100 protein-coding genes and 4 pseudogenes (1 of these 104 running past the window's edge) are annotated in these 115343 nt (G+C 64.3%); 49 read left to right on the top strand and 55 right to left on the bottom strand.

Features of this window, described 5'->3' with window-relative positions:
• A protein-coding gene (locus FJ958_RS08375; protein WP_140741455.1) for an autotransporter domain-containing protein crosses the window boundary here: on the top strand, positions 1–3057 show its 3' portion. 612 nt of this gene lie to the left of the window's left edge; only the last 3057 of its 3669 coding nucleotides appear in the window; the start codon falls outside the window, past its left edge; the stop codon is at positions 3055–3057.
• Positions 3058–3220: 163 nt separating this feature from the next.
• Here FJ958_RS08375 and FJ958_RS08370 read toward each other — a convergent pair whose 3' ends face one another.
• From FJ958_RS08370 to FJ958_RS08340, 7 genes are all read right to left on the bottom strand, one after another.
• A complete protein-coding gene (locus FJ958_RS08370; protein ID WP_140741453.1) occupies positions 3221–4102 on the bottom strand; it encodes a DMT family transporter in 882 nt (293 codons plus the stop codon).
• 140 nt (positions 4103–4242) lie between these two features.
• Positions 4243–4929, bottom strand: coding sequence for an aspartyl/asparaginyl beta-hydroxylase domain-containing protein (locus FJ958_RS08365; protein ID WP_140741452.1), 687 nt, complete (start codon positions 4927–4929; stop codon positions 4243–4245).
• A 214-nt stretch (positions 4930–5143) separates the two neighbouring features.
• Complete coding sequence (locus tag FJ958_RS08360; RefSeq protein ID WP_140741450.1) at positions 5144–8299, bottom strand: efflux RND transporter permease subunit; 3156 nt, start codon at positions 8297–8299, stop codon at positions 5144–5146.
• A gap of 3 nt (positions 8300–8302) precedes the next feature.
• Positions 8303–9574 carry an efflux RND transporter periplasmic adaptor subunit gene (locus tag FJ958_RS08355; protein WP_140741448.1) on the bottom strand — a complete coding sequence of 424 codons (1272 nt, stop codon included), beginning with the start codon at positions 9572–9574 and terminating at the stop codon, positions 8303–8305.
• Entirely contained in the window at positions 9558–9824 is a 267-nt protein-coding gene (locus FJ958_RS08350; RefSeq protein WP_140741447.1) for a hypothetical protein, read from the bottom strand. Before FJ958_RS08350 ends, FJ958_RS08355 begins: the two co-directional genes overlap by 17 nt.
• 22 nt (positions 9825–9846) lie before the next feature.
• Positions 9847–10182 (bottom strand): hypothetical protein, encoded by a 336-nt coding sequence (locus FJ958_RS08345; RefSeq protein WP_246679544.1) that lies wholly within the window; start codon positions 10180–10182, stop codon positions 9847–9849.
• A gap of 27 nt (positions 10183–10209) precedes the next feature.
• Positions 10210–10920 (bottom strand): hypothetical protein, encoded by a 711-nt coding sequence (locus FJ958_RS08340; protein WP_140741445.1) that lies wholly within the window; start codon positions 10918–10920, stop codon positions 10210–10212.
• A gap of 209 nt (positions 10921–11129) precedes the next feature.
• On the opposite strand from FJ958_RS08340, the gene FJ958_RS08335 reads away from it, so the two are divergent.
• Positions 11130–11855, top strand: coding sequence for a response regulator (locus tag FJ958_RS08335; protein WP_140741443.1), 726 nt, complete (start codon positions 11130–11132; stop codon positions 11853–11855).
• Entirely contained in the window at positions 11852–13093 is a 1242-nt protein-coding gene (locus FJ958_RS08330; RefSeq protein WP_140741441.1) for an ATP-binding protein, read from the top strand. Before FJ958_RS08335 ends, FJ958_RS08330 begins: the two co-directional genes overlap by 4 nt.
• A 170-nt stretch (positions 13094–13263) precedes the next feature.
• Here FJ958_RS08330 and minE read toward each other — a convergent pair whose 3' ends face one another.
• From minE to FJ958_RS08310, 4 genes are all read right to left on the bottom strand, one after another.
• Entirely contained in the window at positions 13264–13536 is a 273-nt protein-coding gene (minE, locus tag FJ958_RS08325) for a cell division topological specificity factor MinE (protein ID WP_140612058.1), read from the bottom strand.
• Entirely contained in the window at positions 13533–14348 is an 816-nt protein-coding gene (gene minD, locus FJ958_RS08320; RefSeq protein WP_140741440.1) for a septum site-determining protein MinD, read from the bottom strand. Before minD ends, minE begins: the two co-directional genes overlap by 4 nt.
• A 123-nt stretch (positions 14349–14471) precedes the next feature.
• On the bottom strand, positions 14472–15419 hold the full coding sequence (gene minC / locus FJ958_RS08315; protein ID WP_140741438.1) for a septum site-determining protein MinC: 948 nt from the start codon (positions 15417–15419) through the stop codon (positions 14472–14474).
• Between the two features lie 221 nt (positions 15420–15640).
• Positions 15641–16264, bottom strand: a complete 624-nt coding sequence (locus tag FJ958_RS08310) for a TetR/AcrR family transcriptional regulator (protein ID WP_140741436.1) — start codon at positions 16262–16264, stop codon at positions 15641–15643.
• Positions 16265–16426: 162 nt separating this feature from the next.
• Here FJ958_RS08310 and FJ958_RS08305 point away from each other — a divergent pair, with 162 nt between their 5' ends.
• The 8 genes and pseudogenes from FJ958_RS08305 to FJ958_RS08275 all read left to right on the top strand — a co-directional run bounded on the left by FJ958_RS08305 (position 16427) and on the right by FJ958_RS08275 (position 25587).
• Positions 16427–17590 (top strand): patatin-like phospholipase family protein, encoded by a 1164-nt coding sequence (locus FJ958_RS08305; RefSeq protein ID WP_140741434.1) that lies wholly within the window; start codon positions 16427–16429, stop codon positions 17588–17590.
• Positions 17591–17694: 104 nt separating this feature from the next.
• On the top strand, positions 17695–18459 hold the full coding sequence (locus tag FJ958_RS08300) for an acetoacetate decarboxylase (protein ID WP_140741433.1): 765 nt from the start codon (positions 17695–17697) through the stop codon (positions 18457–18459).
• Positions 18416–19132, top strand: a pseudogene (locus tag FJ958_RS08295) (SDR family NAD(P)-dependent oxidoreductase). The gene FJ958_RS08300 and the pseudogene FJ958_RS08295 overlap by 44 nt, the downstream one beginning before the upstream one ends.
• Positions 19035–19292: pseudogene (locus FJ958_RS32530) on the top strand (SDR family oxidoreductase); the annotation flags it as partial. The pseudogenes FJ958_RS08295 and FJ958_RS32530, both read left to right, overlap by 98 nt.
• Before the next feature lie 285 nt (positions 19293–19577).
• Complete coding sequence (locus FJ958_RS08290; RefSeq protein ID WP_140741431.1) at positions 19578–20660, top strand: efflux RND transporter periplasmic adaptor subunit; 1083 nt, start codon at positions 19578–19580, stop codon at positions 20658–20660.
• Positions 20660–23764, top strand: a complete 3105-nt coding sequence (locus FJ958_RS08285) for an efflux RND transporter permease subunit (protein WP_281406652.1) — start codon at positions 20660–20662, stop codon at positions 23762–23764. The genes FJ958_RS08290 and FJ958_RS08285 overlap by 1 nt, the downstream gene beginning before the upstream one ends.
• A gap of 11 nt (positions 23765–23775) precedes the next feature.
• Positions 23776–24372, top strand: a complete 597-nt coding sequence (locus FJ958_RS08280) for a hypothetical protein (RefSeq protein WP_140741427.1) — start codon at positions 23776–23778, stop codon at positions 24370–24372.
• Positions 24373–24402: 30 nt separating this feature from the next.
• The gene (locus tag FJ958_RS08275; protein WP_140741425.1) at positions 24403–25587 is read left to right on the top strand and encodes a patatin-like phospholipase family protein; all 1185 of its coding nucleotides are present in this window, start codon (positions 24403–24405) and stop codon (positions 25585–25587) included.
• Positions 25588–25764: 177 nt separating this feature from the next.
• Here FJ958_RS08275 and FJ958_RS08270 read toward each other — a convergent pair whose 3' ends face one another.
• The 7 genes from FJ958_RS08270 to FJ958_RS08240 all read right to left on the bottom strand — a co-directional run bounded on the left by FJ958_RS08270 (position 25765) and on the right by FJ958_RS08240 (position 30005).
• Positions 25765–25914, bottom strand: coding sequence for a hypothetical protein (locus FJ958_RS08270; RefSeq protein WP_010910556.1), 150 nt, complete (start codon positions 25912–25914; stop codon positions 25765–25767).
• Positions 25915–25970: 56 nt separating this feature from the next.
• Positions 25971–26255 carry a PRC-barrel domain containing protein gene (locus tag FJ958_RS08265; protein WP_140611503.1) on the bottom strand — a complete coding sequence of 95 codons (285 nt, stop codon included), beginning with the start codon at positions 26253–26255 and terminating at the stop codon, positions 25971–25973.
• A gap of 211 nt (positions 26256–26466) precedes the next feature.
• Complete coding sequence (locus FJ958_RS08260) at positions 26467–26796, bottom strand: DUF2934 domain-containing protein (protein WP_140741423.1); 330 nt, start codon at positions 26794–26796, stop codon at positions 26467–26469.
• Positions 26797–26903: 107 nt separating this feature from the next.
• On the bottom strand, positions 26904–27506 hold the full coding sequence (locus tag FJ958_RS08255; protein ID WP_140741421.1) for a BA14K family protein: 603 nt from the start codon (positions 27504–27506) through the stop codon (positions 26904–26906).
• 171 nt (positions 27507–27677) lie between these two features.
• Entirely contained in the window at positions 27678–28184 is a 507-nt protein-coding gene (locus FJ958_RS08250) for a DoxX family protein (RefSeq protein WP_140741419.1), read from the bottom strand.
• A 194-nt stretch (positions 28185–28378) separates the two neighbouring features.
• On the bottom strand, positions 28379–28858 hold the full coding sequence (locus tag FJ958_RS08245) for a tetratricopeptide repeat protein (RefSeq protein WP_140741417.1): 480 nt from the start codon (positions 28856–28858) through the stop codon (positions 28379–28381).
• Positions 28859–29033: 175 nt separating this feature from the next.
• On the bottom strand, positions 29034–30005 hold the full coding sequence (locus FJ958_RS08240; RefSeq protein WP_140741415.1) for an MBL fold metallo-hydrolase: 972 nt from the start codon (positions 30003–30005) through the stop codon (positions 29034–29036).
• An 844-nt stretch (positions 30006–30849) separates the two neighbouring features.
• Between FJ958_RS08240 and FJ958_RS08235 the strand changes: the two genes are divergently transcribed.
• The 3 genes from FJ958_RS08235 to FJ958_RS08225 are packed head-to-tail and all read left to right on the top strand — an operon-like array spanning position 30850 to position 36141.
• Positions 30850–34968, top strand: a complete 4119-nt coding sequence (locus FJ958_RS08235; protein WP_181176341.1) for a Pls/PosA family non-ribosomal peptide synthetase — start codon at positions 30850–30852, stop codon at positions 34966–34968.
• A gap of 52 nt (positions 34969–35020) precedes the next feature.
• Positions 35021–35497 carry a GNAT family N-acetyltransferase gene (locus FJ958_RS08230; RefSeq protein WP_140741413.1) on the top strand — a complete coding sequence of 159 codons (477 nt, stop codon included), beginning with the start codon at positions 35021–35023 and terminating at the stop codon, positions 35495–35497.
• The gene (locus FJ958_RS08225) at positions 35494–36141 is read left to right on the top strand and encodes a 4'-phosphopantetheinyl transferase superfamily protein (RefSeq protein WP_140741411.1); all 648 of its coding nucleotides are present in this window, start codon (positions 35494–35496) and stop codon (positions 36139–36141) included. The genes FJ958_RS08230 and FJ958_RS08225 overlap by 4 nt, the downstream gene beginning before the upstream one ends.
• 466 nt (positions 36142–36607) lie before the next feature.
• Here FJ958_RS08225 and FJ958_RS08220 read toward each other — a convergent pair whose 3' ends face one another.
• The 3 genes from FJ958_RS08220 to FJ958_RS08210 all read right to left on the bottom strand — a co-directional run bounded on the left by FJ958_RS08220 (position 36608) and on the right by FJ958_RS08210 (position 39104).
• Positions 36608–37741: a KamA family radical SAM protein gene (locus tag FJ958_RS08220; RefSeq protein WP_140741409.1), complete on the bottom strand. Its 1134-nt coding sequence runs from the start codon at positions 37739–37741 to the stop codon at positions 36608–36610.
• Positions 37742–38028: 287 nt separating this feature from the next.
• Positions 38029–38925 carry an NmrA family NAD(P)-binding protein gene (locus FJ958_RS08215; protein WP_140741407.1) on the bottom strand — a complete coding sequence of 299 codons (897 nt, stop codon included), beginning with the start codon at positions 38923–38925 and terminating at the stop codon, positions 38029–38031.
• Positions 38922–39104, bottom strand: a complete 183-nt coding sequence (locus tag FJ958_RS08210) for a DUF1127 domain-containing protein (protein WP_140741405.1) — start codon at positions 39102–39104, stop codon at positions 38922–38924. Before FJ958_RS08210 ends, FJ958_RS08215 begins: the two co-directional genes overlap by 4 nt.
• A gap of 57 nt (positions 39105–39161) precedes the next feature.
• Between FJ958_RS08210 and FJ958_RS32410 the strand changes: the two genes are divergently transcribed.
• Both FJ958_RS32410 and FJ958_RS08205 read left to right on the top strand, forming a co-directional pair.
• Positions 39162–39296, top strand: a complete 135-nt coding sequence (locus FJ958_RS32410) for a hypothetical protein (RefSeq protein WP_281406651.1) — start codon at positions 39162–39164, stop codon at positions 39294–39296.
• Between the two features lie 22 nt (positions 39297–39318).
• A complete protein-coding gene (locus tag FJ958_RS08205; protein ID WP_140741404.1) occupies positions 39319–40227 on the top strand; it encodes a transcriptional regulator GcvA in 909 nt (302 codons plus the stop codon).
• 20 nt (positions 40228–40247) lie between these two features.
• Here FJ958_RS08205 and FJ958_RS08200 read toward each other — a convergent pair whose 3' ends face one another.
• Positions 40248–40460 carry a 4-oxalocrotonate tautomerase family protein gene (locus FJ958_RS08200; protein ID WP_140741402.1) on the bottom strand — a complete coding sequence of 71 codons (213 nt, stop codon included), beginning with the start codon at positions 40458–40460 and terminating at the stop codon, positions 40248–40250.
• A gap of 60 nt (positions 40461–40520) precedes the next feature.
• On the bottom strand, positions 40521–41261 hold the full coding sequence (locus tag FJ958_RS08195; protein ID WP_140741400.1) for an SDR family oxidoreductase: 741 nt from the start codon (positions 41259–41261) through the stop codon (positions 40521–40523).
• Between the two features lie 103 nt (positions 41262–41364).
• On the opposite strand from FJ958_RS08195, the gene FJ958_RS08190 reads away from it, so the two are divergent.
• The 3 genes from FJ958_RS08190 to FJ958_RS08180 all read left to right on the top strand — a co-directional run bounded on the left by FJ958_RS08190 (position 41365) and on the right by FJ958_RS08180 (position 45675).
• On the top strand, positions 41365–42258 hold the full coding sequence (locus FJ958_RS08190) for a LysR family transcriptional regulator (RefSeq protein WP_140741398.1): 894 nt from the start codon (positions 41365–41367) through the stop codon (positions 42256–42258).
• Positions 42259–42591: 333 nt separating this feature from the next.
• On the top strand, positions 42592–43869 hold the full coding sequence (locus tag FJ958_RS08185) for a peptidoglycan-binding protein (protein WP_181176329.1): 1278 nt from the start codon (positions 42592–42594) through the stop codon (positions 43867–43869).
• A gap of 147 nt (positions 43870–44016) precedes the next feature.
• Positions 44017–45675, top strand: coding sequence for an acyl-CoA synthetase (locus FJ958_RS08180; protein WP_140741394.1), 1659 nt, complete (start codon positions 44017–44019; stop codon positions 45673–45675).
• A 69-nt stretch (positions 45676–45744) separates the two neighbouring features.
• Here FJ958_RS08180 and FJ958_RS31945 read toward each other — a convergent pair whose 3' ends face one another.
• Positions 45745–46464, bottom strand: coding sequence for a hypothetical protein (locus FJ958_RS31945; RefSeq protein WP_140741392.1), 720 nt, complete (start codon positions 46462–46464; stop codon positions 45745–45747).
• A 41-nt stretch (positions 46465–46505) separates the two neighbouring features.
• On the bottom strand, positions 46506–47576 hold the full coding sequence (locus FJ958_RS08170) for a hypothetical protein (RefSeq protein WP_140741390.1): 1071 nt from the start codon (positions 47574–47576) through the stop codon (positions 46506–46508).
• A gap of 275 nt (positions 47577–47851) precedes the next feature.
• On the opposite strand from FJ958_RS08170, the gene FJ958_RS08165 reads away from it, so the two are divergent.
• Positions 47852–48829, top strand: a complete 978-nt coding sequence (locus FJ958_RS08165; protein WP_140741389.1) for a nucleoside hydrolase — start codon at positions 47852–47854, stop codon at positions 48827–48829.
• Between the two features lie 353 nt (positions 48830–49182).
• Positions 49183–49848 carry an outer membrane beta-barrel protein gene (locus FJ958_RS08160; protein WP_140741387.1) on the top strand — a complete coding sequence of 222 codons (666 nt, stop codon included), beginning with the start codon at positions 49183–49185 and terminating at the stop codon, positions 49846–49848.
• Here the strand turns inward: FJ958_RS08160 and FJ958_RS08155 are convergent.
• From FJ958_RS08155 to FJ958_RS08135, 4 genes are all read right to left on the bottom strand, one after another.
• Positions 49845–50432: a GNAT family N-acetyltransferase gene (locus FJ958_RS08155; protein ID WP_140741386.1), complete on the bottom strand. Its 588-nt coding sequence runs from the start codon at positions 50430–50432 to the stop codon at positions 49845–49847. The genes FJ958_RS08160 and FJ958_RS08155 overlap by 4 nt on opposite strands.
• A gap of 495 nt (positions 50433–50927) precedes the next feature.
• Positions 50928–51128, bottom strand: a complete 201-nt coding sequence (locus FJ958_RS08145) for a hypothetical protein (RefSeq protein ID WP_246679543.1) — start codon at positions 51126–51128, stop codon at positions 50928–50930.
• 141 nt (positions 51129–51269) lie between these two features.
• Positions 51270–51686, bottom strand: coding sequence for a hypothetical protein (locus FJ958_RS08140; RefSeq protein WP_348642197.1), 417 nt, complete (start codon positions 51684–51686; stop codon positions 51270–51272).
• 451 nt (positions 51687–52137) lie between these two features.
• Positions 52138–52818 (bottom strand): DUF1236 domain-containing protein, encoded by a 681-nt coding sequence (locus FJ958_RS08135; RefSeq protein WP_140741384.1) that lies wholly within the window; start codon positions 52816–52818, stop codon positions 52138–52140.
• Between the two features lie 319 nt (positions 52819–53137).
• On the opposite strand from FJ958_RS08135, the gene FJ958_RS08130 reads away from it, so the two are divergent.
• On the top strand, positions 53138–54157 hold the full coding sequence (locus tag FJ958_RS08130) for an NAD-dependent epimerase (RefSeq protein WP_140741383.1): 1020 nt from the start codon (positions 53138–53140) through the stop codon (positions 54155–54157).
• A 188-nt stretch (positions 54158–54345) separates the two neighbouring features.
• A complete protein-coding gene (locus FJ958_RS08125; protein ID WP_140741381.1) occupies positions 54346–54834 on the top strand; it encodes a hypothetical protein in 489 nt (162 codons plus the stop codon).
• Positions 54835–54972: 138 nt separating this feature from the next.
• Here the strand turns inward: FJ958_RS08125 and FJ958_RS08120 are convergent, their stop codons facing one another.
• A complete protein-coding gene (locus FJ958_RS08120) occupies positions 54973–55302 on the bottom strand; it encodes a hypothetical protein (RefSeq protein WP_140741379.1) in 330 nt (109 codons plus the stop codon).
• A gap of 713 nt (positions 55303–56015) precedes the next feature.
• On the opposite strand from FJ958_RS08120, the gene FJ958_RS08115 reads away from it, so the two are divergent.
• On the top strand, positions 56016–56903 hold the full coding sequence (locus FJ958_RS08115; RefSeq protein ID WP_140741377.1) for a hypothetical protein: 888 nt from the start codon (positions 56016–56018) through the stop codon (positions 56901–56903).
• A 230-nt stretch (positions 56904–57133) separates the two neighbouring features.
• Positions 57134–59019 (top strand): annotated as a pseudogene (gene htpG / locus FJ958_RS08110) (molecular chaperone HtpG).
• An 86-nt stretch (positions 59020–59105) separates the two neighbouring features.
• On the opposite strand, the gene FJ958_RS08105 reads toward htpG, so the two are convergent.
• Positions 59106–59777, bottom strand: coding sequence for a hypothetical protein (locus FJ958_RS08105; RefSeq protein ID WP_140741375.1), 672 nt, complete (start codon positions 59775–59777; stop codon positions 59106–59108).
• Between the two features lie 274 nt (positions 59778–60051).
• Positions 60052–60753 carry an alpha/beta hydrolase gene (locus FJ958_RS08100; protein ID WP_140741374.1) on the bottom strand — a complete coding sequence of 234 codons (702 nt, stop codon included), beginning with the start codon at positions 60751–60753 and terminating at the stop codon, positions 60052–60054.
• A gap of 186 nt (positions 60754–60939) precedes the next feature.
• Here FJ958_RS08100 and FJ958_RS08095 point away from each other — a divergent pair, with 186 nt between their 5' ends.
• The 7 genes from FJ958_RS08095 to FJ958_RS08065 all read left to right on the top strand — a co-directional run bounded on the left by FJ958_RS08095 (position 60940) and on the right by FJ958_RS08065 (position 68498).
• Positions 60940–62490 carry a winged helix-turn-helix domain-containing tetratricopeptide repeat protein gene (locus tag FJ958_RS08095; protein ID WP_140741372.1) on the top strand — a complete coding sequence of 517 codons (1551 nt, stop codon included), beginning with the start codon at positions 60940–60942 and terminating at the stop codon, positions 62488–62490.
• A gap of 157 nt (positions 62491–62647) precedes the next feature.
• A complete protein-coding gene (locus FJ958_RS08090; RefSeq protein ID WP_140741370.1) occupies positions 62648–63526 on the top strand; it encodes an ABC transporter permease in 879 nt (292 codons plus the stop codon).
• A complete protein-coding gene (locus tag FJ958_RS08085) occupies positions 63523–64365 on the top strand; it encodes an ABC transporter permease (RefSeq protein ID WP_140741368.1) in 843 nt (280 codons plus the stop codon). The genes FJ958_RS08090 and FJ958_RS08085 overlap by 4 nt, the downstream gene beginning before the upstream one ends.
• Entirely contained in the window at positions 64362–65504 is a 1143-nt protein-coding gene (locus FJ958_RS08080; RefSeq protein ID WP_140741366.1) for an ABC transporter substrate-binding protein, read from the top strand. Before FJ958_RS08085 ends, FJ958_RS08080 begins: the two co-directional genes overlap by 4 nt.
• Positions 65497–66678 (top strand): ABC transporter ATP-binding protein, encoded by a 1182-nt coding sequence (locus FJ958_RS08075; RefSeq protein WP_140741364.1) that lies wholly within the window; start codon positions 65497–65499, stop codon positions 66676–66678. Before FJ958_RS08080 ends, FJ958_RS08075 begins: the two co-directional genes overlap by 8 nt.
• A 300-nt stretch (positions 66679–66978) precedes the next feature.
• Positions 66979–67698 (top strand): hypothetical protein, encoded by a 720-nt coding sequence (locus FJ958_RS08070; RefSeq protein WP_140741362.1) that lies wholly within the window; start codon positions 66979–66981, stop codon positions 67696–67698.
• Positions 67699–67844: 146 nt separating this feature from the next.
• On the top strand, positions 67845–68498 hold the full coding sequence (locus FJ958_RS08065) for a glutathione S-transferase family protein (protein WP_140741360.1): 654 nt from the start codon (positions 67845–67847) through the stop codon (positions 68496–68498).
• 39 nt (positions 68499–68537) lie between these two features.
• On the opposite strand, the gene FJ958_RS08060 is transcribed toward FJ958_RS08065, so the two are convergent.
• From FJ958_RS08060 to FJ958_RS08050, 3 genes are all read right to left on the bottom strand, one after another.
• Positions 68538–68906: a hypothetical protein gene (locus FJ958_RS08060; RefSeq protein ID WP_181176328.1), complete on the bottom strand. Its 369-nt coding sequence runs from the start codon at positions 68904–68906 to the stop codon at positions 68538–68540.
• Between the two features lie 120 nt (positions 68907–69026).
• A complete protein-coding gene (locus FJ958_RS08055) occupies positions 69027–69866 on the bottom strand; it encodes a hypothetical protein (RefSeq protein ID WP_140741359.1) in 840 nt (279 codons plus the stop codon).
• 126 nt (positions 69867–69992) lie between these two features.
• A complete protein-coding gene (locus tag FJ958_RS08050; RefSeq protein WP_140741357.1) occupies positions 69993–71615 on the bottom strand; it encodes an ABC-F family ATP-binding cassette domain-containing protein in 1623 nt (540 codons plus the stop codon).
• 384 nt (positions 71616–71999) lie between these two features.
• Between FJ958_RS08050 and FJ958_RS08045 the strand changes: the two genes are divergently transcribed.
• Positions 72000–72311, top strand: a complete 312-nt coding sequence (locus FJ958_RS08045; RefSeq protein WP_181176327.1) for a hypothetical protein — start codon at positions 72000–72002, stop codon at positions 72309–72311.
• A 180-nt stretch (positions 72312–72491) separates the two neighbouring features.
• Complete coding sequence (locus tag FJ958_RS08040; protein WP_140741356.1) at positions 72492–73121, top strand: glutathione S-transferase family protein; 630 nt, start codon at positions 72492–72494, stop codon at positions 73119–73121.
• A 5-nt stretch (positions 73122–73126) separates the two neighbouring features.
• On the opposite strand, the gene FJ958_RS08035 is transcribed toward FJ958_RS08040, so the two are convergent.
• On the bottom strand, positions 73127–73726 hold the full coding sequence (locus FJ958_RS08035) for a YdeI family protein (RefSeq protein ID WP_140741354.1): 600 nt from the start codon (positions 73724–73726) through the stop codon (positions 73127–73129).
• 185 nt (positions 73727–73911) lie between these two features.
• Between FJ958_RS08035 and FJ958_RS08030 the strand changes: the two genes are divergently transcribed.
• On the top strand, positions 73912–74256 hold the full coding sequence (locus FJ958_RS08030) for a VOC family protein (protein ID WP_140694694.1): 345 nt from the start codon (positions 73912–73914) through the stop codon (positions 74254–74256).
• A gap of 200 nt (positions 74257–74456) precedes the next feature.
• On the opposite strand, the gene FJ958_RS08025 is transcribed toward FJ958_RS08030, so the two are convergent.
• Positions 74457–75362 carry a S1C family serine protease gene (locus FJ958_RS08025; RefSeq protein WP_140741352.1) on the bottom strand — a complete coding sequence of 302 codons (906 nt, stop codon included), beginning with the start codon at positions 75360–75362 and terminating at the stop codon, positions 74457–74459.
• Between the two features lie 341 nt (positions 75363–75703).
• Here FJ958_RS08025 and yghU point away from each other — a divergent pair, with 341 nt between their 5' ends.
• The gene (gene yghU / locus FJ958_RS08020; RefSeq protein ID WP_140741350.1) at positions 75704–76570 is read left to right on the top strand and encodes a glutathione-dependent disulfide-bond oxidoreductase; all 867 of its coding nucleotides are present in this window, start codon (positions 75704–75706) and stop codon (positions 76568–76570) included.
• Positions 76571–76641: 71 nt separating this feature from the next.
• On the opposite strand, the gene FJ958_RS08015 is transcribed toward yghU, so the two are convergent.
• The 3 genes from FJ958_RS08015 to FJ958_RS08005 form a co-directional block, all read right to left on the bottom strand.
• Entirely contained in the window at positions 76642–77436 is a 795-nt protein-coding gene (locus FJ958_RS08015; protein WP_246679542.1) for a hypothetical protein, read from the bottom strand.
• Between the two features lie 263 nt (positions 77437–77699).
• Positions 77700–77999 (bottom strand): DUF1236 domain-containing protein, encoded by a 300-nt coding sequence (locus FJ958_RS08010; protein ID WP_140741349.1) that lies wholly within the window; start codon positions 77997–77999, stop codon positions 77700–77702.
• A gap of 713 nt (positions 78000–78712) precedes the next feature.
• Positions 78713–79036: an exopolysaccharide production repressor protein gene (locus FJ958_RS08005; protein WP_348642196.1), complete on the bottom strand. Its 324-nt coding sequence runs from the start codon at positions 79034–79036 to the stop codon at positions 78713–78715.
• A 150-nt stretch (positions 79037–79186) separates the two neighbouring features.
• Between FJ958_RS08005 and FJ958_RS08000 the strand changes: the two genes are divergently transcribed.
• The 4 genes from FJ958_RS08000 to FJ958_RS07985 all read left to right on the top strand — a co-directional run bounded on the left by FJ958_RS08000 (position 79187) and on the right by FJ958_RS07985 (position 82083).
• On the top strand, positions 79187–79927 hold the full coding sequence (locus FJ958_RS08000; RefSeq protein ID WP_140741347.1) for a sulfotransferase family protein: 741 nt from the start codon (positions 79187–79189) through the stop codon (positions 79925–79927).
• A 115-nt stretch (positions 79928–80042) separates the two neighbouring features.
• A complete protein-coding gene (locus tag FJ958_RS07995; RefSeq protein WP_140741346.1) occupies positions 80043–80327 on the top strand; it encodes a hypothetical protein in 285 nt (94 codons plus the stop codon).
• A 311-nt stretch (positions 80328–80638) separates the two neighbouring features.
• Positions 80639–81694: a DUF535 family protein gene (locus FJ958_RS07990; RefSeq protein ID WP_181176326.1), complete on the top strand. Its 1056-nt coding sequence runs from the start codon at positions 80639–80641 to the stop codon at positions 81692–81694.
• Between the two features lie 182 nt (positions 81695–81876).
• The gene (locus FJ958_RS07985) at positions 81877–82083 is read left to right on the top strand and encodes a hypothetical protein (RefSeq protein ID WP_140741342.1); all 207 of its coding nucleotides are present in this window, start codon (positions 81877–81879) and stop codon (positions 82081–82083) included.
• Positions 82084–82296: 213 nt separating this feature from the next.
• On the opposite strand, the gene FJ958_RS07980 is transcribed toward FJ958_RS07985, so the two are convergent.
• The 12 genes from FJ958_RS07980 to FJ958_RS07925 all read right to left on the bottom strand — a co-directional run bounded on the left by FJ958_RS07980 (position 82297) and on the right by FJ958_RS07925 (position 95321).
• Positions 82297–82512, bottom strand: coding sequence for a hypothetical protein (locus tag FJ958_RS07980; protein WP_140741340.1), 216 nt, complete (start codon positions 82510–82512; stop codon positions 82297–82299).
• Positions 82513–82537: 25 nt separating this feature from the next.
• Positions 82538–83308, bottom strand: coding sequence for an exodeoxyribonuclease III (locus FJ958_RS07975; protein WP_140741339.1), 771 nt, complete (start codon positions 83306–83308; stop codon positions 82538–82540).
• 173 nt (positions 83309–83481) lie between these two features.
• Positions 83482–84135, bottom strand: coding sequence for an alpha/beta fold hydrolase (locus FJ958_RS07970; RefSeq protein ID WP_140741337.1), 654 nt, complete (start codon positions 84133–84135; stop codon positions 83482–83484).
• A 207-nt stretch (positions 84136–84342) separates the two neighbouring features.
• On the bottom strand, positions 84343–85470 hold the full coding sequence (locus FJ958_RS07965) for a tetratricopeptide repeat protein (RefSeq protein ID WP_140741335.1): 1128 nt from the start codon (positions 85468–85470) through the stop codon (positions 84343–84345).
• Positions 85467–86372, bottom strand: a complete 906-nt coding sequence (locus FJ958_RS07960) for a Ku protein (protein WP_140741333.1) — start codon at positions 86370–86372, stop codon at positions 85467–85469. Before FJ958_RS07960 ends, FJ958_RS07965 begins: the two co-directional genes overlap by 4 nt.
• A 413-nt stretch (positions 86373–86785) precedes the next feature.
• Positions 86786–89278, bottom strand: coding sequence for a DNA ligase D (gene ligD, locus FJ958_RS07955; protein ID WP_140741331.1), 2493 nt, complete (start codon positions 89276–89278; stop codon positions 86786–86788).
• A gap of 245 nt (positions 89279–89523) precedes the next feature.
• Positions 89524–89748: a hypothetical protein gene (locus FJ958_RS07950; RefSeq protein ID WP_140611511.1), complete on the bottom strand. Its 225-nt coding sequence runs from the start codon at positions 89746–89748 to the stop codon at positions 89524–89526.
• Positions 89749–89974: 226 nt separating this feature from the next.
• Positions 89975–90283: an EthD family reductase gene (locus tag FJ958_RS07945; RefSeq protein ID WP_140698783.1), complete on the bottom strand. Its 309-nt coding sequence runs from the start codon at positions 90281–90283 to the stop codon at positions 89975–89977.
• Positions 90284–90362: 79 nt separating this feature from the next.
• Positions 90363–91556, bottom strand: a complete 1194-nt coding sequence (locus FJ958_RS07940; protein ID WP_246679540.1) for a GNAT family N-acetyltransferase — start codon at positions 91554–91556, stop codon at positions 90363–90365.
• Between the two features lie 58 nt (positions 91557–91614).
• On the bottom strand, positions 91615–92841 hold the full coding sequence (locus tag FJ958_RS07935; protein ID WP_140741329.1) for a GNAT family N-acetyltransferase: 1227 nt from the start codon (positions 92839–92841) through the stop codon (positions 91615–91617).
• A gap of 9 nt (positions 92842–92850) precedes the next feature.
• Positions 92851–94155 carry a hypothetical protein gene (locus tag FJ958_RS07930; RefSeq protein WP_140741327.1) on the bottom strand — a complete coding sequence of 435 codons (1305 nt, stop codon included), beginning with the start codon at positions 94153–94155 and terminating at the stop codon, positions 92851–92853.
• Entirely contained in the window at positions 94152–95321 is a 1170-nt protein-coding gene (locus FJ958_RS07925) for a glycosyltransferase family 4 protein (RefSeq protein ID WP_140741325.1), read from the bottom strand. The genes FJ958_RS07930 and FJ958_RS07925 overlap by 4 nt, the downstream gene beginning before the upstream one ends.
• Positions 95322–95760: 439 nt before the next feature.
• Here FJ958_RS07925 and FJ958_RS07920 point away from each other — a divergent pair, with 439 nt between their 5' ends.
• Together FJ958_RS07920 and FJ958_RS07915 are read left to right on the top strand one after the other, a co-directional pair.
• Positions 95761–96930 (top strand): DUF1972 domain-containing protein, encoded by a 1170-nt coding sequence (locus tag FJ958_RS07920; protein WP_140741762.1) that lies wholly within the window; start codon positions 95761–95763, stop codon positions 96928–96930.
• Complete coding sequence (locus tag FJ958_RS07915; protein WP_140741323.1) at positions 96927–98198, top strand: cellulase family glycosylhydrolase; 1272 nt, start codon at positions 96927–96929, stop codon at positions 98196–98198. Before FJ958_RS07920 ends, FJ958_RS07915 begins: the two co-directional genes overlap by 4 nt.
• A gap of 205 nt (positions 98199–98403) precedes the next feature.
• Here FJ958_RS07915 and FJ958_RS07910 read toward each other — a convergent pair whose 3' ends face one another.
• The 3 genes from FJ958_RS07910 to FJ958_RS07900 form a co-directional block, all read right to left on the bottom strand.
• Positions 98404–98691 (bottom strand): GIY-YIG nuclease family protein, encoded by a 288-nt coding sequence (locus FJ958_RS07910; protein WP_140741322.1) that lies wholly within the window; start codon positions 98689–98691, stop codon positions 98404–98406.
• 116 nt (positions 98692–98807) lie between these two features.
• On the bottom strand, positions 98808–100178 hold the full coding sequence (locus FJ958_RS07905; RefSeq protein ID WP_140741320.1) for a VpsF family polysaccharide biosynthesis protein: 1371 nt from the start codon (positions 100176–100178) through the stop codon (positions 98808–98810).
• A 1-nt stretch (position 100179) separates the two neighbouring features.
• Positions 100180–102246 carry a Wzz/FepE/Etk N-terminal domain-containing protein gene (locus tag FJ958_RS07900; RefSeq protein WP_246679539.1) on the bottom strand — a complete coding sequence of 689 codons (2067 nt, stop codon included), beginning with the start codon at positions 102244–102246 and terminating at the stop codon, positions 100180–100182.
• Between the two features lie 330 nt (positions 102247–102576).
• Here FJ958_RS07900 and FJ958_RS07895 point away from each other — a divergent pair, with 330 nt between their 5' ends.
• The 7 genes and pseudogenes from FJ958_RS07895 (at position 102577) to FJ958_RS07865 (ending at position 114950) form a co-directional block, all read left to right on the top strand.
• Positions 102577–104088: a formyl transferase gene (locus FJ958_RS07895; protein ID WP_140741315.1), complete on the top strand. Its 1512-nt coding sequence runs from the start codon at positions 102577–102579 to the stop codon at positions 104086–104088.
• A 90-nt stretch (positions 104089–104178) separates the two neighbouring features.
• Positions 104179–105384 carry an NAD(P)/FAD-dependent oxidoreductase gene (locus FJ958_RS07890; protein WP_140741314.1) on the top strand — a complete coding sequence of 402 codons (1206 nt, stop codon included), beginning with the start codon at positions 104179–104181 and terminating at the stop codon, positions 105382–105384.
• A gap of 864 nt (positions 105385–106248) precedes the next feature.
• Positions 106249–107280 (top strand): hydroxyacid dehydrogenase, encoded by a 1032-nt coding sequence (locus FJ958_RS07885; protein WP_140741312.1) that lies wholly within the window; start codon positions 106249–106251, stop codon positions 107278–107280.
• A gap of 676 nt (positions 107281–107956) precedes the next feature.
• Complete coding sequence (locus tag FJ958_RS07880; protein WP_181176325.1) at positions 107957–110485, top strand: patatin-like phospholipase family protein; 2529 nt, start codon at positions 107957–107959, stop codon at positions 110483–110485.
• A gap of 645 nt (positions 110486–111130) precedes the next feature.
• Positions 111131–111874 (top strand): annotated as a pseudogene (locus tag FJ958_RS07875) (helix-turn-helix transcriptional regulator).
• A 70-nt stretch (positions 111875–111944) separates the two neighbouring features.
• Positions 111945–112616, top strand: a complete 672-nt coding sequence (locus FJ958_RS07870) for a GntR family transcriptional regulator (protein ID WP_140741308.1) — start codon at positions 111945–111947, stop codon at positions 112614–112616.
• 198 nt (positions 112617–112814) lie between these two features.
• Complete coding sequence (locus tag FJ958_RS07865) at positions 112815–114950, top strand: acyltransferase family protein (RefSeq protein WP_140741306.1); 2136 nt, start codon at positions 112815–112817, stop codon at positions 114948–114950.
• Positions 114951–115343: the final 393 nt, after the last annotated feature.

The following is a 115343-nucleotide window of genomic DNA, read 5'->3' as shown; positions in this document are numbered from 1 at the left end:
GGCGGCGCTGTCAGCAATTCCTTCGGCTCGATCGGTGAGCAGGCCGGTTCCAATGGCGCAGCGACGGTCACCGGCCCCGGCTCGTCCTGGACCAATTCCGGCAATCTCCTTGTCGGCTGGGGCGGCGCCGGCACGCTGACGATCCAGAACGGCGGCGCGGTGAGCAACGACAGTGGCATCGTCGGCGCCAAATCCGGCACGACCGGCGCTGTGACAGTCGCCGGCGCCGGCTCGTCCTGGACCAATTCCGGCGAGCTCTATGTCGGCTGGGACGGCGCCGGCACGCTGACGGTCCAGAGCGGTGGCATGGTGAGCAACACCAACGGCTATATCGGCGCCAATTTCAGCCCGGCTGCCGCCGCGACGGTGGACGGCGCGGGCTCGCACTGGACCAATTCCGGCTTTCTCTCCATCGGCTATCGCGGTGACGGCGCGCTGACGATCCAGAACGGCGGCGCAGTGAGCGCTGCGTCGGGCTACATCGGCGTCAATCCCGGTTCGAGCGGCACCCTTACGGTCACCGGAAGCGGATCGACCTGGAGCGACACGGACGGCCTCTACGTTGGAAATGACGGCACTGGCATACTGAGCATCCAGAACGGCGGTCTTGTCAGCAGCAACATCGGCTTTGTCGGTGCCAATGCGGGCTCGACCGGCGCGGCGACGGTCGATGGCATAGGTTCGATCTGGAGCATCGCGTCGAGCCTCTTTGTCGGGGACGCCGGCACGGGCACGTTGACGATTTCGAATGGCGGCGCCGTCAGCAATGACGCGGGGACCATTGGCGCGAAAGCAGGCTCGACCGGCATGGTATTCGTCGACGGCACGGGCTCGACATGGACCAACGGCGGATTGCTGGTTGTCGGCGATTACGGCACCGGCACGCTGGCGATCTCGAACGGCGGTACAGTCACCAGCAATGCCGGCTATCTGGGCTTTGATGTCGGGTCGACGGGTTCGGCGATCGTAAGCGGCGCGGGCTCAACCTGGACCAGCGGCAGCCTCCTTATTGTCGGTCAGCGCGGCACGAGCTCATTGATCGTCTCGAATGGCGGCACGGTCGCTGACACCGATGGCTGTCTGGGCTTTTATGCCGGGTCCACCGGTACCGCTGACGTCGGCGGCGCGGGCTCAACCTGGACTAATAGCGGAGATCTCAATGTCGGCATCAGTGGCACTGGCACACTGACGATCGCGAATGGCGGCGTGGTGTCGGCCGGCGGCGTGGTCAACATCGCCGCCCTGGCAGGCTCCGTCGGCACGCTGAACATCGGCGCGGCGAGCGGATCGCCAGCGGCCGCGGCCGGCGCGCTGAATGCGGCGAGCGTTCAGTTCGGACAAGGCGCGGGGGCGATCAACTTCAACCACATCGACACAAGCTACGCCTTCGCGTCGGCGATCAGCGGCGCGGGCATGGTCAACCAGATCGCCGGCACGACGAACCTGACCGCCGATTCGAGCGGCTTCACCGGTGCAACCAATGTGAGCGGCGGGCGGCTGGCCGTGAACGGTTCGCTGGCCAACTCGCTGGTGACGATCTCGGGCGGCACGCTGGGCGGCAACGGTACGGTAGGCGGCATCGTCGCACAGTCGGGCGGTATCATCGCACCGGGAAATTCGATCGGCACCCTCAATGTCACGGGCGACATCGGCCAGGCAGCGGGCTCGATCTATCAGGTCGAACTGACATCGACCGGCCAGTCCGACCTCATCCAGGCGACGGGCACGGCGACGCTCGCCGCCGGCGCGGTCCTCGACGTGGCCAAGACGGATGCCGCGCCTTACGTGCTGGGCACGCACTACACCGTGCTGCAAGCCGATACCGGCGTCACCGGCACCTACACGCTCAGCGGGGCCGGCCCCTTCATCGGCCTTATCGCCAATTACGACCCGACGCATGTCTATCTCGATGTGGTGCAGGCAAAGTCCTTCGCCGAGGTCGGCCTGACGCCCAACCAGAGCGCCACCGGCGGCGGTGCCGAGAGCCTTGGCGGGGGCAATCCGCTCTTTGATGCCATTATGGGCCTGCCCAGCGAAACCGCTGCCCAGGCGGCCTTCGACCAGCTCTCGGGTGAGATCCACGCCTCTGCCAAGGGCATGCTGCTCGACGACAGCCGCTTCATCCGCGACGCCGCCAGCAATCGCATCGCCGCGGCCTTCGGCGATGTTGGTGCGGCGGCACTGCCGGTCATGGCTTATGGCGAGGGTGGACCGGAGATGGTCGCCGCCGACACCGATCGCTTCGCCGTCTGGGGCCAGGGCCTTGGTTCTTGGGGCAACAAGGACAGCGATGGTAACGCCGCCGCCTTCGACCGCTCGACCGGCGGCCTGCTGGCCGGCGCCGACACCTTGGTCGGCGGCTGGCGCGTCGGCCTCATCGGCGGCTACAGCCATTCCTCTTTCGATGCGGACGCCCGAAACGCCTCCGGCAAGAGCGACAGCTATCATCTTGGCCTCTATGGCGGCACCAATTGGGGTGCCATCGCCTTCCGCGGCGGCGCGGCCTACAGCTGGAGCAGCCTCTCGACAAAGCGCTCCGTCGCCTTCACCGGTTTTGCCGATCAGCTCTCGGCCGATTACGACGCCGGCACGGCGCAAGCGTTCGGCGAACTCGCCTACAAGGCCGATGCCGGGCGCTTCAAGGTCGAACCCTTCGCCAACCTGGCCTATGTCAGCCTGCATACCGACGGCTTCACCGAAACGGGCGACGCGTCGGCTTTGACCAGCACCGGCACAAGCACCAACACCACCTTCACCACGCTCGGCCTGCGGGGCTCGACGGGCTTCATGCTTGGCGGCATCGACGCCACCGCGCGCGGCATGCTCGGCTGGCGCCACGCCTTCGGCGATGTCGCGCCGACTTCCAGCTTCGCCTTCGCGGGCGGAGACGCCTTCACCATCGCCGGCGTGCCTGTCGCCAGGGACGCGGCGGTCGTCGAGGCCGGCCTCGACCTCGGCATGTCGGCCAATGCCACGCTCGGCCTGTCCTATACCGGGCAATTCGGCGGCGGCACGGTCGACCAGGGCGCGAAGATCAATCTGGGCCTGCGGTTCTGAACCAGAGCAATCCAGGAAAAGTGCGTAGCGGTTTTCCGTCCGAGATTGCGTAAAGACAAGAATTAGAGCGGATTCAGATTTTAGGTCGATTCGACCTGAAATCATCCGGCTCAAGGGTGGTGGAACCGGCTTTGCAGCATGAGCCGGTACGTCTGTCGGTCGCCTACTCCGGCGACGGCACCGGCGGCTTCGATGTCAGTGCGGTGCCCGCGGCCGCGACGATGACGGCGGCGATGCCGGCAAGTTGCGGCATGGCCAGCCTCTCGTGCAGGAACAGGAAGCCGGCGAGTGCGCCGAGCCCCGGCTCCAGGCAGGTCAGCGTGCCGTAGATGCGGGCCGGCATCCGGGTCAGCGCCACCATTTCCAGCCAGAACGGCAGCGCGCTGGAGAACAGGCCGACCAGCAGCGCACTGACCAGGATCGACGGCGCGAGCAGCCCCGTTCCGGCCTCCGCCACGCCGAAAGGCAGCACCAGCACGGCAGCGATCGCCATGCCGTAGGCGGTGGTGCGGCTGCCGAGTTCCGCGCCCGCCTTCTGGGCGAGCACGATGTAGAGCGCCCAGAAGCCGCCGGCCGCCAGGGCCAGCATCACCCCGGTCGGATCAAGCGGCTGCAGCGAGTGGACAAAGGGCGAAAGCAGGATGATCCCGGCCACGGCCAGCGCGATCCAGGCGAAGTCACTGGCGCGCCGCGAGGTCAGCGCCGCCACCAGAAGCGGCCCGGAAAACTCCAGCGCCACCGCGACGCCGAGCGGAATCCTGGCGAGCGCCGCATAGAACAGGAGGTTGAGCGCGCAAAGCGTCACGCCATAGGCGATGAGCCACGGCAAGGTGGCGCGCGACGGCCGCACCTGCCAAGGCCGCAGCACCGCGATCAGCATCAGCGCGCCGATGACCAGCCTCAGCGTCGTCGTGCCCTGCGCGCCGATGACGGGAAACAGGGTCTTGGCGAAGGTGGCGCCGATCTGGATCGATACCATGGCGCCCATCAGCGCCGCGACGGGCAAAGGCGCCGCTTCGCGACGGGCAACCGGGGTCAATGTCACTTGATGTTATCCTCCATGCCGCGGGGCGTCAGCCCCCTGGCGGCCTCGGGATAGGCCGAACCGGCCCGCCTGTCGTGAGGCAGTGGAGACGGCTTGATGGGGTCAGGACCGGTGCGCGAGGCGAACGGCCTGCCGCCGCCTCAGCCGGCAAATGACACGCCCCGGCGGCGCATCCCGGCTTGCACGCTAAGCAGGATCAGCCGGGACAGGATCTCCATGTCCAGCGGCATGCTTGGGCGCCAGACGTCGAGCAACAGGGCGACCCGGGCCTCGTCGGCGTTGTTCATCACCTCGTGCGGGTATGTGTCGTCCCACAGCATGCCTTCGCCGTCCGTTATCCGCCTCTCCTGATGATTGATCATCATGACGGTTGCCGGGCGGCCATCCGCCTGCCGCGGAATGGCCAGGCCAAGGTGAAATCGCATGATGCCCCGAAAGGGCCCGCGATGGCTGGGGATGTGCTTGCGCGGTGCCAGGAAGGAAACCGCCGCCGATTTGACTTCCGGGCATTCGGTCAGCAGCCGCGCAAGAACCGGCATCCGCGCGAGGTTCTCCGGCACCGCGATATCATAGGCCTTGAGCACGAACATGCGCCAGTCGAGACCGTCATTGGCCGAGATTTCGGCCTGCTCCGGCATGATGTCGTGGAAGCGCGGCGCCTGACCCAGCCGCACGCCAAGCGCCTCGTCTCGAATGTCACGCCAGGCGCTGGTGAATTTCGCCGCGTTCGGAAATTCGGTGGCGGCATCAAGGATAGCCGGCGCGTCTATCCGTTTTTCATAGACACGCCGGATCACATCGGATGCAAGATCGTAAATGCGCGACATTTCATGGCCTCGACGATACTATAAACGAACATCTGATGCTTCGGCTTACACATTTTAGTCACTTCGTGACGAGTTGGCCGGCCAGCTTTGGCCCGGTCTTGATGTCGATGATCTCGGGCTTGTTGCCGTCGACAGCGCCGTTCCGATATCACAGGCGCAATGAGCCGCCCCGCGGCCACCGGACCACGTTCCAAACCTGTCATGGGACGTTTCCCTATTGCTGGGTGGCCGTCACCGGCGTTTCGTCGGTATCCTGCCCCGGATCTTGTTTGGCCGCCCTGCCCTTTAAGATGCGTCGCACCGTCACGAACAGCAGCGGCACCAGGAACACGCCGATCACGGTCGCCGCGATCATGCCGCCCATGACGCCGATGCCGACCGAGTTCTGCGCGCCGGAGCCAGCGCCGCTGGCGATCGCGAGCGGCGTAACGCCGAGGATGAAGGCCAGCGACGTCATCAGGATCGGCCGCAACCGTTGTCGCGCCGCCTCCAGCGTCGCCTCGACGAGCCCCATGCCCGCCGCCTGCCGCTCGATGGCGAATTCGACGATCAGGATGGCGTTCTTGGCGGCCAAGCCGATCGTGGTCAGCAGGCCGACCTTGAAATAGACGTCGTTGGTCTGGCCGAACAGGCTTGCCGCCAGCAGCGCGCCGAAGATGCCGATCGGCACCGACAGCATGACCGCGAACGGGATCGACCAGCTTTCATAAAGTGCCGCAAGGCACAGGAACACGACCAGCGCCGAAATCGCGTAGAGCGACGTCGCCTGGTTGCCCGAAAGCCGTTCCTGATGCGACAGCCCGGTCCATTCATGCGAATAGCCGGGAGGCAGCTGGGCGACCAGCCTGTCGATCTCGTCCATCGCCGCACCCGAACTTACCCCAGCCGCCGCCGCGCCCTGGATTTCGACCGCGGCGGATCCATTGTAGCGTTCGAGCCGGGGCGAGCCGAAGGTCCAGTGGCTGGAGGCGAAGGCCGAGAACGGCACCATGGCGCCGCTCGGATTGCGCACCTGCCATTTGTCCAGGTCTTCCGGCTGCATGCGGAAGTTGGCGTCCGACTGCAAATAGACCGGCTTCACCCGTCCACGATCGATGAAATCGTTGACGTAGTTGCTGCCCCAGGCGGTCGAGAGCGTGTTGTTGATGTCGGCGAGGCTGACGCCCAGCGCGCTTGCCTTTTCCTGGTCGATGTCGACCGAGAATTGCGGCTGGTCCTCCTGGCCGTTGGGCCTGGTGTTGGCGAGCAGCTTGCTCTGCGCCGCAAGACCCAGAAGCTGGTTGCGCGTCTGGATCAGTGCGTCGTGACCGGCGCCATTGACATCCTGCAGGTAGAAGTCGAAGCCGTTGGTGTTGCCGAAGCCCTGGATGGCCGGAGGTGCAAGCGCGAAGACCTGCGCATCCCTGATCTTCCTGAACGCGCCCATGGCGCGGCCGGCGATCGCCTGCGCGGCCATGGCCGGCGATTTGCGCTGGTCGAAAGCCTTCAGCGGCACAAAGGCGATGCCGACATTCTGCCCGGCGCCGCCGAAGCCGAAGCCCGATGCGGTGAAGACACCCGCGACCGCGTCCTTTTCGTCCTTCAGATAGTGGTCGGTCACCTGTGCCAGCACGCGCTCGGTGCGGTCCTGGGTGGCGCCGACCGGCAGCTGCACGCTGGTGATCAGGATGCCCTGGTCTTCTTCCGGCAGGAACGAACTCGGCAGCCGGGCAAACAACCAGCCGACGCCGATGACGATGGCCAGGAACACGGCGAGGAAGCGCCACGACCGGTTGATGATGCCATGCGAGCCATCGCGATAGGCTGTCGTGCCGCGATCGAACATGCGGTTGAACCAGCCGAATGGACCGGTCTGCGTCGCATGGTTCTTCGGCCGCCGCAGGATCGTGGCGCAAAGGGCCGGTGTCAGCACCAGCGCCACCAGCACGGACAGAACCATGGCGGAGACGATGGTCACCGAGAACTGCCGGTAGATGATGCCGGTGGAACCGCCGAAAAAAGCCATCGGCACGAACACGGCCGAGAGCACGGTGGCGATGCCGACCAGCGCGCCGGTGATCTCGTTCATCGATTTTTCCGTCGCCTCCTTCGGCGACAAATCCTCCTCCTGCATCACGCGCTCGACATTCTCGACCACCACGATGGCGTCGTCGACCAGCAGGCCGATGGCCAGCACCATGGCGAACATGGTCAGCGTGTTGACCGAATAGCCGAACAGCGACAGCACGCCGAACGTGCCGAGCAGCACCACCGGCACGGCGATGGTCGGGATGATGGTGGCGCGCAAATTCTGCAGGAAGATGAACATCACCAGGAACACCAGCACGATCGCCTCGGCCAGCGTCTTGACCACCTCCTCGATCGACAACCGCACGAAGGGCGAGGTGTCGTAGGGATAGACGACCTCGACTCCTTGCGGGAAGGTCGAGCTCAGACGATTGATCGTCGAGCGCACCGCCTCCGCGGTGTTGATGGCGTTGGCTCCGGTCGCCAGGTTGATGGCGACACCGGCCGCCGGCTTGCCGTTATAGTGGGCTTGCGTCGTATAGCTCTTGGCGCCGAGCTCGACCGTGGCGACATCGTTGAGGCGGACCAGCGAACCGTCCGTCTGGCTCTTCAGGATGATGTTGCGGAACTGCTCCGCGGTCTGCAACCGGCTCTTGGCGGTCACCGTGGCGTTGAGTTCCTGGCCCTTGCGCGCCGGCAGGCCGCCGAGCTGGCCGGCCGAGACCTGCGTGTTCTGCGCCTGGATGGCGGCCGCCACGTCGTTCGGCATCAAGGCATATTTGGCGAGCCGGTCGGGGTCGAGCCAGATGCGCATGGCATAGCCGGAGCCGAAAAGCTGCGTCGAGCCGACGCCTTCGACGCGCTTCAACGTGTCGTTGATGGTGGCGTCGATATAGTCGGCCAGATCGGTCGAGTTCATCTTGCCGTCGCTGGAGACGAAACCGATGACCATCAGGAAGCCGGTCGAGGATTTGGAGACGGTGATGCCGTTGCTCTGCACCACTTGCGGCAGCTGCGACTGGACGAGTTGCAGCTTGTTCTGCGTCTGCACCTGGGCGGTGTCGGGATTGGCCGCACTGGTGAAGGTCAGCGTGATCGAGGCCGAACCGGTAGAGGTCGACGTTGCCGTCATGTAATCGAGATTGTCGATGCCGGTCATGCCTTGCTCGATGACCTTGGTCACCGAATTTTCCACCGTCTGGGCGTCCGCGCCCGGATAGGTGGCGCTGATGTTGACCGTGGTCGGTGCGATCTGCGGATATTGCGAGATCGGCAGCGTGGTGAGCGCGAGCAGTCCGCCCAGCATGATCACGATGGCGATCACCCAGGCGAAGATCGGCCGGTTGATGAAGAATGTGGACATCGCTCAGTTCCCGGTCGAGGCGGCGGGCGCCGGTTGCTGGCCGGCGCTGGCCACCTTGGATGGGGCGGATGCGGCCGATGTCTGCCCGCGATCCTTGACCTCGCCCGTCGCCTCGTCGATCGTCACTTCGACACCTGTCGCATCGCCGCCGGGCCGCACCAGTTGCAGGCCCTCGACAATGACACGGTCGTTGTCGCCGACGCCCGAATCCACCAGCCAGTTGTTGCCGACGCTGTTGCGCACCGCGAGCACACGCGTCTCGACCTTGCCCTGCGCGTTGATGACCATGGCGGTCGCCTCGCCCTTGGTGTTGCGGGTGACGGCGCGCTGCGGCACCAGGAAACTGTTCTGGGCGACGCCCTCCTCGACCAGTGCCCGCACATACATGCCCGGCAGAAGCAGGCGGTCGGGATTGGGGAACTCGGCCCTGAGCGCGAAGGTACCCGTGGTCTGGTCGACATTGGCGCCGGCGAATTCCAGCTTGCCGGTCTGCGCATAGATGGTGCCGTTCTCGAGCTTCAGCTTGACGCTGACATTGGGACCGCTGAATTTCAGCCGCCCTTCCGAGATCGCCTGGCGCAGATTGAGCAGATTGGTGCTCGACTGCGTGACGTCGACATTGATCGGGTCGAGCGAACGGATGGTGGTGAGCACGGTAGCCTGGTTGGTGGTGACCAGCGCGCCCGGCGTCAGCGTGGACTTGTCGATGCGGCCGGCGATCGGCGCCGTGATCGAGGTGCGATCGAGGCTGATGCGCGCGGTCTCCACGCTGGCCTTGGCCGAGGCCACATCCGCCTGGGCCTGCGCCAGCGTGGCGGCGGCATCGTCGTAATCCTGTTTGGAAACAACGTTCTGCTTCAAGAGCCCGGCGTAGCGGTCGAACTTGGCCTGCGCGGTCGGCACCGCCGCTTCCGCCTTCTGTTGGGCCGCGACGGCGCTGTCATAGGCGGCCTGGTAACTGGCCGGGTCGATGAGATAGAGCGGCTGTCCCACCACCACCTCGGCGCCTTCCTTGAACAGGCGCTGCTGGATGATGCCGTCGACCTGCGGGCGCACCTCGGCGATCAGCGAAGCCGCCGTGCGTCCCGGCAATTCGGCCGTGATCGCGACCGATTGCGGATGCAGCGTGACGACGCCGACCTCCGGCTTGCCGACGCCGCCCATGCCGGCGGGCGGTTTGCCCTGCTCCTGCGAACAGGCCGCCAGCAGAAGGGCAGCGGTGAGCGCCGCCGTCCAGGGGGCGACGCGGCGTGGATGACTAGACTGGATCGGCATGGCCTGGATCTCTCCCTGGAGTTTTGGTCGCCGTCTGGCTGTCCGCGAAGGTGGAATTGAAAGGATCGACGAGTGCGCCGGTAATGGCGATCGATGTCATGGCGAAAGCCGCGCCGATACACGGCCCGCGTCGAACAAGACTTCGAAGCGGCTCATGCCGCGCTCCTTCTTCTCGGCCAAATAAACCCGACACGTTCGAGTTGGTGGCCGCGATGCCCATCCGCGCCATTATGCCGATGATCGAAGACATGCCAAGCGCCTTTGCCGATGCCTTAAGCGATCTTGCGGTCATGAGCTCCGTGGCCGTTGGGCCGCGAGACCGGCAGCGACAGGCGCCAGGCGGCGAAGTCCAGGCGGATCGCGCCCTTCAGCGTCTCGACCGGCAGGGCCTGCGGCATGATGCGCGCGGGCAGCGTCTTGCCCCGCCCAGCCAGCGCCATGCCTCGCCCGGCCTTGCCGAGCGAGAATTTCGGGCTGACCGACGCGATCAGCCGCAGCATCATCAGGGCTTCCCACATTGCCGTGCTTTCATGGGGATCGAACGGTGGGATGGCGGCACGGAGCCGCCATTCCAGGAGAACCGGCCGGCCCGAGAACGGGTTGGACATCGGGCCGGCCGGCGCGGCCGGTCAGGATTATCCGCCGTTCCCGGGCTGGGGCGGCGGCGGGCCATCATTGGGCAGGCCCCCTTGGCCGGCTGCGTCATCCGGCGGGCCGCCCAGGGGACCGGGGGGTGGTCCATGCGGGCGTTCCGCCGAAGCGAGGATTTCGAGCTGTTCGGGCGTGAGCTTGGCGCGCAGCGCGGTGATCGCATCCTTCAGCTTGGCGGCCGAGGCCGCGCGCACCGTGACGTCGTCAGCCAACCTCTCCTGGAAGGCGAAGGGATCGGCCTTGCCGCCGGGACCCGCACCGGGGCCTTCGGAGCCGCCAAGACCATGATCGGGCCGCGCAAGCACCGCCTGCAGCGCGCTGGTATAGTCGCGCCACGCGTCGAGCTGTTCGCTGCGGATGCCGAGGCGCGTCTCCAGCACCGCCAGCCTTGCCGCCAGCATGAATTCAGGCGGCGGCCCCATGCGGTGCGGGCCAAAGCCTTCCGGGCCAAAGCCCTGCCCACCCCAACCCTGCGGGCCCCAGGCCCGTGGACCGTGCCGCATCGGCCCATGCGGGCCAAAGCCCTGAGGGCCAGGCCCGTTCTGGCCGCACGAGGCCATCGGCCCATGGTCAGGCCCATCCTGCATGGCCATGGCTGGTGGCCCACCGGGCGCGCCGGGATCGGACTGCGCGGCCAGAGCTGGATGGACGGCGGCGACGGAAAACAGGCCGAGCGCAAGAAGTCTGCTTCGCATGACGGTGTTCCTTTCTCTCATGCATCGGATGGCCATGAGGATAGGAAGCGTGTTTGTCCGCTTCGCGTCGGCTTGTTGCCGAAGGTTTCCGCAAAGGGGCAATTTGTTTCCGAATGTTTCCGGCGGCCCGCTGGCAACATTGCGTTGCAATTTTCCATGCCGCTGGCGCGCGCTCTTCCTATAATCACGGGTCAAGCAAGGGCACGATCATGCAGTCACATCCCCATATCCTCGTCGTTGACGACGACCGCGAGATCAGGACGCTTCTCGGCCGCTACCTCGATGGCCAGGGTTTTCGCGTCTCCGTGGCGGCGGACCGGCGCGAATGCGAGCAGAAGCTGGCCTCCGGCCAGTTCGACCTCGTCGTGCTCGACGTCATGCTGCCGGACGGTTCGGGGCTCGACATCTGCCGCGCCTTGCGCGACCGCAAGCCGCGGATCCCGGTGATCCTGCTGACGGCGCTGAAGGAAGATGTCGACCGCATCATCGGCCTGGAACTCGGCGCCGACGACTATCTCGGCAAGCCCTTCAACCCGCGCGAACTCACCGCCCGCATCCGCGCCGTGCTGCGGCGTGCCGTGCCGGAAGAGGCGCCGACCCCTCGCCCCCGCATCTACCGCTTCGCCAGCTACCGGCTGGAGCCCGACACCCGCAAGGTGACCGACGCGCAAGGCATGAGCATCAACCTCACCGGAGCCGAATTCGACCTCTTGCAGGTGTTCCTCGACCGCCCCGGCCGCTTGCTGTCGCGCGACCAGCTGCTTGATCTCACCCAGGGCCGTGAGCGTGATCCGCTGGAGCGCTCGGTCGACGTGCTGATGAGCCGGCTGCGCCGCAAATTCGCCGATATCGGCGACGGGCCGCTGTTCAAGACCGTGCGCAATGGCGGCTACCAGCTCACCGCGCGCGTCGAGGCGGTGGAGGCGCAGGCGTGAATTCGCTGCGCCGCCGCCTCATCCTGCTGCTGGTCCTTTCGATAGTCGGCGTCGTCGGCCTGGCGACCGCCGCCGTCATCAGCGTGCGCGGCGGCGGACCGCCGCCAGAGCTGACCGTGCCGTGGGTCGCCCAGCAGATGGAACTCGTGGCGCGGCTGCTGCCGGGGCCCATTCCGGACGTGCTGAGGGTTCAGTTCGCCGAGCGTCCGGCCGGCGGCAAGGTCGATCGTGCGGAAACGGCGATGCTCAACACCATCCTGCACCGCCGCGGCCTCGACCTGCTGGCCATCATCAGCGCGAAGCCGGACGAACCCGGCCATGTCGCATCGGTGCAACTGCCCGACAGCCGGTGGGCGATCATGGAGGTGCCGCACCTCAAGCCGCCCGGACGCGAATGGCTGGTGCTGGCCGGCTGGATCTCGCTGATCGTGGCCGGTGCCACCGCCGTCTCGGTCTATTTCACCGCCGTGCTGATCCGGCCGCTGGAAATGCTGGAGGCCGCCGTCTCCAAGATCGGCAGCGACGGCATGCTGGCCGCGGTGCCGGAAGTCGGTTCGGCCGAGGTCAAGGCGACGGCGCATGCGCTGAACCAGCTCTCGTCGCGGCTGAAGACATCAATGGAAAGCCGCATGCGGCTGGTGGCCGCCGCCGGCCACGATTTGCGCACGCCGATGACGCGCATGCGGCTGCGCGCCGAATTCCTCGACGAGGAGCGCGACAAATGGCTCCACGACCTCGACGAACTCGACCGCATCGCCGACAGCGCCATTCGCCTCGTGCGCGAGGAGGTGAACCAGGATGCCGTCGAGCCGATCGACCTGGAGAAGATGGTGCGCGACATATCAGCCGAAATGGCCTCGCTCGGCCATGCCGTCTCGATCGGGCATCTGGACAAGGTCTCGATCCGCGCCGGCGCGCTCGGCCTGCGCCGCGCGCTGCGCAACCTGATCGTCAACGCCGCCACCCATGGCAAGGCCTGCACCATCACTCTTGCCGTCACCGACAGGCGCGCGGTCCTGACCATTTTCGACAACGGCCCGGGCATTCCGTCCGACCTCATCAACAAGGCCTTCGAGCCCTTCTTCCGCGTCGACCCCGGCCGCCAGCAATCCATCCCGGGGGCCGGCCTGGGCCTCGCCATCGCCAAGGAAATCATCGAGCGCTACGGCGGCACGGTCACGCTGGAGAACCGCACGGGCGGCGGACTGGCACAGACGGTGATGTTCGCCGCGGCGTGAGGGTGCGCAATCTCCCCCTCGAGGGGGAGATGGCCGGCAGGCCAGAGGGGGTCGCCTCGCGTGAAGCGCGACACCCTTTGTTGGACCAAATCATGCCGGCGATCCGTGCGAGACGACCCCCTCTGTCGCCTTCGTCGACATCTCCCCCTCGAGGGGGGAGATCAGTTGAGCTAACCCGCCATCGCCAGCGGCACGGCGCTTTTGTTGGGGATCTGGATGTCGATTTCCAGCGTCGACATGGTCTCGCCGCGGTCCATCGAGACCTGGATGTAGTCCTGGTCGATCTGCACATGCTTGGCGATGACAGCCAGGATCTCTTCGCGCAGAACGGATACGAGATCGGGCTGGCCACGGCTGCGGCGCTCATAGGCGAGCAGCACCTGCAGCCGCTCGCGCGCCACCGGCGCGCTGGTGCGCCGCTTGAAGAGGTCGAGGATGCTCATGCGGCCCTCCTTCCGAGAAGCCGGTCGAGGAAGCCCTTGCGCTCGAAGGGAACGATCACCGGCAGGTCTTCGCCTTCCAGGCGCCGTGCCGCTTCGAGATAGGCCTTGGCGGCGGCGTTGGTGGGTTCGGAGAGCGTCACCGGCGCGCCGAGGTTGGAGGCCCTCAGCACATCCTGGCTTTCGGGAATGATACCGAGCAGCGGCACCGAGAGGATTTCGAGCACGTCGTCGATGGACAGCATCTCGCCGCGCGCCGCGCGCGCCGCGTCATAGCGGGTGACCAGCACGTGCTTGGCGATGTGCTCGCCCTGTTCGGCGCGCATGGTGCGGGCGTCGAGCAGGCCGATGATGCGGTCGGAATCGCGCACCGAGCTCACCTCCGGATTGGTGACGATGACCGCCTCGTCGGCGAAGCGCATGGCGAGCTGGGCGCCGCGCTCGATGCCGGCCGGGCTGTCGCAGAACACATAGTCGAACACCTGGCGCAGCCGGCCGATGACTTCAGCCACGCCCTCCTCGGTCAGCGCGTCCTTGTCGCGCGTCTGCGAGGCCGGCAGCAGGTACAACGTCTCCAGCCGCTTGTCGCGGATCAGCGCCTGCGACAGCTTGGCGGTGCCCTGGATGACGTTGACGAGGTCGAACACCACGCGCCGCTCGGCGCCCATGATGAGGTCGAGGTTCCTGAGGCCGACGTCGAAATCGACCAGCGCCACCTTCTTGCCGGTCTTGGCCACGGCAGCGCCGAGCGCGGCCGTCGAGGTCGTCTTGCCGACGCCCCCCTTGCCCGAAGTGACCACCACTACCTTGCCCATATAAATCCAGCCTCCGTTGGCGTTTTTATGTTTTCGTTTCGCCGTGGCCAGCACGGCGCCTGATCAGAACCGCCGACACTCGCACGCGAAGCCGGCCCGAAGCTTGCGCCCCGAGAACCGGCTTCAGCCGAGCGGCATCACGCACAGCGCATCGTTTTCGAGGAAGGCCTGCACCGCCTTGCCGCGCGACACCCCTTCCATCTCCTCGGCCGTGGTGTACCAGCCGTCGACCGCGAGCAGCTCCGCCTCGTTCTTGCGGCAGAAGATGCGCGCCGAAATATTGCCTTCCGAGCCCGCGATGGCGCGGCCGCGCAGCGTGCCGTAGACATGGATCGAGCCGCCGGCGACGATCTCGGAACCCGACGCCACCGAGCCCAGCACGATGACGTCGCCATGCGGATGGAAGACCGACTGTCCGGAACGGATCGGCACCTTGATCATCAGCGTGCCGGCGGCGGGCTCGAGGGGCATCTGGACAGCACCCTGCCCCGCCCTTGCAGCCTCGGTCCCGGCCGCATCCGTCCTGACCGCCTCCGTCCTGGCTGCTTCCGTCTTGGCTGCTTCCGTGCGGGCCGGTTCGATCCGGACTGCTTCGAGCCTTGCCAGCGCGGGATCCGCCATCTCGGCCTGCAAGGCCTGCGCGTGCGCTGCCTCTTGCCCTGACGGTTCCGCCCGGGCCGGCGCCTCGGCGGCGGCGGCCTCCAGCTCTTCCGCCCGTGCCTTGCGCGCGGCCCGGCCAAGCAGCCCCTCGGCAGTCGCCTCCTTGGCACCGGCCAGCAGCGGCGGCAGATCAGGCCCGAGCGAAGCGCCCTCCATCTCGATGGCATAGACACGGATGCCGCGCGCCCAGAGCGCGGCGACCAGCAGCGCGATGTCCTCGACGGCGGGCTTCAGCACATTGAGATCGAGCACCACCGGCCGCCCGGAAAAATAGCCCGGCGAATTGCCGATCCAGTGATCCAGCCCCTCCAGCCAATCAGAAATCGGCGCCTCCGGCGTCAGCGTGAACGCGACGAAAGAGCGGGCGCGGAAACGAATGGATTTGGCCTCAAGGGGGGCGGCAAAGGTCACGGCTGGCGAATCCTTACTCAATGGTTAAAGGGTGCCGGCCGAATGGTTAACAAATGGTTAATGGAGGTGATCAACTTGGCAGCCACGCAGAGAATTCAAGGCCGGTGCCGCACGCCTGCCAATGACGCGGCGAATGTCTTCACTGGGTCAAAAAAGCGGAACGTCCGCTTTCGGGAGATTGGCTGGAAAGTCGCCTTTCCAGTGTGGTGCCGACCGTGCGGTCATGCCCATTGGTTCCAGGCGTTCTGCTGGTCCGACCGCGATGCGCCGAGCGCCCTTAGTGCCGCCTCGATAGTCCGTTGTGTCAGTTCGGGCCTGGGGCCACGATCGAGGATGCCTCGCGTCACCTGCAGCCATATACCCGTGACGATGTCCACCGCGAGCTCCGCGTCGCGTATGCTCACGCGATCCTGGGCTATTGCCTGACTAATGTCCGCCTTCAGATTCGCCCGAATACCTCGCGCATACTCGGCGCGCGACTGAGAACTCTGCACGACCAGCCGTGCCCAGTTGGGGTCCGAGATCGCCTTTTCCAGGAACTTCGCGAAGGCAAAAGACAGGCGTTTGACAGGATCCTCCAGTGCGAGGCGTGCATCCGTCAGCACCGCGTCGAAGCTCTCGCCGAGTTTCTCCCCAACAGCCGCGGCCAGCTCGTCGATGCTCTGGAAGTGGTAGTAAAAGGTCCCCTTCGCGACCCCGGCGGCCTCGACCACGGCATCGATCGTGACGGCCTCGCGAGGGCGTTCTCCCATCAGCATCATCCCGGCATCCAAGATCAGCGTACGCGTTCTTTCCCGCTTCTCCCGTCCGATCTCAGCCCTGCGCGCCAAATCAACCTTTGCCATCCGTCCTGCCTTTTTTGCATTGCACCATTACGCAAATGTCATATTGACCAAATAGTCGATTTGACGCATTTGTACAATATGAAACTTGCCTAGCGAGCCGGGCAGCAGCTCGAGCTCCGGTGTTCGCAACACAAGCGTATCTGACAATAAGGAATGGCATCAATGAATGTTCAGTCCCAGCACTTCAAATCAAGGCCGCTGCCGTTCGAATGCATTGCCCTGGTGCTGCAAGGTGGAGGCGCGCTCGGGGCCTACCAAGCGGGAGTCTATGAAGCTCTTGCGGAAGCCGACATTCATCCGGGCTGGGTTGCCGGCGTGTCCATCGGTTCCATCAACGCGGCAATCATTGCCGGTAACGCGCCTTCCGAACGGGTCTCAAAGCTGCGTGAGTTCTGGCGCGAGATTACGACGAACCCTCTGCTCGACTGGGCTAGCACCGCGGACGCGCTGGCTCCCAAAGGCGACCTGTCCCGCGCGATCTTCAATCAGTTCAGCGCGGCCTGCGCGGCAATTGCTGGCGCGCCGGGCTTTTTCAGCCTCCGGCAACCCGCTCCGTGGCTCCGCCCGGGTGGAGCAATCGAGGGCACAAGTTTTTACGAAACCACCCACCTGAAGAGCACGCTTGAGCGGCTCGTCGACTTCGACCGGATCAACGCAGGCGGCATGCGTTTCAGCGCAGGCGCGGTCAACGTGTGCACGGGTAATTTCGTCTACTTCGACAATCAAACCCATACGATCCGTCCAGAGCACGTGATGGCCAGCGGCTCGCTCCCGCCAGGCTTCCCTGCCATTGAGATCGAGGGGGAATTCTACTGGGACGGCGGCCTCATCTCGAACACTCCGTTGCAATGGGTGGCCGAGAACGGGCCTCGGCAGGACACGCTCGCCTTCCAGGTGGACCTATGGAGCGCCCAGGGTGATTTTCCTCGCAATCTTGCCGACGTGGCGACCAGGCAGAAGGAAATCCAGTATTCCAGCCGCACGCGCGCCAACACCGAGCAGTTCAAGCAGCACCAGCGGTCCCGGCACGCGCTTGCGGGCTTACTTGCAAAGCTTCCCGCCGACCTGCTCGGCAGCGATGAAGCCACCATGCTGAGCTCTCTTGCCGACCACAAGGTCTACAAATTGGTTCACCTGATCTATCGGTCCAGACAGTACGAGACGCACTCGAAGGATTACGAATTTTCCAGGCTGTCGATGGAGGACCATTGGCAAGCCGGTTACAGCGACGCGGTGCGCACGCTGCGTCAGCCAGAGGCACTGAGCAGACCGGACAATCTGGAGGGAGTCAGCACGTACGATCTCGCCGACTACGGGCAGGAGTAGCGGCCGCGACGCGGCCGCGCGATCGAGATCGTGCTCCAATCCTCCAAGCTCAAACGGGCTTCTCCTGAAACCCGGCAGACCGCTCCACCCAAGGAACACCAGCCATGAACCAAGACACTGTCAGGGAAACGGCCTTTGCCATGCCTCTGACCAACCCCGCCTATCCAGTCGGCCCATATCGTTTCCGCAATCGCGAGTATCTGATCATCACCTATCGGACGGATCCGAGGAAGTTGCGCGAGCTTGTGCCGGAACCGCTTGATGTGCCCGACCCGTTGGTGAAGTTCGAGTTCATACGCATGCCCGACTCTTCGGGCTTTGGCGACTACACGGAAAGTGGACAGGTCATTCCTGTCTCCTTTCGCGGCCGCCATGGCAGCTACACCCATTGCATGTTTCTTGACGATCACCCGCCGATCGCAGGTGGCCGCGAACTGTGGGGTTTCCCGAAGAAGCTGGCCAGTCCCACGCTCCGCGTGGAGACCGATACTCTTGTGGGCACGCTCGACTACGGCCCGGTCCGTGTCGCCACCGCAACGATGGGCTACAAGCATCGGGCTGCCGAACTCGCATCCGTGAGGACCTCACTCAGCGGACCCAATTTCCTGCTTAAGATCATCCCCCATGTCGACGGCAGGCCGCGTATCTGTGAACTGGTCGAATATCGTTTGGAAGACATCGATCTCAAGGAAGCCTGGCACGGCCCGGCATCGCTCGATCTTTGGTCGCACGCGCTGGCCCCCGTGGCGGAGCTGCCGGTTCTGGAAGTGATATCGGCGATGCACATCGTTGCCGATCTGACCCTGCCGCTCGGGACGGTTGTCCATGACTATCTTGCTGACACGAAGCCAATGTTTAGCAAAGGATAAACCCATGCGTTCGCTGAATGAAACGTTGTCGGTCAAGCAGGCTGCGAATCCCGACGGCCGTCTTATGGACAAGGTCGTGATGATCACTGGAGCCGCGAGCGGCATCGGCAGGGAAATTTCACTCACCTTTGCCAGTGAGGGGGCAAAGGTGGTCATCGCGGATCTCGATCGGCAGGCGGCTCAAAGGACCGCGGACGAGATCGATCCCGAGGGCAAACGTGCGCTCGGAGTCGCGATGGACGTCGGCGATGAGGAGCAAGTCGAAATCGGCATGGGTCAAGCGATCCAAGCCTTCGGCCGGTTGGACGTCCTGGTCAGCAATGCCGGTGTCCAGATCGTCGGCCCACTCGTCGAATTCGAATTCGCAAAATGGAAGAAACTCCTTTCCATCCACCTCGATGGCGCCTTCCTGACCACCCGCGCCGCCTTGCGGCAGATGTACAAGCAGAACAGCGGCAGCATCATCTACATGGGCTCGGTACATTCCAAGGAAGCATCGCCGCTCAAAGCGGCTTATGACAGCCAAGCATGGCCTGATCGGCCTGGCTAAGGTCGTAGCGAAAGAGGGTGCCGCCCATGGAGTTCGTGCCAATGTGATCTGCCCCGGTTTCGTTCGCACGCCGCTGGTGGAAAAGCAGATTCCGGAACAGGCCCGCGCGTTCGGGATATCTGAAGCGGAAGTCGTCAAAAACGTCATGCTGAAGGAAACCGTCGACGGCGAGTTCACGACTGTTCAGGACGTGGCGGAAGCAGCGTTGTTTCTCGCGGCCTTCCCGTCCAGCGCGCTGACCGGCCAGTCGCTGGTGGTCAGCCACGGATGGTCGATGCAGTAGCCAAGACTTCGAAACCGAGCCGACGAGGATACATGGGCCCCGTGAAGCGCCGCGGACGTCGGCCGGTCGGTGGCTCGGCGCCCTCTCGGTTGGTCTCGCTTCCCATCTCCTTCGAAGTCGCCTTCCATTTGCCATGGCCTTTTTGCATGGCACGATTGCGCGTAACTCATATTGACTACATAGTCGATTTGACTTAGTAGTCTAAATCGAAATCAGCCACTCAGTTCGGCTCGTGGCTCGCCTTTTTCAGTTCCCTGCAACCCGATCTTTCGAGCGGAGGCTTCCATGCGCCTGTCGTGGCGTCTTTCCCTTTTGGCCGGCATCGCCGGCCTTTGTCTTGCCGGCTGTTCACAAAAGGAGGCCGAGGCGCCGGCAGCGCCGCGAATGGCGCGCGTGGTGGTGGTAACGCCCCACAAGTTCATGCTGGTAACGCAAGGCGCCGGCCGCATCCAATCGCGCTATGTCAGCCAGGTCGGCTTCGAGGTCGGCGGCAGGCTCGTCTCACGCGATGTTGACGCCGGCGCAACGGTCAAGAAGGGCCAGAAGCTCGCGGCACTGAGCGCCGTGGATTACCAGAACAAGGTGTCCGCCACGGCGGCGGACCTCGACGCGGCCAAGGCCGCGCTCGCCCAGGCCGCCGCCCAGGAGGACAGGTTTCGGGCCCTCCTCGCCAAGGGCTTCGCCACGCATTCGCAGTATGATGACGCGCTGAAGTCACTGCGGAGCGCGCAGGCGCAAGTTCAGGCGACCGAGGCCAATCTGCGCATCGCCCAGAACCAGCTTGCCTATACGGAGCTCAAGGCGCCCGACGACGGCATCGTGACCGCGACCGGGGCAGACCCTGGCCAGGTGGTGGTCGCCGGACAGATGGTGATCGAGATTTCGCGCAATGACGAGCGCGAAGCCGTCTTTGCCGTCGCGAGCGAGGACGTCGTCAGGGCAAGCCTTGGCATGCCGGTGAACGTTGCGCTTCAGGCCCACCCTGATATCGCGGTGACCGGCACGGTCCGCGAGATTTCGCCCGAGGCTGACAGCGCCACCGGCACCTATCAGGTGAGGGTTGCCATACCTGCTCCGCCGCCGGAAATGCGGCTGGGAGCAATCGTTGTCGGCCGGGTCGAAAGCGACGGGGGTCCCATGGTTGCGACGCTTCCCCCGAGCGCGCTGCTGCAGTCGGGAAACCAGCCGCAGGTTTGGGTGGTTGGCAAAGACGACAAGGTGGAGCGTCGCAAGGTCCAACTGCTGCAGTTCGATGCAAATTCCGTCACCGTGAGCCAGGGACTGGTCGCGGGCGACAAGGTGGTGGTCGCCGGCGTGAACTCGCTCGCTGACGGCGAAGCGGTCAAGCCCAATGCGGAGGTCGAGTGATGGCCAGCTTCAACCTTTCCGAATGGGCCGTCCACAACCGCTCGATCGTCGTCTTCCTGATGCTCGTCTGCGTGGCGGCTGGAATCACCTCCTACGAGCGTCTCGGCCGTCAGGAAGACCCGGATTTCACGGTGCAGACCATGGTTGTCCAGGCAAACTGGCCCGGGGCCACCGCGGCCGACACGATGCAGCAGGTGACGGACCGAATCGAGAAGAAGCTCGAGGAAACTCCGAACCTCGACTACCTCAAAAGCTACACCAAGCCGGGCCAGGCGACGATTTTCGTCTACCTGAAGGAATCCACTCGCAAGCGCGACCTCGCCGGTATCTGGTACCAGGTCCGCAAGAAGGTCAGCGACATAAGTCAGACCCTGCCGCAAGGCGTGGTCGGGCCGTTCTTCAATGACGAGTTCGGCGACGTCTTCGGCTCCATCTACGGCATAAGCTATGACGGTTTCAGCCCGCGTCAGGCACGTGATTTCGCCGAGACCGCGCGGGCCGAGTTCCTGCGTGCTCCCGACGTAGGCAAGGTCGACATCTATGGCGACCAGGACGAAAAGCTCTACCTGAATTTCTCGCCGCAGAAGCTCGCCAACCTGAAGCTCAGCCTCGATGACGTGCTGACGGCGATCGCCCACCAGAATGCCGTCGTGCCTTCCGGAATCATCAACACGCCCAGCGAGAACGTGCTGGTCGACATGACCGGCTCCGCGTTGGCGCCGGGCGACATAGCCAAGCTCAATTTTTCCGTGAACGGGCGCTTCTACAAGCTCTCGGACATCGCCGAGGTGCAGCGCGGCTATAGCGATCCGCCCAGTAAGATGTTTCGCGTCAACGGCAAGCCGGCCATCGGGATCGGCATCAACATGCGCGACGGCGGCAACAATCTCGACTTCGGCAAGGGACTGCACGCGATGGCGGAGCGGCTGAAGCAGCGCTTTCCTGTCGGCATCGAGCTCAATCTGGTATCGGACCAGCCCGAAGTCGTGCGTGAGGCCATCGGCGAATTCACCAAGGCTCTCCTCGAAGCGGTCGCAATCGTGCTCGTGGTGAGCTTCCTCAGCCTCGGTCTGCGCGCCGGCCTGGTTGTCGCCCTGTCCATTCCGCTCGTCCTCGCCATCGTCTTCGCATTCATGGAAGCGGCGGGAATCAGCCTGCAGCGCATTTCGCTCGGTGCGCTGATCATCGCGCTCGGCCTTCTGGTCGACGACGCGATGATCACGATCGAGATGATGATCTCCAAGATCGAAGAAGGCATGCCGAAGATCAAGGCAGCGACCTTTGCCTATACGTCCACCGCCTTCCCGATGCTGACGGGAACACTGATCACGCTGCTCGGCTTCCTGCCGATCGGGTTCGCGAACAACAATACCGGACAATACACCTTCTCGCTGTTCGCAGTCATAGGCGTGGCGCTCATCGCGTCATGGTTCGTGGCCGTTCTCTTCGCGCCGGTGCTCGGGCTGACCCTCTTGCCTAAGCACATGAAAGCGCATGGGGCGGCGGAGCCAGGGCCCCTCATGCGGCTGTTCCGGCGCCTGCTGGCGTTCACCATGCGGCACCGTTTTCTCACCATCGCCGCATCCCTCATTGCCTTTGGCCTCTCGCTCTACGGCATGGGCTTCGTCCAGCAGCAGTTCTTCCCCGCCTCCAACCGGCCTGAACTGCTGGTGACGATGACGCTGCCCAAGAATGCCTCCATCACCGCTACCGAGACGCAAACCAAACGGCTGGAGAAGGCGCTTGCGGGCGACGCCGATATCGACCACTTCTCCTCCTATGTCGGCGGCGGCGCCATCCGGTTCTACCTGCCCCTGGATGTGCAGCTCGACAACGACTTCATGGCCGAGACCGTGGTCGTGGCCAAGGACCTTCAGGCGCGCGATCGTGTGCAGGCCAAACTGCAGGCGCTGTTCGCCGACAATTTTCCGGACGTGACCGCGCGCATTTCGCGCCTGGAACTGGGCCCCCCGGTGGGCTGGCCCGTGCAGTACCGGGTGAGCGCGCCTACTCCCGACGAAGCCAGGAAATATGGCGAGCAGGTGGCCGATATCCTGCGGGCTTCCGGCCTCGTGCAGACCGTCAACTTCGACTGGGGCGAGAAGAACAAGACGTTGCGCATCGTCGTCGACCAGGACCGCGTCCGGCAGGCGGGGCTTAGCTCCGAACAACTCTCCCAGGCGCTCAACCGGGTGCTCAACGGTTCGACGGTCACGCAACTGCGCGATTCCATCTACCTGGTCGACGTGGTCGCACGCGCCCAGAACGACGAGCGTTCCAGCATCGAAGCCCTGCGCCACCTTCAGATCACCACCCCGACGGGCGCATCCGTTCCGTTGCGGGAGCTCGCCGATTTCAAATACGACCTCGATGAAGGCTATGTCTGGAGGCGTCGGCGCCTGCCCACGATCACAGTCCAGGCACAGCCGCTGCCGGGACTGCAGCCGGCCTTCGTTCACCAGCACGTTGCCGCTGCGCTGGACACGCTTTCCAAGTCGATGCCGGCTGAAACGTCGATCGAGACCGGCGGCACGGTGGAAAAGACCGCGCTCAGCAACGCCGCCCTGCTGGCCCAGTTCCCGCTGATGATCACCCTGATGCTCACGGTGTTGATGATCCAGCTCGGGAGTTTCCGGCAGGTCGCCATGGTCATCAGCGTGGCGCCTCTCGGGCTTATCGGAGTTGCCACCGCGTTGCTGACCACCAGCACCCCGATGGGTTTCATCGCGACGCTCGGCATCATCGCGCTCGCCGGCATGATCATCCGCAACTCGGTGATCCTGGTGCACCAGATCGAGCATGAGCGGGCTCAAGGGGTAGAACCGTGGAAGGCGGTGATCGATGCGACCGTCCATCGGTTCCGGCCGATCATGCTCACCGCGGCAGCGGCGATCCTCGGCATGATCCCGATCATGCACGACGTCTTCTGGGGACCGATGGCATACGCCATCGTCGGGGGGCTCGCCGTCGCCACCATGCTGACGCTGGTTTTCCTGCCAGCCCTTTATGTGATGGTGAACGGAATCCGGGAAAGCGACGAGCCGTTGGCGGCGCCCGAGCCCAGCGCCGACGCAATCGCGATCCTGGCCTTGTCGGATCGATGAAGGAGGCAGCCATGCTGGAAACACGCCCCACTCTCCTTGACCGCTTTCTCACGACCGATGCCGCCAGGTGCGCGGAACCCGACCGGACGACGCGTGAATATGTCGACAAGATGCTGGCCGGAGCGCTGCAGGAGGCGCAATCGGTGGCGCGTTCCTATGACACTAAGGCGCAGATCGTGGGCGTGGGCTACATTCTCGCCCTCAACCTGATCCTGCGCTTCGGCGACCTGCTGCCCTCGCATGCACCGCTCGGGCCGCTGTTTTACATGGCCGTCTGGGGGATCGTCATCATGCCGATCGTGCAGTTCGGGCAAGTGCTCTATCCGAGCCGCAAGCGGGCGGACAAGGAACTCAACTGCAAAATGACCGGTGCCTGCGCGGTCCCGCCCATCTACCATGTGGATCCAGGATTTTTCGCCGATGTGCGCGACCTGGTCCACCTGGCCGTACAATCCGATTGGACCTCGGTGATAGCTGCCGAACTGCTGAAGACCTCACGCGTGAGGGAGATCAAACAGGCACGTTTCCACCGCGCCCTGCTGATGACCGTCGTCTCCTTCGCCGTGCTCGGAGGCGAACAGCTTTTTCGCAGCTTCGCCTTAGCTTGAAAAGAAACCACATCAGGGGCCCCGACGGCTATGCTGAGGATCATCCTGCTTTGCCTGTGTGCAGCTCAGCTCACAGGCTGCATCGCCGCCTATCCGCGCGATGGCGTGCCGACGGAACGCATGACTGCCGCCGAAGTGAGTGGCTATCCCCGGGACATACGCGTCTGGGGCGATTCCGACGAAAGTTTCCCGCCCGATCGTCTCATCAAGTTCCGCGACGAGAGAATCAAGGCGGCAAAGGCCGACCCTTCGATCAAGCTGCGAGAGCTCGACGCGCTTACGATTTCGGGCGGCGGCAGCAGCGGCGCCTTCGGCGCGGGAATTCTCGCCGGCTGGACCAAGTCCGGTACCAGGCCCAGGTTCGACATCGTCACCGGCATCAGCACCGGATCGTTGATCGCGCCCTTCGCGTTCCTTGGCCCGGCCTATGACGATCGCCTGAAGCATGCCTTCACGACGATCAAGGACGCCAACATCTACACCGAGCACAGCTTCCTCGGCATGCTGTCGAGCGCCTCGATCACCAGCAACGCTCCCCTTGCCAAAATGCTCGACGAAGAAGTTACCGAGGACATGCTCGATCAGATCGCCGCAGAATCCGGCAAGGGACGCAGGCTCTTCATCGGAACGACCAATCTCGATGCGGATCGGCCAGTGATCTGGGACATGGGCGCCATCGCGGCGAGCCGCCGGCCGGACCGGCTGAAGCTCTTCAAGCAAGTCATCCTGGCCTCGACCGCCATTCCAGGGATATTCCCTCCCGTCGAGCTGCAAGTGACCGCCTCCGGCAAAACGTACCACGAAATGCATGTCGATGGCGGAACCAGCAACCAGGTCTTTCTAATGCCCGCCGGCTTGAGCATGCGCGAGCTTGATCGGACGTTCCACGCCCGGGTCAAGGCGCGCCTCTATATCATCCGCAATGGCCGGACGACGCCGGTGCCTGGGATCGTGAAGGCCACATTGCCCGACATCGCGGAGAAGGCGGTCTCGTCCCTCATCAAGACGCAAGGGATCGGCGATCTTTACAGGCTTTACGCCATCGCCAGGCGCGACGGCATCGCCTACAACTTCATAGACGTTCCGGCCGACTTCACCGATGAGCCGAAAACCCCGTTCGAGAACAAGTTCATGCGGGCTCTGTTCGAAAAAGGCTATGAAATGGGCCGGGATGGCGTGCCATGGAAAAACGTGCCGCCTCGTTTTTCGAGATGAGTTGGTTCGAGCCGGTGGTCCCGCCGTGCCCGCTGGCCGTTCCGCGCGTTCCGGAAAGTCGGCCTGAATCTTCACCACTGGCTATTGTGCGAGGCAAACGGCGGCTTATCGGACCGCCATACGGGACGTTCAACGTCATGGTTGAGGCGCATTGCTGCCGCTCCGGGAATTTACCCCTCAGTGCCTTTTGAAATACTGCACCTCCTTCTCGTGCTTCTCCGCCGCCTCGCGCGTGTCGAACGTGCCCAGGTTCCGCCGCTTGCCCGTCTTCTCGTCCTTCTTGCGTGAATAGAGCCGGTATTTTCCGTCCTTGAGTTTCCTGATCATCGGTCTCTCCTCTTCGAAAAGACGAAGGGCCCGGTCGCCGCCGGGCCTTCGGATTGTCAGTCGCGGTGCTCGGGCATGGCTTTCAGCTGATCCTTGGTCCAGTTGGTCACGGCGTGGACGTCGCCGTCCTCGTCGCGCATGAAATCGAGTTCGCTGGCGGCGACGGCGACCGGCTTGGCGCCGATGCCGAGGAAGCCGCCGACATCGATGACGACCTGGCTGCCGTGCAGATGATCGACCGAGCCGATCTTCTCGTCCCGAGGCCCGTAGATGGTGGCGCCTTCGAGCGTGTCCGGGGTCAGTTCGGCCGGGCTCAGCCTGACGTGGTTTGTGTGGTCCATGACTTCAATCTCCTTGGTTGGGGGACAGGGTGAACCTCCGAGGCGGCCAAGGGTTCCGATGCAAGCGAAGGAGCCGTCGCCTATACACCGGCAGGCAGCCATATGCCGTCGGCCTAGCTGCCCGCCGGCACCGCGCTTTCATGGCCGGCTTCAGCAATTCGGGGAACCGCGCGTGGCGCCTTTCCGTCCGGAATTGCCTGAAAACAAGGCGTCAGGATTTGGCGCGCTTCTTCGCCCCGAGGCTGCGCGCGGCTTGTTCGATCGCGGCGCGGTCGCTGCCCAGGCGGTCGAGCAGTTCCTGCGCCTCGTCGCCTGAGATGCCGGTGCGCATGGCCAGATCCTCCACCGCCAGCACGTCCGAGCTGGCGATCTCGCGTGTCTGGGGCAGTGCATCGCGGGCCGTCAGCGGCAGGGCGCCCTCCCTGTCGATCTCCATCTCGGCCTGATGCCAGTGCCGCTCGTGGTCGCCATGCACGCCGCCTTCGCGCTGCCAGATCTGGTAGGCGCGCTCGCGGATCCTGTCGTTCCTGTCGTCGCTCATATCAGTTCCTCCACCGTGTGGGGAATGAACGCCGCGCTGAGGCGAACGATCCAAAAAATCTGCGTGAACGGGGAAGGCGCCGGCGCCTTTCATCGCCATCGGGCCCGCTACTCGCATTGCCGTCTCGGCCCGCCCGAATATGGCTGGTAACTGTTGTCCTCCGGCCGGTAGGAGCGGTAGCGGCTGAAACAGCTATCGACATGGTCGGCGGAAGGCTCCGTAGCGGGAGCCGAACCGGCGCCGCCCGCCTCGGCATAGCTGACTTCGGCCGAAGGCTGCGCGGACTGGCCGCCGGCGTCGAGATAGGGCGAGCTGCAGGGGCGCTGCCGCCCGCTATAGGACATGTAGCTGTTGTCGCCCGGATTGTAGGAGCGGTAGTGGCTGGCGCACCATTGGACATGCGACGGCGGCAGCGCGGCCTGCTCTTCGGCGGCCACCGGCGGAACCGCGCTTGTCACGGTCGGGTCGGGCGCCGGCTCTTTGGGGGCCAGATCAGTCGGCGCGGGCTGGTCGGCCGGCACGCGTTCGAGATTTTGCGCCGCCTTGTCCACCGGCCGCGCGTTTCTGGTCCACAGCTCCGACACGCTGACGGTCGGCCTTGCCTCACGCGGGGCTTTGGCGGCCAGCAGCCAGGCGGCGAAGCCCAGCCCGCTGCCGAAAACGGCAAGAGTCAAGACGAAGCCGCAGACCAATCCAAAAATCGCTTTCACGTCACCCTCCGTAAGCCCTCGCTCATAAAATGCGGAGCATCAAGGCTGGTTCCAGCAAAGTGCGTGCTGCAGCGCCGGCCAGCCCCCCTCTCCCCGTCACTATACGGGGAGAGGGTGCCGGCAGGCGGGTGAGGGGCAGCGCCAGCTTCGGCAACTGGCAGTCCGAAGCAACTATCCTGCCCCTTTATGACGTCGGGGCGCCAGCAATGCCGCCACCAGGTCCTTGTCGCGCTGGCGCTGCCTGAGGTAACCGGCCAGCAGCCAGTCCAGCGAGATCCTGCCGGCGCCGGCGGCGGCCAGCACGAACATGCCGCCTGATATCGCCAGGTCCTTTTCGAAATGCAGCAACTCGTTCTGGCTGGCGAAGTTGGTGTGGAACAGCGTGGCCGTGGCCAGGCAGAACAGGCCGAGCCCGATGGCGCCCAGCCGCGTCAGCAGGCCTGATGCGACGGACAGCCCTGCCCCCAGTTGCAGCACGATGGTGGCGACGAGCAGCGGCAGGCCGACGCCAAGCGCTGCCATCGCCTTGGCGGCGGCGGCGAAATGGGTGGCAAGCGTGGCGCCCTCATGCAGGAAGATGAGGGAAAGCAGCAGCCGGCCGGCGAGCAGGGCCGCGTCCCGCAGGTACAGCTTGGTGACGAGGCCGTGCAGCCTCGCGGCGATTTCGGTTGGCATCATGGTCAACCTCCATTTTTGCTAAAGGGCCGGAGCCGGCGCGAGGGAGAGGATGCCGGCTCCGGCAATGGGCGCCAGCCACGAGCGCCCAAACTTTTTTGTGGCATCGGCGCCAAGGCCTCCTCATCCGGCCGTTTCGCGGCCACCTTCTCCCCACGTCCTTGGGGCCGCCCTCAGGGGATAGGAAAAGGCCGCTGCTATTTCGTCACCTTGGTGTCGATGGCCTTCTGCAGGTCGGAAAGCTCGTCGCAGCCGGCGGGGCACAGCTTCTGCAGCGATGCCAGTTGCTCCTTGGCCTTGTCCATGTCGCCGGTCTCGACATAGAGCTCGCCCAGATATTCGCGGGCGGCCTTGTGGTCGGGCTTCAGCTCCAGCGCCTTGCTGTAGTAGGTCAGCGCCGTCTTGGTGTCGCCGGTCTTGCGAAGCGTGAAGCCGAGCAGATTATAGACGTCGGCCTGCTGGTTGTCCTGCGCGAGATCGCGCAGGTCGGCCAGCGCGCCCTTGTAGTCCTTGGCGTCGATCTTGGCCTTGACGGCGGTGAGGTCCGGCGCATCGGCGCCTTCTATGTCATCCACCGCATAGGCCGGCATGATCGTGGCGACGGGAACGACGGTCAGCACGGCAATCGCGCCGAGCAGGCCGAACAGGGCGTTTCTGCCCAAAAGAGACTGTTTCATTGTCTTTCTCGCTTTGATTGAGGGCTAGCATCGCGAGACCGTTTCGAAATTCGCTCTGGCGAGTCACATGATGGTGGTTTCGAGAACCGTAGCGCGGCGGACGTTTGGGTCCGGGAGCAACGGAAGCGCGGAAAACGCCTTCGGATGGCCGCCAGAGTAGGGTTTCCAAACGGTCTCAAATTTGAACCGGGGTGAAGCCATAGGCACCGCCGTCCTTGATGAAGACGCCGGTACCCGGGAACGGGAAGTGCGAACCGCAGACGCGGATGTTGTCCGCGATCACCCGGTCGATGATCTTGTGACGCGTGGTGATGGCGGTCGGCCCATCCTGATCGTAGCTGCCCTGCCACTCCGGATGCGGCGCGAGAAGCGCCGGCACATACATGGTGTCGGCCGAGACCATGCACTGCTCCTTGCCGGAATTGGCGAGGTACACCGAGTGGCCTGGCGTATGGCCGGGTGCCGCGATGATCTGGATGCCAGGCGCGACCTCGGCGCCATCCTCGACCAACTTCCAGTTCTTCCATTTCGGGAAGTTTTCGGCGATGCGCTTGCCGGCCGGCTTGCGGCCCTCGGGCAGCTTCGCCAGCCGGCTGGGGTCGGTCCACCAGTTGTATTCGGTGGCGTTGACGATCAGCTCGGCATTGGGGAACACCGGCGCGTTGGTGCCCTTCTCCATCAGGCCCCAGACATGGTCGGGGTGGAAATGCGAGATCATGATGGTGTCGATCGCCTTGTAGTCGATGCCGGCGGCGGCCATGTTGGCCGGCAGATGCGTGGCGTTGGTCTGCCATTGACCGACGCCCGAGCCGGCATCCATCATGATCAGCCGGCCGCCCATCTTAAGCACGACGACGGTGAGCGGAATGGGCATGAAGTCGGTGGTCAGCCCCGCCTTGGCAAGCGCCGCCTTGGTGTCGTCGACCGAGACATCCCTTATGAAGGCCGGGTCGTGCGGCTTGCGCCAGATGCCGTCATAGACGGCTGTGACCTCGATGTCGCCGACCGTGTATTTGTAGAAGCCGACGGCCGGCTCCACCGGCGTTTCGGCGAAAGCGGGGCGGGTGAATTCAAGCTTGCCGGCAAGGCCGAAGGCGGCAGCGGCGGCGGCGGACTGAAGCACCGTGCGGCGTGTCATGCTGAACATTGCGATCTCCTCTGTTGCGTGGTGGCTAAAAGGCACGGATGGAAATGACGGAGGGCCAAGCCCCTGGCCCTCCGTCGCTGATTGCGACCGGGGCCGGAACCGTCGGGCTTTCGGATCGAGGCGGTCTAGATGTCGTCGACGGTGGCGGCCGCCGGGTTGGCGCGGCGCGCCGAAGATGGGCGCTGCCGGCAAAGGCGGAACTCGAGGCAAGCAGCATCGCAGCCGCGCTGAGAGCGAGCTTGGTCATTTCGGTAAGTTCCTTGTTCCGTTTCCTCGGCGCGGGCCGCTGAACTGGCCCCGCTGTAGGGAAGACCCGGCAAGACCGCGCTTTATTCCCGGGTGCGGCGAGATTTTTTGGAAGGCTGGAATCTGGCGGCAGCGGCCATGCAGGGAGGGCGCCCAGACACAATCCAGAAACAATATTCAACAGTTCGGAAAAACTGGCGAAAAGATCGGATGGCATATCCATCCCTCAGCGACCGGAAATCGGCCGCCGCGCAGGCGCACGGATACGGGCAATGCAACGAGGTTCGAACGGTAGGATGGGGTGCTGCTTGGCATGTCGCGCGTCGCCGGCAGCGCCGAGGCGATACGCTCCGTGCCCATGCTCCCGAACATGTGAAGACAGAGCGCCGAATATGTGATATCGGGCCGGCCAAAGAGGGGTGCGACTCGGCGGTCATCGATCGCCGGTCGGAATTCCGGGCGCTTTTGCTATGAAGGCGCCAGTCATTCCACCTCCATCAACAACGGTCAAATTGCAGCGGCGGCACAGCCGAGTGCCTGCCGGCGCGGCGGCATGAGCGAGATGTGCCTGTTCGGTCAGGACGAGAAAGTTTTGGAAATGGATCACGGTGTCGATATCGCCGAACTGGACAGGGAGCAGTCGGGAAGAGACCCCGAAGGGGCTCGCCTGGACAGCGTCGATGCGCTTGTAAGGATTGCCTCCGGTTCCGGCACGGATATACGCGCCCAGATTTTGACGGGCGCTGATTTCGCCCGGCAGGGTCTACCCGGTGAGCGGCTCGATGCGGTCTTCGAGCAGCTCGCCGCGACTTTCGCTGCCTTGCCGGCGGTGATCTCCGGAGGACGCGTCTGGACATATGAGGAAATGGACAAGCGCGCCAACCAGTTCGCGCGCCTGCTGATCGAACGCGGCGTGCGGCCTGGTCACCGGGTTGGGCTTATCCTCGACCGGTCGGCGGAAACCTATATCGCCCTGCTCGGCGTGATGAAGGCGGGCGCGGCCTTCGTGCCGCTGGCCACGGCCTTTCCCGAAGAGCGCATGTCGCTCATCATCGAGGACGCCAGCGTGGGGCTGATCGTCACGATCGCCGCCTACGCGTCCCGGGCCGAACTTCTGCCCGTCCCCTATGTGCTGATCGACAGCGCCGCCGCCGAGATTGCCGCACGGTCCGACGCGCCGCTGCCGCCGCATGCGGCGGCATCATCCGACGACACCTGCTACATCCTTTACACGTCGGGCACCACCGGCAGGCCCAAGGGCGTGGTCATCACACACCAGAGCTTCGTCAACTTCATCCGGGTGGCCGCCGCCTCCTACGGATACCGGCCGGGCGACCGCGTCTACCAGGGCATGACCATCGCCTTCGACTTTTCGGCCGAGGAGATCTGGGTGCCGTTCGCCGCCGGCGCGACTGTCGTGCCGGCGCCGGGCCAGTTGCCGCTGGTAGGCGAGGAACTCGCGGATTTCCTGCGCCATCATGACATCACCTGCATGGCCTGCAGCCCGACGCTGCTGTCGTCCATGACCAGCGACGTGCCCAGCCTGCGCACGCTGCTGGTCGGCGGCGAGGCCTGCCCCCACAATCTGGTGGTGCGCTGGTCGAAGCCGGGCCGGCAGATCCTCAACACCTATGGCCCGACCGAGGCGACCGTCACGGCGACGATGAGCGAGCTGACGCCGGACAGTCCGGTGACGATCGGCGCGCCGCTGCCGACCTATTCGATCGTCATCCTCGACCCGTCCCTGCCGCAACTTGCCGAGCCCGGCGAACTGGGCGAGATCGGCATTGCGGGCATCGGGCTCGCGGTCGGCTATCTGAACAGGCAGGACCTGACGGAACAGAAGTTCATCGCCGATTTCGTCGGCCTGCCGAACAACCCGTCGAAACGCATCTACCGCACCGGCGACCTTGGCCGGATCAACGACCATGGCGAGATCGAGTATAACGGGCGCATCGACACCCAGGTGAAGATCCGGGGCTATCGCATTGAACTGGGTGAGATCGAGGCGGTGCTGCTGGACCAGCCGGAGATCGCGCAGGCCGCCGTCACCACCTGGGAGATCGAGCCCGGCCGCGTCGAGCTCGTTGCCTATTACGCGCCCAAGGCCGGCCTGCCGCCGCTGTCGCGCGCCGACATCGCGCAGACGATGAAGCGGCGCCTGCCGGACTACATGGTGCCCTCCTATCTGGAGGAACTTCCGGCGATCCCGATGACGGTGTCGAACAAGGTGGACCTGCGCCAGTTGCCGAAGCCGACAAGCGTGCGCCTTTCGGCCGGTCGCGCGATGGTGCCGCCCGGCAATGACGACGAGCGTTTCCTTGCCGAGGCGCTGTGCGCCGTGCTGAAATTCGACGACGTGTCCGTCGAGGACAATTTCTTCGACGATCTCGGCGCCAACTCGCTGCTCATGGCCCATTTCTGCGCGCGCGTGCGCACCAGGAAGGAATGGGCCACGACCTCCATGCGCGACATCTATCTCTACCCGACGGTGGCGCGCCTGGCCAAGCACCTGCGCGTGCCGGAAGAGATGACGACGGCCACCAACGAGCCCGTCCTCATCCGCCAGGCATCGAATTTCGCCTACTGGACCTGTGGAATGGCGCAGCTGCTGTTCTACGGGGTCTACAGCTATTTAGCGCTCTGGGCAGTCAATCACGGGCTCAACTGGGTCTATGACGCGCTCGACGACCCGGTCCAGCTCTATCTGCGCTGCGTGGCGCTTTCGGCCGGTGTGTTCTTCGGCATGTCGGGCTTTGCCATTGTCGCCAAATGGCTGCTGGTCGGCCGCTGGAAGGCCGAGGCGTTCCCGATCTGGGGCCTGCGCTACTATCGCTTCTGGGTGGTCAAGACATTGATCCGCTCGGCGCCCGTCGTCCTGTTCCGCGGCAGCCCGCTCTACAGCCTCTATCTGCAGCTGCTGGGAACCAGGATCGGCAAGAACGCGGTCATCGAATCCCGCTCCGTGCCGGTCTGCACCGATCTGATCTCGATCGGCGCCCGGACCATCCTGCGCAAGGAATCGATGATCCTCGGCTATCGCGCCCAGTCCGGCTATATCCACACCGGGCCGCTGACCATCGGCCACGATGCCTTCGTCGGCGTCGGCTGCACGATCGACATCGACACCTCGATCGGCGACGGCGGCCAGCTCGGCCACTCCTCTTCGCTGCAGCGCGGGCAAAACATTCCCGACGGCGAGCACTGGCATGGTTCGCCGGCCATTCCGACCACGGCGGACTATTGCAAGATGCGCAATGTCAACCCGTCCAACATCCGCCGCTTCCTCTTCGAGGCGGCGCATCTGGTGGGCCTGTTTGCCATCGTCACCCCCCTGCCGCTGCTGTTCCACAGCTATTGGGAAAATGTCGGCGACGACTATCAGGAGACGATCGGCGTGGTCGCGATCGGCACCACGGTCACGCTGTTCGGCTATATCGCCGCGGCCTTCCTCGCCGCGACGCTGATACCGCGCCTGACGAACCTGATCCTGAAGCCGGGCCGCACCTACACGCTCTACGGTTTCCGCTACTGGCTGCAGACCGTCGCCGAATTCACCAGCAACTCCCGCGTGCTCGGGCTGTTGTTCGGCGACAGCTCGGCGATCGTGCACTACATGCGCGCCATCGGCTGGAACCTGAACAAGGTGGTGCAGACCGGCTCCAACTTCGGCTCCAACCAGCAGCACGAAAACCCGCTTCTGTGCGAGATCGGCACCCAGACCATGGTGTCGGACGGGCTGTTCATGATCAACATGCACAAATCCGCCACCGCCTTCAGGCTGGAGCCGACGAAGATCGGCGAACGCAACTATCTCGGCAACAACATCTACTATCCGCCGGATGGACGCACGGGCGACAACTGCCTGCTCGGCACCAAGGTGATGATCCCGGTCGACGGGCCGTTGCGCGAGAATGTCGGGCTCCTGGGCTCGCCTCCCTTCGAAATCCCCCGCATGGTGAACCGCGACAAGGAGCTTATCGCCGGCATCGACGAGGAAGACCGGCGTCAGCGCATCCCGCACAAGAACCTGCACAATCTGGTGACGGTGGCCCTGTTCATGGCGGTCCAATGGGTCATGCTGTTCGCCACGCTGGCTATCTGGGACCGCGCGCTGAACTACTATACCGAATGGGCCGAGGTCGCGCTCTTCGTCGCCGTGCTCTTGACATCCGCGATCACCATTCCGTTCTACATCCTGATCGAGCGAGCCAGTCTCGGCTTCGGCAGGCTGAAGCCGCGGATGACGACGATCTACGATGTCACGTTCTGGCGCCATGAACGCCACTGGAAGCTTGCGGATTCGCCGATCGTGCGCCTGTTCAGCGGCACGCCTTTCCGGCCGATGATCCTGCGCCTGCTGGGCGTCAAGGTGGGCAAGCGCGTCTATGACGGCGGCGCCAACCTGACCGAACGCTCCCTGGTGGAGATCGGCGACGACGTCACCCTCAACGAGGGCTGCGTCATCCAGGCCCACTCGCTGGAAGAAGGTGCGTTCAAGTCCGACTATATCCGCATCGGCAAGGGCTGCACGCTCGGACCCTCCGCCTTTGTCCATTACGGCGTCGTGATGGGCGAAGGCTCGGTGGCCGATGTCGACGCCTTCGTGATGAAGGGCGAGGAGCTGGAGCCCTATTCCATCTGGCGCGGCAACCCGGCCAAGCTGCACCGGTTCGTGGAACCGGTCACGGACAGTGGCGCCAAGGTCTCCGCTTGAGGCCCGGCATGGCCATCCGGCGAGCTGATCTCGATATGCCGAGGGCCGGGCCTTGACGGATCGTCCGGCCACGACCGTGGATATCCGTCTCGCTCCCGTAACCAAGGCCAACCGGGCCCTGGTCGCGTCGCTGGAACTCGCCCCGGACCAGGTGGATTTTGTCGCGACCAACGCGGAGTCGCTGGACGAGGCCAGATCCGACCGGGACGCAAGGCCCCGCGTCGTGATGGCCGGCGACCATGTCGTCGGCTTCCTGATGTACGAGGCGCCCGAGGATGACGACGAGGCACGCATCTACCGCTTCATGATCGATCGCGCCTGGCAGGGCAGAGGCTATGGCAAGGCCGCGTTGCGCCTTGTGCTGGACGAAATCGGGGCGCTCGGCCATGTCGGGCACGTTTCGATTTGCTACGAACCGGAGAACGAAGCGGCGCGCCGGCTCTATCGCGCCGCCGGTTTCCTCGAAGAAGGGCTCGACGAGGATGGAGAAATGATCGCCGACCTCGTGCTGCCGGCGGACGGTCGTTGACGCGGCCGCCCTCCCCCGAAGGCGCACTGATCGAGGCCATCGCGGCAATCGCGCCCGGAGGCGTCCGGACCGGATGCCGGTTGATACGCGAGGCCGACGAAACTCATCTCACGCCCGAGGAGGCGCGTTCCATCCCGGCGCGCCAGCCGGCCATACGGCGCGCCAGCGGCGCGGCGCGCTGGATCGCGCACGGGCTGCTGGCCGACATCGGCATGAGCGGCGTCGCGATTTCCCGCGCGCCATCCGGTGCCCCGCTCTGGCCCGCTGGCATAACGGGGTCGCTCGCCCATGACGACGAGATGGCCGTGGCCGCGGTCGCGCCCGTCGGACGCATCGCTTCCCTCGGCATCGATGTCGAGCCCGCCCAACCCCTGCCCGACGACATTTTCGCGATCGTCTCGACCAGCGCGGACCGGATCGGCACGGCCGACCGGCGGCTTGCCGGGCGCATCCTCTTCTGCGCCAAGGAGGCGGTCTACAAGGCGGCCTATCCGCTCGATCGCCAGATCCTGGGCTATGAGGACATCGCCGTGGACCTCGACGCAGGCCGCGCGACAACGAAAACGGGCCGCAAGGTCAGCCTCGGATACTGCATTGTCCCGCGTATTGTGGTGTTGGCGTTTGTCGACGGGGATGACCTTTAGGGTCGGACGCGATTATCCCTGCCCTGTGCCTCACGAGCTTCTGGCCGAAGCCAGAATATTGCGTTGGCGCTGCCCCTCGCTATCCTGCCGGACATCTCTCCCCGTAAACGGCAGGGCTATCGCATATGGGGCCAAGGCTTTTCGCCCTACGAGTACCCCCACCCCTAACTTGCCGGGGCGAGCCACGGGTCTCGCCCGTCCTTCGGACCCCCACAAGGGGGAGGGAGACTTCCGTTGACGCCGATCCTGGCAAATTGAGCATGTTTTCGATCCCAAGGCGTAGGTAAAGGTGCGCGCGGCAGCATTCCCTCCCCCTTGTGGGGGTCCGAAGGACGGGCGAGACCCGTGGCTCGCCCCGGCAAGTTAGGGGTGGGGGTCCCTCTTCGCAAGACTCCATATGCGATAGCCGTGCCGTAAACGGGGCGAGAAGAGCTGGCCGCGATGCCGGCTTCAAGGCCTTCCGGCCTTACGAGCCGGCAGCAGGTTTCTTCGAAGACTGGTCCTCCCGCCCGCCGACGATCTCCCGATAATCTCTCACCGCGCCATCCAGTCCGCGTATCCGCCAGCTGTCCCCGTCACGTTCCTCGACGTGGCATGATCCGAGCGGCACCTTGCCGCCGCCTTCGGGCAGGTCGAGCACATAGACCGGGTTGCAGATACCCGACAGCCGCCCCCTCAGCGCTTCCACCAGCGCCTGCCCTTCCGCGATCGTGGTGCGTCTGTGCGCCATGCCGCGCGCCAGGTCGCCATGGTGGAGGTAATAGGGCTTGACGCCGAGCCGGTACATCAGCTCGCGGCACAGCTCTTCAAGCACCTCGACATTGTCGTTGACGCCTTTCAGCAGGACGCTCTGGTTGAGCAGCACGAAGCCCGCCTGCCGCATCGTCCGGCAGGCTGCCTCGGCAGCGTCCGTGATCTCGCGCGCGTGGTTGAAGTGGGTGACGATTGTAACCATCAGCCGGCCCTGCAGCGCCTCGACCAGCCCCGATGTGATGCGTGAAGGCAGCGCCACCGGCACGCGCGTGTGGACGCGCAGAAGCCGCACATGGGCAATGGCTTCGATGCGGGCACGGATTTCGGCCAGCGCCTTGTCCGGCAGCGACAGCGGGTCGCCGCCGGTCAGGATCACCTCGCGGATCTCGGGATGAGCTGCGATATAGGCCAACGCCGGTTCCAGCGCCTCGCGCGTATAGCCACGGCCGATCGAGGTCAGCGATTCCTTGCGGAAACAGAACCGGCAATAGACCGCGCATTGATAGGTCGGGAACAGCAGCACCCGGTCGGCGTGGCGATGCGTCAGCCTGGGTACCGGGCTGAAGTCATGGTCGGCGATCGGATCGCCAAGCTCGCCCTCCGCCTCTTCCAACTCCCCGGGCGACGGGATCACCTGCGCCCGGATCGGATCGGCGGGATCGTTCCAGTCGATCAGGTCGAGATAGGCTTTCGGTGCACGCACCTTGTGGCGGCTGGCGGCTTCCTGCGCGGCGGCGCGCTCGGCGGGTGACAGCGGCAGGGAGGCCAGGTCGCGCACATGGCGCACGCCCTGGCGGATATCATCCTGCCAGGTGGTGTCGGCGGGGGCGGTGAGGGTTGCGGTCATCCAAAGCTCCTTGCACTCGGGCCGCTGAATACAGCATTGGAGGCAAGGGCTGAAGGCTCTTGCTGGCCGAAACGGCCAGCAAGCTTGGGTTCCTCGCCCCCATGAAATGGGGGAGAGGTGGCTCGGCGAAGCCGAGACGGAGCGGGGGGCAGCGCCGGCCTCGCGCACATGTCAGAGGTTCCATTTGCAAGGCCGGAGCTTTACGAAGGCCCCTCTCCGGCCGCTTCGCTGCCACCTCTCCCCCGCCTTCGGCAGGGGCGAGGAACCCAAGGCATGCGGCGCCGCGCCTAGCCACCTGTTCCGCTCGTCGCCGCCAACGCCACGAAGGCGCTTTCAATCGTCTCGAACGTCAGCTCCGGATAAAGCGCGCCCGCTTCAGGATTGGCCGTCTCCAGCGCCGTCGCGCCGCGGATCCAGAACGCCCGCAGCAATGCAAGGCCGGGGACTTGCGCGATTATCCTCTCCAGCTCTTCGGCGCTCTGCCGCACGATGCGCGGCGAGCGGCCGCTCACCCGGCGCCACAGGTCGATCATCGCGCCTTGCGTGATCCTGTTTTGCGCGATGCGGATTTCGCGGCGCACAGCACCGGGATCCTCCAGCGCGCGCATGGTGACGGCGGCGATATCCTTTTCGCTGACGAATGTCGCCGGCACATTGCCGTCGCCATAGAGCGTCACCTCGTCCGGCGGCAGGGGTGTCGAACCGAAGCGCGTCAGGTCGCCCAGCGTCGCCACCCAGGTCGAGAAGAAGCCGTTGGTGTAGATCACCGTATAGGGCAGATCGGCCTGCCTGACGGCGTCGAAGACGGCTCTCTTGATGTCTAGCGGTTCGATCGAGCCCGGTGCTGCGGCGGCAAAGTCGAGGCCGAAGCCGGCGGAAGGCACATAGCGTGAAACGCCCACATCCCTGACGGCGCGCACCAGCGTCATCTCGCTGGCCGAGCTCACATGCACCGAACTGATGACCCGATCGGCCTTGCCGACGGCGCGCACGAGGCTGTCGTAATCGCCGAGATCGCCGACATGGACCGTGGCGCCGAGCTCCTTCAGCGGGCGCATCCGCTCTTCATTGCCCGCGGTTGCCGGCCGGAGGAGAACATGGACGCTGTCACCATTGCGTGCACTGGCCTTGGCCATCTCGCTGCCGAGCAGCCCGGTGGCGCCGATGATAAGGGTGCTGGTCATATTCCCCTCCCATTGCCAAGGATGGAACCGTCCCAGTCGCGCTCCAGGCCGATGTCATTCAGGCGGCGGTCGGAAAGCCGGGAAATCTGGCGCAGCGTGCGGCGGCGCTCGAACATTGCCGCGCTTCGCAGGGCGAGGCCGCTCATCGCGGCGCCGATGGGTCCAAGGGTCAAGGTCATTGTCCGTCTCCTGTTTCGCTCGGCGCAAGCGCGCCGGTGCCGCCCTGACGGGCGAGCATGACGATTGCTCACGATGTGATTGGTCATTTCAGCGCATCCGGTGTTCCGAAGGTCGATTTGGATGCGCGGCACACCCGGATATTGGGTGTTTTCGGGCTGGACGACAAACGACTCTTTGTGCAGGATTTGTGAGCAACGCTCACAGGTCGAGATCATGCCGCGCCGACTGCCGCCCCTCACCGCCCTGCCCGCCTTCGACGCCGCCGCCAGGCATTTGAGCTTCTCCAGGGCGGCGGATGAGCTCAATGTCACCCATGGCGCGGTCAGCCGCGCCATCCGCAACATAGAAGACAGGCTGGGTATCCAGCTCTTCGATCGCGGGACGAGATCCGTGCGCCTGACGGCCGTGGGTGCAGCCTACGCGGTGGAGGTCGGCAAGGCGCTCGACCAGATCGCCGCCGCCACCATTGCCGCCACGCCTGACCGTTCGACGCGCATCCTCAATGTCAGCACGTCGGACGGCTTCGCCGGCCGCTGGCTGGTACCGAGGCTGCACCGGTTCCACCGCGCCAACGCCGACATCGACGTGCGGCTCTCCACCTCCGGTGTGCTCGCCGATTTCGTCAGCGACGGCATCGACATCGCCATCCGCTATGGCCGGGGCGGCTATGCCGGCGTGACGGCTGAATTCCTCGCCGACGAGGAGGTCTTCCCCGTCTGCAGCCCGGAACTCCTGCAAGGGGAACATCCGTTGCGCCAGCCTGGGGATCTGCGGCATCACAAGCTGATCCATGACGCCTTTCGCATCGACTGGGCGACGTGGCTGCAACAGGCCGGAGTCGAGGACATCGACCCCAAACGCGGCGTGCGCTTCGATTCCGCCACCTTCGCGGTGGAGGCCGCCGTGCATGGCGAAGGCGTGCTGCTCGGCCGCAGCGCCCTTGTCTCGGCCGACCTTGCGGCCGGACGATTGGTGCGGCCGTTCAACCTCGCGCTGAAATCCGCCGCCCGCTACTACGTCGTCTATCCCGACGGTGCGCTGCGTCAGAAGAAGGTCCGGGCGTTCCGCGACTGGCTATTCGCCGAGATCGCAGCCGACTGGGCCGGTGCGAGAAGCGGCTGAGTGGCCAAGGCTGAACGTGCCTATTCCCTGGCGCGATGGGCATCCGGCACGATGAACACTTCGTCCGCCCGGCCATAGCCGCCATCGGCGATCTCCTCCACCAGCACCATCGTGTAGGGGCGCACCCCCTCCCCGAAAAGATCGACGAACATGGCTGTCGTGCGATGGATGAGGTCTTCCTTCTGCGCCTTGGAGAGAGCCGCTTGCGGCATTTTGATATTGGCGAATGGCATGATCGTTTCCCTTATGTTCGAGGCTGGATTTCGTGGTGAAGGAGCGCCGGCGCCCTCGACTCAGATCGCGCCGCCATTGGCGCGGATCACTTGTCCGTTGACCCAGCCGCTGTCCGGCCCGGCCAGGAACGAGACCAGGCCGGCAATGTCGTTGGGCTGGCCGAGCCGGCCGAGCGGGATCATCTTGGTGATCGCCTCGATCTGCGCCTCGCTCTTGCCATCGAGGAACAGCGCCGTCTCGACCGGTCCGGGCGCCACCGCGTTGACGGTGACGCGACGCGCGCCAAGCTCCTTGGCCAGGATACGCGTCATCGCCTCGACGGCCGCCTTGGTGGCGGCGTAGACGCCGTAGCCCGGCTGCAGGAAGCCGACGACGCTGCTGGAGAAATTGATGATACGGCCGCCGTCGCGAAGCCGGCGCGCGCCTTCGCGCATGCCACGGAACACACCGCCGAGATTGATCGCGACCTGCGCGTCGAACGAAGCGTCCTCTGTCTGCGCAATCGGCGACGTCTTCATGATGCCGGCATTGTTGACGAGGATATCGACGCCGCCGAACGCCTTCTCGCCGGCATCGAAAAGGCTGGCGATGCCGGCCGGATCGGCGATATCGGCCTGCACCGCGACCGCCTTGCCGCCATCCGCCTCGATCGCGCCGACAAGCGCTTCGGCCTCCGCGCGGCCTCGCGCATAGTTTACGACGACGGCCACGCCGTCGCGGGCGAGCCGCCGCGCAATGGCTGCACCGATGCCCCTGGAGGCGCCGGTCACGATCGCCGCTCTGGCCTGCTGATTGGTCATGAAAGTCTCTCCGTGTTGATGCTGACACGGATATAGGCCGAGCCACGTTCCGGATAATCGTCCATCTATTGACATCACTATTCGGAAACTGCGAACAAAGCCCATGGATCGCCTGGATACGATGCGGCTCTTCGTTCGCGTTCTGGAGCGGCGCAGCTTCACCGCCGCCGCCGCCGATCTCGGCCTGCCCCGTTCGACCGCGACGGAGGCGGTCCGGCGGATCGAGGAGCATCTCGGCGCGCGGCTGCTGGAACGGACCACGCGGCAGGTGAACGCGACGCAGGACGGCGAAGCCTATTACCGGCGCTGCCTGTCGATCCTGGCCGAGATCGAGGATGCGGAAGCCGCCTTCCGCAACGCCGAGCCCTTCGGCCTGCTGCGCATCGACGCCAGCACGCTGCTCACCCGCACCTTCCTGTTGCCGCGCCTGCCGGAATTCCTTGCCCGCTATGTCAGGATCGACCTGCAGATCGGCCAGAGCGACCGGCTGGTCGACCTCGTGCGCGAGGGTGTCGATTGCGTCATCCGCGTCGGCGAGCCGCCCGACAGCGGCATGATCATGCGGCGCCTCGCCGTCATACGCGAAATGACCTGCGCCAGCCCCGCCTATCTCGAACGTCACGGCACGCCCACCTCCCCCGACGCGCTCGACGGCCACCAGGCAGTGGGCTTCGTGTCGTCGCGCACCGGCGAGGTGCTGCCGTTCGAGTTCACCGTCGGCGGCAGGACCGTCGAGGTTCGGCTGCCCGGCCGTGTCGCCGCCAACAATTCCGACACCGCCGCCGACCTGGCGCGGCTTGGGCTCGGCCTTATCCAGGCGCCGCGCTATCGCTTTGAAAAGGACCTTGCCGACGGCACGCTGGTCGAGGTGCTGGCCGGTTACCCGCCCTCGCCGACGCCGCTGTCGGCGCTCTACCCGCAGAACCGGCAGCTCTCGCCGCGCTTGCGCGTCTTCCTCGACTGGGCGGCGCGCATCTTCGCCGAGGCGAACTTGTAAGAGGCCGCAATCCGGCCCCTGCCCGCCGCGCTCGGGCCGGCCAGGCGCTGCGCGGCGTGCCTCCCCTGCCGCGGCTTCGACCGACCCGACAGCGAGGCACCGCAAATGCAGCGGTCTTCATCACTATGAAGGGGGACGCGAGCCGGCGGCCGTGAGATGATGTCTGGCAAGGCAAACACACGCTCGCCCGAAAACCCAAGCCGCGAAAGGCGGACCTGGTCAGGTCTGGTCGCCATGAGCAGATTGATGGTCGTTTGGCCGCGGCATCGCCGGATACAGCTGCCGCCGTCACGGCCTGCGAAAGATGTTCGGAGCCGCAAATCGGAGGCTGCGATGAAGCGCCTCTGCCTCATGCTTGGCTGTCTTCTGCTTGGTCTCTTGCCGGCCGGCAGCACTCTGGCGGCCGGCGCGGTGTTCTTCGGCGATGATGAGTCCTATGGTTGGTGCTCCGGCTACACAAGCAGGGAAGCCGCGCGCAAATGCGCGCTCGAGCAGTGCAAGGGAGCAGAAGGCGTAAATTGCCAGTTGGCCTTGGAATGCCAGGGCGGATGGGGGGCGGTCGCCACGGGCGACAATGGCGGCTATGGCATAGCCTGTGAGGCCTCCATGGAGGTCAATGCACGCATTCAGGCCCAATTGGCATGCACCTTCGCGGTGAAAGGCTTGTGCCACACGCAAACCACCTTCTCCGAGCGCAATCAGTCCATCAGCCAGGACGACAACGCGCTGTTTGACCGCACGATTTTCGCGCAGGTCCTGCTGCTCAGGCTGGGCTACTACAAGGGCCGGATCGATGCCCACGCGGGATCGGATACAAGGAGCGCGTTGAAGTCGTTTCAAAGCCAGGCAGGCTTGCCGGTTACCGGCGAACCCGACGAGAAAACGCTCGACCAGCTGACGGCTAAGCTCGGCGGCGCCGGCGCGCTCGTGGCAGCCATCCTGGAGGGAAATCGCGATGTCGACACTTCGGACTGGCACATAAAGACGGCAGCGCCGCGCGCCGAGGCCGTGCAGCCATCGACGTCGCGGAACATACCGACCTCCCCGCTCGACGCATTCGGCGTGAACGAGGAGGCTCTGAACGGTGCCCTGTCGGAAGGCATCGGCAACATCAATGGCCAGACGGGCAATAATTTCAGTTTCCAGGGGACTTTCACCTGCGGTCGCCTGGCGGGCGACGGCAAGATCAGGTGCACGGCGACGGTGACCGATCCGGCCAGTCCAGAAGCGGATGTCGTCGATCTCTACCATGTCGATGGATCGGACGTATTCGCGCAAATGGAGGCGATGGCCGACAAGAGGTCGCGCGAGGAAGGCGGCGCCGACCATCTCGACAGGAAGTCGCAGGTGACGTTCACCACCAAGGACGGAGAAAAACGGGTGGTCGATTTCGGTTGCGTGCAGCACTTCGGAGACCGCGTCTCGCACGGCATCTGCTATATCGAAGTCACGAAAAGCATCGGCCTGATGACGACCGTGGCGCCACCGTCGCCAAATCGCGATCCGGGCGGCGTGAAAGCCACGGACGATGGAACGGCCGAAATGCAAAGAGCGTTCGATTTGTTGGGAGGGATGTCGCTCGCCCTGCTCGACGTTCCGTTGAAGAAGTAGGGATCCGTCTTAGCCCCCCGCTTCCCGGCCCGACGCCCTCGACAAAGAGGATAGGGACAGGCGTCGATCGTTGCCCATCGGCGCCATCTGATGCCATTGTTGCCGCGACAGCGCCATGGCAATGGGGCGCCGCCAGGGAGGATTGCCATGACCAGGACTGAAACCGGCTTGCCGCGCCATGACGACGCCGTTCAGCGCTTTCGCATCGAGGATGAAATCGCCAGGCTCGATGGCGACCCGACGATGGGCGTCAACGCCTATGTCGAATGCTGCGGCCGCCACATCGGCCAGAACCGGCTGGCCCTGCGCGCGATCTCGGCAGGCGGCGAGCTGCGCGAATTCAGCTTCGACGCCCTCGCCGACATGTCGGGCCGTGTCGCCAACCTGCTCAGGCAATCGGGCGTCGGCCCCGGCGATGTCGTCGCCGGCATGCTGCCGCGCATTCCCGAACTGGTGGCGCTCATCCTCGGCGCCTGGCGCATCGGCGCCGTCTACCAGCCGTTGTTCACCGCTTTCGGACCGAAGGCGATCGAACACCGGTTGGGCTACAGCGGGGCAAAACTGGTGGTGACCAATGCGGCCAACCGCGGCAAGCTCGACGAGATCGAGAACTGCCCGCCGGTCGCGACCATCATCGGCGCCGGTGATGCCCTGCCCGCTGGCGACATCGATTTCCGCGCCGCCCTCGCCACCGCCTCTCCCGACCGCGAACCCGTCATGCGCAAGGGCGGCGACCTGTTCATGATGATGTCGACATCGGGAACGACGGGCCTGCCCAAGGGCGTGCCGGTGCCGCTCAGCGCCCTGCTCGCCTTCGGCGCCTATATGCGCGACGCGATCGGGCTGCGCCCCGACGACGTGTTCTGGAACATCGCCGATCCCGGCTGGGCCTATGGCCTTTATTACGCCATCACCGGCCCGCTGCTTCTTGGCATCGCGACGACCCTCTACGAGGGCGCCTTCAACGCCAGGAGCACCTACAACATCATCGAGCGGTTGGGCGTCACCAGCCTTGCCGGCTCACCCACCGCCTTCCGCCTGCTGCTCGCCGAAGGGCCGGAAGCGGCCGCCCGGGTCAAGGGCCGGCTGCGCGTGGTGAGCAGCGCCGGCGAGCCGCTCAACCCGGAAGTGATCCGCTGGTTCGACGCCCATCTCGCCGCCCCCATCCACGATCATTACGGCCAGACCGAGAACGGCATGATGGTCAACAACCATCATGGGCTCGCGCACACCGTGCGCGCGGGCTCCGCCGGCTTTGCCATGCCCGGCTACCGCATGGTGGTGCTGGACGACGAAGGCCGCGAACTCGGCCCCAACCAGCCCGGCATCCTCGCGGTCGACATCGCCAATTCGCCGCTGCGCTGGTTCGACGGCTATCACCAGGCCGAGACGCCGGCCATCGCGGGCGGCTATTACCGCACCGGCGACACGGTGGAATACGAGCCGGACGGCTCGGTCTCCTTCATCGGCCGCGCCGACGACGTCATCACCTCGTCGGGCTACCGCATTGGCCCCTTCGATGTCGAAAGCGCGCTGATCGAGCATCCCGCCGTGACCGAGGCGGCCGTGGTCGGCGTGCCCGACCCGCGGCGCACCGAGATCGTCAAGGCCTTCGTCATCCTGGCGCCCGCCCATCAGGGCAGCCCCGAGCTCGCCGAGGAACTGGCGCAGCACGTGCGCAAGCGGCTCTCCGCCCACGCCTATCCGCGCGAGATCGATTTCGTCAGCGAATTGCCGAAGACCCCGAGCGGCAAGATCCAGCGGTTCCTGCTGCGAAAGGCGGAGGTCGAGAAGCGGAAAGGGTGAAGCGGGCCGCTCATACCGGCCAGCTCGAGCGACGTCGGTGAAGCGCCGTGCCCTCTTTCAGCTTCGGTGCTATGTTACCGCGGTGACCCTGCCCGCTTTATTGAGGCGACAACTGACTTGCGCTTGCCGAACTTCGATGCCGCCCTGTCTTGCATAGTCTATTCGCACCTTGATCGGCGCCGTGAGTACACCCCCACCGTGGCGCAAGGCACCCGCGCTGACTGCATTGACGCGCACGGCGCCAAGCGGCTTCGCGGCGGACATGATCGCCGCGCGGCAGGCTCGCGCGATCGCGGTTGGCGTGCCGGGTTTCGCTGTAAGGGGTTCCGGTGATCCAAGGGGATATCCCGGATTGGGGTCGCCCTCGCCGGCTTTGGAAGGCCTGAGGATGGGCGGCAGGAAATTCGATTGCCTGGCGGCCTTGGCGGAGGCAGTGGCTGTCGTGGCAGCGGCCGGCTTGCCGGGAGCGGTCGCCGAACCGTTTTCGACGGACGGGGCGTTGCCGAGGCCGATACCCGTCGAAGGGCTTCCGCTTGTGTTGCCAACGTTGCCGCTGGCACCAAGGCCTGCGGCGGGTGACCCGTTACCGACGCCGACCGACGCCCCGACATTTGCTCCGCCTGCACCGTCCACGTTCGTGCCCACCCCCACGGATCCGCCTTGCGAACCGACGCTCACTCCAGCGCCGACCCCCAGGCCGCCAACCTTACCGCCTATACCTGCATCGAGAGCCGAGGCGGGCCCAATTGCGATACCGATCGCCAACGCGGCTGCGAAGTACCTTTTCATTGCCATCCTCCCCTGCGGGATGCATGTCGTTCGCTTGTCTTTCACTTCGCGGGTGGTCGGGTTGGGAGCAATGCAACGGGAAGGGCAATGGTTGCCAGCACCACAGTTTGCGGCGGCTTTGGACCCTTCACCTTCTGTTTTTTCGGCAAGCCCGGGTTACGGGCTGCGCCCGAACGCGATGATGAACTTGCAAGTGCACTCGTGGCGGTACGTGCCTTGGGCGCGCGCTCAACGGCCGCGCTCCGACGCCTATCCCTCGCGACGTCGATTTCCTCACGCGCGGCACTGAGGCTGCGGGCTAAACCGTTGGCTCTTTCACGCTCTTGCTCCAACGCCGCATTCAATTCCATCGAGCCCTGCCTCAAGGCATCGCGTTCCTTGCGAGCACTCTCAAGGTCACGTATGGCTGCATCGGCTCGTTCACGTTCCAGTTTGAGTGCTAGCCCGGCTTGGTTCGAAGCGGCGTCGGCCACCTGTCGGGCCTTCACGGCCTTGGCCCGCTCCTGCGCGGCCAGATTTACGCCTGTCTTGAGGGCATCGATCGTTTGACGCGCCGTGGTGAGTTCTTGTTCCAGGAGCTCTGCCTTATGGCGCTCGTCATCAAGCGCTCGCGTCGCGGCGGCCTGAGAGGCTTTGCTCGCGGGGTGCGCTTCAGCCATGGCGCCTTTCTCGCTGTCCCAGAGACTGGCTTCGGCCCTGAAGTTTTCGATGACGCGCTGCGCCGTCTCCAGATTGAGCGTGAGCGCTTCGTCCGTTTGCCGCTGCTCTTTCAGGACCTGCGCTTGCCTGGCCAGTTCGGCTCGCGCCGCGGCCAATTCGCGGCGCAAGGCCTCCTCATCCTCGCCGGGCGGCGCCTTGTCCGGTTCTTTCGCGATATCGGCGTGGTCGGAAACCGCGACCGGCGAGTGGCCATTGGTTGCGGCCGCTGACGCTTCGGGCGCCAGTTGACTATTGGCCGGGGACGCCAACAGCAGAACGAGGATTGAAGGAACGAGGGACAGCATGGCGCCGCCCCTGCCAGATGTCCCATGACTTAAAATCAAAGGCCGTCTTTTGATAAAGGTGAAGTCACTGCTTGGAGATTTTGATCTGGTATCCGGCAAATCAATCATCACTTGATCCCACCTGTCGCAACCCTCACCGCGATTCTATTCTCCACTTGGTTCGATCGGGGGCTCGATGCCGCCCCGCCCGCACGCTACCTCCTGATTCCTTGCTTGTTGTCATTCGAACGAACGAAGAGCGTTTCGCCGTCCCGTCATTGCGATCGTGCGACAGCCCTGCCCAGGGAGCGGGTGGCCTGTGTCGCTCGGGCACCGCAACCTTGACTGCATGGACGCGGCAGTCTCTTGTTCGAACAGAATCCGCCGACAAGAGAGGTGCCACCATGGAGAAGATCATCCTGGACTGCGACCCCGGGCATGATGACGCCATCGCCATCCTGCTGGCGGCGGGCAATCCGAAGATCGATCTCCTCGGCATCACGACGGTTTCGGGCAACCACAATGTCGAGAACACCACGCGCAACGCGCTTTCCGTGTGCACCGCCTATGGCATCAAGGTGCCGGTGGCGAAGGGCTCCCCCGGCCCTTTGATCATCGATCAGGTGCTGGCGGTCGAGATCCACGGCGATACCGGGCTCGATGGCCCGGTGCTGCCGCCTGCCTCGTTCGAGCTCGACAGGCGGCATGCCGTCGACTTCATCATCGACACGGTCATGGCGCATGAGCCGAAGACGATCACGCTTGTCCCGGTCGGCCCCTACACCAACATCGCCTTAGCCGTCCGCAAGGACCCGCGCATCGTCGAGCGGGTGAAGCGGGTGGTCGCGATGGGCGGAAGCTACACGCGCGGCAACATCACGCCCGCGGCGGAGTTCAACGTCTATGGCGACCCGGAGGCCGCCGACGTGGTGTTCCGCGCCGGCTGGGACGTCACCATGGTGGGGCTCGACCTTACGCACCAGGCGCTGGCCACCCCGGAGCTGCAGGACAGGGTGCGCGCCGTCGGCGGCCCGATCGCCAGGTTCATCCTCGATATCTGGGAGTTCATTGCAACCACGCATGGCGGCCTGCTGCAAATCGAGTATCCCGCCGTCCATGACGCATGCTGCGTCGCCGCCATGATCGACGGAAGCGTCTTCACCACCGAGAAGGCCGACATCCGCGTCGAAATTGCCGGACGGTGGACCAAGGGCATGACGGTCTGCAATTTCGAGAAGATGGGTGGCATGCACCATTTCGGCGGCACGGCGAGCGAGCAGATCGACTTCCGCCATACCGTAGCGATGAAGCTCGACCATGCGAAGTTTTGTGATCTGATCGTCGATGCGCTCGAGCGGCTCACCAGCCAGAAGAAGGCGTAATTCAAGCGCTGTCCGAACGAACAGGACGCGGCTGGTTGTGAACCGGGGCAGCCCAGCGAAGCGGCCGACTTGGCTTGGTCCCGTCCGAGCGACCGCTTCAGGCGATGCATCTCCCATGCGCGCGGCTATAGGGCCGTAGACGTCGAGATTGTGGCTGGCTTGCCACTGCGGTCATGGTGGCGGCGGTCCCCCCTTACAACGGGATGACACGCAAATATCGCGAATGCGTTGGGCAGGGTCTTATGCCTCAGGATCGCGATAGGTCAGCCAAATCGGGAAGCGACTGTGACGACATTACAACAGCATTTCAATACCATGTGGGATATGGTTGAACCAACGGGTCGGGGTGATTCATGATCAAGATTTTCTACGCGTCGGTTGCTCTGTCCGCTCTGGCTTTACCCGCCAATGCTCAGGATGGTCACTGGCAGGGGTCTTATGTCGGCGCGGAACTGGGGGCCGGGTTTTCGCGCCCAGGCTTTGATGGTTCCCCGTCGGCGAGTGGCTCTGATTTCGACGACACGGCATTCATAGGTGGCGTCTATGCTGGCCACGATTGGCAGGCTGGCCAGTTCGTTTACGGTGGCGTCGCAAATCTGGATTTCCTCGGCTTTCACGATCAGAATTCGTCACATATCGTCACCGACCCGATTTTCGGGGGAAAGACGCACTCGTACGATTACGATGTGACCTGGGTGGCGTCCGCACGCGCACGGGCAGGCTTCCTGGCGTCGGATCAGTTTTTGCTGTACGGCACCGGCGGCGTTGCCGTTGCCCGCATAGCGGCTTCCTCGTCAGCAACCGGCCTTTTCGGGGGGACCGATGACGTCAACAAGACCAAAGTCGGCGGTGCCTTTGGTGCAGGCGTCGAGTACGCGTTCGCGCCGCAATGGTCGTTGAAGACAGAATATGTCCACTATTTGTTCAGCGACGTCCATGTCGGAGGCAATGGCGCCGACCAGGTGACGTTCAAGCCATCGTTTGGCACTTTGAATTTCGGAATTTCGTACCGCTTCTAGCTGCGCCCAAACGATCTTGCCGTGTCGCGCACGAAGTGGCGCGACAATCCCGGCCCCTCAAAGACCGGAAGGGTCGGGACAGCTCGGAGACGTTTTTTGAACTCGTCCAGGGACAAGGCAAAGATGAGCTGATCCAGGCGTTCGCCCGTTTTTGCGTCGAGCCGGTGGGACAACAGTGTCCCCTCCAGACGCAGCATTCCAAGCCGGCAAGCCATCACAGCCGCATGATTGCGGGCCAGCGGTTCGAACGTCAGCTTTTCCAATTTGCGTTCAACGAACATATGCCAGATGGCGAGGCGGGTTGCTTCGAACGAAGTCTGGAGCCTTCGCTGCGCCTTATCCCCGACGATCAGATGCAGCGACCCAATGCGATGGCGTGGATCGATCTCGGTCATGATCAAGCCGATCGGCTCGTCGTCGAGCATGCGGATAGCCAGCAGGTTACGCCATATGTTGTCGAAGCTGCCGACGTAGGCACGAAACGAATCAAGCCCCATCGTCGCGCCGGGCATGTTCAACCCGGCGGCTACGGCTGGGTCGCCAAGCCAGCGTGTGAACCGCTCATTCACTTCACCCTGTTGCAAGGTTCGGATCCGACAGTGCTCGCCGGCTCGGTCAACCATTATCGGTCGAGGAGCAGCGGTCAGTGGCGGCAGGCCTACGCGCTGTCCAGGGTGAGGCATCTTAGGCATCTGCAGTACTCACTTCAAACCTGACACAAAGGGCTCGCCCATGGATGGCAGAGCCGTCATAGACAGGCAATCCCCATGAATGAACGCCCGCTCCGCCCGCCATTTTCAGGGGCGGCGCCAGCGCGCGGGCTCAACTTTCTTCACCAATGGCTGTGCCACAATGCCCCGCAGACAGCAAAGTCCGAGATGATCGATCCTATCGATGAATTAACGCCCCGGGTCGACGGACGCGTCGATGGACGCCCTGGCTCGTACGAGGCGCCCAATCGGGGGGTGGAGACACCAAGCCCTTATGTCCAAGGAAATCGCGAAAGCCGAACGCCGTCACCCAACGCGACATGGGCGCAACGTCGCTCAGGGAAGCGCCTAGATCCGGCTGTCGGCGCCCTAAGAATTGGCAGCAGGCGGTTTGATCTTCGTCAAGCGGGCCCTGGCTTGGGCCACATATTGCTGCGCGGACCTGATCCGGCTGCACAGCGCGATATTGATGCCGACACCACAGTCTTCATCCATCAATTCCTTGGCCCGCGACAGGGCCAGCTCAGCCCGTTTGACCCGCTGCCTTGCCCGCGCCAGTTCCAGATTCATAAGTTCTATCATTGTTCCGCATCCGTTGCGGTCCCTTCGATCGTTAACCTCTCCCCGGTGCTTTTGTTCCAGCCGGCGCGGCGGCGCCACCACGTTGCCCGGCTCCGTCGAGATCGCGGAGCCGGGCAACTTGACGCCAGATCAGTAGCCGCCGTTTTCGATCACGACGTGATGATGACGGTGATGGCGGTGCGATACGGACGCTGTCACGACCACATTGTCGTGCCGGTAGTGCCGGCGGCCGTGATCGTAGAATGCGATCTGACCATGGTGGCGGTGATGCAGGCGCTGGCCGTCCTCATTGATGACCACATTGGCGCGATGATGATGGTGATACCTGTTGATGACGACGGCGTCTTGCGCCGAAGCCACCGCAGGCGCGGCCAAGCACAGCGCCAGAGCTCCCAAGATCATGATTTTCATTTTGAATTCTCCAAAAACCAAGATGCCCTTCACCCGGTAAACACCGGCCAAACGCTTTTGTTCCGGTTTGACTGAGAGATGTCGGTGAGAGGCCTTCTCCGCCGGTCTCGCCGCACAATAGGTCGTCCGCTTCATCTATTTGACCGATGCGGCACCTTGTCCAAAAGACCATATTGAAGATGATCCTACCGGATCACCGAGTAATCCCGCAGCCAGTCCCTTGCGGATTGCTCCAAGGGCCCCGCTTGACTCCCGGTCGGCGGGGCTTTTCCATGCGTTCCACTTAAGCGCTAAAACGAATGGCCGACGCACAGCGCGGGCTCTTCTGCAATAGAGAGCCATTCATTGGGCTCTCCGCCGGCGTGACTGACTGCCGCCGCTGCAGGACTTGCTTTTTGCTTGCCGATGGCGCCGATCGTCCCTCCCGGCCGAATATGCCCGGCCCGCCCCGCCAAAAAGGCAGGGCGGGCCATATCCTTTCATGGCTCTAAAGCGCGTCGCCTCGAAACCGGTTCAGGCGACGCGCTTTGGGGTCTTGTTTTTATGCCTGTCGTTCTCGACCGAGGTCACTTTTGCGCGACATGCATCAGGTCAAAATGAGAACGATCTTTAGTGAATCCGGATCGACGATCACGATCCGCCCGTCGGCGAGCACGAAATATTCGTAGGATTCGTAGGCCGGCACGATCTTGACGATGCGAGCAGGCAAGCGGTGCAATCTGATCTTGTGCCGCGGAATTTCCACGCCCACGGAAACGTCGAAATCGACATTGGCTACGGGCTGGACCTTCGTCTCCTTGATCACCTGCGTGATCTCGGTTTTCTGTTCAACCGTCACATTGTTGATCGAGGCGGTCGAAGTCTTGTCCTGGGTGGAGGCTTTGCCCTGCGCCTGCTGATCGGTCTGGACCTTGGTCTTGCCCTGGGCCTGCTGGTCCGTGCTGGTGCCGGTCGTGCCCTGGGCCTGCTGATCGGTCTGGACCTTGGCCTTGCCCTGGGCCTGCTGGTCCGTGCTGGTGCCGGCCTTGCCCTGCGCCTGCTGGTCGGTCTGGGCCTTTGCCTTGCCCTGGGCCTGCTGGTCCGTTTTGGTAGTGGACTTGTCCTGGGCCTGGCCGTTCATCTTCGAGCCGGGCTTACAGTTAGCCATTCCGGAGGTGCAGTTCGTGTCCGCCCCTGATTGGTTGTCGGCCGGCTGCTGCGTCTGGGCCATTGCCGTGCCACAGCCGAGTCCGATCGCGAGCATGCTGGTGATGAGAACATGTTTCATAGGTAATCTCCTTTGAAAGGTTCGCCCTTCAATGGGTAAAACTTCTCCAAAAAGGGATGGTTCCCCTGGTCAGGAGGCGATACTAAAAGCGACCGGCGCGATCATGGCGAAACGATCCTGCCGTTCGTGTGATTTGCAGGGGCTTGTTCTGGCGGGACCTCACAAGCATGATCTGGAGGGCGAAAGGTCCATATCTTTCAGACGATCGGGCCGTGTGGAACGCGACATCAAGCCTGCCATCAAGCCGGATGAAATTCCTGGCGAGATAGAATATTGGAGTCTGTGAGGCTCGGCCTGAAACGAAAGCTGGGGATACGCCGTGACATCAAGCAGGCCTGTTCTGATCACCGGCGCGGCCGGTTTCATAGGTTTCCATCTCAGTCAGAGGCTGCTTGCCGAAGGCCGGCAGGTTGTCGGCCTCGATTCCATGAATGAATATTATGATGTCACCCTGAAACAGGCCCGGCTCGACCGGTTGCAAGCATTCCCGAATTTTCGTTTCGAGCATGTCGATCTCACCGAACGAGACCGTATTTCGGCGCTGTTTCAGTCAACCGCGCCGGAGATCGTCGTCAATCTCGCGGCGCAGGCCGGCGTGCGCTATTCGCTGACCAATCCGCACGCCTATGCGGAAAGCAATCTCAGCGGTTTCCTCAACATCCTGGAAGGATGCCGGCACGCCTCGGTCGGCCATCTGGTCTATGCATCGTCGAGCTCGATCTACGGCGGCAGCACGCGCATGCCATTCTCCGTGCACGATCCGGCCGATCATCCGTTCAGCCTCTACGCGGCAAGCAAGAAGGCAAACGAGCTGATGGCGCACACCTACAGCCATCTGTTCGCGCTGCCGACGACAGGCCTGCGCTTCTTCACCGTCTATGGCCCGTGGGGACGGCCCGACATGGCGCTGTTCATCTTCGCCAGGGCGATCCTCGCCGGTGAGCCGATCGACGTCTTCAACCATGGCAACATGCAGCGGGACTTCACCTATATCGACGACATTGTCGAAGGCATTGTCCGCGTGATGCGGCAGCCCGCGACGGCCAATCCGGAATGGACAAGTGCCGCGCCGGATCCAGCGACCAGCAACGCGCCGTTCAGGATCCACAACATCGGCGGCAATACGCCCGTTCAGTTGAGCCGGTTGATCGATGTGCTGGAAGACGCACTCGGGCGCAAAGCCATTCGCAACCTGATGCCGATCCAGCCGGGCGACGTCCCGGCAACCTTCGCCGATGTCAGCTCGCTCGAGGAGGCGACCGGTTTCAAGCCGAATATCTCGATCGAGATCGGCGTTCCGCGTTTCGTGGACTGGTATCGCGAATTCTATCGGGTATGAGGCGCTGCCAGTTCGCTCGCAACGGTGAAGCCGCTCTCTCTCGCCTTCGCTGAGGTTGCTTCGGATTCGCACGAGACACCTGCTCCGGCATTCCCTGCTTCCCGATCCGGTTCAGGCCACGATCGCACGGAACAACGCGGGAAAGCCCTCGTTGATGGACCGGCACGTTTGCTTTTGGGATGCTCGCGATGAAGCTCGAGGATGAAGCCCGTCACAAATCCGAAGATGTGAGCAACGCCGTCCTTGCGGAAGTCGTGCTGGCTTTGCAGCGACGCATCGAGGTGAACCGCCGGTTCGATATCCCTTACCTCGCCGGTTATAGCGAGGACGGGCGAACCGTCTATATCGACCGCCACTTGCCGCGAACCATGACTTGGCAAGGTCAGCCAGTAGAGCTTGCGCCCTTTTTGGTCACACATGAAATCGTCGAGAAATCCCTCCTTGACCAATTGCGCCTTCACTATCTGCATGCCCACCAGATAGCGCTGCGGACCGAGCGGGATGCCGTTCGCGCGGCCGGTGTCTCATGGCGGGCCTACCAAGCCTTGATGAAGCGCAACGAAAAGTCGATTGACGAGGAAAAGGTGCGAGCCGTCCCTCGCGACCTCGATTTGACGCCCTACCGGGACTTGGAGGATTTCGCCGTACTGGATCGGCTGGTCAAGGCTGCCGGATGAGCGGAAGACGGCGTCCCGGGGCGAACACCGGCCGCCGCGGAGCAGGCGAGCTTGGCTCCTGGGCGATAAGTGCCGTTATCTCACTATAAGCACCAGGCGATTGGTCGTTCCGCCGAGGGCCAACGCTGGCACCGATAGCTACCGTTGGTGGTGCCTGTGATGGCGCCTGTGGTGGTAATAACGGTGCGGGTAGTAATAACGGTGCGGGTAGTAGTACCGGTGCGGGTAGTAGTACCGGTGGTAATACCTGTGCCGGTAGCCGAAGTACGGCCGGTAAGGCTGGTAGTACGGATCACCGTAATACGGACCGTAATACGGGTTGTAATAGGGGCGGTAGGCGAACGGCATCCCTCCGAAGCCACCAAAATAGCCGCCGAAGGGTGGGAAGAGAAATTGTGCCTTGGTCGGTGACGTCACAGCGGCTGTGGCAGCAAGCGCGAGCACGGATGAGAGTATCAGTTTTCTCACGGTTACCTCCATTAGTTCGGTCTTGAATAACGCGGATTCTGGCGCCTCGTTCCGCAATCCGTCCCGGCCGCCGCGGCCTGAGATTCGAGACCGCCTTCCCAAGCAGGGCGATTTCGTGCGGATTTCCCAGCACCGCGCCGACCGCAATCCTCGGCGGCGTCTCGTCTGCCGGCAGGTTCCAGACACAAAGCCCGCCGGCTTGGCCGGGACGGGCTCCGCTCGTTCACACGGTGAATGAGCACTCGACAGCACAAACCTTGTTCGAACGAAATAATTCCTGCCTGTTCAGCCAATTGGCTTCTTGGTTCGAACGCTGACACGGCGTAGGCGCAATACTGCGCGCTATCGAAACGCCTTCAAAGCATCGCGCCTTGAGCAGCAACGATTGCCCGGACGCGAACGGCAAAATCGCCACTCGCCTCTCCAGCCACGATCTGGGACTTCTAGCTGGCGAAGATCGGCGTGTAGATCGCATCTCGGCCATAGGCTTCGCCACCATCACGCGGCCAGCCCAAGCCGGTCCGGCATCGAACCACAAGCCGGCTAATCAATGCTTTCACCTACGGCCCTTTCGGCCCAGCTAGCCGCGCCTTGCCAACCGGACTAGCTGGTCCGTTGGCTGCTGCCTCATTCGCGCCCCTCCGCCAGATTATAGCCGCAAAGCTGCCCGATGGCTGCCAGGCCTGTTGATCGCCACGAAGAAAGGTTCTGTCATGCGCTTGGTCTGGACGGTCATGTTTGCGCTCGCGAGCACTGCCGCTTTCGCGGCGTCGCCCGAGGACGACTATATCGCCGCGCGCGACAAGGCGATCGCGGCCATCACCGAGCTGAACAAGTCGAATGCACCCGTGGAAACCCTCGATGCCGCCGATGCCAAGGCGCGGGCCGACCTCGAAGGGCGCCTGTCCGCCCTTCTCGGCCCCTTGGCGGTCAAGGATTTCCCGGAAAATGGCACCATCAATCTGGAAAGCCTGAGCGACTCCGATGTCGGATACGGCATGCTCGACGGGCTGAGATATACCCAGAGCGGCGATGGCCCGAGCCTCGTGGCCACGACGCGGGGGCTGCTGGATCGCTGGCTCCAGGCCCGGGCCGCCGAGACCGACGAGGGTCTCAAACTGCCCACCAGCGTCGATGAGGCGCTGAAGCTCGATGCCTTCTACACCCAAGCGATCAACAGCGACGCCGCCTTCATGGGAACGCTCGACTTTCCGCTGAAAAAGCCCGAAGGCGCCGACATCGCCATGGCGCGGCTCGGCGGCTGGACACAGGATGTCGGGCCGATCCACGAGCAGCAGGTCGTCGTCACGCTCGTCAAGGGCAACAGCGTCATGATCGCTTCGGCGCCCGCCACGCCGCCTGTTCCCAGGATCGCGGCCTGCGAAGCCTTGTGGACGTCCGCGGACGAAGCCGCCCAGAAACTGGCCGCCCAGGCTTCCGAGACCAAGGACGAAAAGCTCTATGACACCGCCAATGCCGCCTGGGAAAAAGGCGACGGCGACTATCGCAAATGCATGGGCGACAAGCTGCCCGGCGACCCGGCCTTCCCCGCGCTGCTCAGCCAGGCGCAGTCGCTTGCCGACCACATGGCGGGCAAGTAGGGCGCAAGACGAGCGCCGGCGGCGAGGCTGCCAATCTCCTATAAGGCGGGAGATCGGCAGTTCCAACGCCGCGCCCACCTTACCCCTTGCCGCCTTCGCACCACGTCACGATATTGTCGGTCGCGCAGGCCGCTGTTGAACGCGGTTGCCGGCGCAATTGAAAATGGTTGAAGGATGGTCCCGGAACGTGCATGGCGCGGCGGGCAGAACGACTATGTGGGAATCTTGAAATGACGACGGATACCAAAGCGACGGAAACCAGGGCGTTCGAGGCGGATGTCTCGCGGCTGCTGCACATGATGGTGCACTCGGTCTATTCCGATAAGGACGTCTTCCTGCGCGAGTTGATTTCCAACGCCGCCGACGCCTGCGAGAAGCTGCGCTTCGAGGCCGTCAGCCATCCCGAATTGCTGGCCGACGATCCCAAGCCGCGCATATCGATCTCGGCCGATGCGGACAACAAGCGGATCACCGTCGAGGACAACGGCATCGGCATGAGCCGTGACGACATGGCCGAGGCGCTGGGCACCATCGCCCGCTCGGGCACGCGCGCCTTCATCGAGCGCGTCGGCTCCGGCACCGAGGACACGCAGCTCATCGGCCAGTTCGGCGTCGGCTTCTACTCCGCCTTCATGGTGGCCGACCGGGTCGACGTCATCAGCCGGCTGGCAGGAAGCGAGGAAGCCTGGCGCTGGTCGTCCGACGGCAAGGGGTCCTACGAGATCGCCCCGGCCCCGCTTGAAGCAGCCCCCAAGCGCGGCACCCGCGTCGTGCTGCATCTGATGGACGATGCCGTGTCCTACACCGGGTCCTACCGGCTCGAGCAACTGGCCAAGTCGCAGTCGGGCCATGTGCCGGTGCCGATCACGCTGATCGAAAACCCGGCGCCGAGGCGCGCGACATCGCCGACGGCACCGCGCTCTGGGTTAGACCGAAAGGCGAGATCAAGCCCGAGGAATACACCGACTTCTACCGCGGCGTCGCCGGCCAGTATGACGAGCCCGCCGCCACCATCCATTTCCGCGCCGAAGGCCGGCAGGAATATTCGGTGCTCGCTTTCGTGCCCGGCTCGCGCCCGTTCGATCTCTTCGACCAGGACCGCAAGGGCCGCATGAAGCTTTATGTGCGCCGCGTCTTCATCACCGATGACGCCGATCTGTTGCCACGTTACCTGCGCTTCGTGCGCGGGCTGGTCGATTCCGCCGACCTGCCGCTCAACGTCTCGCGCGAGATGATCCAGGAAAGCCCGCTGCTCGCCTCGATCCGCAAGGGCCTGACCAACCGCGTCCTCGGCGACCTCGCCAAGCTGGCGGAAAACGAGGCCGAGGCCTTCGCCAGGGTCTGGGACAATTTCGGCGTCGTCCTCAAGGAAGGGCTCTACGAGGACTACGAGCGGCGCGAGCAATTGCTGAAGCTTGCCCGCTTCCGCTCGACCGCATCGGGCGACGGCTGGCGCGGCCTTGCCGACTATGTCGCGGCGATGAAGGAAGGCCAGAAGGCGATCTTCTTCATGGCCGGCGACGATCGCGCCCGGCTCGAAGCCTCGCCCCAGCTCGAGGGCTTCAAGGCGCGCGGCATCGAGGTGCTGCTGCTCACCGACCCGGTCGACAGCTTCTGGGTGACGATGGCGCCGGAATTCGACGGCAAGCCGTTCAAGTCGGTGACGCAGGGCGTGGCCGAGCTCTCCGACATTCCCTTGCTCGACGAGGCCAGGAAGCCGGAGACGGCGGCGACGCCTGAGGTCGATGGCTTCCTGGCTTTCGTCAAGACGGCGCTCGGCGACGCCGTCTCCGACGTCAAAGCCTCGGACCGCCTGACCGAAAGCGCCGTCTGCCTCGTGGCCCCCGAGCACGGTCCCGACCGGCAGTTCGAACGGCTGATGAACGCCGCCGGCCGCCTCGACAAGGCCGCCAGGCCGATCCTCGAAATCAATCCGCGGCATGAACGCGTGCTGGCGCTGGCCAGCCTCGGCGACGACGAGCAGGCCTTCAAGGACGATGCGGCCCATCTTCTCTACGACGAGGCGCGCGTGCTCGATGGCGACAAGCCGGCGGACGCCAGGGCGTTTTCGGAGCGCCTCGCCCGGCTGATCGAGCGCGGCATCTCGAAGGGCTGAGGCCGCGCTTCGTTCCCGGCTTCCTTAGCCCCGAGCCGAAGGACATGCAGTTGGGATGCCCACGATGGGGTGGCGCCATCAGGGCTTTAAGGGTAGTAGGACCGCCCTCCGACTCGGACCAAGTGCAATTCCAACGGTCGATCAGGCGTTGATGGGACGAAGAGAGGTTTGGTCAACGCCTCAGGAATTTTGATTTCGCAACGATCTGACCTGTCGTTGTAGACGAGCGCTCCTTGTGAAATCCGTAGCGCAATATTCGAACCGCCCTGCGGTTCATTGGACCACCTATCCAAGGCCGCTATGCTATCCGGCATGGCAAACCTTTGAAACAATTGGATCTCGGGAATGAGGTGCTTTGGCCGCAGCATTGCAGACCAAATTCCATAAGGGAGGTGAGTGACCGAAAAATCGCTCTTGCTTTCCGGGTCGTTGATGTCAGCCATCACTTGCTGAAGTCCAACCATGCAACTCAGAAGCATGCGATGGAAATTTGGTGACCAAGGTGAGAACAGCAGATAACCGGGCAGTTTGTAGCTCATATTGCCACTTTTTGTCCGCCTCCACGGCCAAGGGAACTCTTGGTCGGAGTCAGTCGATCGAACGAAAAGCACACCTTTGGTTTCGCGGATTACCGGCCAAAAATTACTCGCGGGTGAGCGGCGAATTGCTTCGTGAAGCTGCGCAATAGCCTGAGCGACTGGAACAGCCTTGGCTAACTCATTGACGGCCGTGGACACATTCTGTCTTTGCTGGCGCACGTATTCCTCCGCCAAGGGCCGGTTTAGACCCCTCAAATATTCGCGATAAGTCCACATATGTTCATCGAAATCGTCGTCTAAGCGCTTAGTCACCGATCAGCCTGCCTGCAAAAATCGTGATTTATCGACCCAATTTATTAGGCACCCAACTGCACAGCCAAATACAGATACCTGTTTTTATTTCGTCAAGATAAGCCGAAGGTCTCCTCCAGGTCAAAACGGCAAATGCCCAGGCGCCGTCAACCGCCTGGGCATTCATCAAATGGGAAGCGGCTCAATTCTTGCCGACGCCGGCGGCGGCCTGCTCGATGAGCTTGGCGACAGATGCGGGATCGGAGACGTAGACCGCGTGGCTGCCGGGCACTTCCACCGTTGTCGCGCCAGCCCGATTTGCCATCTGGCGCTGTGCTGGCGGCGGGATCATATGGTCGTCGGTGGCGACGAGATACCAGCTCGGCTTCACCCTCCAGGCCGGCGTGGTGACCTTGCCTTCGAGTGCGGCCACGGCCCACGGCACTTGCGAGTCCGCCATGAAGGAGGCGAGCGAGGGACGGACGTCGGCGGCGAACGAGGCGGCGAACTTGGCCTTGTCGAGCATCAGGAAGCCGTCGACGGGCGGCAGGATCGGCGGCACGGCGGCGCCGGGAGGTGGGTTGGCGATCAGGGTCGCGACCGACTCGCCGGCATCCGCCGCGAAGGCAGCGATGTAGACGACGGCTGAAACCTTGGGATCGGTGCCGGCTTCCGACACCACGACGCCGCCATAGGAGTGGCCGACCAGGATGACGTTGCCGGGAGCGGCGGCGATGGCGCGCTTGGTGAAAGCGACGTCGTCGGCGAGCGAGGTGGTCGGGTTCTGGACGATGGTGACGTCGTAGCCGTCTTTCTTGAGCTGATGATAGACCCCTTCCCAGCCGGAGCCATCGACGAAGCCGCCATGAACGAGGACGACGGAATTTGCTGCGGTGTTGGACATTTGAGTTCTCCTTTTCAAAATCGTTGTTTGCGTTGGTGCAGGAGGACTATGCGCCGGGGCCGGTACGCGCGCTTTGAGGTGACCTTCAGGACCTCTTGATTTTGTCTTGAGATGGCTTTGATTTTGCGGCCACGACACGTCTACAGTGTCCAGGTCAGCGTTTCCGCCCCATTTGGAGCCAGCAATTTGCCGTATCTTTTCGAGGATTTCGCTCTGGACGGCGACCGGCGCGAACTGCGTAGGGGCAACGAGCTGGTCCCGGTCGAGCCGCAGGTGTTCGACCTCTTGCAATATCTGATCCGCAACCGCGAGCGGGTGGTCAGCAAGGACGATCTGGTCGATGCGGTCTGGCAGGGGCGCATCGTCTCGGACGCCACGCTTGCCAGCCGCGTCAATGCCGCCCGCGGCGCCCTTCAGGACAATGGCGAGCAGCAGCGCCTCGTCCGCACCATCCTGCGCCGGGGCTTTCGTTTCGTCGGCACCGTGCGTGAGGAAGCCGGCGCCGAGGCGGCGGCGCCGGTGGGGACACCGAAGCCCGGCCTCGGCATTCCCGCCCGCCCCTCCATCGCCGTTCTGCCTTTCGTGAACATGAGCGGCGACGCGGATCAGGACTATTTTGCCGACGGCATGGTCGAGGACATCGTCACCGGCCTGTCGCGCATCCGCTGGCTGTTCGTCATCGCGCGGAATTCGAGCTTCACCTACAAGGGCCGCGCCGTCGACGTGAAGCAGGTCGGGCGCGAGCTCGGCGTGCGCTATGTGCTGGAAGGCTCGGTGCGCAAGGTCGGCAGCCGCGTGCGCATCACCGGCCAGTTGATCGACGCCGAGGATGGCAGCCATCTGTGGGCCGAACGCTACGACCGCGAGTTGACCGACGTGTTCGCGCTGCAGGACGAGATCACCGTCAGCGTGGTCGCGGCCATAGAACCCAATCTGCGCCGGGCCGAGATCGAGCGCGTCCAGCGCCAGCGCCCCGACAGTCTCGACGCCTACGATCTCTTGCTGCGCGCCCTGCCCGATGTCTACACCTTCATGCCGCAGGGCGCGGCCAAGGGCCTGCCGCTGCTCGACCAGGCGCTGGCCATCGAGCCCAATTACGCGCTTGCCCATGGCTTTGCCGCCTGGGCGCACCAAACCCTTTTCATCCGCGGCGGCATGCTGGCACAGCACCGCGAGAAGGCGTCCCGCCACGCCCACGCCGCGATCGAACACGGCTCGGGCGACGCCATGGCACTGGCCCTGGCCGGCTTCACCATCGGCCTGGTCGAGCACGACCGCAGGCTGGCCGACGAGGCGTTCGCGCAGGCCCTGTCGCTCAGCGCCTCCTGCGCCTTCGTCTATGCCTTCGGCTGCGTGCCGGTGGCCTATGGCGGCGAGGCGGCCCGCGCCATCGACTGGTGCGAGCAGGCGATGCGGCTCTCCCCGCTCGACGCCATGAGCTGCGTGCCGCAAGGCATTATCGGCTTCGGCAATTTTCTGTGCGGCCGGCACGAACAGGCCGTCGCGGCAGGCCGCAGGGCGGTCGAGCTCAACCCCGGTTTCAGCATCCTGCACGGCTGGCTGGCGGCGCCGCTGGCGAGGCTCGGGCGGATCGAGGAGGCAAGAGCGTCGGCCGCGCGACTCCTGGCGCTCGACCCGCATTTCACCATCGGCCGCTGGGCCGCCGCCGTCGGGCTTGCGCCTGGCATAATCGACGACGTCACCGACGCCCTGCGCGTGGCCGGCCTGCCGGCCTAGGAGGCGATCTGCCGCCGACAGGGCTAAGGCATACACCCGGCAACACCCGGATATCCACTGGCTCAATCGGCCGCTGTAGACATTGGGCCGCCAATCACCCAATCTTGGCCCGGGAACAAAACAGGCGCTTCAAAGAAGCGCGGACGTCCGGGTGCTCATGAAACGACGATGGACATTGTATGATCCACGCCTGGCGTGGATGCTGGTGGCGCCGGTGCTCCTGCTGCTGATCTTCTTCCTGGTGCTGCCGATCGCCGTGATGGCGGCCTACACCTTCTTCACCTTCGTCACCGCCGGCGTGGAAACCAGCGCGTTGACGACCGCCAACTGGCACGAATTCCTGACCGACAGCTATTATTCGGGCTTCCTTCTGAAGACGCTACGGGTCGGCGCGATCACCGCGCTGCTCTGCGGGGTGCTCGGCTATTTTCCCGCCTATTTCATCTGGGCGACGACCTTCAAGCACAAATGGCTGCTTTTGCTTCTGCTCATCGTTCCGTTCTGGATCAGTTTCACCATCCGCACCTTTTCCTGGATCAACATCCTGGGCGAACAGGGCGTCATCAACGTCGCGCTGCTGAAACTGGGCATCATCAACGAGCCGCTGCCGATGCTCTACAATGAGGGCGCGGTCATCCTGGGCATGCTGCACTTCCTGCTGCCCTACATGATCCTCAACGTCTATGTCAGCCTCGAGGGCATAGACCGCACGCTGATTTCGGCGGCCCGCTCGATGGGCTGCACCAGCGCGCAAGCGTTCCGCGAGGTCACCCTTCCGCTGTCGCTGCCCGGCCTGGCGGCGGGCCTGCTGCTCTGCTTCGTGCTGGCCGCCGGCAGCTATGTGACACCGCAGCTGCTCGGCTCCGGCCGCGACGCGCTGTTCGGCAATCTGATCTACGACACCATCATGGGCGAATTGAACTGGCCGATGGGCGCCACGCTTTCGATCGTGCTGTTCGTCGTGCTCGGCTTCTTCGCCGCCGTCTACACGCGCTACATGGGCATGTCGCAGATCGTCAAAGGGCTTGGGGGATGAGAGGGACACGGCGCAAGCAGGAAGGCAGATGGGCCTGGCGGCTGACCGGCTTCGTGACGGTCTGCGTCTACATCTTCATGTTCGCGCCGATCGTGGCGACGGTGGTCCTGTCGTTCAACGCCTCGATGTTCGGCGGCTTCCCAATGACCGGGTTTTCCCTGCAATGGTACGCCAAGCTGATGACCAATGAGGCCGTGCTGGCCGCCTTCCGCACCTCGCTGTGGATCGCGCTGGTCACCGCCGCCGTCACCACCGCGATAGGCGTCGTCACCGCGTTCGCGCTGGTGCGCTTCGAATTCGCCGGCAAGCAGGCGCTGAGCACGCTGGTGATCCTGCCGGCGCTGGTGCCGGAAACCATTCTCGGCGTCGGCCTGCTGGTGCTGATCAAGGCGATCGATCAGCCAAGGACCATGCTTCTGCTGGTGCTCGGCCATATCCTGCTTGCCGTGCCCTATGTGGTGCTGATTACCCAGGCGCGCATGGTCGGCATAAGGCGCGTCTATGAGGAGGCCGCACTCTCGCTCGGCGCCTCACGACTTTCGTCCTTCCGCGAAATCACGCTGCCGCTGCTCATCCCGGCCGTTGTCGGCGGCGCGCTGCTCGCCTTCACCATCTCCTTCGACAACACGTCGGCCAGCCTGTTCTGGCGGCCGGCGGGCGTCGAGACCATGCCCACCCAGATCCTGTCGATGCTCAAGATCTCGATCAGCCCGGAGATCAACGCGCTCGGCACCGTGATGATCCTGGTGACCGTCGGCATCCCGCTGCTCGGCGGTCTGATCCTGCAGAGCCTGACAAGATTGAAAAGACGTGGCGAACCAAAGGAGGAGATGAAATGAAACTCACCAACAGCAAGCGGCTGGAACGGCTGCAAGACCGATACATGAACGGCGGTGTCAGCCGCCGTACCTTCCTGACGCTGACGGCCGCCGCGGCGGCCGCGGCGGGCCTCGACATGCCATGGATGCGGCAGGCGCTCGCGGCCGTCGAACAGGTCCGTTTCGACGGCTGGGGCGGCACGGTGCAGGACGCGATCGACAAATATGCCTTCCAGCCCTACACGGCCAAGACCAAGATCAAGGTGGTCCAGGGTACGTTCGGCGACGAGGACGAGATCATCACCAAGATCAAGACCGCCAAGCCCGGCGACTACCAGGTCATCCATTCCTCCGGCGTCAACTACTACATCAAATACGTCAACGGCGGCCTGACCTCGGAGATCAACGAGGCCAACATTCCCAACATGGTGAATGTGCTGCAGCCGATGATCGAGCCGTTCCGCAAGCTGACGCCGAAGCTGTCGGCGGTGCCTTACGACTACGGCACGACAGGCATCGCCTACAACACCAAGGTGATCTCGCCGGAAGAGGCCAAGCAAAAGGGCGCGGCGCTTCTGCTCGACAAGAAGTACGCCGGCAAGGTCGGCGGCTATGACGACATGACGACGCGGGTCTGGTACGCGGCACTCGCCACCGGACAGAACCCCAACAACATCAAGGACATGGACGCGATCTGGGCCAAGGTGCGCGAGACGCGCGACCTCGCCAAGAAGTTCTGGAGTTCCGGCGCGGAACTGATGGACCTGCTTTCCAAGGGCGAGATCGTGGTGACCGACGCCTGGTCGGGCCGCGTCGCGGCACTCCAGGACCAGGGCCATCCGATCGGCTATCTCGATCCGGCCGGTTCCTATGCCTGGATGGAGGACATGCTGATCCTGAAGGGCTCGCCGATGGCCGAGTGCGAGGAGCTGATCAACTTCATGCTCGACCCGGCGACCTCGATCGCAGTGGCGGAAGGCCAGAGCTATCCGCCGTCGCTCGACCCGACAAAGGTCAAGCTGACCGAGAAGATCGAGAAACTGCCGGCCTTCGACAAGACGGGGACGATGAAGACGCTGACCTTCGCCGATCCGGTCTACTGGGCGACCAACGAGGACGCCTGGACCAAGCAGTGGAACAGGATCTCCAAAGGTGCCTGACAGCCAGAACCTGACCGAAGCACCCCGGCCGGAAGCGGCCGGGGTGGCCAAAGCCGGCGCGGCGAGACCCGCCCCGGTCGGCGCCGAGGCGAACAGCCCGGCGGTCGAATTCCGCAACATCGACATCGCCTATGGCAAGTTCGTCGCCGTGCGCGATTTCTCGCTGTCGATCCGCAAGGGCAGCTTCGTCACCCTGCTCGGGCCCTCGGGCTGCGGCAAGACGACGATCCTGCGCTCCATCGCCGGCCTGGTCGACATTTCGGGCGGCCAGATCATGATCGGCGGGCGGCGTGTCGACGACGTGCCGATCTACAAGCGCAACATCGGCCTGGTCTTCCAGAGCTACGCGCTGTTCCCGCACAAGACCGTATTCGACAATGTCGCCTTCGGCCTGAAGTACCGCAACGTGCCGAAGCCCGAAATCAAGCGCAGGGTCGGCAAGGCGCTCGAGATGGTGCGGCTGCCGGGCAGCGAGAAGAAACTGCCGTCGCAACTGTCGGGCGGCCAGCAGCAGCGCATCGCGCTCGCCCGCGCCATCGTCTTCGAGCCGCAGGTGCTTTTGCTCGACGAGCCGCTGTCGGCGCTCGACGCCAACATGCGCGAGGAGATGCGCGTCGAGATCAAGAAGATCCAGAAGGAAACCGGCATCACCGCCATCTTCGTCACCCACGACCAGGAAGAAGCGCTTTCGATGTCGGATCGCATCGTGGTGATGAACGCGGGCTCGTCCGAGCAGATCGGCACGCCGGAAGAAGTCTATGAGCGGCCCGCCACCGCCTTCGTCGCCGATTTCCTCGGCAAGGCCAACATGCTCGCCGGGACGGTGAGCGTGTCCGGCCAGGGCACAGCGACGGTGGTGCTTGCCACCGGCCAGACGATCAACGTGGCCTGCCCAAGGCCGCTTGCCCAAGGCGGCAATGTCACGGTGGTGGTGCGGCCGCAGAAACTGTCGGTCGGCGCGGCGGCGAGCGCCAACCGGCTGTCCGGCCGCGTCGTCTCCGCCTCCTACCTCGGCGGCAGCGCCATCTACGAGGTCGATATCGGCGGCAGGACCAGCATCCGCGCCAACGTGCCGATCAGTGGCCGCGTGCTTCGCGAAGGCGAGGCGATCGACCTCGGCTTCGATCCCGAAGGCTGCGTGCTTCTGGACGAAAGCGGGCGGCGGATTTCGTAGGGCGGTCGAGGCTGTCAGGTGCGAGCGGCTGGAGATCGGTGTTCCAAATGATGACCGGGCACTATTGCGGGCGACCGTTGAAAAAATCAACGACGGCAATTCGTCTTTGCCTGTCCTTTCGCGCGCCCGTCCTACCCGTTGCGGATCAACGTAACACCTTGGCTTGGCACGGCGACCTTCGCCGATGAAATCGAGCCTTCCAGCGATTCCCCGTGCTAAAGGAACTGTTTGAGCCCGGTTTCGGTTGTCTGCTGTGCGAACCGCCGTCCCACGGAGGCACCTGAAGAGCGAAGATGAGACATGAACCCGGCGAAAAGACAGCGCGGTTCCTTTCGCGATATCCTGAGCGGCATCGTTGCGACGATCGCCGCCCCTGACCGCCCAGCGAAGCGCGGCATGAGCACCGCCACCCCGTCAACGGTCGCCGAATGGCCGCTGCCGCCGTCGGCGACGCTTGGCTCCTCCTTGCGCCTGAAGGGCATCGAACGCGAAATCCGCGCCAGCCTGCCGTGGACGGTGAGGAAATTCGCCAGGGCCGAGACGGGCCGCATCGTGTTGCGCATGCCGCAAGCCGACGCGGATGCGTTCCAGACCGCTTCGGCGGCCATCTCCAGCACGCTGGAGGGAATCGAAACCCTGGCCGTGCTTCCGCGAGAGGCGGAGGACATTCTCGCCATCTCTTCGCGCGAGCGTCACAAATGGCTGAAGGATGGCCGCCTGAAGAGCATCGGCACGCGCACCGTGAAGATGCGCGGCCGATCCAGGAAGGTAACCTTCCATGTCTTCGACCCACGGTATATCGAGGACATTCTCGATCGTGACCTGGCGACCGCCTGGCGGGAGGACGATGCGCGGGAAGTGTCCGAAAACAGACGGCGCGGGGCCGGCAAGGCGGCGCTCACTCGTGCAGGCAAGCGGACGGACAAGGCTCGCAAGACCAGAAATTCGGCAAAGGACGATGCTCCAGCGCCAAAGCTCGAAGGCTGGGACACGTTCGAGGCGGAAGGACTGCTCCGCTAACCTGGGGGGAGTCAGCGGGTTCGGCCCGCGAGACCGAACGGCGCAAACCCGGGACAACTTGTCGGGAACGACACCGCTCGCTCGTCCTATGGGTGCCAAGCGCAACGACCGACACCCGACCGATCACCCCATCCGGAGCCTTTCCAATGACCCCCACCATCACCGCCTTTGCACGATCCCCCGACCGCGGCAGCGGACAGGCACGCGACATGCGCGTTCGGTGGGCGCTGGAGGAAGTGGGCCAGCCCTACGACGTTCGCCTCGTGTCGTTCCGCGCGATGAAGGAGCCCGCGCACCGTGCGCTGCAGCCTTTCGGACAGATTCCGACCTATGAGCAAGGCGATCTCGTTCTGTTCGACTCCGGCGCGATCGTGTTCCATATCGCCGAGCGCCATGCGGGCCTGCTGCCCAATGACGCGAATGCCCGAGCGCGCGCGGTCATGTGGATGTTTGCCACCGTCAGCACGATGGAGCCGGCGATCGTCGAACGGGAAGTCGCCGTGCTCGTCGAAGGCAAGGAGAGCTGGCACGAGCAGCGCCTGCCCATGGTCGAGAACCGGATCCGCGGTCGCCTCGGCGAGCTCTCCGACCGGCTCGGCGATGCCGAGTGGCTCGACGGTGCCTTCAGCGCCGGCGACCTTCTGATGATAATGGTGCTGCGCCGGTTGAACCGGTCGGGCTTGCTGGAGGAATACCCAAACCTCGCCGCCTATGTCGCGCGCGGCGAAGCGCGGCCCGCCTTCAAGCGCGCCTTCGCCGCCCAGCTGGCGGTTTTCACCAACGCATCGAACGGTGGATGAAGGCGGGGCACCTCAGCTTCCTCCCGACGGCGAGCATAATTAAGGATATTTCGCCCGATCTGCGCCGGCGGGGCTCAAATCGCCCTGCAACTCCTTCGGCAGGGGAAGGCTTGAACATTGCAGATGCACGTTGCGGGCGAACAGCTTCCGCTGCTTCTGCTCGTGCTCCTTGACGGCTGCTATGAGCCCCAGCCCATACGGGCCAAGCGCCGCGAATTGCCAACCCGGGTGCTGCTTTTCGCGAACTTCGTAATCAGCCGCCGCCGCCCGGGCCCGCTGGCATTCCGGCGACGCCCATTTCTGGTCCCGCGGCGAAAGCGACGCTCCGTAGTCGACCGGAGAGGTCGCGCATCCGGCCACTGCCGCGGCCAATGCCACCGACATTGCAAGTCTCACCGCAATGCTCATCCCGAAGCCCTACCCGACCGTTGAGAGTACCCGGACTCTCGTTCCGACAACCAGACCGCTCCGATGAGGGCTGCGAACAATATGGTTCCGTCCCGACAGCCGGCACAAGTGCTTCAGCATCTAGACCGCTCCAATTTCCGGGAAAAGGCGGTTGACGGCATCTTTGTTGACGCCATCTACACCTTGCCACCAGATGACCGGATAGCCCCAGTCATTGGTGTGATCTGGCGGCCGATCTCTATGCTCGTCCGACGTAAACGCATCCAGGAAACCGCAGCGGTCCGCCGGTTTGAGAACACCACAGAGACCAAGGATTTCGATGAGGACGCGGCGCTCCGAACCGTTTGACCTGATCACCTTGCCAATACGCTTTTCCAGCTCATTAGGGTTCGCTTTCGGTGGCAAGCCAGACGCGATTTCCACAATCCGGGCGAGGATCGAATAGTCCTCCTGCGTCGGATCGGGCGGATTGGCTTTCTCGAATTGCGCGAGGTCGAACCAGCCGTACAGCGGGTTCAAATGACGGACGCCGCCCCATTTCCATCTCTCGAAACTCAAGACATTGAGGTCTTGTTGTTCTCCTATGGGATGACTGTAAAGCCCACAGAGACGGCATCGCAGCGGGCCGCTCGGCATTGGACCACGGCTTCCCTCCACAAGCGGATGGTCCGGGAAGTGCGCGGAGAACGAGAAGCTGCCCAGCGCTGAGCGCAACTCAAGCCGGCGTGTGCTGAGGCTGGCCAGGAAGGCGTCCGCGACCTGCTTTATGCCGATGCGATTGCGAACAGCGAGCAGTCGTCCGACGATATCGTCATGGCTCATCTCGACAGGGTCGAACATGTAGCCAGCCTGCCGAGCATACTCGAAATCCGCAGGGCCGATCGTGTCGCCTCGCTTCCAACCGTCTGACGACCAATATGCATCGAGAAGTATCTGGAGAGCCTTCTTGTCCTGCAACATGGCCGCCTCTTCTTCCGGATTACGTCCTATCCGCGATGGTACGGCTGGTAATGATCGCGTCTACTGCTGCGAAGGCATGAAACAAACTGCGTTGGCTTGCGCAGGGTTAGTCGTCGCCGCCCCCTCCTAGCTCCGCAGTCCCGGCGCTTCCTGTCCTGTCCTCTCCACATACTCCGTATAACCGCCGCCATAGGGGTGGATACCTTCCGGGGTCAGCTCCAGCACACGGTTGGAGAGCGCGGCCAAAAAGTGCCGGTCGTGCGAGACGAACAGCATGGTGCCTTCATATTGTGACAGCGCCTCGATCAGCATCTGCTTGGTGGTGATGTCCAGATGGTTGGTCGGCTCGTCGAGCACCAGCAGGTTGGGCGGGTCGAACAGCATCAGCGCCATCACCAGCCGCGCCTTCTCGCCGCCCGACAGCACCCGGCATTTCTTCTCGATCTCGTCGCCGGAAAAGCCGAAGCAGCCGGCGAGCGCCCTGAGCGGCGCCTGGCCGGCCTGCGGGAAATTGTCCTCCAGCGTCTGGAACACCGTGCGTTCGCCTTCGAGCAGTTCCATGGCGTGCTGGGCGAAATAGCCCATTTTCACGCTCGGCCCCCGCGCCACCGTGCCGGTGTCGGGGTCGGATGCGCCGGCCACCAGCTTCAAGAGCGTCGACTTGCCGGCGCCGTTGACGCCCATGATGCACCAGCGCTCGCGGCGGCGCACCTGGAAGTCCAGCCCCTCATAGATGGTGCGGCTGCCATAGGCCTTGTGGACGTTCTTCAAGGTCACGACATCCTCGCCGCAGCGCGGCGCCGGCTGGAACTCGAAATTCACCACCTGGCGGCGCTTGGGCGGCTCGACGCGGTCGATCTTGTCGAGCTTCTTCACCCGGCTCTGCACCTGCGCGGCGTGCGAGGCGCGCGCCTTGAAGCGCTCGATGAAGGCGATCTCCTTGGCCAGCATCGCCTGCTGGCGCTCGAACTGCGCCTGCTGCTGCTTGTCGGCGATCGCCCGCTGCTGCTGGTAGAATTCATAGTTGCCCGAATAAGCGGTGAGCGAACCGGCATCGATCTCGACGATCTTGTTGACGATGCGGTTCATGAACTCGCGGTCATGCGAGGTCATCAAGAGCGCGCCGTCATAGCCCTTGAGGAACTGCTCCAGCCAGATCAGGCTTTCGAGATCCAGATGGTTGGAAGGCTCGTCGAGCAGCATGACGTCGGGCCGCATCAACAGGATGCGGGCCAGTGCCACGCGCATCTTCCAGCCGCCCGACAGCTTGCCGACATCGCCGTCCATCATCTCCTGGCTGAAGCCGAGGCCGTCCAGCACCTCGCGCGCCCGGCCGTCGAGCGCATAGCCGTCGAGTTCCTCAAAACGGTGCTGCGCCTCGCCGTATTTCTCGATGATCTCGTCCATCCGGTCGGCCTGGTCGGGATCGGCCATGGCGGCCTCGAGTTCCGCCATCTCGGCCGCCACCTCACTCACCGGCCCGGCGCCGTTCATCACCTCGGTGACTGCGCTGTGGCCCGCCATGTCGCCGACATCCTGGCTGAAATAGCCGATGGTGACGCCACGATCGACCTGCACCTGGCCCTCGTCGGGCTGCTCCTGGCCGGTGATCATGCGAAACAGCGTCGTCTTGCCGGCGCCATTGGGCCCGACAAGGCCGATCTTCTCGCCTTTCTGCAAGGCGGCCGACGCCTCAATGAAGACGATCTGTCGGCCGTTCTGCTTGCCGATGCTTTCAAGTCTGATCATGGGAGGTCCGGGAAGCTCAAGCGGATTGGAGGATTTGCCCGCGCCCTTACGCGAATGACAGTGCGGGGGGAAGAGGCAGAAGCGCCGCAGATAGCGCGACACTCTTCCTTCTCCCCTGTGGGACAAGGTGGCCTCGCGCAGCGAGGTCGGATGAGGGGTGCTCCAGCTTGGCGCCGACGGCACTCCGTCCAACACCCCTCAGCCGTCTCGGCGCTGCGCGCCGATCCACCTTCTCCCACAAGGGGAGAAGGAAACCCCTCCCGGAAACACTCCAGAAACAAGATTCAACACCTCGGAAAAACTAAGGAAAAGATCGGCAGGCATAAGCAGCCCCGCGGCGACCGGACAGCGGCCGCCGCGCCGACGCAAAGGGATGGCCTGACAATGCAACGACGTTCGACGGGATGGATCGGTGCCGTAGCCGGCATTTCTCTCGCCATGCTTGCGGTCGCACAGTCGGGCGCGGAAGCGGCGGTTACCCGGAGCGAATATTGCAGCCGGCTCGGTCTTCAACTTAACGGGGCCATCCGGACCAAAGCCGCACCCGGTGCCAATGCGAGCCAGATCGCCCAGGCAACGGCACTCCAGGACAGAGCGAACCGGTTCTGTGCCGAGCGCAAGCAGGCACAAGGCATCCGGACCTACGCCAACGCCTTGAAGCTTCTGGGCGTGACACCGGTCGACCTCGACCAGTGACAGCAGCCATCACCTCGAGGAACAGTGAATGGCCCGTTTTTTTCGCGACGTTGCGTTCCGTGTTCAAGTGCCGATATATCCGAGCAGCGGCACATAGCCCCTGTGGACTGACCGAACGCATGAATCGGGTGTCGGCATGCAGCGCACCATGCGAGCATCGATCCATCACGAGGATCGGCCATGCTCACGCTTCACGATTATCTGCCGTCGCAAAATGGCTGGAAAGTCCGGGCCCTGCTTGGGCTGCTGAAGATCCCTTACCACACGCGCATCGTCTCGATCTTCGAGGGCGAGAGCCATACCGACGCGTTCCTGGCGCTCAACCCGGCGGGCGCGGTCCCGGTGCTTCAGCTCGAAGACGGCAGCGCCATCGCCGAATCCAATGCGATCCTCACCTACCTCGCCGAAGGCACGCCCCTGCTGCCGGCCGATCGCTACCGGCGGGCCAAGGTCATGCAGTGGCTGTTCTTCGAACAATACAATGTCGAGCCCGTCATCGGCTCGCTGCGCTTCTGGACCCTGACCGGACGACTTGAGCGCAATCAGGCCATGGTGGCCGGCAAGCGCGAAGCCGGAGCACGAACACTCGCCGCCCTGAACCGCGGCCTTGGCGAGACGCGCTTCCTCACCGGAAACGATCTCACCATCGCCGACATCGCCGTCCATGCCTACAGCCACCGCGCCGGGGATTGCGGATTCTCTCTTCCGGACTACCCGGCATTGCTCGCCTGGACCGGCCGCGTGCGCGAAGCCATCGGTCCAGGCTACCCGGTCCATCCCTATCGCATCGACCCACATTCCGGAGCCTGAGGGCTCTACTTCTTGCCCTGTGGATGGATCGTCTCGCCGCGCTTCAGCATCGCGACAAAAGTCTCGATCTTCTTCCTGCGGCCGGCCTCGGTCTTCATGTTGTGGGTGCGGAAGGCGAGCGAGAAGCGGTTCTGAGCGCTGAGTTTTTCGAACATCGCCCTTGCCTCGGGTTCGGCATCGATCGCCGCCTGCAGATCGTCGGGGATCTTCATCTCCTTGCCGCTGCCATAGGCGCGCGCCCAGCGTCCGTCGGCCTTGGCCGCCTCGACCTGCTTGAGCCCATGCTCGGTCATGCGGCCCTCCTCGACCAGCCGCGCGACATTGTCGATGTTGATCTTGCTCCAGATGCTCTTCCTGCCGCGAGGCGTGTAGCGCTGCAGGAAGCTGTTCTCGTCGAGCCCCTTGCGCACCGCGTCGATCCAGCCGAAGCACAGCACGACGTCGATGGCCTCCTTGGGCGTTATCGACTTCAGCCCCGAACCGACCTTGTGCACCTTGATCCACACTTCGGTTTCCGTGGCGTGGTGCTCGCTGAGCCAGGTGTAAAAACTGGCCGCGTCGGGAAATTCTCGGACCCTGGCGGGATCGACCTTGACCGGGGCCATCAGGCGGCCTGCCTGTTCGGTGTTGGCGTCACTGTCATCTTGCCTCCGGCATCATACGATTTCCGGCATTATTGCATGATTCACTGTCAGCTTTCGTCAGCAGCGGGACACGCTTCCGCGAAGCAACGGAACGCACCAACCGCCGTCGCGTTGCGGCAAGAGTGCCACCGCCCAGGGAGATCGCCATGGCAATACAAACCATTTTTGCCCATGTCAGTTGCTCCGACCTGAAGGCCAGCATCGGCTGGTATGAAAAGCTCTTCGGCAAGGCGCCGCTGCGCCGGCCGATGCCGGGGCTGGCCGAATGGCAATTCACCGAAAGCGCCGAGGTGCAACTCTTCGAAGACAAGGACAAGGCCGGTACCTCGACGCTGACGCTCGGCGTGCTTCCGCTGGCGCCCGAAAGACAGAGGCTGGTGGATGCGGGCCTCGAACCCGGCCCGATCGAGAAGGCCGACGATTTCTGGATCATGCGCATGCGCGATCCCGACGGGAACCTGGTGGTGTTTGCGAGTGCACTGCGGGACTAGAGCAATTCCAGGAAAAGTGCGTAGCGGTTTTCCGTCCGAGACTGCGTAAAAACAAAGAGTTAGAGCGGGTCAACGATTCTATCGCTGAACCGCTCTAGGAGTGCCGGAATGCCCGCCTGGGCATATCCCTCCCGCCTCGAATGGCAAGGTAACTATGCCGGTGGCGGCGCTGCCGGCGTCAGTCTTGCCCGCCGCCCGGCCTATTGCAACTGCGGCTTCTTCAAAAAACTGCCGCGGTCGGCGGACTTGACGCGCAGCCAGGTCTCGCGTCCGTCGCGCACCACACGCATCGGGATCTCCGCACCGGCCGAGCCGCTGTCCCACAGCTTGCGATAGAAATCGGCGAGCCCGTCGACCGCGCCGTCGCGGACCTCGGAAATGACATCGCCTTCGCGGAGGCCGGCCTTGGCGGCCGGGCCGCCTTCGGTCACGCTCATCACCACCACCTTGCCGTCGCTTTCGGCCGACAGCGCGCCGAGCCACGGACGCGGCGGCTTCGCCACCTGGCCGCGCGTCAGCAGGTCGTCGAGGATGGGCGGCAACAGGTCGATCGGCACGATCATATTTATATCTGCGACCTCGCCGGCACGGCTCATCTGGAGGCGCAGCGAACCGATGCCGAGCAACGCGCCATCGGCGCCGAACAGCGGCGCGCCACCCCAGGACGGATGCGCGGGCGCGATGAAGATCGCCTCGTCGAGCAGATACTCCCAATAGCCGGCGAATTCCTGCTTGGTGACGATCCTGGCCTCCACCGCCCGGCCGATGCCGTCGGCAAGCACGACCGCGTCGCCGATCCGGGCCTTGCCGGCATCGCCCAGCGCCACCGCCGGCAGGCCGGCCGGCGCGAGCGCCTGGACCAGGCCGAAGCCTGATTCCTGGTCGTAGGCCAGCGCGTGCGCGGGGATGACGCGGCCGTCATGCGAAGTCAGCCAGACCTCCTCGGCCTCGGTGATGAGATAGCCGATGGTCAGCACCAGCCCGTCGTCGCGAATGACGACGCCGCTGCCTTCCCTGAGCGTGCCCAGCGCGCCGGCCGTGAAGGCATCCTCCGGCACGGTGGCCCGCACGGCGACGACGGAGCGCGGATTGGGATTGATGGTCATGCTTTTGTCCTGCGATGCAAAATGCCTTGGCGGCTTCTCTTATAGGTATGCCTCGGGGGGCATGGTGCAAGGGGTGAGAGAGCTGCCCTTCTCCCCTTGTGGGAGAAGGTGGATCGGCGCGCAGCGCCGAGACGGATGAGGGGTGTTGGAAGGAATGCGGTGGGTGCCAAGCTTGGCACCCCTCATCCGACCTCGCTTCGCGAGGCCACCTTCTCCCGCAAGGGGAGAAGGAAGAAGCCCCAGCGCTATATCAACAATAGTTCAACACAAGTTGAACTTCCACCTCGCCAACCCTAGTTGTACAGCGACCTATCCATTTTTCCCACCGCCCGAGGCTCGACATGACCGACTACACCCCGCCGAAAGTATGGACCTGGAACAAGGCAAATGGCGGCACCTTTGCCAGCATCAACCGGCCGATCGCCGGTCCGACGCATGACAAGGAACTGCCCGTCGGCAAGCATCCGCTGCAGCTCTATTCGCTGGCGACGCCGAATGGCGTCAAGGTGACCATCATGCTGGAGGAGCTTCTGGCGCGCGGCCACTGGGGCGCCGAATACGACGCCTGGCTGATCCGCATCAACGATGGCGACCAATTTGGCAGCGGCTTCGTCGAGGTCAATCCCAACTCCAAAATCCCCGCTTTGATGGACCGCAGCGGCGCCACTCCGGTGCGGGTCTTCGAATCCGGTTCCATCCTGGTTTATCTCGCCGAGAAATTCGGCGAATTCCTGCCTCCAAAGCAGCCGGCCCGCGCGGAAGTGCTGTCCTGGCTGTTCTGGCAGATGGGCTCGGCCCCCTATCTGGGCGGCGGCTTCGGCCATTTCTACGCCTACGCGCCGGAGAAGATCGAATATGCCATCGACCGCTTCTCGATGGAGGTGAAACGTCAGCTCGACGTGCTCGACCGGCGGCTGGCCGAGGTGGAATATCTCGGCGGCAAGGATTACACCATCGCCGATATGGCGGTCTGGCCCTGGTATGGCGGACTGGCGCTCGGGCGGCAGTATAATGATTCCGCCACTTTCCTGTCGGTGCAGGATTACGAGAACGTGCAGCGCTGGGCGAAGGCGATCGACGAGCGCCCGGCTGTCAAGCGTGGCCGCATGGTCAACCGTGCCTTCGGCGAGCCGGCCATGCAGCTCCACGAGCGCCACGACGCCAGCGATTTCGAAACCCGGACGCAGGACAGGCTGGCGGCCGAGTAAGCTGAAGGGAGCCGAGTAAGCTGAACGGACGACGCGCCGGCCTTCCTCCCTGTGGGGGGAGGTCAGCCGCTTCAACCCACCGCTCTCTGCTCGACGGCCGATATCCATAGCCGGTCAATGTCGGCAAGAACCGTCTCGTCGATCTCGTCGAGATGGTTCCAGTACATGCCATCCTCATAGAAATAGCCGAGATCCTTCTCGATCCGTTCGGCCTTTTCGGCCTGGTCGAATTGGATGGTGCCCAGAATTTCCGCTTTCATTTCGGCGATCCGCGCTGGCGACAGGCCGCCGAGCTGGTCAAAGGCGAGGCTGGGAAAGACCAGCCGGCTGCGCGGCAGGTCGGACAGGTTGATGCACAGGCAGTCGTGCTTCAGGGCCTGGACAAGCAGGCGCGCCGACTTGGCCTCGAGGTTGCGCAGGGTAACGTCATCGCGCAGAGGGTCGGCACGGCCGATGCCATAGAAATGCGTCTTGCCCGGCTGGTCGTAGATCATGTCGCAGCCCAGGAATGCCAGCACATCCGGCTTCTGGCTGTGAATGGTCCAATAGGCTGCCGTCAGCGCCATCGTGGCGCCGGCATAGACGAAGCCACCGAAGGCGTTCTGGGCCGGGACATACTGGGTGGCGCTGAATATCTGGGCCTGCCGCAAGGTCGCGTCGTGAGGCAGGCGGTTCGGCGGGAAATCGCCGGCATGGACGAGGAAATCCCAGTCGGGGCGCACGCGCCAGGCATTGTTGATGGCGACGATCCGGCTGAAGGCCTGCTTCGGCCAGGGCTCGCAACGCACCGCGTCGGGGGCGCTGCCAAGCAGAAGGATGACACGGGCGCCCTCGCGAACATTCATCTCGGCTGGCTGGATGGTCATCGAAGGCTTTCAGGTCTCAGCCGCAGGCCGCGCCTGCCATGCATCGTCTGCCGCCTCGGGCGCAAGCTGGCGCGCGGGAAGTTTCGCACGAGCGCGACCATGCCCCTTGGCGCGCCGCTATGCCAGCCCGGCTACGCAGCTGGTACAGACGATCCATGCCTGCCCAAGGCCTGGTTCAAAAAGCCTGTCTCAAAAAGGATTCGAAAAGGAAAGCCCGTCACGGGATCGTGACGGGCTTTTCCAAGGCGAGCCTACGATGCGACTCAGTGCAGGACTTCGACGATCTGACGCGTGTCGGGATCGACCAGCACGGTCTCGTGATTGATGACCGCGACGCGGTACTTGACGTTCGGCACCTCGCGCAGTTCAACCTTGTCCGGTACCGGGGAGCCAAGCTTGAGTTCGAGGCCCAAAAGGTTCACCGACGCCAGCGGCTCCCTCTTGACGTATTCGCGTACGACTGTCTCCTGTTCCGGCTGCAGGACAACGGTTTCGGCCAGGGCCGCACCAACGCCGCCCATCAGAACGATCGCAGCAGCCGCACTTGAAAGATAATACTTCATAACAACCTCCTTGTCGGGATATCTGAAAGCCACCCTGCAAGGAAACTCCATCGCCGCTCCAAGGTTCCATCCGCAATTTTGGAACAAATGTGGCAACGCAAAATCGCAAAGATGGCTTCAATTGCTAGCATCCACGCATGACACCAGCGAATATGCTTTGAAAATTTGCGTGTAAATTTCGTTGGATTGCGGAATAATCGGAGATGCACACAAGGCCCCTGGGAACAGCACAGGCGCGCCTCGTCGATGCTGAACCCACTGTTCTGCCTTAGCAACAGCTAACGTGGAGCGTGCGGTGTCGTTCCAGGTGCCACAACCCTGTGCACAAAAAAAGGCCCGCCCTGCCAGGGGCAGGACGAGCCTTCAATAACCGGCGGAGGTGGCGACCTCACCGGTCACATCGGGAAAACGCCCGCTTCGGCTTATGGTTCCCACCGGTATGCGACGTGGCCTGCCGGTGTGATGCAACCCACGTCGTCCTAATTCCACCAAGGAGGCGATGCGGCCCCCGACCCGCGTGATCAAGCATCTTTCCCGCTGATGTCCGTCGTTATCGCGCTGGCGGTGCCCTTGCAGGGAATTGCTGGCGCACTGGCGAATGGATAGTGGCTGAGGCAGGGCTGCCGCTTACAGCCAGTCCGGCAAGATCGCCGCGCCGACCGGCCGACCGCAGGGTCGGCCATCTCGGCCATAGCCCAGGCCTGGCGCGAGCGTCAGAACGAGACACCATCCCGATGTAACGGCGGGACTGCGTCGATCGAATCCTGGCTCGTTGCGGCATCTTGCGCGCGCCTATGGATCAGCCCCACGACGAGCACGAAATATCCCACCTGCAGGACAACCAGGGTCACCACCGTCCAGGTGAGCGCCTTCCAGAAGGAACCGGTGGCCATATATGCCCAGACCGCGACAATGATGGTCGTCGCCGACATCCCCACGAGAAACCGCCCAACATACATCGATGCGCAAATCGCCGAACGTCCCAATTCGGCCGATTCCCCTGCCCGAATTCCCGATACCCGCGCCCAACGTTTCATTATTTTAGCAACAGCGCAAGTGTGTGATCGGTCCTTATAGGATCGGCTTGGCGCCGACTCTCGAAATTTGTTGCACCGTGGCCCTGTCGGGAGCAATTTGATGCTCACGGACCGGGCAACAAAGAACACAAGTCCGATGGGGATGGGGAAATGGCGCTCAAGCTGATCGGGGCTGGTTTCGGCCGCACCGGCACGTGGTCGACCTTTGCCGCGCTGAACAGGCTCGGCCTGCCTTCCTACCACATGCAGGAAGTGATCATGAACAAGGCCAACAAGGGCCATCTCGACTTCTGGCGCATGGTGGCCAACAGTCCGCCCGGCACCCAGCACGACTGGAACCGGGTGTTCGCCAACTATACGGCCACCGTCGACAATCCCGGTTGCTGCGTGTGGCGGGAACTGCTCGTCGCCTATCCCGACGCCAAGGTGCTGCTGACGCTGCACCCGCGCGGCGCCGAAGCCTGGTACGAGAGCACGATCGACACGATCTATTTCACCGAGAATGTCTGGCAGTTCAAGATCCTGGAATGGCTGACGCCGTTCGGCTGGAAATTCGGCGACATGTCGAAGAAGCTGGTGTGGGGCCGCGCGCTCAAGGGCGTGATGGACGACCGCGCCAGGGCGGTGGCGCGCTACAACGCCTATATCGACGAAGTGAAGGCCGCGGTGCCGCCCGAAAAGCTGCTGGTCTATAAGGTGACAGAAGGCTGGGGCCCGCTGTGCGATTTTCTGGGCGTCGCCGTGCCCAACGAACCCTTCCCCAACCTCAACGACCGCGAAACGATCAAGAAGATCATCCGCGACATCATCAAGGGCTCCTACATCATGCTGGGGCTGAGCGTGGCGGCCGTCGCGGCGGCGGTCGCCGCATTGTGGTGGTGGCTGCGGTAGCCCGCCACCAAGGCAGACGGCAATCCGTGATGGGCCAGGCCGTACTCGCGAGTGCGGGAACAAACGCCGGCAGCCCGAGTTTTGCCTCCAGTCTTCACAACTATTGGAGGCCACGATGGCACCGCGCGGCAAACCCCGCACCGACGATGATGACGGCCCGCAGGCGGATAGCCCGACCATCGAGCAGCAGGATTGGGACGCGGTCAAGGGTGGCCAGATCCTGCCCGACAGCGTGCCGGAAAACGGCGACATGCGCTACGGCACCGAGAAAGAGGGCGACCTGCCGGAAGAGGATGACGACAATCCCTACCAGGAGAGTGACGAGGCCCTGCCCGACGACGAGGAAGAAGCCGCGATCGCCCGCCGTCCCGGCCTCGAGGGCCGCTTCGACGAGACGTGATTTGATCGTTGGAAATTCCCTGCCGTCGAATCCGGTAGAACTTCGCCGATTGAAGGATCTTTGGCGAATTGGGCGCGGCCGACAAGCTTGTCTTCCTCGGCACGGTGCCAGGCAAGTCTACGAGGCCAAGCTTCGATGGCAGTTTCCGGAAAGAAATTTCATCATCGAGTTTTTCACCCCGAAATCCAGTGAACCCGGAACCATCAGCTTACCGTTTGGCAGGTCCGATCGGGAACGAGACGCTCACCCCGCAATGTCCGCGTAATGCCCTGGAGCTAACCCGCCCCCACAACAACCATGTGGGATGTATCTTGATTACCGAAACGAGCGAGCGCGCCTTGCTGCGGGAAACGGCCGGCGTCTTCGGCCAGGTCCTCGGTCTTTGCAGGCGACTGGGGATCGGACAATCCAGGGTTTTCCTCACCCGTTTTGCCAGCAAACCAGTGAGCTTCTTCAAATGGTTCCGCTTCCTCGCGGGTTTCCGGCGGCGGCATGGGCTGGGCTGCCCGAGCGACGATCTGCTGCGCAAGAAGCCCTACAAATTCCTTGCCCTTGGCTTGCCCGGCCGTCGCGGTTTCGAACTGCTGGTCGACCATTTCAATCTGGCTGCGGCGGGCCTGCCACGCGACGTCCTGGAAGCGGCCTGGCGCGGACGGGCGGTGGATATCGGCCATGTGACCGGACGGCGCGATGCCTATGCGATCACCATGCTTCTGTCGGTTCATTCCGGCACCAGCCACGAAGGCGCCTTCTCGATAAGGCTGACACGGCAGAGCGATCGGCTCGACCTGGTGCGGCTGAGCTTCATTCTCTATTCTCTCGGCAACGGCCGCTACACCGTGGCGATCGGCGGACTCCAGGGCAGCCGCGAGCCGGGCGCCAAGCGGGCCGTCATCAACGCCACGCGCGACCTGTGCGGGCTCAGGCCCAAGGATGCGGCACTCCTGGTCATGGAAGGGATCGCGACCGGCGGCGGCGCCCGTCATCTGCTCGGCGTCTCCGACGCCAGGCACACCATCAACTTCCGCATCCCCAGGAAGCGCGCCGGCAAGCGCGCCGACATGGACCGGTACTGGATCGACCGCGGCGGACGGGAAAGTGGCGAATTCGGCTTCGCGATGCCGGTGCGCAGCCGCGACGTGGCGCTGCCGGCCAACCGGCGCGAGGCCTGCAAGTTTGAATTCGTGGAGATCGGCAGGGGCCTTTTCGCATCCCCGTCCGCCTTGCGCGGGAGCCCACCGAACCTGCCTGAAAGAGGCCCTTCTCCCGATGAAATGGAGGGCCGCGCGTCGCCTTTTTGCCCGTCCCAACGCCCGCATTCGCCTCTCAACAAGGTAAAGGTTTTATATTGCAATTGGCTAAAATAGCGGAACGTCCAATGGACATTGCCGGAACCGAACAGGCCCCCTCGGACCTTTGCGTGCGCCACCCAAGACCTTAGTCCTAGAAGAAAACGCAAAGGGCCGATGAGGGCCCCACCTCCGGGAACATCCGGCCCCTGCCGCCGTTTGCAAAGGTCTGCAAACCGGGCTCATCCCCGGAGGAAGTGATGTCCCATCGATCCATCATCATCAAGACAGGTCACGGTCCGGGCACGGCGGTTGCCGTGCTGACGGTCGGGCTGGTCGTGGTCGGCATCGTTTTCCTCGTCCTGGGCGGCGCGCTCTATCTCGGCGAACAGCCGTCCAATCATCATGCGCTCTCCTCCGTGCCGGCCCGATCGGTGCAGACGGCCGATCGCGCGGCGAAAAACTGATGAAAGCGCGGCAGGCGGCACCTGGCCGCCGGGCCACTTTTCTTGCCTGCCATCGGTTGCGCACCGGCGACGCCGCGCTGCAGTTCCTGCCTATTCCGCTTTCGCGGAAGTTTCAAACATAAGGCAATGTGCAATGGTGTCGTTGCGGCGGTACGAGCCGCCCTGGTTGACGCGGGCGCCCAGCATACCCCAACGTGCGCCCCCCCGCCCGCGTCAGCCATGGCGTCCGGCGCCATACAGTTTCTCATGCGTGGCGTCGGCCAGCCTGCCGGCCAGGCCGACCGGCAGTGGCAGGTCCTGTGACACCAGCCCGCCGGCCAGGGCCGGGCGCCAGCCGAAAATCCTGCGGTTGCGTCGCGTTGGTGCCGGCGAGCGCCAGCCCGGCGGTGTCGAAACCGCGAAGCGGTAGGCGCCGGGCGAGCGGATCACGGCGCTGGCCGACGACGTCGGCTGATTACTTCAGCTCCACCCACACCGGCGCATGGTCGCTGGCGCCGTCTTGCCCGCGCACATCGCGGTCGATGCCCGCCCCTTTCAGCCGGCGGGCGAGCGTCTTCGACAAAAGGATGTGGTCGAGCCGCAGGCCCGCATCGCGCGGCCAGCGGTTCCGCCGGTAATCCCAGAAGGTGTAGAGCGTCTCCTTCGGGTGCTTCTTGCGCAGCGCATCCGTCCAGCCCTGTTCGAGCAGGGCGGCGAAGGCGGCGCGGCTTTCCGGCTGCACCAGCGCGTTGTCGTCATAGGAGCGGGTGGCGTAGATGTCGCGCGACTCGGGCACGATGTTGTAGTCGCCGGCCAGCACCACCGGCAGGTCGGTGTCGAGCAGCTGTTCGGCATGCGCCTCCAGGCGCGCGTGCCAGGCAAGCTTGTAGGTGAATTTCGGCCCCGGCTGCGGATTGCCGTTCGGCGCATAGAGGCAGGCGACGACGATACCGTCCACCGCCGCTTCGATGTAGCGGCTCTGCCGGTCGGCATCGTCGCCGGGCAGCGTATCGCGGGTCAGGACGGGTTCGGATCCTCGCGCGAGTATGGCGACGCCGTTCCAGGTCGGCTCCCCCTTCCACACCGCGCCATAGCCGGCGGCGGCGAGCCTGGTCAGCGGAAACTGCGTGTCGCGCGCCTTGAGTTCCTGCAGGCAGACGACATCGGGTTTTGCGGCCGCCAGCCACGCCAGCAGGTTTTCGAGCCGGCTGTTGATGTTGTTGATGTTGAAGGTGGCGAGTTTCATTTTTGAATACCGAAGGCGACCCTCGCTTCGTCATCCTCGGGCTTGACCCGAGGATACATGCCGTGACCCTCACCGTGGAACGCGGCGGGGCAGAATTCCGAACCGTTGCATCGCCTTATCGTCACGGCATGGATCCTAGGGTCTGCGCGCGTCGCTTCGCTCCTTGCTCCGCCCTAGGATGACGACACTGATTGTCGTGCCACCCACACCTTCACCGTCTCCGCCACCGTCTTGAGATGATCGGCGGTGGAGAAACCCGAAACGCTCTTGCGCGGCTTGAGGTCGTGGTCGCCGTCTTCCAGCCAGATCACCTCGATCGCATCGGACAGCCCATAACCCGCCACCTCGTCCTTGGTGCCGAACTCGTCGCGCGTGCCTTGAAAAATCAGCGTCGGCGTCTTCAGCCCGGCGAGATGTTTTGTCCTGAGTTGCTCCGGCTTTCCCGGCGGATGGAAGGGATAGCCGAGGCAGACCAGCCCCGCGATTTCGCCCTTGGAAAACATCTCGTCGGCGACCATGGAGGCGACGCGCCCGCCCATCGACTTGCCGCCGATGATCAGCTTCCCGCTCACGCCCCTGGCCCTCAGGTCGGCGATCGCCTTGATGTATTCCGGGTTCACCGTCTCGGCCCGCGGCGGCGGCTTGCGGTGGCCGTAGCGGCGCGCGGCCATATAGTGGAACTCGAAGCGCGCGACCTGGAACCCCGCGACGGCCAGCGCCTTGGCGGTGGCGGTCATCGAGGGCGAATCCATCGACGCCCCAGCACCATGCGCGAGCAGGATGGTGACGGGCGCGGTGTCGTCGCCGTCGAAGAGGAAGCTGGTCATGAGACGCCCTTCTCAGGGAGGTCGAGTTCCCGCCCACCCCCCTCTGGCCTGCCGGACATCTCCCCCGCAAGGGGGGAGATCAGCAGCTCACGCGCGCCACCCATTCTTGCAGCGACCGAAATTGGCGAAAACGGCCGAGCGCTTGATCTCCCCCCTTGCGGGGGAGATGGCCGGCAGGCCAGAGGGGGGTGTTCAAGCGCAAACATCTCACCCCGCCGACTTCTGCGCCAGTTGCATGTCCACGAACTGCACGCCCCTGGTGGCCACGCCAGCCCATTCGGACTCGGAATCTAGTTCCAGATACCGCCCCCACAGCCGCCGTGCTTCAACCAGATTGCCGGCGTCGAACTCCAGCCTGGCCAGGTTGAACACCGGGTCGGCATAATTCCTGTCCAGCGCGATCGCCTTCTGCAGGTGCCTTCGCGCCGAGGCGTCGCGGCCCTGCTCGCTCATCAGCCCGGCAAGGTTGAACCAGGCTTCGACGAAGGCCGGGTCGAGTTTGATCGCGCGGGCATAGTCGTGCGCGGCTTCCCGCGCGTGGCCGCCGGCGCGCAGGCAGTTGGCGCGGTTGAAGGCGGCGATCGCGTCGCTGGGATCGATGGCGAGGCAGCGTTGGTAGAGCGCGGCGGCCCCGTCATGGTCGCCACCCTCCTCCGCCGCTTCGGCGTCGCTGAACAGCTCTTCCAGCGTGTCGTCGCCTTGCGCGGCCGCACCCAGATCGAACAGCAACTGGCCGTCGAGCTCGCTCTGGCCGCCTTCGAGATAGATCGCGTCCGGCCGGCCATGCTGCGAACCGACATTGAGCGACTTGGCCGTGAGCGAGGCGACCGGGCCGGAGCGGTGGACGGAACGCGCGATGGCGCCCCACGTCGCCCCGCCGACGACCAGCCCGGCATATTTGCGCGCCAGGATCAGGTCGCGGAAGGAATAGGGTTCCGCGTCGTGTTCGAAGGCATCGAACAGTGACAAAAGATCAAGGTCGGCGCCGGATAGCCGCGATTGCTCGATCAGCGATTGCCTGGACAGGGACGAAGCTTCCGGCGCCCTCATCAGCCCGAGCAGGCGCAAAAAGCCGTTCTCGCTGAGCAGCGTGCGCCCGGCCGCCTGCTCGGCGGCGATGCGGCGCTCGATCCCGGCATCGCCGTTCCGGGTCAGCCCTGCCTTGGCAAGCAAAGTCCGGCCGAACACGATATGCGTGGTGCGTCTGGTGATGCCGCGCCGGAGCTGGCCGTGCTGGCGCTCGACCTCGCGCGCGGCGAGCCGCAGCGGAAACGCCGCCAGCGCGCCGATCGTGCCGAAGACGGCGCCCGGGACCGAGACGGCTGGTGCCGTCATTTCTTGCTCTTGCCGACCGCCTTCAGCAGATTGGCCTTCAGCGGATTTTCAGGCGCGCCGCCCGCTGCCGCCTTCTTGGCGGGCTTGGCGGGCGCCTCCTCGGCCTTGCTCTTCGACTTGGCCGGCGGCTTCGATTGCGACAAGCTCGCCTTCAGCGCATCCATCAGGTTGATGACGTTGCCGCGCTCGGGCGCGGCCGCGATGATCGGCTTGTGACCCTTGAGCTTCTCGCGGATCATCGACATCAGCGCGATCTCGTAGCGGTCCTCGTAGTTCTTTGGGTCGAAGGTGGTTTCCTTCTGCTTGATCAGCGCTTCGGCCAATTCAAGCATTTCCGGGTCGGGCTTGCCGGCGGGGATGTTGCCGAAATACTCAGCCGTGCCGCGCACTTCGTTCGGGTTCCTCAACGTGCACACGAACATGCCGTTCTCGCGCGGACCGATGGTCACCACCCGCTCGCGGCTCGACAGCACCAGCCGCGCGATCGCCAGCTTGCCGGATTTGCGCATCGCCTCGCGCAGCACCGCGAAGGTTTCCTCCGCCATCGCGCCGTCCGGGGCCAGGTAATAGGGCGCGTCCTGATAGATGACGTCGACCTCGCTTTCGTCGACGAAGGCCTCGATGTTCATCGTGTGGTTGGATTCGATACGCACCGCGTCGAGGTCGGCATCATCGATGATGATGTACTGCTTGTCCTCGTACTCGTAGCCCTTGACCAGGTCCGAGCGCTCGACGAGCCCCAGTTCCGGGTCGACCGGCTTCATATTGATGCGGTTGTGGGTCTTCTTGTGCAGCTGGTTGAACGAGATGCGTTCGCTGGCGCTGGTGGCGGGATAGAGCCGCACCGGACAGCTGACCAGACTGAGTTTGAGGTAACCTTTCCAACTTGCCCTGGGCGCCATGATACACTCCTACGCGGCCATGCACTGACAATATATTGGAGCATGGTCTTGTCCCAAAAACCGGTTCCCACTTTTTGGGACCATGCTCCAAGCAGCGCTGTTCGTTCGAAGGACGATCAAGGCTGCGCAAATCCTACACCGACCCCGCACTTTACAGGCAAATCCTGACGAAATGTTTTAGCCCGCCGGAGGGGTCGCAGACAGAGAATAATTCAAATTGTAAGAAGCGTCGATGGACTTGGGTTCCTCGCCCCCACAAGGGGGGAGAGGTGGCTCGGCGAAGCCGAGACGGAGAGGGGGAATGGCGCAAACCTATCGCAGATGAACTCGGTATGATTACTTCCGGCGTCGGCGCAGCCCCCTCTCCGTCCGCTGCGCGGACACCTCTCCCCCACTTGCGGGGGCGAGGAACCCTAATTCTGCAAGGTCGGCAAATCCCGCGCGAACCCGTCGATCTCCGCCCAGGGATCCCCCGACGTCTCCAGCAAGCCCGGCAGCGACGAATAGTTCAGATCCTGCGGCGCGTCGATCGCCTCCAGATCCGCCCAGCTCACCGGTGTCGAGGCCGGCAGGTTGGTGCGGGCGCGCAGCGAATAGGGCGCGGCGGAGGTGTGGCCGCGCGCGTTGCGGTGATAGTCGATGAAGATGCGCTTCTTGCGGTTGTCCTTGCCCATGGTGGTGGTGAAAGTGTCCGGCGCGGTCGCCGCCAGATGGGTTGATATCGCGCTGGTCGCCTGGTGCAGCTTCTTCCAGTTCTGCTTTTGCGTCACCGGCACGGTGATGTGGATGCCGCTGCCGCCGGAGGTTTTTGCAAAGGGCACCAGCCCCAGCCCCTCCATCTCGCTTTTGATGTGCACGGCGGCCTCGACCACCTCGCGCCACGAAATCCCCTCGCCCGGATCGAGGTCGAGGACAATCTGGTCGGGCTTGTCGAGGCTGGCGCGGTGGGTGCCCCAGGTGTGGAACTCGACGACGCCGAACTGCGCCAGCGCCAGATAGCCCTTGACCCCTTCGACCGAGAGATAGGATTTGGTCTCGCCCTCGGAATTGGTCGCCTGGAACGTCACCACCGAGGGCGGCATGCCGGTGAAGGCGTGGCGCTGGAAGAAGCAGTCCTTGGGCAGGCCGGTCGGGCAGCGCACCAGCGACACCGGCCGCCCAAGGATATGCGGCAGCATGAAGTCGCCGACCAGAGCGTAATAGACGGCGATGTCGAGCTTGGTTGGCCCGGTCTTGCCGAACAGCCGCCGCTCCGGATTGGTCACCCAAATGGTGGCAAGGTCGGCTTCCGAGATCAGCCGCTTGCGCTTGGCCGAGACCGGCGTCGACAGGCCGACATCCCTGAGGCCGCGAAACACGCCATGGCGCAACGCATTGTCCGCCGTGCGGTTGGCGTAGTGGATGCGGGCCGAAAACAGCGGCTTCACCCAGTGCATCTCGCGCATGATCTCGCGCGGCACGCCCTCGGGCGCCGTCGCGCCCGAGGTGATCGGCTCCAGCCGGGCCAGCAGGTCGGCCGCCGTCTCGGCGTCGAAGCCGGTGCCGACCTTGCCGCGATAATGCAGTTCGCCATCCTCCCACTCGGCCATGCCAAGCGCGGCCAGCCCTTCCGCCGCTTCCGAGGTCGTGTATCCCGCGATGACGAAATCGCCGTTCTTCAGCGCCTTGGTCTTGGTCCAGCTCTTGGTGCGGCCGCTCTGGTAGATGGCCGTGGCGCGCTTGGAGACGACCCCTTCAAGGCCCAGATCTGAAGCCTGGTCATAGAGCCCCTGCCCCGAGCCTTCGACATGGTCGGAGAACTGGATGGCGGAATTGGCGCCGAGGCCGGTGAGCAGTTCGGCCAGAAGCGCCTTGCGCCGGATGAGCGGCACCTTCGTCAAATCCCAACCGTCGAGATGCAGCAGGTCGAAGGCATAAAAATGCAGCTTGCTGCCGGCGCCCTCGGCCAGCGCGTCCTGCAGCAGCGCGAAACGGGAAATGCCCTTGGCGTCGAGCACGACGATCTCGCCATCGATGATCGCCTCGCGGCAAGGCAGTCTGGCAAAGGCATGCGGGAGATCACCATAGCGCTTCGTCCAGTCGATGCCGCCACGCGTGATCAGCCGCACCTCTCCGTCGGACAGATGCGCCATGGTGCGGTAGCCGTCGAATTTGATTTCGTGCAGCCAGAGCTCGTTCGTGTTCTCGGCAAGGCTTTCGCCGCCCGGCGGCTTCGGCACCTGTGTCGCCAGCTGCGGCTCGATGCGACGGAGCGCCGGCGCCTTGACCGCGCCCGGCAGCGTGCCGGGCTTCAGCGAACCCGGCTTCGGAGCGGACTTCGCGGTCGGCTTCGTCGGCGCCACCAGCTCCTCGATGCGCAGGCCGGATTTCACGCTTTCCGGCCGCGCCTCGAGGATGTCGAGCCTGGTGTCGGAAGCGAGGTCGCGCTCCTTGAACAGCAGCCAGTTCTTCTTGTTCTCATCCTCGCCGGCCTTGGGCTTCAGGCGGGTCAGCATCCAGCCGCCATTGAGCTTTTCACCGGCCAGCCGGAACTTGAAGGCGCCGGTCCTGAGGCTCTTCTCGACATCGTCCATCGGCGCCCATGTGCCGGTGTCCCAGACGATCATCGGCCCGCCGCCATATTCGCCCTCGGGAATGACGCCCTCGAAGTCGATATATTCGAGCGGATGGTCCTCGGTCTCGACCGCCAGCCTCTTGTCGGCCGGGTTGAGCGAAGGCCCGCGCGGCACCGCCCAGCTCTTCAGCACATCGCCGACCTGCAGGCGCAGATCGTAATGATCGGCGGTTGCGTGGTGCTTGTGTACGACGAAGCGGTTGCCTTCATCGAAGATAAGTCCGCCGGCGGGTTCGGGGGTTTTCGAGAACTCGCGCTTGGCGCGGTAGGGCTTGAGCTTGGAGGAGGACATTGGTCAGGATCCGAGGCGCACGGCAGCCGCCAACCGCCTCGTTACTTCGCGTTCCGCAAACCTCGCGGTCGTCATCCTCGGGCTTGACCCGAGGATCCATGCCGTGACCGCTACCGTGGAGCGCAGCCGAGCGGAACCTGGACCGCAGCGGCGTATTGATGTCACGGCATGGATCCCAGGGTCTCCGCGACGTCGCTTCGCTCCTGCTCCGCCCTGGGATGACGAAAGCGTGGAGGCCATACAGCTCAATCGTCAGCAGCCGGCGTCAGTTCGAGCTCGGCCGGCGTCAACCCCTGTTGCAACTGGGCGAGCCGGAACTCGTCGACCCAATAGGCCTCGCCGTCGACCAGCACGCGCGCCCGGTAGGCGCCGTCCGAAAAGCTCTGCGCGGTGATGTAGACCTTGTGGCGGTCGAGCGCCTTGCGCACGGCGGCACGCTTGGCATTCTGGCCGGTGACGGGACTGAACATGGCGCTGCCCTCGGTCGCCCTGACACAAAACATGGCCGCTTCCGCGGCCCGGCGACTGGGCTCAAGGATGACGGAGACGCGCTGTCCTGTCAATTTGGCGGGCCACGCCCTTCGGCGATTGACGACCCGCTGGTGTCAGGCGAGTTGCGATGGGAGGAATTTTTCCAGGCCTTCGAAGGGCTTCGCGCCTCGGCTTGAATCAAAACTTCAAGCAGGAATGGCCGCGTCACACGTCCTCGCTGTCGAAGATCAGCATATCGGCGCCGCCGGTCGCGAAGACCTGGAGGTCGGCGGCGGTCGCCTGCCCTTCGGCGCTGGCGAATGCATTCTGGATGGCGGCCAGATCGTCGAACCGCAAGGTGGCGACCAGATGGACCTTTGCCGGCCCCGCCGGGGTCATCACCGGACCGCTGCTGATTTCGTAGCGCCGCAATCCCGGGATGGTCTTGGCCAACGGAATGTGTTTTTCGCGATAATAGGCATCGAACGCCGCCGGATCCGCGGGCGTGCCATACATCACCACCAGGCTTGCCATCAGTGCCTCCCCGAAGCCGTTGCTCTTTCGGCAGCGTGATGGTTTGCGGGGAGCCCGTCAATCCGTGTTGGCGGGAACCTCAGTTCCTCAATCGCCGCAGCCGGCGCATCACGCCCTGCACCGCCTTGAACAGTCCCGGCCTGGAGCGCACGAAAAGTTCGGTCTTTCCGCGCAGCTTGATGTAGGCGGTCGCGCCCCCGCCCCGCAGCGTCATCGCCTCGCACAACTCGGCCAGCACCGCGCTCGAAGCGCCGATATGCTGCTTGTACCCCTGGCTGCCGACCGACAGGTCGAAATAGTCGAGCCCCCGGGCGCGCGCCCACACCATCAGCTTGCCGATCGTCGTCAGGCCTGGCGGGGTGTTGGCCACCGCGTCCTGGTCGATCCCCAGCAGAAGGGCGTGCAAGGTGCCCTTCATGATCAGCACATAGATGACGGCGAGATAGGCTTCCCCGACACGCAGCCCGAACAGCCGCACCGAGCCGTCGGACAGACCTCGCAGGGCGGCGTCGCGGTAGAACGCGACGACCGGCGCCTGCGTCAGCAGGTCGAAACGCCCGAGCTCGCGGAAGCGGTTGAGCCTGAGCTCCAGCAGCGTCGCGAACTGCTTCTCCACCATATCGGGCGTTCGGGCTTCGACCAGATCGAGCTTGCCCATCTGTTCGAAACGGCGGCAGTGCTTGTGGAAATTCTTGGCGAAGGACGATTTGCAGATGCGCTTGATCAGCGTCTCCGGCTCGCCATCCATGGCCAGGCCCGAGGCGATCTGGATGGAGTCGCGCGACGCCGAAAGCAGCGCCAGCGGATTGGCGACGCCGTGGATCCGTTGCGGGATGCCCGCGATATGGATGCGGTCCGCTGGCGGCAGCACGGCGCGGACCGCCGCCCAGGCGGCGTCGGCGGTCTGTTGGGTCCAGGGTCTCGCGTCGGCCAGCAGCGGCGCCGAATAATCGCAGACTCCGCAGCTCAGCCATTCGATCACATAATGGCCCAGCGCCCGGCGCCGCATCAGCGGCAGCAGCATGGCCGGTGCGCCCGTGGCGGCGTCGTTGACCTCGACGACGAGCAGGTCGGCACTTTTGGGCATCAGCCATCTGGCGATCCCTTCCACCCAGGCAAAGGCCTGGTGGCCGGTGCACAAACCATTCGCCTCGAGGCGCAGCCACAGCGGCTTTACGCTGTCGAGGCTGGTGTGCAGCCGCGCCGTATAGCGCGCGGAGGTGCCGGTGCCCGCGGCAACCAGCGAAACCGGCCCGTCGGGTCTATCAATCATCGCAGCCGCTCGCATTGCCTGGCTTGCCACATGCTTCTCCTGTCGTTCTGGCCCGCCCTCAGCTTCCTCCACGCAAGCGCCGCAAACCCCGCATCGTTCCCTGGACCGCCTTGAGCAGCCGTGGGTTGGCGCGCACGAAAGCCTCGGCCCGGTTGCGGAACTCGATGGCGTTGCTCGCCACACTGCCCCGCATCGTGAACCCGTAGCGGAGTTCAGCCAGGACCGAGCCCGTGGCGCCCATATGTTGCTTGTAGCTCTGGTTTCCGACCGACAGGTCGAAATAGCCAAGCCCCTGTTCGCGTGCCCAGCTCATTAACCTGCCCATGATTGCAAGTCCCGGTGAGACATTGGGCACGACGCTCTGGTCCATCGCTATCAGGAGAGCATGAACGGTCCCTTGATGGACCAGCAGATATTGAACCGCGATCAGGGCCTCGCCGACGCGCAGGCCGAAAAGCCGCACCGAACCGTCCGACAGGGCCCGAATGGCTGCGTTCAGGTAGAAATCGACAATCGGCTTCTGCGTCAGCAGGTCGAAGCGGCCAAGCTCGCGAAAGCGGTCGAGCCGCATCCGGACCAGCTCGCCGAAAGTATCCTCCACCTTGGCCGACGTATCGGCCTCGACCAGTTCCACGCCGCCGAGCCGTTCGAGGCGGCGCCAGTCCTTGCCGAACTCCTTGACGAAGGAGGGCCTGCACAGGCGCTTGAGGACGGTTTCCGGGTCGCCGTCGATGGCGAGGCCGAAGGTGGTCTGGATGGAATCGCGCGTGGCCGGCAGCAAAGCCAGCGGATTGGCAACGCCGTGGATCCGTTGCGGAATTCCCGTGATGTGGACGCGGTCCGCCGGCGGCAGCACGGAACGCACCGCCGCCCATGCGGCCTCGGCCGATTGCTTGGTCCACGGGTTCGCATCCGCCAGCAGCGGCGCCGAATAGTCGCAGACGCCGCAGCTCAACCATTCGATCACCCAATGGTGGAAAGAGCGCCGCCGCATCAGTGGCACCAGCATCCTGGGCGTGCCCGTCGCGGCGTCCCTCACCTCGATGATGATCGCTTCGGCACCTTTCGGCATCAGCCGCGCGATGATCTCCTCGGCCCACGCATAATGCTGGTGGGCGGTGCACACGCCGTCTGCCTGGAAACGCAGCCAGAGCGGCCTGACCGTTTCGAGGCTGGTGTGCAATCGTGCCGTGTAGGTGTCGTTCGCGGCTACGGCGACGGGAGGAGAGACCTGCCCGCCGGGCATGTCGGTCACCTCAGCAATTCGCACTGCCTGGCCTGCCACATCCCTCTCCTATCGTTTTGCCGCGGCGAACGTGACCGCCCGCCGCCGCCACGAACCCGGCAGACTGTCGTGCTGCTGGTCCGGATGCTCGATGTTCCACATGCGGTGATGCGTGAAATACCATGATGCCGCGAGCACGAAGGTCTCGGAGACCGCCGAACCCAGCAGCGCCCAGGGTGGGGAGGCGATCGCCAGCAGGATCGCGATCAGCGCCAACCCGACGATCGCGCCGCCCATCGTGATGAAGGCGACGATCCGGAAATCGCCAAGGATCTCAAGGACGATGCGGGGCATGATGTAAAGCATGATCGGGACGAAATTCGCGATCACGAAAAGCCCGATGAACCCGACCGAGGCATCCTGGAGAGCCTGGGATTTCACCATCGGCAGGACGAACATGACAGCGCATCCATAGACCAGGCCGCCCAGCCCCATGACGAGCGACCAGATCTTCGCCTGCGTCCAGACGCGGCCTGTTTCATTGTGCTGCATGAGCTTCGCGAGTTCCGGCTGCGTCATGTTCACGAAGGCAAGGCTGATGATGCGCAGCGGCGCAAAGAACACCAGCACCGCCGCCAGCGGTGCGTAGGCGGCAGGCCCGGCGATGCCCGCGACCAGCAGCGCCAGGCATTGCCCCTGGATGTTGGTGGTGGTCGCGCTGAAGGCCGACCAGCACAGCTGGCGCCAGAGCCTGGCATAGCGCCGCCGCGTCGGCATGCGAAAGCTGATGCGAAGCGTGCGGCGCGCCAGCCGGACCAGGACGAGGATACCAACCAGATTTGCCGCGGTAAGCGCGTAGAACGTGGCCTGCAGCGCGTCCTTTGCAAACCAGATCGTCAGCCCGGCCAGCACGGTGCCGGAGATTGTGAAGGCGGCATCGCTGATGGAGACGATCACCTGCAGGCGGCGCGCGAAGAATGCCGTGCGCATGTGGCTGCGCAGCGACCAGGCGCCGACGAAGCAACCGGCGGCAATGCCGCTCGGGTCGCCCAGGAGATGCATCAGGACAGCCGTGCCTATCGCCATCAGCAATGCCACGACCAGCGCCGCCGTTCCGAAGGCCACGTCATGGGCATCGACGCCGGCGCTGTTGGTGCTCTTGCCCATCCATATCGAGGCCGGAACGGCGGTCAGCGACCTGATATAGGACAGGCCGACCCCGCCCATCACCATCGCGATGGCGAAAAGGCCGTAGCCTTGCGCCGACAGCATGTGCAGCAGCGTGATGTTAAGCGCGAAATGAAAGCCGCTCTGCATCGCCTCGCCGCCGATCATCAGCACGAGCCGCCGCACAAGATGGCCAGGAAATTTCATGGCCGTGTCTCCGCCTGGCGGGCGGTTGCCGCCCTGGCCGGCCTTGCCATGGCCGCTTTCAGTTTGTCGGCGGCGATGGCGGTGATCGCGGCCGCGGCGACCGGCTCGCTGAAGATCGCCTCGTAGCGCTTGCGCCCGGCGGCGACAAAGCCGCGCCAGGTTTCGGGCCGCAGGACGATCTCCTGCAATTTCGCGGCAAGGGCGGCTGCGTCGCCCGGCGGAACGTGCCAGCCGGTCTCGCCGTCGGCGACCACTTCGACCAGCCCGCCGATCGCCGACACCAGCGGCGGGCGGCCATGGGCCATCGCCTCGATGGCGACGCGGCCGAGCGATTCCGGGCGCCGCGACGGCACGGCGACGATGTCGGCCCAGCGATAATGCTCGGACGGGTCCGGTATGAACGGCAACACGCTGACCCGCTCGGCGAGCCCCATGCCGCCGACCAGTTCGGCGAGCGCACGCTCGCGCTCGACGCTTTCGAAGGCGCCGCCGACCAGCCGCGCCTCGATCCTCGGCTTCAGCTCCGCCGGCAGCGAGGCGATCGCTTCCAGCAGCACCTCCTGACCCTTGATCCTGTTGACGCGGCCAAGCAGCAGCACGCGCAGCGGGCGCTTGCCGTCATAGGTTATCGCTTCGGCCGCCGCCGGACCGGCAACGCCATTATAGACGACATGGGAGCGCGCCGATCCGGGATCGCCGAACGCGGCGCGCGTCGCCTTCGAATTGAAGATGAGATCGGCATGGCTCCAATGCATCAACCCGACGAGGATCCGGCGCAGCACGCCTTCGGGAATTTCGTGGATGTGCAGCAATGCCTTGGTGGGCAGCAGGCGCGAGGCCAGCGCATAGTCGGCGACGATCGAAGTGTTGACGTAGACGAGGTCGCAATCGCGCAGGCGCCGCCATGCCCGCCATACCGCGACCGGCAGCCGCGCCATCTCGATGGTGGCAAGGCGCGCCATGGCCTGGCGCCTCAGCACCCAAAGCGGCTCGAAGACGATGCGGCTGGCGTGAGGTTCCAGGATCTGCACGATCGGCCCGCTACGCGGCAGGACCACCTCGATGTCGGCGGACGGAAACGCGGCGCGCAACGCGGCGACGCTCTCCGCGAAGCTGCGGTCGGAGCCATAGAGCTCATAGCCCTGATGGACGCATGCAATCCGCATATTCCCAAGCATCTTTCTGCCAGGGGAAGTTTGATGATCCCCGCCGCCTGACGGTACAGGCGACTGGAAATCTCAAGCCCAACACCCTTTGGACTTTCACTGGTTGCCGGTATGGTCGTGAAGCGGATGTCGAATCCGGATCAGCCACACCATTCCGCACGTCCTCCGCCGATTCTGACGCACAGAAATCCCTGAGCAAGGATCATGCCGGGCCTGATTTCTCCGTCTGGTGGTCGCCAGGGCCGGCAATGCCTCGTTTCGATACACATACGTGCGGAAAGTTGACCGATAGTGAAACGACTCCGGCGTTCGGAAGAAATATTTTACAACCCGGGTGCAATAATTGCCGCGTCGGAGCTGGCAGACATGTTGCATGCCAGCTTTTGAGATCAGACAGCCTCGCACCGCGGATCGAGCGGACTTGAAAGCGCCAATGGCCATGAAATCGGAAAAGCCTTCCATCCTGATCCTGGGAACGCGCGGCATCCCCGCGGCCCATGGCGGCTTCGAAACCTTCGCCGAGAAGCTGGCGCTTTTTCTTGTCGGGCGCGGCTGGAAGGTCGGCGTCTATTGTCAGGACGAGGTTGCGCGTGTCGACCAGAGGGTGCGCGTCGCAAGCTGGAACGGCATCGACCTCATCCACATCCAGGTCGCCTCGAAAGGCCCGCGCGCGACGCTGGAGTTCGACTGGCAATGCGTGCTCGACGCCGCCCGGCGGCCCGGCGTCTGCCTCGTGCTTGGCTATAATGGCGCGGTCTTCCTGACCTGGCTCAGGCTGATGCGGCGCAAGATCATCACCAACATGGACGGCATCGAGTGGCGCCGGCCCAAATGGGGTGCCGCGGCGCGCACATGGTTCTGGCTCAACGAGTGGCTCGGCGCCTGGGCCTCGCACCGCCTGATCGCCGACCATCCCGTCATCGCGGATCATCTGGCAACGCGCCGGCCGCGCAGCGCCATCGCCACCATCGCCTATGGCGCCGACCTGGTGACAGCGGCACCGGAGGCGCCGGTGCGCGCGCTCGGCCTCGAGCCTGGAAAATACCTGATCTCGATCGCGCGCATCGAGCCCGATAACAACATCCTGCCCATCGTCGAAGCCTTCTGCAGCCAGAAGCGCGACATGAAGCTGGTGGTGCTGGGCACGCTTTCCGATGACATTCCCTACCATGTCGCCGTCCGCAAAGCGGCGAACGCCTCGGTGGTCCTGCCGGGCGCCATCTATGACCAGGCAACGGTGAGGGCTCTCAGGTTCCACGCCCGCGCCTATCTGCATGGCCACACGGTCGGCGGCACCAACCCGTCGCTGGTCGAGGCGCTGGCCGCCGGCAACATGGTGATCGCCCATGACAATCCGTACAACAGATGGACCGCGGGGGCCGCCGCCATCCACTTCACGGACACGCAAAGCTGCGCCGAGCGGATGCGCCAGGCGATGGAAGATGACGCGCTGGTCAAGGCCGGTGGTGAAGCCGCCAGGAAGCGTGCGCGCGAAGCCTTCCGCTGGGACGACGTCCTGCTTGCCTATGAGAATGAAGCCTACCGGCTTCTCGGCGTGACCGCCGCGCGGCCGGCCGCGATCGAGCGCCCCTCACCCGGCGCCGTATGACGGGCTGGTCGCGGCGGCGGCTTCTGCGCACCGCGCTGTCGACGGCGCTGGTTCCCGCCGCGCTGGCGCCGCTTTCTCCTATGGCGCCCGCCCTTGCCGCCAGCGCAGAATGGCGTTTCCGCCGCGGCGTCAATGCCTGGCCGTGGTTCGCGCTGACGCGCGAATTCCCGGCGCCGCGCACCGACTATGACTGGCCGCCCTTCCAGTCGCAGCGCCCGGTGCCGACACCGGACGACCTTCACCGGCTGCGCCGGACGGGGCTCGACTTCATCCGCCTGCCCGTCGATCCCGGCCCGTTCCTGGCGGCCGAGCCCGCCGCGCGCGGCAAGCTGCTGGACATGATCGACGCGGCGGTCGCCGCCGCGCTCGACGCCGGTCTCGGCATCATCGTCAACGTCCAGGCCAATGGCGCCACCCATTACTGGAACCCCGATCGCATGGTCTCCAGCACCGCCGCGCCCGAATTCGAAGCCTATCGCGGATTGGTTGGCGAACTGGCCGGCAGGCTGGAACGGTTTCAGCCGGGCATGGTGGCGCTGGAACCGGTCAACGAGCCGCCGCAATCCTGCGATTCCAACGTCTGGTCGCAGGTCCAGGCAGCCCTTCTGACGGCGGCCAGGGCGTCATCCCGTAGCTTGCCGCTGGTGGTCACCGGAGGCTGCGGCTCGATGGTGGGTGGGCTGGCGGCACTCGATCCGGCGCCGCTGGCCGCCTTCGAGCCGATCTTGTTCACTTTCCACTTCTACGAACCCTATCTGTTCAGCCACCAGGGCGCGCCCTGGATGCGCGAACCCGTCTACCGCGCGCTCAACAATGTGCCGTGGCCGGCATCCGCCGGCTCGCTCGAGCGGACGCTGGCTTCCGTCAGGGCGCGCATGGCCAAGGATACCGAGACCACGGACGAGGCCAAGAAAGCCGCCTATGCGCAAACCGAACGTGTGCTGAAGGTCTATTTCGACGCCCGGCCCGACCGCTGGTTCATCGACAGATATCTCCGCCAGGCGCGCGACTGGGCCGATAGCCACGGCATCGCGCCGGCGCGCGTCATCATGGGCGAATTCGGCGCGCTGCGCACCGACGCCCGCTACACCGCCGCGCCTAACCCCGACCGCGCCCGTTACATTTCCGATGTCAGGCAAAGCGCGGAGTCGTTCGGCTTCCCCTGGGCGTTTTGGGACCTCTTCGACGGCATGGGCATGATGGACGATGCCACGCGAGCACTGGACCCGGCGATGATCGAGGCGCTTGGGTTGAGGATGGCGGAGTAGACGGCAGCCCCAGCGCTTCGTCATCCTAGGGCGAAGCAAGGAGCGAAGCGACGCGGCGGTGGTCGAGGCCCTGGGTTGAGGATGGCGGAGTAGACGGCAGACCCCTGCGCTTCGTCATCCTAGCGCGTAGCAAGGAGCGAAGCGACGCGGCGCAGACCCTAGGATCCATGCCGTGAACTGCGAGCAAGGTACCGGTGCAGAATGCTCACCATCCCGTGCCGCGAAAAAGCTCGAACCATTCCGGATTGGTCTTTTCGATCAAGTCGATCTTCCATTGGCGCGCCCAGCGCTTCAGCGACTTCTCCCGCTGTATAGCGTCAGTTATGTCAAAAAATTCCTCGTACCAAACAAGGCGTTGCACGCCGTAGCGACTGGTGAAGCGTGCGCCTTGGCCAGACTTATGCTCAGGCATGCGGCGGCCGAGATCATTCGTGACACCGATATAGATCGTGCCACGCTTTTGGCTTGCTGTCATATAGACATAGCCGGTCATGCGTGACCTTAACTCCCATTGGTTCAGGTGAGCATTCTGTGCCGCTGCATCCTTCGGCCAACGTCACGGCATGGATCCTAGGGTCTGCGCCGCGTCGCTTCGCTCCTTGCTACGCCCTAGGATGACGAAACGCGGGGTTGCATTTGGGGTCGGTGCCCCGTTTGTACCCGACGCCCCACCACCGCCCGCGCCGGCCGGTACAGCACCAGCGCCAGCACCACGAACTTGGTCATGAGCGTCGTCTTCGACGCTAGGCTTTCGGAGGTATTGAGCAGGATCAGCCAGCCCAGCATCGGCAGCCATATTCCCGGATGGCAGCGGCGCGCCACCTCGTGCATGAACAGCGCGAAACCGAACACCATCAACAGGGTGAAGAAGGCACCCTGGTAGAGAACCATGCGGATGATCGGATTCTCGATGCCCTGTTCGAGGCCGCTGATGCGGCGCAGGGTCTCGACCAGGTCGATATCGGGCCCCACGATCAGGTCGCGCAGTTCCAGATGCTGGAAGAGGTCGAACATCTCGACGCGGGCATTGGCACTGCCCGAGTCCGAAACGAAGCGCTCGAGCAGCGCGTCGAAGAAACCGTACGACGCCGCGAGCGCGATCACGACCGGGATCAGCGCCGCGAGGATGAAGCCGAGCGCTGCGCCAAGCAGGTTGACGCGCCCCTTGCGCAAGGTGCGCAGGCCCTGGATGAGGACGTAGCAACCGCCGAGCGCGATCGTCAGCACCATGGCGGAGCGGCCGCCGAAGGCAACGAGCGCCGCACATTGCAGGCCGATCAGCCCGAGCCGAAGCGGCATCGACAGCGATTTCGAACCGGAGAGCAGAGTGAGCACATAGATCGAGGTGATCGTGGCATTGGACAGCGGATGTCCCTGCAGGGCCGTCGAGCGCAGATCGTTGGCGAACACCTCGCCGTCGAGGCGATAGGGGAAGACCAGCGTCTTGGTCGCGAACTCGAACAGCGCCAGCAGCGCATTCGCCGTCATGATCGCATGCACCGCCGTTTGCAGGCGGGCGAATGTCTTTTCGTCGTTCTCGGCCAGAATCAGCACCAGTAGCGCCGGTGCCACGAACGTGTCGATCATGCCGGCCATGCCGGGGCGTTGGCGCACGATGACGACGACAAGCAGCACCATCGAGATGACCGCCAGCAGCGCGCTCGCCGGCCGCCTGTCGGCGACGGTCACCACGTAACCGATCGGGTTGCCGAACGTGCAGGCGCGCCAGGCAAACATCAGCACGAGCAGATAGGTGGAGGGATGGATCTTGGTGGCCGGATTGCCGGTCAGGCCGTCATAATTGTAACCCACCAGCCACAGCATGCCGCCCGAAATGCCGAACAGCAACGCCACCGCCGCGACCAGGCCGTAGCCGGTCACCCAGTCGAGGGAATTGCCGGCGCCGGCGGCGGCCTGGACCGGAACGGCCCAGCCGGCCGCCGGGGTGGCGGCCCTGGCGGCAGGCCGGATGGCGGACATGTCAGGCCGCCTCGTCGACCAGCATGGCGCCGGTCGGCAACCGCCCCATGACCGAAACGGCCTGCAAGGCGGCCGTCACGTCGCGCATCGGCGTCGCGTTCAGCGTGGCGACGAGCACGATCTCGTCGACCATGGCGACCAGCGGCGAGGCGTTGAGATTGTCGGCCAGCGCGCCGCCGTCGACGACGACGAGTTCGAAGCTGCGGCCGGCCTGGGCCAGCATATGCTGCGTGAAATAGACACTCTGTGCCTCCGAGACACCCGCTTTCGGCCGGCCGCCGCCCAGAACCGCGACATTGCTGCCGGGCGTATGCTGGCTCAGCGCCTCGAAGGCATATTCGCCGCGCAGCACGTCGAGCAGGCCGGGTTGCGGCTCCTTCTTGCCGCTGCCGGCACTGGTGTCGATGAACAGGACACGACTGCCCCTGGCGGCCGCGGCATTGGCGAGCAGGCGCGCCACCCGGCCCCGTTGCGCGGCGTCCTGCGGCGGCGATGTCACCAGGATCGACGGCACCAGAGGCCAATCCGGCGGCCGCCGGCTGGCGGAGAACAGGCGCCTCAGCGCCAGCCCGGCGACGGCGTCCATCTTCTGTCCGGCCGGCACGGCGCTGCCGAAAGGCCACCAGCGGCGGCGCGCCGTTTTCGCCGGCAGCACGCCCAGCACCGGCGCCTCGATCGCCGCCTGCATCTGCGCCCCGGAAAGGACCGTCGGCGAGGAATATTCCGCGATCAGCGCCATGCCGGTGCCCAACCCCAGCCCGCCGAAGAGCGCGCCGATGAGCAGCAGCGGCAGCGGCGGCCAGCTCTTCTTCAGGGCAGGCATGGCGTCGGAGATGATGCGCGCATTGGTGCTGTCGACATTGATCTGCTCGCGCGTCTCCTGCGCCCGCTGAAGGTAGGTGGCGTAGACGGAGCGCACCGCCTCGAGGTCGCGCTGCAGCTCGCGCAGCCTGACCGAGGCCTGGTCGGTGTCGAGCGACTTGCTCTTCATGCCGGCGACCTTGGCTTCCAGCGCCTGCTGATTGGCCAGTGCCCGCTCATAGTCGGTTTCGGCGGCGGCGGCGATGCGGGCGAGTTCACGCGCGATGAGCGCGCGCGTGTCGCGCAGCTGCTGCTGGGCCGCGATCATCGAGGGGTGGCGTGGCCCGAGTTCCGTGCCAAGCTGCGAGACCTGGTCGACAAGCGTCGCCTCCTGCGCCCGCAGACTCGAAATCACCGAGGAGCGCATGGCTTCCGAGGTCGCGTCCGGCGCGCCGCCGGACCGGCGCAGCTGGTCGACCTGCGCCTTCAGCGCGGCGGTGCGGCTCTGCGCGGCCGAGAGCTGCGTGTTGATCTCGGTCAGCTCCTGGTCGCTGACCAGATTGCCCGCCGCCATCACCATGTTGTTGGCGGATTTATAGGCCTCGACGGCGTTCTCGGCCTGCTGGACACGCCTGCGCTGCTCGTCGAGCCGCGCGGTGATTGATTTGGAGGCCTCCGTGGCGGCCTGGGCGCGGGCGCTGGCCTGGTCCGCCAGATAGGCCTGCGCGATCGCATTGGCGAGCTTCGCGGCCTTGTCGGGGCTCTTGGCGGTGATGATCACATCGATAACCAGCACCTTGTCCGCCCGCTTCACCGCCAGTCGCCGGCGCAGCGCATCGAGCGTGTTCGCCGTCTTGTCGGTTTCGGCCGACCCCGAGCCCAGCAAGTGGCTCAACAACCCGCCCTGCCCGTTGAACTCCGGATCCTCGGTCAGGTTGGTGGCCTGAATGGCCCTCAGCAGCACGCCGGTCGACTGGACGACGGCGACCTGGCTTTCCACAATGGTAATACCGCCATCGGGCGGAACGCGGCTCGGATTGACGTCGTTGGTGACCACCTGCAGGTCTTGCGGGTCGATGATGATTTCCGCCACCGAGCTGTAGAGCGCCGGCGTGAACAGCCCGTAGAACAGCGCCACAAGGGTCAGCAGCGCGGCGGTGGCGAAGATCAGGAAACGGCGGCGCACCAATATGCGCTTCAGATCACCCAGCTCGACGGTCGAGGACGCATGGGACGGCGCCGGCACGGGCTCCGGAGCAGGTTGCATCACCTCCGGAGCGTGTTGTTGCGGCAACGAGAGCAGGGATGATTGCAAAGGTCGCTCCGACAACACTCCATAGCCCGCAAGTTTAAATTGCGGCTTCACCTAGCTATTCCTCCAACCATTAAAACACTGTTAATTATGTTGGGAGCTCTTCTGATTTTTGGCACGGAGCTTGCGTAATACAGGCACGGGCGGGCTGATACGGGCGCGGGCGAGCAGGAGACGGATTGAAATGGGTCAGCACTTCACTCCGGCCCATCCGTCCGGCCCCCTCCCATGTCCGGAATTCGAACACCAGCCGGATACCGGACACTGGAATGCTAGGGGTGCGACATGCGGGTGAGCCTGCGCCTGGACAGCGAGTGCGTGCGTGCCTTTCACCTTATGCTGCTGCAGCGCCTCGCCGCGCTGGCGGATGTCGAGGTTCGCGTCGACGCCAGGCCGGCCGGGGGCGGCATTCCAGGCAGCGCCGCGGCGCTGTTCCAACTTGAAACGGCCATCCATGGCCTGCCCGCGGACGGGCCGGCCAAGCGCTTGCCGCTGTCGGCGCTGGCGCCCCACCGCACACAGGCGCCCGCTCCAGCGGATCTCGTGCTCGACCTCTGCGGCGACGCGCATGTGGACGGAACGCGCGTCTGGCGCGTGACCTATGACGGCGCCGCCGGCGAAGCGGCCTTGCTGGCGTCGATCCTCGACGGCCGCACGCCGGTCGCCCGCATCGAGGAGAACGGCATAGTGGTGGCCGAAGGACGCCTTGGCACCGAATATGGCGGCATTGCGCTTGCCTCCTTCCAGGACATGCTGGCGCGCACGGCAAGCCTGATCCTGGCGGCAATGACGGGCGCGGCGCGGGCCGCCCTGCCCGTCCTGCCCGAGCCGGCGCAGGCGGATGCTCTTCCGCAGCTTCCCTCCACCGCCAAGCTCGGCGTCAGGGCGGGCAAGGCGCTGGCGCGGCGGATCGTCCAGAAGATCTACCACCTCTGCTACAACGCCCCGCACTGGAAGGTGGGCTGGCGCCAGACCGATGGCCGCGACCTGTTCGACCTGCGCACGCATCCTGCATCGGGCTGGCGGGTGCTGCCCGACGACGGCAGCCGCTTCTACGCCGATCCGTTCCCGATCCTATACCAGGGACAGGTAACCCTGTTCGTCGAGGATTATATCCACCGGCTCGGTCGGGCCATCATCTCCGCCGTGGCGTTCGGTCCGACAGGCCCGATCGGACGTCCCGAGCCGGTGCTCGACCTGCCCTACCATCTCTCCTACCCCTTCGTCTTCGAGCGCGACGGCGAAGTCTGGATGGTACCGGAAAGCTGCGCCAACCGCACGGTCGATCTCTACCGGGCGACAGCCTTCCCCGGCGGCTGGGTCAAGGAAGCAACGCTCTTGTCCGACATCGTCGCCAGCGACGCCACCCTGGTCGAGCATGGCGGGCGCTGGTGGCTGTTCGCCACCGTACGCGATGGTGGCGGCGCCTTCTCCGACGCGCTGCACCTGTGGTCGGCGCCGGACTTTCGCGGCCCCTGGACGCCGCACCCCAAGAATCCCGTTCTGGTCGACATCGCCTCGGCGCGCCCGGCCGGCCGCATGGTGGAACGCAACGGCCAGTTGCTGCGCCCCGTGCAGGACTGCCGCAGGAGCTATGGCGCGGCCCTCGGCATCGCACGCATTGCTCACCTTGATGTGAACGGCATGGAGCAGGTGGTCGAGACGATCTTAACCCCTGGTGCGCTATGGAATGGGCGCAAGCTGCACACGCTCAACGCGGCGGGCGGGCTGGAATTCATCGATGGCTCGGCGATCGCGCCGCGCTGGAAACAGAAGAGGCGACCGTCATCAACCTGAACATTGGTTCCCGCCGGCCCCCGCGCCGGTTGCTTGAGGTTGATAAGGGTCCGGAAGATATTTTCCACTACGGATTGTGGAGAGGGGAAGATGACCAGCATAAAGGGCGGCGACATGACCGCCGAGACTGTCCCGACCGAAGTCGACGTGGCGATTGTCGGTGCCGGGTTGGCCGGCACGACCTTGGCAACGGTGTTGGGAAACGCCGGCCGCAAGGTCGCGCTGGTCGATCCGCATCGGACCCATCCCGACGAGTTCCGGGCCGAGAAGCTTGGCACGGACCAGACGCACCTGTTCGAGAAGCTGGGCCTCGACTCGATCGTGCTGCCTCTGATGACGTCGATGGACGACATCCATGTCTTTCGCCTTGGCCAGCTGTTCGCACGCGAACGGCGCGTGGAATATGGTTTTTCCTATGGCGCGCTGATCAACGGCCTGCGCGCCGCCTTGCCGCCCCAGGTACCGGTCACCGTGGGCAAGGTCGCCGAGATCATGACCGGACCGGACAAGCAGCGGCTTGTCCTCAACACCGGCGCCGTCATCGAGGCGCGGCTCGTGGTGGTGGCCACCGGCCATAGCGAGGCCGTGCGGCGCGCCATCGGCGTCCGCCGCATCGAGGAGTCAAAGGGCCATTCGCTTTCGATCGGATTCGACCTTGCCACCCCGCCGGACGAATGCGCCTATCAGGCAGTCACCTGTTTCGCCAGGCGACCGGAGGACCGCATCGCTTATCTCAGCGTGTTTCCCATCAATGGCGTCATGCGTGGGAACATGTTTGGGTACCGGGAGGCGGGCGAGCCGTGGACCAAGGCGTTCCGCAAGGATCCGCAGAAAATGCTTTGCGAAATGATGCCGGAGATCGCGGCTCAGTGCGGAAATTTCAAGATCAGCGGGCCTGTCGAGATCAGGCCGATCGATCTGACGAGGACGGAAGGGCATCGGCGTGACGGGGTTGTGTTTGTCGGCGACGCCTTCTGCACGACGGATCCAACGCCGGGCGTTGGCATCGTGCGGGTGATGACCGATGTCGATCAGCTCCACTCTGTTCACATTCCGCGCTGGCTCGAAACGCCAGGCATGGCGGCTGACAAGATCTGCGCCTTCTATGACGATCCAGTCAAAATAGCCGCCGATGAGGACGGTATGCGTGTCAGCCACTATGCCAGGGCGATCACCGCGGGCACCGGACTGGAATGGCGGATTCGCCGCCTGCGCAACAACACGGCGCGCCAACTGATGATCATCGGCCGCAAGATGCGTCATTTGGGACTGCGGCGGGAGCCCGGCATGGCGTGAGGGGTCTCCCACCTTTTCCCGCAATCGAAAGCAAAGGCGTCTTCCCTTTCTCCCTTCCCCGCGAGAAGGGAAGCGCCAGCCCTTTGAGGGCCAATTCCGTCACCACGCAATTACCTGCTTGCGAAAGCAAAAGGCGCGATCAACCGACCGCGCCTTGGAGTTTCGCTTCGCCAGGCGAAAGCGTTATGCCTGATCCGCTCAGGCCGGCGAATTCGAAAGACTGGGTGCGGCCGTGACGGCCGACAACCGCTCACGCTTCCGCCAGCTTGGCTTCTCGTATTTCTTCATCGGATAGTGCCCTCCGCGTTGGATACATCGCCAAAAGAACCGCTTCACCGTGCGGTGTCAATTGTGCCAGGACACGCTGTCACAACATGGTGGTGACAGCCGGGAGATCACCCGTCGCGGCGCAATATCAACGGCGATGTGGCTCCGACTTCCGGCCGCGCCCCGGGCCAGGCGCGCGCCGCCATCGCACTATTGCGAATCGGCCACACTGCCGGCTTTTCGGTCGAGCCGTTTCAGCGTCTTGCGTTGACAATCCCCGGTGGCGCGAGCAGGCTTGCGTCTAGAGGGAAGACTGGGGACTGCACGTGAAGAAGGCCTATCAGAAGCCGGTGTTGCTGAAGCGCGAGAGGCTTTCGGCCGTTACCGCCGCTTGCACACCATCGACCTGCCCTGTTTGAAACAGGCCACAAGGTCAAGAACCTCCATCGCCCGCTGGCTTCGGCCAGCGGGTTTTTTCATGCGCGGTTGCCAGATTATGCGCCCGGCCTCAAATCGATTTTTGGCGGTAAATCGGCTCATCGGCGGTATTCTCTCTTCCGTGAAGGCGTGCCTGAATAGCGCCGGGAGGAACCTGCCATGCCAAACAACGCCTTGCCGCTGGTGATCAGCGCGCCCGAACCACGCACGCTCGAGCTGATCTTCACGCCGCCGCAGCTGGCGCGGCTCAAGGCGCACTACCGCGTCATCGAGACCACGGCCGACGGCGTCGCCAGACTGCCGGCCGACGTGCTGGCGCAGGCCCGTTACATCATCGGCCAGCCGCCGATCTCGCTGGAGACGCTGGGGGAGATGCAGGCGCTGCGCTGTGTCTTCAATGTCGAGACCAATCTCATCAACAACATGCCCTACGAGACGCTCTTCGCGCGCGGCATCCATGTCGTCACGACAGGCCTGGTCTTCGCCGAGCCGGTGGCCGAGCTTGGCCTGGCCATGGCGCTCAACCTCGCCCGCGACATCGTCGACGCCGATCTCGCCTTTCGCCAGGGCAAGGAATTGTGGGGCGGCGACGGCAACCGGACCGCGCGGCTGCTCTCGGGCGCCGATGTCGGCATTATCGGCTTCGGCGATCTCGGCCGCGCCCTGAACCGGCTGCTGTCGGGTTTCCGCACCCGCACAAAGGTCTTTGATCCCTGGCTGCCGCCATCGATCCTGATCGACAACGGTGTCGAGCCGGCATCGCTGATGGACGTGCTCTCATCAAGTGACTTCGTCTTCGTCGTCGCCTCGGTGACCTCCGAGAACCAGGGCTTTCTCGGCGCCGATGCCTTTGCCAGCATGCGCAAGGGCGCCGCCTTCATCCTGCTCAGCCGCGCCGGCGTCGTTGACTTCCCCGCCCTGATGGCGGCGGTGAAGAGCGGCCACATCGTTGCCGCCAGCGACGTCTTCCCGGAAGAGCCGCTGGCGGGCGACCATCCGGTGCGCACGATTGCGGGCTTCCTGCGCTCCGCCCACCGCGCCGGCGCGCTCGACATCGCCTTCAAGCGCATGGGCGACATGGTGCTGGAGGATATGGACCTGATCGACCGCGGCCTGCCGCCCCTGCGCTCCAAGCGGGCGGAGCGTGAGACGGTGTCGAGGATGCGCTCCAAGCCGTCGGACAGGAATTGAGGGGCAGCCTCACGCAGCCGCTGCGCCGGTTGTGGTGATTTTGGCATCTGCGGAAGCTAAAACAGCAAAGACTGCGAACGCCAGAGATTGAAACGCTTTGACATAAGCCTGTTCTTCGGGTCAGGTCCGCTGGTGAACTTGGGCAAGGGGAATAAAATGAAGAAATACTATGTGAAGCCGACGCTTCTGAAGCGTCAGAAACTGTCGTCGGTTACCGCAATTGCCTGTCCGATCTCCCAGTGCGGGGACTGAACACAAGAAATCGCCGAAGCTCTTGAGAACATCGGAAGCTTTTGCTGGCGCCCTCAAGTCGGCTATTCGAGGGCAGCGAGGCTGTCCTCGAAACCGAATGAGCGCAGATATCCCGCCACAAGCCGCGCAGCCTCATCGACAAGGATGCGGACCGCTTCGGCGCTGAGTTCTTCAGGGCCGCTCAAAAACGGCGTATGCGGGGGGCAGCGGCACTCCAATCCGAGCCTGACTGGAGTGCCGCATGGTCATCGCCCCGGCGCTGCCAGAATTGACGAGACCAGGCGCAACAAAAAGAGCCGGTGTGCCAGTAATGATATCGCGCGCCGGCCCGCTGTGGACAACGCGCGCAGCACGCGCTTTAGTGGCGCAAGGATCTTTCCCTACAATACGGACAGCGTGCGGTTCCTAAACAATGGAGATCGGCGTGCCCCTGGATTTTATCAAGGTCTTCCGCCGCGAACTGAGCGCCGTCAATTTTCGCCGCATGCGCATCCGCGGCGGCGCCGTGGCCGAACACAGGGCAAACGGCACCGGCCAAGCCACCAGCCACTTCCTCGTCGATCGCGGCGATGCGGCGATCGACGAGGCAAGGTCCGACACGGAACGCGGTGCGATCAGGACGAAGAAAGCCAGCAATCTTACGGGCATGGCGCTCTCGGGCGGCGGCGTGCGCTCGGCCTCCTACTGCCTCGGCGTCCTGCAGGCGCTGGAATCCCTGGCGCCGGCGGGCAGTCCACGCCCGCTCGATGCCATCGACTATCTCTCCACCGTCTCGGGCGGCGGCTATATCGGCACTTCGGTCGTGGCCGGAATGATGCAGGACAGCCGCACATTCCCCTTCGAAAGCCGGCTCGACGAAGCGGAGACGCCCGAAACACAGCATTTGCGTGACTTCTCCAATTTCCTCGCGCCCAGCGGTGCCGCGGACTATCTGGTCAGTATCGCGCTGGTCATGCGGGGCCTGCTGGTCAATGCCTTGATCGTGCTGCCGGCCCTGCTGCTGCTTGCCGTGCTCACCATCGCGATCAACCCGACCGTAGCGGATCTGGTGAGGCCCGGCATTTTCGGCATTTCGGCCTCGAAACTGCCAATGCTCGGCGCAACCATGAAGTACTTCGCGCATACCGTGGTGCTTGCCGCGCTGGCGGCGTTTCTGATGTTCGGCAGCGCGCTCTACACGTCCCTCACCTTCCGCACCGGCTCGCTGCGGAGCCGCGAGATTCTCGGCCGTGCCCTTGGCGCGCTGATTGCCGTGGTGCTCGTCTCGGCGATCATCGACATCCAGCCCCTGGTGCTTTCGGGCATGCTTGCAAACGCCAACGACAAGGTCATCAGTTCCACCGACCAGACATTCGTCCTGGCAGAGCCGTTCCAGGATTTTCTGTCGGCCTTCGCGAGCATTCTGCCCTCGCTTGCCAGCGTGCTCGTGCCGACGGTGGCGGTGCTGATTTCGGTTTCGCAAAAACTCGCCAAGCTCGCCGAGGCGGCACTTGGCGATGTGAGCTGGAGCGCGACAATCAAGAAGAACGGCAGCCGGCTCGTCCTCTACCTCGCCGCGGTGATCGTGCCGTTCATGCTGTGGGTGACGTACATCTATCTGAGCTATTGGGCGATCCGCAAAGGAGACGAGTGGTGCGGCGTGGAAACACCGGGCTGGCTGAAGACAGTCACGCAATGCGAGGCGGACTGGTATATCGGCCCGCTTTCCCGGCTTGGGCCCATCGGCGCGACTTACCTGGGCGTCGCCCTGCTCCTCTCGGCCATCTGCCTGTTGATCGGACCGAATTCGAACTCGCTCCACAGGCTTTATCGCGACCGCCTCAGCCGCGCCTTCCTCATGCAGAGGAGCACCATAGGCAAGCAGCCGTCGGACGCTGTCGACACCTGGAAATTTTCGTCCCTGAAGCCGGTCGATGAGACCGGAAACTGGAAGGAAGGGGCGGCCTTCTCCCCCTATCTCCTGTCCAATGCCGCCATAAACCTCGAGGGCTCGAAGGACCTCAACAAGCGCGGCCGCAACGCCGACAATTTCATCTTCAGCCCGCTGCATGTCGGCAGCCACTCGACCGGCTATGTCGCTTCGACGGACATGGAGAAGGTGGTGCCCGACCTCAGCCTCGCCACGGCAATGGCGACATCGGGGGCGGCGGCATCGGCGAATATGGGACGGCAGACAACAAAAATCCTCACGTTCAGCCTGTCCCTGCTGAACATCCGGCTCGGCTACTGGCTGGCCAACCCTTCCCGGATCGTATCCTTCAAGAACCGCTTCAACCGCTGGATCGCGAATGTCGGCACCTGGTATTTCGCGGCGGAGACGGCCGGGCTCCTGAACGAGAACCGGCTCAACGTCTACCTGACCGATGGCGGCCACATAGAGAACCTCGGCATCTACGAATTGCTGCGCCGCCGCTGCAAGGTGATCCTCGCGGTGGATGCCGAGGCCGACCAGGCCCTGACATTCCCATCGCTGGTCAATCTGGAGGTCATGGCCCGCATCGACCTCGGCGTGAGAATCGATCTGGGGTGGCAGGCGATTGAGGCCAACGCACTGCGCATAACGCCAACCGCGCCCTATGGGCCCGACGGACCGCCTGGCCGGCATGGCCCGCATGCCGCGATCGGCGTCATCAAATATGACGACGACGAAACAGGCGTCCTGATCTACATCAAGTCGTCATTGAGCGGCGATGAGAACGACTACATCCTCGACTATTTCAGGCGCCATCCCACCTTTCCCCACGAAACGACCGTCGACCAGTTCTTCACCGAGGAGCAGTTCGAAGCGTACCGTGCCTTGGGGTTCCACGCGGCACGCGGGCTTCTGACCGGCGCCGACCGCTACGGAAATCCGGTGGAAATGCCCAAAGGCTGGAAGGCTCAGGTCGCCGCGGCCCTGGCTCTGCTCAACGTGCCGAAAGCAATGGCGGCGGCGACGGCGGCCCACCTTTAGCTTGGACCCGTCGCAACTGGGCAAGGACGGTCGCGTCCATTGCGCCGCCCGAAAGGCGCCGGAACCTTTGCGCGGCGACCGCGTTGTGCAAGCGGATCGTCTCCCATTCGATTCACTCCTCCAATCAACACCCCGCCAGGCTTCGGCCGGCGGGGTTTCTTTATTCCGGCCACGCTTGACAAAATCCGGTCTCGGGCGCTTTACCTCAGGCGTATCGGGACATGGGGGATTCACATGAAAAAGACCTATCAGAAGCCAGTGCTGGTGAAGCGCGACAGGCTGTCGGCGATTGCCGCCGTCGCCTGCCCCATTTCGCATCCTTGCGGCTGATCTTGGCACTCATGCCAATCCAGTATTGACGAGTTCGGGAAAGCCCGCTTCCCCCTGAGGGGGCGGGCGTCCGGTCGTGATGGAACGATCGTCCCGCCGATAGGCTTTGCAAAAAGGCCGAGCGGTGGGAAGCCCGGCCTACTCCAGAAGGCCCGCCACGATTCGCGTCGGTGCGGGCCTTTTTCATGAGGCCCGTCCACCCCGCCTATTTATTGGCCGAAGGTCCCATTCGCGCCGACGCGATGTTGTGCGAGATTGGCGAGATATAAGCGCGCGCTTGAATAATGGTTCGGACGTCTGTCGAGGGGCGGAGTCGTGCCAATCCGGGAGAATGTTGCCGCGAATCTCAGACGGCTGGTCAGCGGCCATGCGTCGGTGAGCGCCGTATGCCGCGGGCTGGGCATGAACCGCTCGCAGTTCGAGCGCTATCTGTAAGGCAAGAGCGTGCCCAACCAGGCCACGGCCAGGCTGATCTGCGCCTATTTCGGGATCGATGAGGACGAGCTGTACGGGGCGCCTCAAGCCCCGTCCCCCGGATACCCGGATCTGCCGCCGATACACCAGGCGCTCTACGAGAACATGGTGCGCGGCCCCTCTCCGGTCATCGCCGGCGGCACCTATTTCACCTATTTCGCGGTTCCGGACCGTGCCGGCCTTCTGATGCGCTCGGTCACTTTCGTGCGGCGCGAGGCCAAGCTGGTGACCTTCAGGCGCGTGACGCGGTGGACCGAAGGCCATCATCACGGCGTCGCGCGGGCGCCGGGCTGGCATTATGGCGTCGTGATCTCGCGCCTGAACTGGATCTATTTCGCCGGCATCAACCGCCGCCAGACCGCGGAGCCGTCGATCGTGGCCGTGCAATGGGCCCCTTTCTCGGAGCCGGTCCTGGTCGGCAAAGCCTTCGTGTTGACCGGAGCCGGACCGGTCTGCGTGCAGGTCATCATGCGCCAGGAACTCGGCAGGATCAGCCTGAAGCAGGCGATGCGGATGTCCGGGATCGTCAGCCTCGACGATCCGCGCCTCGACCACCTTGTGGCAAGCCTCGTGCGTGAGGGCTAGTATACGCCCCCAAGACCACAGGCGTGGCCCGGGGACAACAAGAGCCGGACTTGACCAACAGGAATTCGGGATGCTCAACAGCTTCGACTATGGCGGCAAGGAAGCCGACACCGTGCACGCGCTGGAGGAAGACATCATCTTCGGCCGGCTGGCGCCCGGCACGCGCCTGGTCGAGGACGTGCTTCTGGCCCGCTTCCCGGTCTCACGGCATACGATCCGCCAGGCGCTCTACCAGTTGGAGCGGCTCGGCATCGTCACGCGCGAGCGCAACAAGGGCGCCATGGTGCGCCGGCTCTCGCCCGAGGAGGTGCGCCAGATCTACGAGGTGCGCGAAATGCTGCAGCGCCAGGCGGCGCTGATGATCCCCCTGCCCGCCGGCGATGCGCTGGTCGAAGAACTGATGCGGATCCACCGCGTCTACAGCAGCCATGTCGACAGTGATTATCTCAGAGGCATCCACGAGGCCAATGACCGTTTCCACCTCACAATGTTCTCGGCCTGCGGCAACGCCTATCTGGTGTCCTCGATCGAACACTACATGCGCCTCAGCCTGCCGGTGCGGGCCAATTCGCTGGCCGACAGGGAAAAGCTCGAAATCTCGCGCCAGCATCACGCGATGATGATCGAGGCGCTGAAGCGCCGGGACAATTGGGTGCTGGCGCAGCTCTGCGTCGACCATCTGCAGCCGAGCAAGGCGTTTTATCTCCAGGAGATCGAGACGAGACCCGCCGACGGCGGTTAGGAAAGTGATCGCCCCGGCCGGCCCGCGACTGCGATCCCTGCCTGCACATGACCGGCCGCTGGATGTCAGCGATCACCATCAATTTCCTCCCGCTTTCCTTTTTCCGGCCATGTTACACTGCGAAAAGTCTGTTGCATTGCGATGTCGGCCGTCTGGCCGGCACGCGGGGCGGGCTGGGCTTGCACGAAAGGACCTATCGTGTCGGCATCGTTTCGGCCAGATATACAGGGGTTGCGCGCGCTGGCGGTCGGCGGCGTGGTCGCCTATCATTTCGGGCTCACCGCACTGCCCGGTGGCTTTGCCGGCGTCGACATCTTCTTCGTCATTTCGGGCTGGCTGATATCAACGCACCTGATGCGGGAGATCACCGAGACCGGCAGGCTCGACCTCTGGCGCTTCTATGCCCGCCGCGCCAGGCGCCTTTTGCCGGCCGCCCTGTTCGTCATCCTGGTCACGCTCGCCGCCGGCTATTTCATCCTGTCGCCGCGGGAGCAGGCGCTCTATTCGCGCGGCGCCATGTATGCGTCGGCCTATGCCATCAATCTGTGGCTGCTGCGCTGGTCGTTCGACTATTTCGCCGCCGATGCCTTGAGCAATCCGTTCATCCACTTCTGGTCGCTGTCGGTGGAGGAGCAGTTCTATCTCGTCTGGCCCGCGCTGCTTCTGCTCGCAGCCTGGCTGCGTCCGGGCAAGCACATGGCGATAGCGGTGATCGGCGCGGCCGGCCTCGCCTCCTTCGCCGCCTGCCTGTGGCTGACCAGCGCCGCGCCGGCCTGGGCCTTCTATTTCTCGCCGCTGCGCGCCTGGGAGTTCGCCGCTGGCGGCCTGGCGACGCTGGCGCCGGCCACCCTGTGGCGGAACCGGCTGGAGCAGTTCATCGTTTCGCGGAAACGCCGAACCGCTCCGGCTCTTTGTCCTGACGCAATCGCGGACGGAAAACCGTTTCACGCGTTCCCTGGAATTGCTCGATGGCTGCGCGCGGTGCAAGGCTGGCTCGGCCTGGCGCTGATAGCGGCGGCCTATCTTGCCTTGAGCGAAGACCTGCCCTTCCCCGGCTGGTACGCGCTGTTGCCGGTCGCCGGCACGGTCCTGGTGCTGCTGAGCGGCGCCGGCGAGGAGGACGACAGCGAGACAGTCAGCCCTGCCCGCTGGCAGGCGCTGGCGCCCGCTTCCCTGCTTTCGCTGCCGCCTTTGCAATGGATCGGCGCGCTCTCCTATTCGCTCTATCTCTGGCACTGGCCGGTCATCGTCTATGCCGGGATGCTGGTGCCGGATCTCACCGTCGCGCAGCGCCTCGGCTGCGGCGCTCTGGCGCTGGCGCTGTCGTTCCTCACCTATCATCTGATCGAGAACCCGGCGCGGCGCGGCGGCTGGCCGATAGCGGGCGCCCGGGCCTTTCGTTTTGCCGCGATTCCCGTGAGAAAACCATTTCATACTTTTCCTGGAATTGCTTTGGCTCCCGCATTGGCGCTGACCGGTGCAGGCGTGGCGGTGGCCTATGCCAACGCGCACCTGGCCACACGCAATATCGACCCTGCCCAGCGCGGCATCGAACAGGCCGCCGAACAGCCCTCCATCGCACGCGCACGCGACGCCAACTGCCTGCTCGACTTCCACACGGTGAAGCCGAAGCCTTGCGTGTTCGGCCCGGCGGATGCCGCCCACACCATCGTGCTGTTCGGGGATTCGCATGCCGACCACTGGTCGACGCCGCTGGTCGCGGCGGCCCGGCGCAACGACACCAAAGTGGTCACCTATCTCAAATCCTCGTGCCGCGCCTCGCGGCTGTCGACCTTCAACGCGGTGCTGAAGCGCGACTACACCGAATGCGACGCCTGGCGCGAACAGGCGATAGCAGACATAATCCGCCGCAAACCGCGCCTTGTGGTGATCTCGGAATTCTCGATCGGCAACCTGACCCGCGACCTGCCAGCCGCCGGCCGCAAGGCCGAGACCGCGCGCTGGCAGGCAGGCCTGCGCTCCACACTGCAGGCCTTCAGCAAAGCGGGCGTCGAGACGGCCGTCATCCGCGACACACCGATCGGCGACAGCTTCGCCGATTCCTGCGTGGCCCGCGCGCTCTGGTGGCGCAAGGCCCCCTCGCGCTGCGACACGCCAAGAACCGAGGCCGCCAATGACAAGGCCGCCGCCGCCGAGCGCGCCGTGGTGAAAAGCGTGCCTGACACGCTCTATGTCGACCTGACCGACCGCTTCTGCGGCCCCACCCAATGCCACGTCTTCATCGGCGGCAAGCTGGCGTTCCGCGACCGGCACCATCTGGCCACGGCATTCGCGGAGACGCTGGAAGGCCCGCTGGAAAAGGCGCTATTTTAGAGTGGCTTGGCTCTCCCTTCTCCCCGTTCACGGGAAGAAGGTGCCGGCAGGCGATGAGGAGCAGCGCCAGCGTGGCAGGTTTGGGAGCAGGATGAGATTGCCACGTCGGTTCAGATGCCAAGCAGCAAACGCCTGCGCCGCCCCTCATTGCCCTGCCGGGCATTTCTCCCCGTGAACGGCAGGGCTATCGCATAGGGAGGCCGAGGCTTTCGCCCTACGAGGGGCCCCACCCCTAACCCCTCCCCACAAGGGGGAGGGAATGCTGCCGCGCGCACCTTTACTTACGCCTTGGATCGAAAACATGCTCAATTTGCCAGGATCGGCGTCAACGGAAGTCTCCCTCCCCCTTGTGGGGAGGGGTTAGGGGTGGGGCCCCTCGTAGGGCGAAAGCCT

Source organism: Mesorhizobium sp. B2-3-5 (assembly GCF_006442395.1).
GTDB lineage: Bacteria > Pseudomonadota > Alphaproteobacteria > Rhizobiales > Rhizobiaceae > Mesorhizobium.
Note: the sequence above shows the minus strand (reverse complement) of the source record. Positions and strands in the feature narration are given on the sequence as shown.

What these genes read in the sequence shown, in the direction of transcription:
- FJ958_RS08365 (WP_140741452.1), bottom strand. Translation starts at nt 4,929, where the DNA reads ATGTCGCGCATTTACGATCTTGCATCCGATGTGATCCGGCGTGTCTAT.
- FJ958_RS08360 (WP_140741450.1), bottom strand. Translation starts at nt 8,299, where the DNA reads ATGTCCACATTCTTCATCAACCGGCCGATCTTCGCCTGGGTGATCGCC.
- FJ958_RS08355 (WP_140741448.1), bottom strand. Translation starts at nt 9,574, where the DNA reads ATGCCGATCCAGTCTAGTCATCCACGCCGCGTCGCCCCCTGGACGGCG.
- FJ958_RS08350 (WP_140741447.1), bottom strand. Translation starts at nt 9,824, where the DNA reads ATGTCTTCGATCATCGGCATAATGGCGCGGATGGGCATCGCGGCCACC.
- FJ958_RS08345 (WP_246679544.1), bottom strand. Translation starts at nt 10,182, where the DNA reads ATGTCCAACCCGTTCTCGGGCCGGCCGGTTCTCCTGGAATGGCGGCTC.
- FJ958_RS08340 (WP_140741445.1), bottom strand. Translation starts at nt 10,920, where the DNA reads ATGCGAAGCAGACTTCTTGCGCTCGGCCTGTTTTCCGTCGCCGCCGTC.
- FJ958_RS08335 (WP_140741443.1), top strand. Translation starts at nt 11,130, where the DNA reads ATGCAGTCACATCCCCATATCCTCGTCGTTGACGACGACCGCGAGATC.
- minE (WP_140612058.1), bottom strand. Translation starts at nt 13,536, where the DNA reads ATGAGCATCCTCGACCTCTTCAAGCGGCGCACCAGCGCGCCGGTGGCG.
- minD (WP_140741440.1), bottom strand. Translation starts at nt 14,348, where the DNA reads ATGGGCAAGGTAGTGGTGGTCACTTCGGGCAAGGGGGGCGTCGGCAAG.
- FJ958_RS08310 (WP_140741436.1), bottom strand. Translation starts at nt 16,264, where the DNA reads ATGGCAAAGGTTGATTTGGCGCGCAGGGCTGAGATCGGACGGGAGAAG.
- FJ958_RS08305 (WP_140741434.1), top strand. Translation starts at nt 16,427, where the DNA reads ATGAATGTTCAGTCCCAGCACTTCAAATCAAGGCCGCTGCCGTTCGAA.
- FJ958_RS08300 (WP_140741433.1), top strand. Translation starts at nt 17,695, where the DNA reads ATGAACCAAGACACTGTCAGGGAAACGGCCTTTGCCATGCCTCTGACC.
- FJ958_RS08290 (WP_140741431.1), top strand. Translation starts at nt 19,578, where the DNA reads ATGCGCCTGTCGTGGCGTCTTTCCCTTTTGGCCGGCATCGCCGGCCTT.
- FJ958_RS08285 (WP_281406652.1), top strand. Translation starts at nt 20,660, where the DNA reads ATGGCCAGCTTCAACCTTTCCGAATGGGCCGTCCACAACCGCTCGATC.
- FJ958_RS08280 (WP_140741427.1), top strand. Translation starts at nt 23,776, where the DNA reads ATGCTGGAAACACGCCCCACTCTCCTTGACCGCTTTCTCACGACCGAT.
- FJ958_RS08275 (WP_140741425.1), top strand. Translation starts at nt 24,403, where the DNA reads ATGCTGAGGATCATCCTGCTTTGCCTGTGTGCAGCTCAGCTCACAGGC.
- FJ958_RS08270 (WP_010910556.1), bottom strand. Translation starts at nt 25,914, where the DNA reads ATGATCAGGAAACTCAAGGACGGAAAATACCGGCTCTATTCACGCAAG.
- FJ958_RS08265 (WP_140611503.1), bottom strand. Translation starts at nt 26,255, where the DNA reads ATGGACCACACAAACCACGTCAGGCTGAGCCCGGCCGAACTGACCCCG.
- FJ958_RS08260 (WP_140741423.1), bottom strand. Translation starts at nt 26,796, where the DNA reads ATGAGCGACGACAGGAACGACAGGATCCGCGAGCGCGCCTACCAGATC.
- FJ958_RS08250 (WP_140741419.1), bottom strand. Translation starts at nt 28,184, where the DNA reads ATGATGCCAACCGAAATCGCCGCGAGGCTGCACGGCCTCGTCACCAAG.
- FJ958_RS08245 (WP_140741417.1), bottom strand. Translation starts at nt 28,858, where the DNA reads ATGAAACAGTCTCTTTTGGGCAGAAACGCCCTGTTCGGCCTGCTCGGC.
- FJ958_RS08240 (WP_140741415.1), bottom strand. Translation starts at nt 30,005, where the DNA reads ATGTTCAGCATGACACGCCGCACGGTGCTTCAGTCCGCCGCCGCCGCT.
- FJ958_RS08235 (WP_181176341.1), top strand. Translation starts at nt 30,850, where the DNA reads ATGGATCACGGTGTCGATATCGCCGAACTGGACAGGGAGCAGTCGGGA.
- FJ958_RS08220 (WP_140741409.1), bottom strand. Translation starts at nt 37,741, where the DNA reads ATGACCGCAACCCTCACCGCCCCCGCCGACACCACCTGGCAGGATGAT.
- FJ958_RS08215 (WP_140741407.1), bottom strand. Translation starts at nt 38,925, where the DNA reads ATGACCAGCACCCTTATCATCGGCGCCACCGGGCTGCTCGGCAGCGAG.
- FJ958_RS08210 (WP_140741405.1), bottom strand. Translation starts at nt 39,104, where the DNA reads ATGACCTTGACCCTTGGACCCATCGGCGCCGCGATGAGCGGCCTCGCC.
- FJ958_RS32410 (WP_281406651.1), top strand. Translation starts at nt 39,162, where the DNA reads ATGACGATTGCTCACGATGTGATTGGTCATTTCAGCGCATCCGGTGTT.
- FJ958_RS08205 (WP_140741404.1), top strand. Translation starts at nt 39,319, where the DNA reads ATGCCGCGCCGACTGCCGCCCCTCACCGCCCTGCCCGCCTTCGACGCC.
- FJ958_RS08200 (WP_140741402.1), bottom strand. Translation starts at nt 40,460, where the DNA reads ATGCCATTCGCCAATATCAAAATGCCGCAAGCGGCTCTCTCCAAGGCG.
- FJ958_RS08195 (WP_140741400.1), bottom strand. Translation starts at nt 41,261, where the DNA reads ATGACCAATCAGCAGGCCAGAGCGGCGATCGTGACCGGCGCCTCCAGG.
- FJ958_RS08190 (WP_140741398.1), top strand. Translation starts at nt 41,365, where the DNA reads ATGGATCGCCTGGATACGATGCGGCTCTTCGTTCGCGTTCTGGAGCGG.
- FJ958_RS08185 (WP_181176329.1), top strand. Translation starts at nt 42,592, where the DNA reads ATGAAGCGCCTCTGCCTCATGCTTGGCTGTCTTCTGCTTGGTCTCTTG.
- FJ958_RS08180 (WP_140741394.1), top strand. Translation starts at nt 44,017, where the DNA reads ATGACCAGGACTGAAACCGGCTTGCCGCGCCATGACGACGCCGTTCAG.
- FJ958_RS31945 (WP_140741392.1), bottom strand. Translation starts at nt 46,464, where the DNA reads ATGAAAAGGTACTTCGCAGCCGCGTTGGCGATCGGTATCGCAATTGGG.
- FJ958_RS08170 (WP_140741390.1), bottom strand. Translation starts at nt 47,576, where the DNA reads ATGATTGATTTGCCGGATACCAGATCAAAATCTCCAAGCAGTGACTTC.
- FJ958_RS08165 (WP_140741389.1), top strand. Translation starts at nt 47,852, where the DNA reads ATGGAGAAGATCATCCTGGACTGCGACCCCGGGCATGATGACGCCATC.
- FJ958_RS08160 (WP_140741387.1), top strand. Translation starts at nt 49,183, where the DNA reads ATGATCAAGATTTTCTACGCGTCGGTTGCTCTGTCCGCTCTGGCTTTA.
- FJ958_RS08145 (WP_246679543.1), bottom strand. Translation starts at nt 51,128, where the DNA reads ATGAATCTGGAACTGGCGCGGGCAAGGCAGCGGGTCAAACGGGCTGAG.
- FJ958_RS08140 (WP_348642197.1), bottom strand. Translation starts at nt 51,686, where the DNA reads ATGAAGCGGACGACCTATTGTGCGGCGAGACCGGCGGAGAAGGCCTCT.
- FJ958_RS08135 (WP_140741384.1), bottom strand. Translation starts at nt 52,818, where the DNA reads ATGAAACATGTTCTCATCACCAGCATGCTCGCGATCGGACTCGGCTGT.
- FJ958_RS08125 (WP_140741381.1), top strand. Translation starts at nt 54,346, where the DNA reads ATGAAGCTCGAGGATGAAGCCCGTCACAAATCCGAAGATGTGAGCAAC.
- FJ958_RS08115 (WP_140741377.1), top strand. Translation starts at nt 56,016, where the DNA reads ATGCGCTTGGTCTGGACGGTCATGTTTGCGCTCGCGAGCACTGCCGCT.
- FJ958_RS08100 (WP_140741374.1), bottom strand. Translation starts at nt 60,753, where the DNA reads ATGTCCAACACCGCAGCAAATTCCGTCGTCCTCGTTCATGGCGGCTTC.
- FJ958_RS08090 (WP_140741370.1), top strand. Translation starts at nt 62,648, where the DNA reads ATGAAACGACGATGGACATTGTATGATCCACGCCTGGCGTGGATGCTG.
- FJ958_RS08085 (WP_140741368.1), top strand. Translation starts at nt 63,523, where the DNA reads ATGAGAGGGACACGGCGCAAGCAGGAAGGCAGATGGGCCTGGCGGCTG.
- FJ958_RS08080 (WP_140741366.1), top strand. Translation starts at nt 64,362, where the DNA reads ATGAAACTCACCAACAGCAAGCGGCTGGAACGGCTGCAAGACCGATAC.
- FJ958_RS08070 (WP_140741362.1), top strand. Translation starts at nt 66,979, where the DNA reads ATGAACCCGGCGAAAAGACAGCGCGGTTCCTTTCGCGATATCCTGAGC.
- FJ958_RS08065 (WP_140741360.1), top strand. Translation starts at nt 67,845, where the DNA reads ATGACCCCCACCATCACCGCCTTTGCACGATCCCCCGACCGCGGCAGC.
- FJ958_RS08060 (WP_181176328.1), bottom strand. Translation starts at nt 68,906, where the DNA reads ATGAGCATTGCGGTGAGACTTGCAATGTCGGTGGCATTGGCCGCGGCA.
- FJ958_RS08055 (WP_140741359.1), bottom strand. Translation starts at nt 69,866, where the DNA reads ATGTTGCAGGACAAGAAGGCTCTCCAGATACTTCTCGATGCATATTGG.
- FJ958_RS08050 (WP_140741357.1), bottom strand. Translation starts at nt 71,615, where the DNA reads ATGATCAGACTTGAAAGCATCGGCAAGCAGAACGGCCGACAGATCGTC.
- FJ958_RS08045 (WP_181176327.1), top strand. Translation starts at nt 72,000, where the DNA reads ATGCAACGACGTTCGACGGGATGGATCGGTGCCGTAGCCGGCATTTCT.
- FJ958_RS08040 (WP_140741356.1), top strand. Translation starts at nt 72,492, where the DNA reads ATGCTCACGCTTCACGATTATCTGCCGTCGCAAAATGGCTGGAAAGTC.
- FJ958_RS08035 (WP_140741354.1), bottom strand. Translation starts at nt 73,726, where the DNA reads ATGGCCCCGGTCAAGGTCGATCCCGCCAGGGTCCGAGAATTTCCCGAC.
- FJ958_RS08030 (WP_140694694.1), top strand. Translation starts at nt 73,912, where the DNA reads ATGGCAATACAAACCATTTTTGCCCATGTCAGTTGCTCCGACCTGAAG.
- FJ958_RS08025 (WP_140741352.1), bottom strand. Translation starts at nt 75,362, where the DNA reads ATGACCATCAATCCCAATCCGCGCTCCGTCGTCGCCGTGCGGGCCACC.
- yghU (WP_140741350.1), top strand. Translation starts at nt 75,704, where the DNA reads ATGACCGACTACACCCCGCCGAAAGTATGGACCTGGAACAAGGCAAAT.
- FJ958_RS08015 (WP_246679542.1), bottom strand. Translation starts at nt 77,436, where the DNA reads ATGACCATCCAGCCAGCCGAGATGAATGTTCGCGAGGGCGCCCGTGTC.
- FJ958_RS08010 (WP_140741349.1), bottom strand. Translation starts at nt 77,999, where the DNA reads ATGAAGTATTATCTTTCAAGTGCGGCTGCTGCGATCGTTCTGATGGGC.
- FJ958_RS08005 (WP_348642196.1), bottom strand. Translation starts at nt 79,036, where the DNA reads ATGAAACGTTGGGCGCGGGTATCGGGAATTCGGGCAGGGGAATCGGCC.
- FJ958_RS08000 (WP_140741347.1), top strand. Translation starts at nt 79,187, where the DNA reads ATGGCGCTCAAGCTGATCGGGGCTGGTTTCGGCCGCACCGGCACGTGG.
- FJ958_RS07995 (WP_140741346.1), top strand. Translation starts at nt 80,043, where the DNA reads ATGGCACCGCGCGGCAAACCCCGCACCGACGATGATGACGGCCCGCAG.
- FJ958_RS07985 (WP_140741342.1), top strand. Translation starts at nt 81,877, where the DNA reads ATGTCCCATCGATCCATCATCATCAAGACAGGTCACGGTCCGGGCACG.
- FJ958_RS07975 (WP_140741339.1), bottom strand. Translation starts at nt 83,308, where the DNA reads ATGAAACTCGCCACCTTCAACATCAACAACATCAACAGCCGGCTCGAA.
- FJ958_RS07970 (WP_140741337.1), bottom strand. Translation starts at nt 84,135, where the DNA reads ATGACCAGCTTCCTCTTCGACGGCGACGACACCGCGCCCGTCACCATC.
- FJ958_RS07965 (WP_140741335.1), bottom strand. Translation starts at nt 85,470, where the DNA reads ATGACGGCACCAGCCGTCTCGGTCCCGGGCGCCGTCTTCGGCACGATC.
- FJ958_RS07960 (WP_140741333.1), bottom strand. Translation starts at nt 86,372, where the DNA reads ATGGCGCCCAGGGCAAGTTGGAAAGGTTACCTCAAACTCAGTCTGGTC.
- ligD (WP_140741331.1), bottom strand. Translation starts at nt 89,278, where the DNA reads ATGTCCTCCTCCAAGCTCAAGCCCTACCGCGCCAAGCGCGAGTTCTCG.
- FJ958_RS07950 (WP_140611511.1), bottom strand. Translation starts at nt 89,748, where the DNA reads ATGTTCAGTCCCGTCACCGGCCAGAATGCCAAGCGTGCCGCCGTGCGC.
- FJ958_RS07945 (WP_140698783.1), bottom strand. Translation starts at nt 90,283, where the DNA reads ATGGCAAGCCTGGTGGTGATGTATGGCACGCCCGCGGATCCGGCGGCG.
- FJ958_RS07940 (WP_246679540.1), bottom strand. Translation starts at nt 91,556, where the DNA reads ATGATTGATAGACCCGACGGGCCGGTTTCGCTGGTTGCCGCGGGCACC.
- FJ958_RS07930 (WP_140741327.1), bottom strand. Translation starts at nt 94,155, where the DNA reads ATGAAATTTCCTGGCCATCTTGTGCGGCGGCTCGTGCTGATGATCGGC.
- FJ958_RS07925 (WP_140741325.1), bottom strand. Translation starts at nt 95,321, where the DNA reads ATGCGGATTGCATGCGTCCATCAGGGCTATGAGCTCTATGGCTCCGAC.
- FJ958_RS07920 (WP_140741762.1), top strand. Translation starts at nt 95,761, where the DNA reads ATGAAATCGGAAAAGCCTTCCATCCTGATCCTGGGAACGCGCGGCATC.
- FJ958_RS07915 (WP_140741323.1), top strand. Translation starts at nt 96,927, where the DNA reads ATGACGGGCTGGTCGCGGCGGCGGCTTCTGCGCACCGCGCTGTCGACG.
- FJ958_RS07910 (WP_140741322.1), bottom strand. Translation starts at nt 98,691, where the DNA reads ATGACCGGCTATGTCTATATGACAGCAAGCCAAAAGCGTGGCACGATC.
- FJ958_RS07905 (WP_140741320.1), bottom strand. Translation starts at nt 100,178, where the DNA reads ATGTCCGCCATCCGGCCTGCCGCCAGGGCCGCCACCCCGGCGGCCGGC.
- FJ958_RS07900 (WP_246679539.1), bottom strand. Translation starts at nt 102,246, where the DNA reads ATGCAACCTGCTCCGGAGCCCGTGCCGGCGCCGTCCCATGCGTCCTCG.
- FJ958_RS07895 (WP_140741315.1), top strand. Translation starts at nt 102,577, where the DNA reads ATGCGGGTGAGCCTGCGCCTGGACAGCGAGTGCGTGCGTGCCTTTCAC.
- FJ958_RS07890 (WP_140741314.1), top strand. Translation starts at nt 104,179, where the DNA reads ATGACCAGCATAAAGGGCGGCGACATGACCGCCGAGACTGTCCCGACC.
- FJ958_RS07885 (WP_140741312.1), top strand. Translation starts at nt 106,249, where the DNA reads ATGCCAAACAACGCCTTGCCGCTGGTGATCAGCGCGCCCGAACCACGC.
- FJ958_RS07870 (WP_140741308.1), top strand. Translation starts at nt 111,945, where the DNA reads ATGCTCAACAGCTTCGACTATGGCGGCAAGGAAGCCGACACCGTGCAC.